The following is a 111,567-nucleotide window of genomic DNA, read 5'->3' as shown; positions in this document are numbered from 1 at the left end:
ATGCACCAGCCGGCGGGGGCGGCCTTCCCGAAGCACAGGAGAGACGAGGATGGAGATCAAGCGCGTAGGCTCCCGGCCTTCCGGCTGGGGGCCGGCGGAGTATTTCACCGGTGCCGTGCGGATCGATCCGCTGTTCGAGGCGCCCGATCCGGCGCGGGTGGCGGGCGCCATGGTTACCTTCGAGCCCGGCGCCCGGACGGCCTGGCACACGCATCCGCTGGGCCAGACGCTGGTCGTCACCGCCGGCTGCGGCTGGGCGCAGCGGCAGGGCGGGCCGGTGGAGGAGATCCGGCCGGGCGACGTGGTCTGGTTCCCGCCGGGGGAACGGCACTGGCATGGCGCCACCGCCAGCACGGGCATGACGCATATCGCCATCCAGGAGAAGCTGGAGGGCAAGGCCGTCGACTGGCTGGAACAGGTGACGGAGGCCGAATACCGGAGAGGGTGAATCCAGGCCCCGGAAGTCGTCGTCCCAGGGGTGGCCGCCGGGGCAGTAGCAGCAGAGATGCTCCCGGATTATTGCCTTCAACCAGGGCGGGATCGGTGGTTCCTGAAAGGCCCCCTGAACCGTAAGCTGCGCCGCTTGGGATGTGGCGGCCCTGACGCAAGGCATCACGGACAGCCCCCGCGCGGGGCAAGCAGATAAGGATTATTCCCGATATGACGGTTCCCGGCAGGGAGGAGAGCAGGCGCCCGTTTTCGATGCTGCGTGCGTTTCTCGACAATTCAGCGTCCGGTGGGCTGGTGCTCATGGCCGCCGCCGCGCTGGCGCTGATCATCGCCAATTCGCCGCTGGCGCCCAGCTACTTCGCCGCGCTGCATGCCTATCTCGGGCCGCTCAGCGTGCAGCACTGGATCAATGACGCGCTGATGGCGGTCTTCTTCCTGCTGGTGGGGCTGGAGATCAAGCGCGAGGTGCTGGACGGGCAGCTGGCGAGCTGGAGCCGCCGCATCCTGCCGGGGGTGGCGGCGGCGGGCGGCATGCTGGTGCCGGCGCTGATCTTCTCGGCCTTCAACTGGAACGATCCGCAGACCCTGCGGGGCTGGGCGATCCCGGCGGCGACGGATATCGCCTTCGCGCTCGGCGTGCTGGCGCTGCTCGGCTCCCGCGTGCCGACCTCGCTCAAGATCTTCCTGACGGCGCTGGCCATCATCGACGATCTCGGCGCCGTCGTGATCATCGCCCTGTTCTACTCGGGCGACCTCTCGCTGCTGCATCTGGGCCTCGCTGCCGCGGTGGTGGTGGCGCTGGTGGCGATGAACCGGATGGGCGTGGTGCGGCTGCTGCCCTATCTGCTGCTGGGGGTGGCGCTGTGGTACTGCGTGCTGCGCTCGGGCGTGCATGCCACCATCGCCGGCGTCCTGCTGGCCTTCACCATTCCGCTGCATCCCCGGCCGGCGCGGCCGGACGACATGCTGGGCTCGCCGCTGCACCGCCTCGAACACGGGCTGCATGGCTGGGTGTCCTTCCTGATCATCCCCATCTTCGGCTTCGCCAATGCGGGGGTTTCCTTCGCCGGGCTGACGCCGGCGGCGCTGGTGGACCACCTGACTCTGGGCGTGGCGCTGGGCCTGCTGGCGGGCAAGGTGATCGGCGTCTTCGGCAGCGCGGCGCTGATGATCCGCCTCGGCCTCGCGGATGTGCCGATGGGGGCGACGCGGACGCAGATCTTCGGCGTCTCCCTGCTCTGCGGCATCGGCTTCACCATGAGCCTCTTCATCGGCATGCTGGCCTTCTCCAACGATCCCTTGCTGCAGGATGAGGTGAAGATCGGCATCCTCTGCGGCTCGATCCTCTCCGGACTGGCGGGCTGGGCCGTGCTGCGGGTGGCGCCGCGCGAGATCCCGGCGCCGGAGCCGCGCGTGGCGGAATAAGGGCCGGCGCCGCAAACCGGTCCTTCCCCGAAACGTGTTCTGCCGATTCCGCAGGCAGAGCTTAGCCTTTCGCCAGCCCGGAAAAGATCCCGGTGCTGGCGGGAGTGCGGCGGATGGAGCGGATCACCCGGTTGGAGACGGAGCGGCGCGGCCCGGGTGCGGGACTGCGCTGGCTGCTGCTGCCCTGGCATGCCGCCCGGGTCCTGAGCGGGGAGAAATCCTTCCGCGCCAATCCCCTGCTGGGCAGCGAGCTGCTGAACCGGCGGGGGCTGCATATCTGGCGGGTGCGGCTGGCGCAGCGCATGGCCGGGTGGCGGCGGCGGCGGATGGAGCATCTGGTCAGTCCGCGGGACCGGGAGGATTTCGCGCGGGACGGCTTCGTGCAGGTGCCGGATTTCCTGGAGGAGCGGGACTTCCAGGCGCTGGTGGCACGCCTCTCCGCGCTGAGCACCGAGGCGCATGAGATGCGGGAGGGCAAGGCCGTCACCCGCCGTATCCCCATCACCACGGAGCTGCTGCGGCAGGCGCCGGAACTGCGCGCCTTCCTGGCGCATCCGCGCTGGCGGGGGCTGACGCGCTACGTCTCCTCCTTCGATGCCGCGCCGCTGACCTTCATCCAGGTCATCCTCTCCGGCGCCAGCGGGGAGGAGGACCCGCAGACCCGGCTGCACATGGATACCTTCCATCCCACCATGAAGGCCTGGTTCTTCCTGCACGCGGTGGAGATGGAGGAGGGGCCGCTGACCTATGTGGCGCGCTCCCACATCCAGGGGCGGCGGCGGCAGGCCTGGCAGCGGCGGCGCAGCACCGAGGCCGCACGCCGCCGGGAGGCGGGCGGGGCCTTTCGGGTCACGGCGGCCGATCTCACGCGCTTCGGGCTGGAGCGGCCACGGCATTTCGCCGTGCCGGGCAATACGCTGGTGGTGGCGGATACCTGCGGCTTCCATGCCCGTGGCGCCTCGGCACGGGAGAGCATCCGCGTGGAGATCTATGCCTCCAGCCGGCCCAACCCCTTCTCCCCGCTGCTGCGGCCGCTGCTGGACCGGGTGCCGGCGCTGGAGCCCTGGCGGGTGCCCGCGCAGTACTGGGTGCAGGACCGGCTGGCGGCGCTGGGGCTGCTGCGGCCGGTCTGGCGGCCGGTGGGGAAGGTGCCGGTCTTTCCGCCGCATGGGGCCGGGGCGGGCGCGGAGGCCGGGCGGGCCCCCGTTTCCATGCCGGCCTCGTCCTGACCGGCGGAGGATGCTCCTGCAGCCGCCATGGCACGGATGACGAAGAGGCCCGGAGGGCGGCCTCATCCTCTCCCGCCGTAGCGGCCGGTTTCAGGGCATGATCGAGGACTGCATCCGCAATTCGCGCATCGCGCGGGCACGGGCCATGCCGGCCATGATGGCATCGGCATGGGCTGAGGCCGCCGAGCTGAAACCATTCTCCCCGCGGCCAAGTTGTGGCTGAGAACTGGCGCAGGCGGTCAATTGGCAAAGTAACAGCGCAGTCAGAGCCCAGACGCTAGTCTTGACCATTATTGCCCCCTTCCCCGTAGAGCATCCCCATCACGCGCCTGCTATCCTGCCGGAACTGAGCAGGCAGGGCGAGTCTTCCCGCAGCCCCGAAAGACGGAAAATCGTGATCTCCGCGATATCTGCCCGGAGCCCGCGCGGTTTGATGACATTCCTGCTGAGGAGACGGCTTTTCTCAAGCGGAGGCTCTGCCTTTGGGGCTGGCGGAAGGTGCTGTTCAGCCGTCCGCCGGCTCACCCAGCAGATGCAGGACAACCTGCCGGCGATGCGGGGCGGTGCGGTGCTCGCAGAGGAAGACGCCCTGCCAGGTGCCGAGCACGGGCCGGCCATCCTGCACGGGGATGGAGAGCTGCGTCTGCGTCAGCGCCGCGCGCAGATGCGCGGGCATGTCGTCCGGCCCTTCCTCGTCATGCCGGTAGGAGGCGCCATCGGGGGCGAGGCGCTGGAAGAAATCCTCGAAATCCCGCCGCACCTCGGGCGAGGCGTTCTCCTGCACCAGCAGGGAGGCCGAGGTATGCCGGCACCAGAGCGTCAGCAGCCCGTCGCCGATACCGGTGCCGGAGACCCAGCGGCACATGGGCGCGGTGATCTCCAGCAGGCCCCGGCCGGGGGTATCGATCTCCAGGCGGTGCAGGTGCTGCCGCATGCCGCTTCTCCTCTCCGGGCCCTCAGGCGAAGGCGATGCCGTATTGCGCCGGATCGGCCGAGGCAATGGCGGGGTTCGTCAGCGCCACATGCTCGCCGCTCTCGGAGAAATTCAGCACGACGTCGCTGCGGCTCATGCCCTGGTTCAGGTGGTCCATCCAGTTCTGTAGCCCGGCGGCGTCGGGGCCGCGGTTGAGCGTATTGGCGTAGAGGGCGGTGACGAAGCCCTGGTTATCCAGTGGCCCGTAGGTGGCCTGGAATTCCGGGCTGCTGACGAAGTTGTCGGCCAGCTGGGCCAGCGGGGTGCCACCCTCCAGCGCCGCCCGCTGGGCCGTCAGTCCCGGCAGGTCGGGCTGGCGGCCCAGCACGCCGTGATAGAGGCGGGCGACCTGCGCGGCCTGCGGGTCCAGCACCCAGATGCCGGCATGGATGGCGCCGGCGGTGGCCTCGCGGTTCTCCTGGCTTTCGGAGAAGCCCATCAGCACATCGGTGCGGTCCCTGGCGCCGCTGGAGAGCTCGCCGACCCATGTGGCATGGCCCGTGGGATCGGAGCCGCGATGCAGCACGTTGAGATACATCTGCTCGACGAAGCTGCCGTCATCCTGGCCGGCGCCGAAGCGGGCGGTGAATTCGGCCGAGCCGAGGAAGCCCTGCGCCAGGACCTTCAACCCCGTGCCATGCTCCAGCGCATCGGTCCAGAAGGGCAGGCCGGTCTGATCCGGGGTCCGCCCCAGGCCGGCCTGGTAGAGGCGGAAGACGGCGGCGGCGGCGGAGCCGGTATCCGTCACCAGCCGGCCATCGGCGAAGGAGAGGATCTCGACATCCGTGACCGTGTCCTGACCCGGGCTGGTGGTGATCCGCAGCGTGTTCTCCGACAGCATGCTCCAGCGGCTGCCGCGGAAGCCGATCTCGAAGGAGAGGGTGTCGGTGCCGGCGCCGCCGTCGATGCTGTCATTGCCGCCGCTGGCCATGATGAGGTCGTCGCCCCCCAGCGCGCGGATCACGTCATCGCCCGGCGTGCCGCGCAGCAGGTCGTTCCCCTCGCTGCCGGTGATGGCCGTGGGGCTCGGGGCCAGCAGCGAATCATTCGCCGCCATCCACCCCATCAGGTCGTCCCATTCGGTGTCGATGCGATTGGCCCAGATGGTGCTGGAGACGATGCCGACGACATGCTGCCGGTCATCCAGCAGCGGGCCGCCGCTGCTGCCGCCGGAATGGTAGAGGCCGGAGACGTCGAAGGTGGCGGGATTGCCGCTGAGTGCCACCGGCCCGGTATCGGCGGTCAGCCGCGTGCCCTGCTCGGAGGGGTAGCCGACAAGCTCATAGGTGCTGGACGGGGCGTAGGAGGTCATGCCCAGCCAGCCCGCGCGGTCCCCCAGCGCATCGTCGATGCCGATCAGCGCGAGGTCGGAGGCGGAGGCGGTGCGGGAGATGGTGCCGTCGGCATTGCCGACCGGGTAGTAGTCGGTCGTCCAGGCGCCGGAGGTGAAGCTGCCCCAGGGGCCATCGGCGCCGTCGAAGGCGGGATAGATGTTGATATCCGTCGCCGTCTTGTGGGGCGCGTAGACCAGATGGGCGGCGGTCAGGATGTCATTCCGGCCGACAAGGGCGCCCGAGCCGCGCGTGGCGCTGCCATCGCTCCAATGAACAGTAATGTAGACGACTGCGTTGTATGGGTAGGTGTCCTGATTCCTGAACTCTACTGCCATGCCTGAGCTTTCCTGTGTCGTTATTGTGAGGGCAGTCAGATCGTCTGTCCGTTATTCCTGATATTTTCTGGAGGCTGGCGCAATTGCTGAAACAAAATATCGATGCGTCACGTCATGACTGAAGCGGGGCTGTGGCGGATGCGCCGGCGTGGCAGAATGCCGCCATGCTGCAGCCGCTGACCGAGGCCGATGGCCTCATCCTCGATATCCGTTACGCCACGCCGGACAACCTGGCCGGCCGGCCCATCTACAGCCGCCCCGTGGCGCTGCTGTTGCCGGAGGGCCGGGCGCGGCTGCTGGCGGCGCGCGACCAGGCCGCCGCGCTGGGGCTGCGGATCAAGATCTTCGACGCCTTCCGGCCGATCGAGGCGCAATGGGCGCTCTGGCACGCGGTGGAGGACAAGCGCTTCGTCTCCGACCCCCGGCGGGGCGGCGTGCATCCGCGCGGCGCCGCCGTGGACCTGACGCTCTGCGATGCGGCCACGGGGGCGGAACTGCCGATGGGCACGGGCTTCGACGCGGTGGACCCGGCCTCGGCGCATGGCAGCCTGGCGGTGCCGGTGGCCGACCAGCGCAACCGGGCGCTGCTGCTGGGGCTGATGGTGGCGGCGGGCTTCGAGCCCTATCTGCTGGAATGGTGGCACTACCAGCTGCCGCAACCCCGGCGCTTTCCCGTGCTGTCGGCCAGCGCGGTCCCGGACGGGCCGATGTGATCGCGCCCCCCTTTCCGCGCCGCCGCCGGCACGCCAAATGAGGGCCATGTTCCGACGCTCGCTGCTGGCTTCCGCCCTGCTTCCGCTGCTGCCCTCCCTGGCCATGGCCCAGGCGGGGGGAGACCGTGCCGCCACCCTGGCGCGGATCGAGGCCTATCTGAACGGCCTGACGACGCTGCGCGCCCGCTTCCTGCAGATCGCCTCCAACGGCGGCAGCGCGGAGGGGACGGCGATGATCTGGCGCCCCGGGCGCATGCGCTTCGAATACGACCCGCCGGAGCCGCTGCTGCTGGTGGCCTCGGACGGGCAGTTCCTGCACTACGACAAGGAACTGCACCAGCCCAGCATCGTGCCGGTCAGCTCCACGCCGCTCGGCTTCCTGTTGCGGCCGCAGATCCGCTTCACCGGCGACCTGGAGGTGACGGCGCTGGAACGCGGCGGCGGGCTGCTGCGCGTGACCATGCGGCGGCGGGAAGCCCCAGGCGAAGGCAGCCTGACCCTGGTCTTCGCCGAGGACCCGATGGAGCTGCGGCAATGGGTGGTGGTGGATGCCCAGGGCCAGCAGACGCGGGTGACGCTGACGCAGATCCAGACCGGCGTGCGGTTTGACCCGCTGGTCTTCGCCTTCAACGACCCCCGCTTCTTCGAACAGCAGGTGCGCTGACATCCGGGAAGGCTGGGCAGGCCCATGGGATGGATTCGGCTTGAGGCGTCGCACGAGGGCGTGATTTTGCCTTGATTGCGCCACGCGCGGGCGCGACCATCCAGCCATGCGCCCCCTGATTGGTATCTCCTGCTGCGTCAAGGCGTTCGGTGCGAATGCCATGCCGAACCACGCCGCCTCCGACCACTACATCCGCGTGGTGCTCGGGCCCGTCGGCGGCATGCCGGTGCTGATCCCCGCCGCCGGGGAGGATCTGGCGCGGGAGCTGCTGCCGAGGCTAGATGGCATCCTGCTGACCGGCAGCCGCTCCAACGTGCAGCCTTCGCTCTACCAGGGGCCGCCGCATCTGGAGGGCACGCCCGAGGATGCCCAGCGGGATTCCACGACGCTGCCGTTGATCCGCGCGGCGCTGGAGGAAGGCGTGCCGCTGCTGGCGATCTGCCGGGGCTTCCAGGAGTTGAACGTGGCGCTGGGCGGCACGCTGGACCAGCGCATCCAGGACCTGCCGGGGCGGATGGACCATTCCACCCCCATTGACCAGGTGCTGCCGCGTGTGCGTACCGGCAAGGCCCATGCGGTGCGCGTGACGGAGGATGGCGCGCTGGCCCGCCTCTGGTCCGGGCTCGACTGGGATGCGGCCGCGGTGCCGGTGAATTCCCTGCACAACCAGGGCGTGGCCAAGCCCGCGCCCCGGCTGCTGCCCGAGGGCTGGGCGCCGGATGGCACGGTGGAGGCGGCGCGGGTGCGGGGCGCCAGGGACTTCGCCCTCGGCGTGCAATGGCACCCGGAATATGACTGGCAGAGCGATGCGCTGTCCCGCCGACTCTTCGAGGTCTTCGGCGCGGCTGCCGGGAATCGGGCGGCGCGGCGGGCTGCCAGCGCGCAAAACGGTCATTCCTTAACCGCGGTTGCGGCGGAATAGCCACATTCACGGTAATACCGTTCGATCAAACGTTTTTGAGTTGCACGGAAGATGGCTTCCTGATTCGCGGGAATGTCGTATTCTTTGACACAAGGCGGCAGGTTTTTCCCCAGACCGGCTCGCCCGACCATTCCGAACAGGAATGTCTCCCCCGACGGCGCCCGGTCACCCCCCCAAGGGCCGGGCGCCACTCGGGCGTGATCCGAAACCCCAAAGATATGGTCGAGCATGGCAATCCATGCGCGACACGCGGGTGCGCCAGCGCCCGTACGGGCAGTGGGGCGACGCGACTCGATCAGCTGAAGATGGATCGTGTAAAGGTGTAAAGCCTGGCAACAGGCGGCTGCCGGCGCCGCCCAAAGGCGGCACCAGCCGGGCCATGGCTTACAGGCTGCCGTTGAAGCGCGGAAGGCTGGCGGGCCAACGGCGCTCCATCAGGGAGCGGGTATAGACGCCGCTCAGGACGAGAGCGGCAAGGCCAGTGACAAAGAGAAAGCCGGACATGGGTTAACCCCCTTTTCTTGCGGAAGCGGAAGCAGATGCTGCATCCGCGAGAAGGTATATGGTATGTCGTTGTCCTGACTTGATCTGCGCATTTCGCACATGCGAGATGTCTTACCGCATGGCTCTTCATGACAGGGCCGTGGCTGGTCCCCGCCACCGCGGCGTGCCAAGTTTCCGCGCCTGAAGGAGAGGGCGGAAATGCAGCACGAGATCCAGAACGAAACGCCCTGGCAGCCCAGCCCCTGCTACCCCGACGCGCGGTTCAGGGCCTTCGAGCCAGGCTTCAGGCGCTTCCAGGTGATGAACAGCGCGGTCGAGAAGCTGGCGGGCGGCTGCATGTGGTCGGAAGGCCCGGTCTGGTTCGGGGACCAGCGGGCATTGCTCTGGTCGGATATCCCGAACAACCGCATCCTGCGCTGGGATGAGGAGACGCGGGCCGTCACCGCCTTCCGCAAGCCCTCCAACAACGCCAATGGCAATACGCGCGACCGCCAGGGCCGGCTGGTGACCTGCGAGCACCTGACGCGCCGCGTCACCCGCACGGAATATGACGGCAGCATCACCGTGCTGGCCGACCGCTTCGAGGGCAAGCGGCTGAATTCCCCCAATGACTTGGTGGTGGCCAGCGACGGCGCCATCTGGTTCACCGACCCGCCCTTCGGCATCGGTGGCTATGTGGAGGGGGAGAAGGCCGAGCCGGAACTACCCTCGGCGGTCTACCGGATCGACGGCCAGACCGGCACGGTCGCGAAGATGGCCGATGATATCCTCGGGCCGAACGGCCTGGCCTTCTCGCCGGACGAGAGCATCCTCTATGTGGTCGCCAGCCGGGCGGAGCCGCGGCAGATCCTGGCCTATGACGTCACGGACGGGCGGCTGGCGAATGGCCGCGTCTTGATCCAGTGCGAGCCCGGCAATTCCCCGGACGGCTTCCGGGTGGATACCGAGGGCAACCTGTGGTGCGGCTGGGGCATGGGCGGAGAGGGGCGGGACGGCGTGCGCGTCTTCGACGCCGGGGGCACGCCGCTCGGGCATATCGACCTGCCGGAGCGCTGCGCGAACCTCGCCTTCGGTGGGCGGCACCGGAACCGCCTGTTCATGGCGGCCTCGCGCTCGCTCTACGCCGTCTATGTCAATGCCCAGGGGGTGGCGGGGGGCTGAGGCCCCCGTGCCGCGTCAGCCCGGCGAGGCCTGGGCGCGCCGGGAGACCTCCTGCGTATAGGCCTGCATGTCCGCCAGGACCTTGCGCGCGGCCTCCCGCCCGTTCTCCGGCCGCATGGACTGGGTGATGACGCCGAGGTCCTGGCGGATCTGCCTCTCCGCATTCTCATACAGCGGGTCGTTGCGGAAGTCGGCGGGCACGCGGCGCACGGCCTCATAGGCCGCCTGGGCCGCCGCCTTCAGGTCCATCCAGGCCGGTGTCACGGCGCCCTGGTCATTGGCGGCGGGCTCATGGCCGCTGCGCTCCACGGCGGTCTGCAACTGCTGCTGCGCCGAGGTCAGCAGCGCCGCGTATTCCCGCAGGTTGGCGGTCGCCGGTTGCGGCGTCATCCCCGTGCGGGAGTCGGATTGCGGCCGGTTCTGCTGCGGGGGCGGGGCCTGGTTCTGGCCGATGCCGGGCTGGCTGCCCGAGCCGGCCTGGGCCAGGGCTTCGCCGGCCGGAGGGGCGGCGAGCCCGAGGCCAAGACCCAGGACCAGTGCGGCTTTCGCGATCTGCATGCTGTTCTCCTCTAAGCTGCCGGGATGTCCGGGCCTGGGGTCCGCCAGCGCCAGGACCTCCTCCCGGCTCAGTCCTGGCCTTCCGGCTTGGCCATGCCGCGATGCATGGCCGCGGTCACGCCGGCCGGCAGCACATTGGCCACGGCGGATTGCAGCTTGTTCTTCAAGCCGCTGACCACATCGCCCTGGCCCTTCATCATGGTGTCGTAGCCGACGCGGGCGACCATGGCGGGGTCGTCCTTCTTCTGCTGGCCGACGGGGGTATCGAGCATCCCCGCGCGCTCGAAGAACTCGGTATCCGTGGGGCCGGGCATCAGGCAGGTGACGGTGACCTCGGTTTCCTTCAGCTCGTCCCGCAGGGCGAAGGAGAAGGAATCGATGAAGGCCTTGCTGCCATTGTAGACGGCTTGGAAGCTGCCGGGCATGAAGCCGGCGATGGAGCCGGTGAAGAGGATGCGGCCGCTGTTGCGGGCCCGCATCTGCCGGCCGACCTGCAGCACCAGATAGAGGGTGCCGGTGATATTGGTCTCCACCACCCGGCGGATGTCGCCGAAATCCTGGTCCAGGAAGGCATGGCCCAGGCCGCGCCCGGCATTGGCCAGCAGCGCGTCGATGGGGCGGCCATGGGCGGCGGCCAGCAGCCTGTCCACGCCCTCGGTGGTGGAGAGATCGGCCTGTACCGCCTCCACCGAGGCGCCCATCTGGCGCAACTCGGTCGCGGCGGCCTCGATCCGCGGCTCATCGGCCGCGATCAGCAGGTCGAAGCCGTCCTGGGCGCAACATCTGGCGAGTTCGAGGCCGATGCCCGTGGAGGCGCCGGTGACGATGGCGAGGCGACGCGTCTGGTTATCCATGATGGCTCCTGCGTCACAGGGGGGGGAATGGGGGCGCGCGGGACGGCCTCAGGGCTTCAGGACGACCTTGATGCAGCCGTCCTTCTTGTCCCGGAAGGTCTTGTAGAGTTCGGGCCCTTCCGCCAGCGAGGCGGTATGGGTGATGACGAAGGAAGGGTCGATCTTCCCCGTCTCGATCAGTTCCAGCAGCTTCGGCATGTAGTGCTGCACCGGGGTCTGGGCCATGCGGAAGGTCAGGCCGCGGTTGATGGCGGAGCCCATCGGGATCTTGTCGAGGAACCCGCCATAGACGCCGACGATGGAGACGGTGCCGAAGTTGCGGCAGCAATGGATGGCCTGGCGCAGCACATGTGGCCGGTCCGTGCCCATGAAGGTCGCGACCTTCACGCGGTCCAGCATGGAATCCAGGCTGGCCTTGGATTCGGCCTCCGTGCCCACGGCATCGATGCAGGCATCGGCGCCGCGCCCATGGGTCAGCTCCATGATGCGCTCGTAGATATCCTCGGCCATGAAATCGAGCGTCATGGCGCCGGCCTGGCGCGCCATCTCCAGCCGCTCCGGCACCGTGTCGATGGCGATGACGCGCTCGGCGCCGAGCAGGAAGGCGCTGCGGATGGCGAACTGGCCCACAGGGCCGCAGCCCCAGATGGCCACCGTCTCGCCGCCCTTCAGGTTGCAGAATTCGGCGGCCATGTAGCCGGTGGGGAAGATGTCGGAGAGGAAGAGCGCCTGCTCATCCGGCATGCCGTCCGGCACCTTGATGGGCCCCACATCGGCATAGGGCACGCGCAGATACTCGGCCTGCCCGCCGGCGAAGCCGCCCAGCAGATGCGAATAGCCGAAGAGCCCGGCGGGGGAATTGCCCCAGAGCTTGGTGGCCATCTCGCGGTTCGGGTTGCTGCGCTCGCAGCCGGAGAAATAGCCGTTCCTGCAGAAGAAGCATTCGCCGCAGGAGATGGTGAAGGGCACCACCACGCGGTCGCCGACCTTCAGCTTCCTGTTGTCGCGCCCGACCTCGACGACTTCGCCCATGGTCTCGTGGCCCAGCACGTCGCCATGCTTCATGCTGGGGATGACGCCGTCGAAGAGATGCAGGTCCGAGCCGCAGATGGCGCAGGACGTCACCTTGATGATGGCGTCGCGGCCGTCCTCGATCCTGGGATCGGAGACGTTGTCGCAGCGGATATCGCCTTTGCCATGCCAGGCCAGCGCCTTCATGCCCGTGATCCTTCCCGTGTGGCTGGTCACTAAACGCAGCGGGAGCGCAGAGGTTCGCGGGTGGTTTCGGCGGCGGGGAGGCGCGGGATTGCGGGGCGCGGTTCATTCCAGTGCCCAGCTCAGGCTTTCAGGAGATGTGGCGGGCCGCCAGGGGTGGCCGGAGGAGGCGGTGCCCCCTCCGGCGCCGGTTTCAGTTGCCGCGCACGGCGCTGGCCAGGTCGCGCACCTGGTCCAGCACGCGCCGCACCGTATCCGGCGCCGCGCGGCCCTGCTCGTCCAGGCTCTTGGCCAGGGTCTCGATCAGCGCGGAGGCCACCACGGCGCCATCGGCGATCCTCGCCGCCTCCGCCGCCTGCTGCGGCGTGCGGACGCCGAAGCCGATGGCGATGGGCAGGTCGGTGAATTTCCGCAGGCGCGGGATGGCCTGTTCCAGCGTGCCGGCCTCGGCGCTGCGGGTGCCGGTGATGCCGGCGATGGCGACATAGTAGATGAAGCCGCTGGTGCCGTTCAGCACCTTGGGCAGCCGCGCATCATCGGTGGTGGGGGCCACCAGCCGGATGAGGTCCAGCCCCTGCGCCGTGGTGCAGGGGGCCAGGATATCGGCTTCCTCGGGCGGCAGGTCCACCACGATCAGCCCATCCACGCCGGAGGAGGCGGCATCGGTGCAGAAGCGGTCGGTGCCGTAGGAGAGGATGGGGTTGAGGTAGCCCATCAGGATGATGGGCGTCTCGTCATCGTCGCGGCGGAAGTCCCGCACCATGGCCAGCGCCCCGGCGAGCGTCCCGCCCGCCTTCAGCGCGCGCTGCCCGGCGAGCTGGATGGTCGGGCCATCCGCCATCGGGTCGCTGAACGGCACGCCGAGCTCGATCAGGTCCGCCCCCGCGCCGGGCATGCCGCGCAGGATGGCCATGCTGGTGGCGGGGTCGGGATCATAGGCTTCCAGGAAGGGCATCAGCGCGCCGCGCCCTTCCTGCTTCAGCCGCGCGAAGCGCGCGGCGATCCGGCCGCGCGCCTGTTGCGCCACTTCGCTCACAGCTGCTCTCCCAGATGCTTGGCGACGGTGAAGATGTCCTTGTCCCCGCGCCCGGAGAGGTTCAGCACGATGATCTTGTCCTTACCCATGGTGGGGGCGAGCTTCATCACCTGCGCCAGGCCGTGCGAGGATTCCAGCGCGGGGATGATGCCCTCCAGCTTCGAGCAGAGCTGGAAGGCCTCCAGCGCCTCGTCATCGGTGATGCCGACATAGGTGGCGCGGCCGGTCTCGTGCAGCCAGGAATGCTCCGGGCCGATGCCGGGATAGTCCAGCCCGGCCGAGATGGAATGCGCCTCCTGGATCTGCCCGTGCCGGTCCTGCAGCAGGTAGGTCATGTTGCCATGCAGCACGCCAGGGCGACCCCGGTTGAGGGAGGCCGCGTGCTCCTTGGTGTCCATGCCGCGCCCGGCGGCCTCGACGCCCCAGAGCGCCACCTCCTTGTCGTCCAGGAAGGGGTGGAAGAGCCCCATGGCCGAGGAGCCGCCGCCGACGGCGCAGACCAGTGCATCCGGCAGGCGGCCTTCCAGTTCCAGGATCTGCTCGCGCGTCTCCTCGCCCACCACGCATTGGAAGTCCCGCACCATCTGCGGATAGGGATGCGGGCCGGCGACGGTGCCGATGCAGTAATAGGTGTCGTGGATATTCGCGACCCAGTCCCGCAGCGCCTCGTTCATCGCGTCCTTCAGCGTGCCGGCGCCGGCGGTGACGGGCACCACCTCCGCGCCCAGCAGCTTCATGCGGAAGACGTTCGGCGCCTGCCGCTCGACATCGGTTGCGCCCATATAGACGACGCATTTCATGCCGAAGAGGGCGCAGGCCGTGGCGGTGGCGACGCCATGCTGCCCCGCCCCGGTCTCGGCCAGGATGCGGTGGCGGCCCATGCGCCGCGCCAGCAGGATCTGGCCGAGGACGGCGTTGATCTTATGCGCGCCGGTGTGGTTCAGCTCCTCGCGCTTCAGATAGACCTTGGCGCCGCCGAGGTGTTCCGTCAGCCGGCGGGCGAACCAGAGCGGGCTGGGGCGGCCGACATAATCCTTCAGCAGCCATCGCCACTCCGCCATGAACGCCGCGTCCTTCTTGGCGGCGTCATAGGCCTGCTCCAGTTCGAGCAGCAGGGGCATCAGGGTCTCGGCGACATAGCGGCCACCGAACTGGCCGAAGCGCCCACGCGCATCGGGACCCTGACGGAGCGAATTGGTCAACGGCTGGTTCAAGATCCATCCCTCCGTACGGGGGGATGTGTGTAGCGCGCGGGGGAGGCGGCGGGTAGGCATCTCTTCGCGCGGGGCGGCAGAAGCGCGCCGCCGCGTCTGATGCCTGATGCCCGGCCTCAGCCGGCCGAATGCGCGGCCGAGACGAAGGCCCGGATCAGCACGGGGTCCTTCACCCCCCGCATGCGCTCGACGCCCGAGGAGACATCGACCGCCCGCGCCCCGCTGGCGCGGAGGGCGCCGGCCACGTTCACCGGTGTCAGCCCGCCCGCCAGCATCCAGGGGCGGGGGATGGAGCGCCCGGCCAGCAGGGTCCAGTCGAAGCTGGTGGCATTGCCCCCGGGCAGGCTCGCGCCCGGCGGCGGCTTGGCATCCAGCAGGAAGCGGTCCACCGCCGGGGCATAGGCGTCGAGCCGGGCGAGATCCGCCTCGGTGGCGATGCCCAGCGCCTTCATCACCGGCAGGCCGAAGCGGGCGCGGATCTCGGCGCAGCGTTCCGGGCTTTCCTGCCCGTGCAACTGCAACAGCCGCAGCGGCACCTCCTCCAACACCTCCTGGATGGCCTCGTCCGTCGCGTCCACGAAAAGGCCGACGGGGGTGATGCCGGGGGAGAGGCGCTGGGCCAGCCGTGCCGCCTGCTCCGGCACCACCGCGCGGGGGGAGGGGGGGTAGAAGACGAAGCCCACAAGATGCGCGCCGCTGCGCGCGGCGCTGTCCAGTCCCTCGGCATCGCAGATGCCGCAGATCTTGACCTCGATGCTCATAAGGTGGCGGCGATGCGCGCGGCGGCCTCGCCCGGGCTGCCGCTGGCGGTGATGGGGCGGCCGATGACCAGCCAGTCGGCCCCGGCGGCGGCCGTTTCCTCAGGCGTCGCGACGCGGGCCTGGTCGCCTGCGTCGCTGCCGGCGGGGCGCACGCCCGGCACCACCAGCAGCGGCGCATCACCGAAGGCATCGCGCAGGCGCGAGACCTCATGCGGGCTGCAGACCAGCCCGTCGGCCCCGGCGGAGAGCGCGAGCCGCGCCAGCCGCAGCACCTGCTGCGCCGGGCCGCCGGAGACGCCGGTCTCGGCCAGCTGGGCGGCGGTGAAGCTGGTCAGCACCGTCACGGCCAGGATGGCGGGGCGGCGGGCGCCCGCCGTCTCCTCGGCGGCGCGGCGGGCGGCCTCGATCATCGGCGCGCCGCCGCCGCCATGCAGCGTCAGCATCGCTGGCGGCTCGGCGCAGACGGAGCGGACGGCGCCGGCTACGGTATTCGGGATGTCGTGGAACTTCAGGTCCAGGAAGACCGGGCGGTGGCGGGCGATGTCCCGCACCACCGCGGGGCCGGCGGCGCAGAACAGCTCCAGCCCCACCTTCACCAGCCCGACATGGGGCGCCACCGCCGCCGCCCAGCCCAGCGCCTTCGCGGGGTCCGGCGTATCCAGGGCGGCGATGATGCCGCAGCGGTTCGGCTTGGCCCAGGAGGTGCGGGAGAGATCGGGAGCGGCGTTCATGCCGCCCCTTTTACGCGGTGCGGCCGGCCGGGGCCAGAGCGGTGCCGGCCGACACCGGGGTGGCCTGGGTATTGGGCACCTGCGTCGCCTGCTGGGCGCGCAGCTCGGACACCTCGGCCTCCAGGAGGCGGGCGGCGTTCTGCAGCTGGTGGGCGCGGGCGCGGTAATGCAGGCCGCTGCCCCAGGCCAGCACGGCGCCCAGCAGGAAGGCCAGGAAGGCGGCGCCCAGCACCGCGCCGGCCAGCGGCAGTTGCCAGACGAAGTCGAAGGGCCAGAGCTGCAGCTCCACCGGGGCGGTATTGGAAATGGCGAAGAGGACCAGCAGAAGCAGCAGCGGCGCGGCCAGCAGCAGGGCGAGCATCCTGTCTTACTCCGCCGGCGCGGCGCTGCGGCCGCCGGCGCCGCGGCGGGGCGCCTGCAGCGGGCCGCCATTCACGCGCTCCCGCAGTTCCTTGCCCGGCTTGAAATAGGGCACGGCCTTGCTGGCCACTTCCACCGCCTCACCCGTGCGGGGGTTGCGGCCGGTGCGGGGGTCGCGCTGCTTGGCGGAGAAGGCGCCGAAGCCGCGCAGCTCCACCCGGTCCCCGCGCGCCAGGGCGGCGCTGATCTCGTCGAAGATGGTGCCCACGATCAGCTCGACATCCGGCTGCCGCAGATGCGGATTGGCCGCCGCCAGCTGCGCGATCAATTCGGATTTCGTCATGTCGCGCCGGTCTCCTCGGTGGGCAGGGGTCGCTGGGTCGGGGCTCAAGGCTGCCAAACGGCCCGCACGCCGTCAATCGCAAGCCATTCTGAAATCACGCTTTTCGCGATGCCACGCAAGGCGAAGCCAAAGGTCCGCTCGGAAAAATCGCGAGGATCGAGGTCGCGCACAGGGATATTGGCCGGAATCTGCCTGGCCTCGGCCAGCCAGGCGCGGGCCTGAGGCTCTCCGCCGATGGCATCCACCAGCTTCAGCGAGAGCGCCTGGCGCCCGGTATAGACTCGGCCGTCCGCCAGCGGACGCACTTCCTCGACCGTCATGTGCCGGCCCTCGGCCACCATGCCCACGAACTGGCTTTGCAGGTCGTTGATGACGGACTGCATGGCCGCGCGGCCCTCCGGCGTCAGGGGCTGGAAGGGGCTGGGCTGCGCCTTCAGCGGGCCGGAGGTCAGCGTTTCCGGCTGCACGCCGATGGCCTCCAGCAGCTCCGACACGTCGAAGGATTGCATCAGCACGCCGATGGAGCCGGTGATCGTGCTCTCCCGCGCGAAGATCCGCTCGGCCGGCAGGGCGGCCATATAGGCGGCGGAGGCGGCGGTGCCGCGCATCACCGCCACGACCGGCTTGCGCTGCTGGAAGCGGGCGACGGCCGCATGCAGCGCCTCCCCGCCCGAGACGGTGCCGCCGGGGCTGTCGATGGAGAGGATCAGGCCCTTCACGGCGCTGTTGCGCGCGGCGGCCTCCAGCGTGTCGGAGACGCGGTAGTCGTCGGTGATGGCGCCCTCGACCTTCAGCCGCACCAGGTGCCCGCGGCCGGCGAGGCTGGTGGCGCCCCGGAAGGCGACGAAGGCCGCCAGAGCCGCCAGCAGCACGGCCAGGACGCGCCAGACGAGAAGCTGCCGCTTCAGGCGCCGGCGGTCGACCAGAAGGTCAGGTTGCAGGGAAGCGCTCATGCAGGGGCATCCATGGCCGGTTGGGGTAGCCAGGGTCAAGTGCAGGCTGCGGGCCCGGGCCGGGCACCCCGCAAACGAAAACGCCCGGGGTGGATAACCACCCCGGGCGCATCGTCAGTTCCAGTCCCTTGCGGGGCTGGATCAGTCTTCGGAGACCATCTGGTTGCGGCGGCGGATAGCCGCGCCCAGGATGTCGCCCAGCGAGGCGCCGGAGTCGGTGGTGCCGTACTCCTTCATCGCCTCACGCTCCTCCTCGACTTCCTTGCCCTTGATGGTCAGGGCCAGGCGGCGGGCGGCGCGGTCCACGGCGGTCACCTTCGCATCGACCTTCTCGCCAATGGCGAACTTGTCGGGGCGCTGGTCGCCACGGTCGCGGGCCAGTTCGGCGCGGCGGATGAAGCCCGTCAGGACCTCGTCGACCTTCACCTCGATGCCGTTCTGCTCGACCTTCGTCACGATGCAGGTGACGATGTCGTTCTTGCGGACGCGGTCCAGCACCTCGGCGGCCGGATCGGCCTCAAGCTGCTTGATGCCGAGGGAGATACGCTCCTTCTCGACGTCCACGTCCAGCACCTTGGCCTTGACGATCTGGCCCTTCTGGTACTCGGCCATCGCCTGCTCGCCCGGGAGATCCCAGGAGAGGTCGGACATGTGCACCATGCCGTCGATCTCGGGAGCCAGACCCACGAACAGACCGAACTCGGTGATGTTGCGGATCTCGCCCTCGACGATCGAGCCGGGGCCATGGGCCTCCAGGAACAGCTCCCAGGGGTTGCCCTGGGCCTGCTTCAGGCCGAGGCTGATGCGGCGCTTCGGCTCGTCCACGTCCAGGATCAGCACGTCGACTTCCTGCGAAGTGGCGACGATCTTGCCCGGATGGACGTTCTTCTTGGTCCAGCTCATCTCGGAGACGTGGACCAGACCCTCGACGCCCGGCTCCAGCTCCACGAAGGCGCCGTAGTCGGTGATGTTGGTCACGCGGCCGGAGAACTTCGCACCCACCGGGTATTTGATCGCCACGCCTTCCCACGGATCGGACATCAGCTGCTTCATGCCCAGGGAGATGCGCTGCGTCTCCGGGTTGAAGCGGATCACCTGCACGCGGACCTGCTGACCGATGGTCAGGGCCTCGGACGGGTGGTTGATGCGGCGCCAGGCGATGTCGGTGACATGCAGCAGGCCGTCCACGCCGCCGAGGTCGACGAACGCACCGTAGTCGGTGATGTTCTTGACCACGCCGTCCAGGATCATGCCTTCCTTGAGGCCCTGGATCAGCTCGGAGCGCTGCTCGGCGCGCGTCTCTTCCAGCACAGCGCGGCGCGAGACCACGATGTTGCCGCGGGCGCGGTCCATCTTCAGGATCTGGAACGGCTGCGGGGAGCCCATCAGCGGACCGACATCGCGCACCGGGCGAATATCGACCTGGGAGCCGGGCAGGAAGGCCACGGCGCCGCCGAGGTCGACGGTGAAGCCACCCTTCACGCGGCCGAAGATGACGCCGTTGACGCGCTGCTGCGCGTTGAACGCCTTCTCCAGGTTGGTCCAGGCTTCCTCGCGGCGAGCCTTCTCACGGGACAGGACGATGGAGCCGTCCCGGTCCTCGTAACGCTCGACGAACAGCTCGATCACGTCGCCGGGCTGAACTTCGGCCTTCTGACCCTGAGGAGCGAATTCCTTCAGGGGAACGCGGCCCTCGCTCTTGAGGCCGACATCGACGACGGCATAGTCGTCATCGACGCGGATGACGCGGCCGGTGACGACAGAGCCGGCGAAGCCGGTGTCGGCACCCAGCGTCTCGTCGAGCAGGGCAGCAAAGTCTTCGGTCATATAGCGGGAATATCCTGCTTCTGGCCCAGGCAACGCACCCGGGCCGGTTCCTGCGCCCCCGCTGGCTGGCGGGCACGGCTTGGTCGGGTGCCGACGTCGCGGCTGTCCCTGACCCTGTGATGACAGGAGGAATATCGGCCCCCCCTTGCCGGACCGGCTTGGCTCGCCGCCGAAACGACTGGCCTATAAAACCGGACAACCTTGCAGCCAGGCCGGCGGCAAGGTTTGGAAAACCGCCTAAGACAGCTACGGGCGCCCCGTCAAGCAGAATCGCCGGGCCTTTGGCGGCGCGCGGCCGCTCCCTGGCTGTCCCTACGGCTGGTGCTGGATGAGAGTTGCGTATTTAGTCGGTCGGTTTCAAGGGCTTGCTGAATGATTTCGCAGTCGCGCCGGATTGCCGCCACGGGAACACAAGTGGCGGCGCCATCAGCCTTCCAGCGGCCAGCCGCAGGCGGCGAAGGCCGGGCGCATGGCGGCGGGCACCGGAGCCTCGGCCATGACAGGGGGCGTGAGCGGCAGGCGGATGGCGCGGGCCAGCAGGTGCAGCCCGCCCGGCGCGGCAGTGCCGTAGAAGGGGTCGCCGAGGATGGGGAAGCCCAGCGCCGCGCAATGGACGCGCAGCTGATGCGTGCGGCCGGTGCGGGGGCGCAGCTCCAGCCAGCAGAGGCCGGGGCCACGGCCCAGCACGCGCCAGAGGGTGGTGGCGGGCTGGCCTTCCGGATGCGGCTCGATTCGCCAGCCGCGGGCGGCACTGCTGGTCTTGCGGAGCGGCAGGTCGATCCGGCCTTGGGCATCAGTGGGGCCGGCGCCCTTCACCACGGCCCAGTAGGTCTTCTCCGCCCGGCCGGCGGCGAAGAGGGCGCCGAGTTCCGCCAGGGCAGGCTGGGTACGGCCCAGCACGAGGCAGCCGGCGGTATCGGTATCCAGGCGGTGTGCGGGCTGCGGGACGCGCTTCTTGCCGAAGGCCAGCTGCGGCAGCCAGTCCTCCAGGCTCGCGCCGCCGCGCGGGCCGGCATGGACGGGCAGGCCGGCGGGCTTGTCCAGCACCAACACGGCTTCCGTGCGCAGCAGGATGCGGGCGGCGATTTCGGGCGGCGGCTCGGCCGGCAGGCGGGGCGGGGGAGGCGGGCGCCGCGCGGCGGGCTGCGCCCGGCCGCGCGACGGTTTCATGGGCGGGCTCAGGCCGCCTTGGGCAGCAGGCGGGAGGTGGATTCCGCCCAGGCGAAATACAGCTCCCGTGCCTTGGTGCCGATCGGGCCGATCGGCAGCGCGCGGCCCTCGAAGTTGGTGCAGAACTGCACCTTGCCGAAATTGCCGGTGGCGAAGATCTCATCCGCCTCGCGCAGCATGTCCGGCGTCACCTTGCATTCGCGCGCCTCGATGCCGGCCTCGCGCAGCAGGGTCAGCACGCGGGTGCGGGTGATGCCGGCCAGGAAGGTGTTGTTGGCCGCCGGCGTCATCACCACGCCGTCCTTCACCAGCATCAGGTTGGAGGTGGCGAATTCCGCCACATTGCCCTCGAAGTCGCAGAGCACGGCGTTCTGGAAGCCCTTGTCGCGGGCCGAGGCGGCGGCGCGGGAGGAATTCGGGTACAGCGCCGAGGCCTTGGCATTGGTGGGCGCCATGTCCGGCGCCGGGCGGCGCTCCGGCACCAGGCAGGCGGAGAAGCCCACGGAGGCATCCGGCATCGGCGCGTCATAGATGGAGAGCACGAACTCCGTGCTGTCCGGGTCCGGGAAGGCGGCGCCGATGCCGCGGCGGATGAAGAACTGCGGGCGGATGTAGAGCTCGGCATCGGCCGGCATCTTCGCCACGCCCTCGCGGCACAGGGCCTCGATGGTGTGGGCGTCCAGGCCGGGCTTCATGCCCATGTTCAGCGCGCTCTGGACGGCGCGGAAGCAATGCAGGTCCAGATCCGGCACCAGGCCACGAATGGCGCGCGCGCCGTCGAACACGATGGAACCCAGCCAGAAGGCATGGTCCATCGGGCCCAGCAGCTTCGGCTCCTCAGTGGACCACTTGCCCTCGTGCCAGAAGACGCCAGCCATGACTCGCTCCTTGAGATATACGGATCGGCACGCCAAGACGCGCGCCTGCGCCCGCTAAGGTGACACGGGCGGCAGGGGAAATGAAGGGTAGCGGGTGCGGAATGGATGGACGTGGCCAGGAGGCGCCGCCCCCTGGACCCCCCACCGGGGTGGAAACTCCACCCAGGCCCCGCCTCGGGTCTTCCTCAGGATGAAGCTTCAACCGGGCAGGCTGAGATGTCGGTCGCCGGAGGCCCGTGACCTCCGGCGTGCCCCACCGCGCCGCGAGGGGCGGATTAATGGCGGGGTCCGGGGTGACACTGTCACCCCGGCGGGGCGGCCTGGAGGGGCGGCGCCCCTCCAGTCACGGCCTCAGTGCGCTTCCGCCCAGTTCGCCCCGTGCCCGATCTCGGCCCGCAGCGGCACGCGCAGTTCCGCCACGCTTTCCATCACCTGCTTCACCACGGCGGAGGTGGCGGTGAGCTGCCCCTGCGGCACTTCGAACAGCAGTTCGTCATGCACCTGCAGCAGCATCTTGGCGTCCAGCCCGGCATCCTTCAGGGCCTTGGGCATCCGCACCATGGCGCGCTTGATGATCTCGGCCGCCCCGCCCTGGAAGGGGGCGTTGATGGCCGCGCGCTCGGCATTGCCCCGGCGGGACATGTCCTTGGAGGTGATGCCGTCGATCCAGAGCTTGCGGCCGAAGGGGGTGAGCGCGAAGCCGTTGATGCGGGCTTCCTCCTTCAGCCGCTCCATCTCGGCGCGGATGCCGGGATACTGGGCGAAATAGGCGTCGATGATGCCCTTGGCCTCGCCGGGGCCGATGCCCAGGCGCGCGGCCAGGCCGAAGGCCGACATGCCGTAGATGATGCCGAAATTGATGGTCTTGGCGCGGCGCCGGGCCTCGCGGTCCACCTTGTCCGGCGGCAGGCCGAAGATGTCGGAGGCCGTGCGGCTGTGGATGTCCTCGTCCTGGGCGAAAGCCTCGCGCAGGCTGGGCACATCAGCGAGGTGGGCCAGCAGCCGCAGCTCGATCTGCGAATAGTCGGCCGCCAGCAGCACATGCCCCGGGGAGGCCACGAAGGCGCGGCGGATTCGCACGCCTTCCTCGGTGCGGATGGGAATGTTCTGCAGGTTCGGCTCGGTGGAGGAGAGCCGGCCCGTGGAGGTGATGGCCATGGAGAAATCGGTGTGGACGCGGCCGTCGCGCGGGTCGAGCTGCGCCGCCAGCCCTTCCACATAGGTCGATTTCAGCTTGGAGAGCTGGCGCCAGTGCAGCACCGTCCGGGGCAGTTCATGCCCGCGGGCGGCGAGATCCTCCAGCACGCTGGCATCGGTGCCCCAGGCGCCGGCCTTGCCACGCTTGCCGCCGGGCAGCTTCATCTCGTCGAACAGGATTTCTCCCAGTTGCTTGGGGGAGCCGACGTTGAAGGGGCGGCCGGCGAGTTCGTGGATCTGCTGCTCCAGCGTCACCATGCGCTGGGAGAAATCCTCGCCGATGCGGGCCAGTTCCACGCCGTCGACGCGGATGCCCGCCATCTCCATCTGCTTCAGCACGGCGATCATGCGGCGCTCCACCTGCTCGTAGAGCGCGAGCGCCTTGTCGGTGCGCAGCCGGGGCTTGAGCATCTGCCACAGCCGCAGCGTGACATCGGCATCCTCGGCGGCATAGGCCGTCGCCTTCTCCAGATCGACCTGGGAGAAGGGGACGCGGTTGCGGCCGGTGCCGGTGACCTGGTCATAGGGGATGGGGCTGTGGCCGAGGTGGCGCAGCGACAGCTCGTCCATCCCATGGCCATGGCGGCCGGCATCCATGCTGTAGGAGATCAGCATGGTGTCATCGACGGGAGAAACCTCGATGCCGCTATTGGCGCCCTCGGCCTGCGGGCGGCCGAGCACTTCCAGGTCGTATTTGGCGTTGTGCAGCACCTTCAGGGTGGCGGGGTCCTCCAGCATCGGCTGCAAAGCGGAGAGCGCCTCGCGCAGCGGGATCTGCACGGGGGCCTCGGGCGCCGCTTCCAGCATGTCGCCATTGCCGGGCTTGGGGCCATGGGCCAGCGGGATGTAGCAGGCGCGGCCCGGCGCCACGGCGAGCGAGATGCCGACCAGCTTCGCGTTCAGCGCGTCCAGGCTGTCCGTCTCGGTATCCAGCGCCACGGTGCCGGCGGCGCGCGCCTCCTCCACCCAGCGGTTCAGGGTCTCGAGGTCGGTGACGGTCTCGTAGGGGCCGAAGCCGGGCGCGTCCTCGGGCGGGGCGCCCACCGGCTCGGCCTGGGCCAGGATGGCGGGGGCATGGCGCGGCTGGCTGGTGGCGGGGGTGCCGGCATCGCCCTCCAGCCCCATGCGGTGCAGCAGGGAGCGAAAACCCTGGTCGCGCAGGAAGACGGCCAGCTTGCCTGGCTCCGGCGGTTGGGCCAGCAATTCGTCGATGGGCCGGGGCAGGGGGGCGTCGGCATCCAGCAGCACCAGCTGGCGGCTGATGCGGGCCTGCTCGGCGAAATTCTGCAGCGATTCGCGGCGCTTGGGCTGCTTGATCTGCCCGGCGCAGGCCAGCAGGTTCTCCAGGTCACCATATTCCTGGATGAGCTGGGCGGCGGTCTTGAGGCCGATGCCAGGCACGCCGGGCACGTTGTCCGTGCTGTCGCCGGCCAGGGCCTGGACTTCCACCACCTTGTCCGGGGTGACGCCGAATTTCTCGAAGACCTCGGGCTCGCGGATCGGCTTCTGCTTGATCGGGTCCAGCAACTGGACGTTGGGCCCGACCAGCTGCATCAGGTCCTTGTCGGAGGAGACCACCGTCACCTGCCCGCCCTCGGCCGAGAAGGCCTTGGCATAGGCGGCGATCAGATCGTCGGCCTCGTAATTCTCCAGCTCCAGGCAGGCGACGCCGAAGGCGGCCGTGGCCTCCCGGATCAGCGCGAATTGCGGCACCAGCTCCGGCGGCGGCTCTGGGCGGTGGGCCTTGTAGTCGGCATAGATCTGGTTGCGGAAGGTGACGCGGGAGCGGTCGAAGACCACCGCGATATGGCTGCCCGCATGCTTGGTCAGGAAATTGCCCAGCATGCTGGTGAAGCCGAAGACGGCATTGACCGGCACGCCATCCGGCCGCGTCATCGGCGGCAGGGCATGGAAGGCGCGGAAGATATAGCCCGAGCCATCGACCAGGATGAGGTGAGGCTTGTCCTGCCGCACCACCTCGGCCGGGAGGTCCGCCGCGCCGGCGGCCGGCTTAGTGGTGGCCATCGTCCCCGGCGCCATCGGCCAGCACATAGGTGCGGGAGCAGTAGGGGCAGGTGACCTGCTTGTCCTCGATCCGCAGATAAACCAGGGGATGGCCCTTCCAGCCGCCGCCATTGTCGCAAGGGACCAGGCGGCTCTGGACGGTGGTGATCTCCTCCGGCGTCACGCCGGGGGTGGCTTTGGGGGTATAGCCCGTCAGTTTCGCATCGCGCATCGGCTGAATCCCAGGGATCTGCGGCAGGGTCGGGCCGGACCATAGGGCGAGCGGGGCGCCGGGGCAAAGGGGCGAGGGCGGGCCCGCATGGCCCGCCCTCTGCCATCTGGGCCTCAGCGGCCCTGCTCGATCACCTTCGGGTGTTCGTCCACCACCGGCTCGCCCCGCGTCTTCCAGAGGGAGAGGATGATGGAGCCGGCGATGATGCCGCCCGTGACCATCAGCGCGTATTCCACGGGGACCGCCTTGCCGCCGGCGAACCAGTTGGCCAGCATCTTCACGCCCACGACCATCAGCACGATGGACAGGCCATGCTTCAGGTAGCGGAAGCGGTGGATGACGCCCGCCAGCGCGAAATACATGGCGCGCAGGCCCAGGATCGCGAAGACATTGGCCGTGTAGACGATGAAGGGGTCGGTCGAGACCGCGAAGATGGCGGGGATGCTGTCCAGCGCGAAGAACAGGTCCGTCAGCTCGATCAGCACCAGCACCAGCAGCAGCGGCGTGACCATCAGCTTGCCGGCTTCCCGCACCGTGAAGGCATTGCCCCGGTAGCCATCCGTGACCGGCAGGCGGCGGCGCATCCAGGCCAGGATGGAGCTGTCGGTGGGGTCCTCCTCCTCATCGGCGGAGCGCAGCATCTTCCAGCCGGACCAGACCAGGAAAAGGCCGAAGAGCACCATCAGCCAGTCGAATTCCCGCAGCAGGGCGGTGCCGACCAGGATCATGATGCCGCGCATCACCAGCGCGCCCAGGATGCCCCAGAACAGCACGCGGTGCTGATAGGCCGCCGGCACGCCGAACTTGGCGAAGAGCAGGACGAAGACGAAGATGTTGTCGACTGAGAGCGACCATTCGATGACATAGCCGGTCACGAATTCAAGGCTCTTGGTCGCGCGCTCCTCCTCCGTCGCGCCATAGCTCATGCGCAGCCAGACGAAGAACAGGCCGGCCAGCGCGATATAGGCGGCGGATTTGATAAGCGCGGTCTTGACCGGCACGGGGGCCGGGTCGCCATTCGCCTCCTTCTTGGCGAAGACGCCAAGGTCGAGCAGCAACAAAGCAAGCACGGCCGCGTTGAACGCGACCCAGAATACGGGTGAGGCTTCCATGCCGAAAGGCTCCTCCTCTCAGGGGGCCAGCCGCACGGAATCCGCCTGTCATGAGGAGGAGAGCGCGCCGGGCCCGGTTGCGCGAAGAAGTCGATCCGACATCACGAAGGCGGGCTCGGCAGAGACCCGCCGGGTCGCCAGAGGGGCCCGGATCGAGGCTTAAATGAAGGTTTGTTCATGAATTGGCAAGGTTAAATCGTGGAACCGCCGCTATTTCCGCCGCGCGCGGAGGTGGCGGGCTTTGCCGTGGACCGCCCGGATGGCGCGCGCTAAGCCAGCCTGTCATGGCGCATCGCATCATGAGCCGCATGCTTCCGCCGCTGCTGGCGGCCGCCCTGGCCGGGCCGCTGGTCGGCTGCGCGCCGCAGGTGGTGGCGCAGGGTCCGGCCGCGCTGGGCTACCGCCTGGACAGGACGGCGGTGGAGGCGGTGCCGCAAGGGGATGCGCCGGATGCGCCGCCTCCACTGGCCGAGCCTGTCATCGCCGAGGACGGCGCCAGCCTGCCCCGCCGCGTCTGGCCGGCCGAAGGCGGGCCGCCCCGGGCCGTGCTGCTGGCGCTGCATGGCTTCAATGAGCATTCCGGCAATTTCCTGCTCGACAGCGTCGGCCGGCTGACGGCGGCGGGGGTGGAGGTGCATGCCTATGACCAGCGCGGCTTCGGCCAGGCACCGGCACGTGGCTACTGGCCTGGCGCCGCGGCCCTGGTGCGCGATGCCGCCACGGCCGCGCGGCAACTGAAGGCGCGGCACCCGGACCTGCCCCTCTTCCTGATGGGGGAGAGCATGGGCGCCGCCGTGGCGCTGCTGTCCGTGACGCAGGCCGAGCCGGTGCCGGTCGATGGGCTGGTGCTGCTGGCCCCGGCCTTCTGGTCGCGTCAGGTGGTGGGGCCGGTGGGGGTGGGGCTGTTCTGGGCGCTGGCGCATAGCGTGCCGGCGCTGGGCTTTCCGGCGGCGGCGGGCGGCATCATGGCCAGCGACAACCTGGACGCGCTCCGCCGCAACAGCCGGGACCCGCTGGTGATCAAGATGACGCGGGTGGATGCCGCCTGGGGGCTGCTGGACGCGATGGACCATGCCTCCGCCGCGCTGCCGCGCTGCTGCGCCATGCCCGTGCTGATCCTGCAGGGAGCGAAGGATGGGGTGGTGCCGCCCGATGTGACCCGCGCGGCGCTGCGGCGGATGCCTGCGGCCCCCCGTCTGGCGCGTTACCAGGACGGCTACCACCTGCTGCTGCGCGACAAGGTGCGTGAGGTGGTGACCGCCGACCTGCTGGCCTGGATGGCGGACCCCGCCGCGCCGCTGCCCTCAGGGGCGGACGGGGCCGGCGCCGCCTGGCTGGCACGGCCAGGATCGTGACGGGCGAAGGGAACATACCGATGCGGCTGCGGCGGAGGATGCTAGGGGCCGGTCTGGCCGGCGGGCTGCTGGCGGGGCGGGGGGCGGTGGCGGGGCCGGCCGCCCAGGCGCACTACCAGCCCGAGCGGACGGAGGTCTGGGACTTCACGGCCCGCAGCGGCCGGCGCTACCGCATCCTGCTCTCCTGGCCGCCGGGGGAGGCGCCGGCGCAGGGTTGGCCGGTGCTCTACGCGCTGGATGGCAATGCCATGTTCCCGCTGCTGACCGGCGCCTGCCGGCTGCTGCCGGACACGGCGCAGGGGGTGATCGTCGCCATCGACTTCCCGCTGGATGATGCCGAGCCGGAGCGGCGCGATTTCGAGTATACGCCCCCCGCGCCCGATGCGCCGGGCCGCAATGGTGGCGCCGATGCGCTGCTGGCCATCATGGAGCGGGAGGTGAAGCCTGCCGTGGAGGCTGCCTTCCGCATCGACCGGGCGCGGCAGGCGCTGTTCGGCCATTCCTATGGCGGGCTCTTCACGCTGCACGCGCTGTTCACCCGGCCCGCGGGCTTCTCCACCTGGCTGGCCGCCAGCCCCTCCATCTGGTGGGGCGAGGGGCTGCTGCTGCGGGAGAGCGAGGGTTTCGCCGCCCATCCCCCGCCGCCCGGACCGGTGCCGCGCCTGTTGATGACCTTCGGTTCCCTGGAAGGGCGCATGCGCGCCAGGCCGGGGCGGGTGATGGGGGAGAATGTGCGGCGGATGGCGGCGCGGCTGGAGGCGCTGCGGGGGCGTTTCGCGGCGCTGTCGGTGCAGGAATTCCAGGACGAGAACCATGGCAGCGTGCGCGCCGCCGCCGCTGGCCGGGCCGTGCCCTTCGCCTTCACGGGGTGAGCGGCGGGGGCTGTCGGGGCAGCCTTGCGGCCCCTCCGGTTGAGCGGAAGGCCGTGAGGGTCTATCCCGGCGCCGAATCCGCCTCCACTCGCCCCTCCGCCCCGGAAGGTATGCCGCCATGACCGATCTCGTGACCATCCGCCGTGCACTGATCTCCGTGCACGACAAGACCGGGCTGGTCGATTTCGCCCGCTTCCTGGCGGCGAAGGGCGTGGAGATCCTCTCCACCGGCGGCACGGCGCGGCTGCTGCGCGAATCGGGCATTCCCGTGGTCGAGGTCTCCGACCACACCGGCTTCCCCGAGATCCTGGACGGCCGCGTCAAGACGCTGGTGCCGCAGATCCATGGCGGGCTGCTCGGCCGGCGCGACGACCCGAAGCATGTCGCGCAGATGGCGGAGCACCGGATCGCGCCGATCGACCTGCTGATCTCCAACCTCTACCCCTTCGAGGCGACGGTGGCGAAGGGCGCCTCCTATGAGGAGACGGTCGAGGAGATCGATATCGGCGGCCCGGCGCTGACGCGCGCGGCGGCCAAGAACCACGCCGACGTGGCGGTGGTGACCGAACCCGCGCAGCTGGCCGAGCTGCAGGCCGAGATCGAGGCCACCGGCGGCACCAGCCTCGCCACCCGCAAGCGGCTGGCGGCGGCGGCTTTCGCCCGCACGGCGGCCTATGACGCCGCCATCGCCGCCTGGTTCGCCGAGCGGCTGGGCCAGGAATTCCCGCCGCGCCTCTCCGTGCCCGGCGTGCTGAAGCAGACCCTGCGCTATGGCGAGAACCCGCACCAGCAGGCGGCCTTCTACACCGATGGCAGCAACCGCCCGGGCATCGCCACCGCGACGCAGGTGCAGGGCAAGGAACTGTCTTACAACAACCTGAACGACACCGACGCCGCCTTCGAATGTGTCGCCGAGTTCGACGCGCCCTCCATCGTCATCGTCAAGCACGCCAATCCCTGCGGCGTGGCGACGGCCGGGAGCCTGGCGGAGGCCTGGGATCTTGCGCTGCGCTGCGACCCCGTCTCGGCCTTCGGCGGCATCATCGCCGCCAACCGGGTGCTGGACGCCGCCGCCGCCGAGAGGATCTCCGCCATCTTCACCGAGGTCGTCGTCGCCCCGGATGCGGATGAGGCGGCGCGCGCCATCTTCGCCCGCAAGAAGAACCTGCGCCTGCTGCTGACCGGCGGGCTGCCGGACGCGGCGGCACCGGGGCGGATCTTCCGCAGCGTCTCCGGCGGCTTCCTGGCGCAGTCCCGCGATGCCGGGCGCGTCAGCCAGGACAGCCTGAAGGTGGTGACGAAGCGCGCGCCGACGGAGCAGGAGATGGCGGACCTGCTCTTCGCCTTCCGCGTCTGCAAGCACGTGAAGTCCAATGCCATCGTCTATGCCAAGGGTGGCGCCACGGTGGGCATCGGCGCCGGGCAGATGAGCCGGGTGGATTCCGCCCGCATCGCCGCCTGGAAGAGCGCCGAGGCCGCCAAGGCCGCCGGCCTCGCGGCGCCGCTGGCGCATGGCTCGGTGGTGGCCTCCGACGCCTTCTTCCCCTTCGCCGACGGGTTGCAGGCGGCGGCGGCGGCGGGTGCCACGGCGGTGATCCAGCCGGGTGGCTCGATCCGCGACAACGAGGTGATCGCGGCGGCGGATGAGGCCGGCCTCGCCATGGTACTGACGGGGATGCGCCACTTCCGGCACTGAGGCCGGGGAAAGTCTGGGGGAATGAATTCCCCCAGGCCCCTTCCTCCTTCTTCGGGTTCACGGGTGCGCCTGCGGCGGCACCCGTTTTTTTATGCGCGGATGTCGCGCGCCGGAGGTCATGGACCTCTTGCGTCGGCCATCCCCCGCAGGAATGCTGCCCCATGGAACGCAGGGTGAACGATGTCTGAGACCATGCTGTTGGTCGCAGTGGCGGCCTTGGGGGTTCTGGTGCTGCTGCTGGCCCTGGCGGCGCTGCGCCGCCCGTCGGGGGCCGATGCCACCGGCGCCTTCGCCATGCTCGCCGGCAAGCTGGAGGCCGTGGCGGCGACGCAGGAGCGGCTGGCCGGCGCCACTATCGACCGGATGGCGCAGCAGGACCGCGCCCTGGCCGAGCGGCTGGAGGGCGGCGCGCGGCGGCTGGACGAGGCCCTGGCCGCGCAGGAGCGCCGCATGGCCGAGGACCGGCTGGAGGCCGCCGGGCGCATGGCGCAGATGGCCGAGTCGCTGAACCGCGCCATCGCCGCGCAGAACGAGCGGCTGGATGCCGCCCTGGCGGCGCAGAACGAGAAGCTGGCGCGCAGCCTTTCCGAGCAGGCGCAGCGGACGCAGGAGACGGCGGGGCAGATCCATGAGCGGCTGGCGGTGATCGACGCCGCCCGGCAGAACATGGAGGCGCTGGGCAGCCAGGTGGGCAGCCTGGCGGCCATCCTCGGCAACAAGCAGGCGCGCGGTGCCTTCGGCGAGATGCAGCTGCGCCAGCTGATCGAGGACCGGCTGCCGGCCGAGGGCTTCGCCTGGCAGCATGTGCTCTCCAACGGCATGCGCTGCGACTGCCTGATCCGCCTGCCGCATCCGCCGGGGCCGGTGGTGGTGGACAGCAAATTTCCGTTGGAGGCCTGGCAGGCGCTGCGCGAGGCGGGTGATGACGTGGCGGCCCGTACCGCCGCCTCCCGCCTCTTCGCCGCCGATATGCGCCGGCATGTGGAGGATATCGCGAAGAAATACCTGATCGCCGGCGAGACGGCGGAGGCCGCCATCCTCTTCGTGCCCTCCGAGGCGATTTTCGCCGATCTGCACACCAGCTTTTCCGGCGTGGTGGACGAGGCGCAGCGGCGGCGCGTCTATGTCGCCTCGCCCACAACGCTCTGGGCCATGCTGAGCGCGATGCGCGCGCTGATGCAGGATGTGCGGATGCGCGCCCAGGCCGGGCGCATCCAGGAGGAGGTGGGCCGGCTGATCGAGGATGTGACGCGGCTGAACGCCCGTGTTGGCGGGCTGAAGCGGCATTTCGAGCAGGCGCAGGACGATGTCCGGCAGATCGAGATCAGCACGGACAAGATCATCCGCCGCGGCGGGCGCATCGAATCGGTGGAACTGGAGGAGCCCGCCCTGCCGGCGCCGCAGGAGGCCGGCAGCCTGCCCGGATGAGCGCGGCAGCCCCTCCTCCCCGGCGCGTCTGACGCCGAGGTGATGGAAGAAGCTTCGCCTCGGCGGTGGCGCGGGGCTTGTGTGGCGGGGGCGGGGACCAAGATCCTCCTGTACGCGGTAGATCGCCGCAGTCCAGGAGGAGATGATTATGCCCGTCGACGTGAAATACACGACTTCCGCCACCGCCACCGGGGGCCGCGACGGCCGCGCCACCACCAAGGACGGCAGCCTGGACGTGAAGCTGGCCGTGCCGAAGGAAATGGGCGGCAACGGGGATGGCAACAATCCCGAGCAGCTTTTCGCCGCCGGCTATTCCGCCTGCTTCCTGGGCGCCATGAAGGCCGTGGCCGGGCAGGACAAGAGCCTGCCGCGCGTTCCGAATGACGCCAAGGTGACGGCGACGGTGGGCATCGGTCCGCGTTCGGAGGGTGGTTTCGGCATCACCGCCGCGCTGGAGATCTCGCTGCCCGGCGTGGACAAGGCGCAGGCCGAGGCGCTGGTGCAGAAGGCCCACACCGTCTGCCCCTATTCCAATGCCACCCGCAACAATGTGGATGTGCAGCTGACGGTCGTCTGACGCCGACCGCAGCGTGCTGACGGTCGTCTGACCGGCTGGCGGGCGGCCGCGCGCCTCAGGGGCGCGTGGCCAGCCAGTCGGCGAAGAGGCTCTCGGCCAGGGCGCGCGGGGCATGCGCCTGGAAATCGGCCACCGCCTCCGCCATGCCGAATTCCATCAGGCCGATGCAGTGCTCGGCATCGCGCATATAGACCGTGCGGCTCTCCACCCCCTCCGGCCCGCAGAGCGCCAGCAGGTCACAGAGGCCGGAGCGGACCCCGGCGAAATAGCCACATTCCCGCACGAAGCCCGGCAATTCCCGCAGGTCCAGCTCCAGCTCCGGCACACCGAGATCGGCGAAGAGCGCCTCGGCCTTGTTGTTGTTGGTGCCGTTGATGGCGACGGTGAAGCCGGCTGCCCGGAAGAGGCCGATGGCCTCCCGCCAGAAGGCGCGGAAATGATTGAAGCGGCTGGCCGTCAGCGAGAAGAGCGTATTGGCCAGCGGCGAGAGGAAAACCGTCCGCCCGCGCCGCAGCCTCAGCGCGGCGAAGCGCGCGCGGGCCTCCTGGTTCCACTGCTCGGGCGGGGCGACCGGTGGACGTTCCACCACGATCTGCTCCGGCAGCATCGTGGCGCCGGAGAGCATGACCGAGACCAGCTTGTCCCAGAGGAAGCCATCGGCCCGGCCTGGGCGGTCCAGGCGGCGCAGCTCCTGCTGCCGGTACCAGGGCGTCTCGTAGAAAAGCGAGACACTGCCGGGGGAGAGCCGGTTCAGCTTCAGCGGCGTCGGCAGTTCCAGGTCGTTCGGGATGGCCTCGAAGCTGAGGCCGGGGATGGCGCCGAAGAATTCGGTCAGCGCGGTGCGGCTGGCGCGGTGCAGCACATGCACGGGCTGGCCGGAGGCGCGGGTGAAGGCCGCGAAGCCGGCCATGTAGAGCAGCGTATCGCCGACATTGCCGCTGCCGAGCACGGTGGTGACGCCGGGCCGGTCGGGCCGCATCAGCGCCGCGCCGTAGCGCCGGGTGATATAGGCGCCGATGGCGGCGATGCCCTCATGGTCCCCCGCGCGCAGCAGATCCGCCAGATGCTGGCCCGAGGCCACGAGATCGGTGAAGCCGGAGCCGAAGGCGGAGATCTGCCGCACCGCCGGGGCCAGCGACGCGCGGCCCGGATGCGTGGCGGCGCCGTGCCGCAGCATGTGCCCGAAGAGGGTCGGCGAGCCCAGCGCCACCGGCGGGATGAGGATGGCGCCGGTGCCGGCCTCCGCCAGCGCCGTGGTCAGGGCCTGGGTGGCGCGCTGCTGCAGCGGGTCGCCGCTGCCGCCGGTCTGGCCGAGCAGGCGGGTCAGCGCAGCGGTAAGGGCGGCCTCGCCCCGCGCCACCAGCAGGTGCCGCAGCGCCACCACTTCCGCCCCGTCTGCCTGCTGCCGCGGCGGGATGACGGACATGGCGCCGCGCAGACCGGCCAGCAGCATCCGGTCGTTATCGGCCCCGGCGATGGCGCGGTGGTAGCAGGCCAGCGCCCCCGGGTGGTCATTGACCTGCTCATGCAGCGCGCCGCCCTTAAGGGCGAATTCCAGGCTTTTGAAGGTCTGGCCGCGGCGCTGGAAATAGGCCTCGCCCATCCGGGCCAGGGCGATGCCAGGTTGGGCCAGGCTCTGCCGCAGGCAGGTATCGGTCAGGCGGTAGAACAGCGCGCCGTCTTCCAGCACCAGCGGCAGGGTGAGCAGGGTGGCGATGTCGTCGGCGCCGGCCAGGGCGCGGATCAGGTCCGGCTCCAGCCGCAGCAGGGGCAGGGGCAGGCTGGCCGGGGCGGGCAATGCCTGGCCGGTGCCGAGGGCGCGGCGCAGCCGGTAGCGCAGCCAGGCGGCCTCGGGGCTGAAATAGCCGCGCGCGGTGGCGCGGGCGGCGGCGGCGGGCAGGTCGGGCGCGGGATCGGTGAGGTCCGGCAGCAGGGCCCGCGCGGCATCCTCCCGCGCCTCCTCCCCGCGGGCGAGGCCGCGCAGCGCGGCCTCCCGCTGCAGCCGGCCCTCGGCCTCGGCGCGCCAGGGCAGGCCGGGCGGCAGGGCGACGATGGCGGCGCGGCAGTCCGGCTGCAGGTAGCCCGTCAGCAGCGGCGGCAGGCTGGCCAGCGGGCCGGGCTGGCGCAGGCCGGCGGGCTGCCGGGGTATCCCTTCGGCATCCGGCGTGGCGGTCCAGGCGGCGGCCTCGGCCAGCAGCAGCGTGGCCAGCTCGTCCTGGTCCTGGGGCGGCTCCGGGGGCGGCGCTTCCGGCACCGGTTCGGGCGGCGGGGCCTTGGCCGTGGCGGCTGCGGCGGAAACCAGGAGTTCGGCCCGGCGCTCGGTCCGCTCGGCCTCGGCGGCGCGGCCGGTCCGGCGCAGGGCCTGGGCCAGCGCGAGCAGGCCGTCGATATCCTCTGGCTCGGTTTCCGTCAGCTCCTGGTAATGCCGGGTGGCAGCGGTCCAGTCCCCGCGCTCCGCCGCCAGCTCGGCGGCCTGCCGCAGCAGTTCGGTTTCCAGACTTCCCAGGCTCATGCCCCCAGGGCTTCTTCCAGGGTCAGCAGGCCCATGAAGAAGGAGGCGAGGATACTGTCGTAGTCGTCCGAGACATAGCCGCTGAGGGAGAGCCAGATGAGCCCGTGGATGCCACGGATCTTGCGGATGTCGTTGGGGCGGAACTCCTTGAAGGCGCCCTTCAGATGCGCCCAGCCGCCGGGGCGGATCTGGATGGTGATGTTGCGCTCCTGCATCTCCAGCACGAACTGGCGGCGGTTGAAATTGTCGTATTCGCCAGCGACGGAATAATACAGCTTCGCCCAGTCATAGTTGGCATCGCCCAGGAACCAGCTGGAGCCGAACTTGCCGCGCGGGTCGATGAACCAGGGCTCGCCCGCCTCGTCCAGCAGCATGTTGCTGAAGGTCGGGTCGCCATGGATGAAGTTGAAGCGGTTGGGCATCACCGCGCGCACGGTGTCGCGGAACCAGTCGTCATGCGCGGGGTGCAGGATGTTCCGCACCGTCGTGCCGTTGACGCGGAAGCTCTCGATTGTCTCCAGCTCCGGCAGCAGGCGGCGGATATTCTCCAGCCGTTGCAGCGTCTTGGCGGCATAGACCTCCTGGCAGACGGCATCGCTGGTGGGGCCGGATTCCAGCGCGTGCAGGCCCGCCAGCCGCTCCATGATCCGGTGCAGCGCGGCCTCGCGCCCGCGCATGCTCTCGGCAAATTCGAAGGGATGGCGGCCGTGGATGCGGCTGATGGTCAGGGGATTCTCGGCCAGCAGGCGCGGCATGTTGGCGAAGCCGAGTTCCCGGGCATGGCGGTACCAGGCGGCCTCGCCATCCAGCAGGGACTGGAATTCCGGCAGCTTGGCGCGCTTGATGACGCGGTCTTCCAGGATCTCGACGCTGTTGAAGAAGCGGGCATGGCCGGCGGCGGACCACTGGTCGCGCAGCGCGTCCACCGTGCCGATCTCCTTCACCGCGTTGAATTCGGCCGTGGCGGTGGGCAGGCCGGAGCGGGAGAGCCAGTCCACGAATTCACCGGCGCGCGGCATGTCCAGCAGCATCCCCGCGCGCGGAAAGGCGAAGAGGCCGATGATGCCGGTGGTGTCCGAGCGTTTCTCGGCCAGCCGGCCATCGGGCTGCACGGACCAGCGGCAGGTGAAGGACTGGGTGGTGCCCACCACCACGCTTTCGGTGGCGGCGATGGCGGGCGGCTCGTCGAATTTCAGGTCGCACCAGACGACCGTCACGGGCTCCTCCGGCGGGATGCGGGAGACCGCCTCGGGGATGCCGGCGACATTGCCGGTGGTGCCCTCGACCTGGACGATCTCGAAATCCACCTCCGGGCGGAAGACCTCCAGGAAGCGGGTGACGATGTCCTTCTTGTAATCGGAGATGATCAGGAAGCGGGCGCCGGGGAAGGCATCGAAGGTATGGTAGATGAGCGGCTTGCCATCCACCGGAACCAGGCATTTCGGCTTGTTCCAGCTATACTGTTCGAGGCGCGTGCCCTTACCGCCGGCCTGGACGATCACATTGGAAACCTGGGACGGCATCGTGCCTCTCTGATCGTTCAGCCCGCCCCCCGCTTAACATGGGCCGGCGCGGGCTGTGAAGGCGGCGGCCCCGGCCGGACGGGCGCATCCGCGGTCCCGCCGATGATGATCTGGTGATAGTTGCGGGATGCGTAAACTTCCGGCCTGTCATGTCGTGACCGTCTTGAAACATCGCGCGTACCGGACCCACCTGATACCCGGCTGGCGGAAGAACGCAGCGACGTGACTGCCACCGAGGAGCAGCAGGACAGATGGCGAAGGATCCCTATCAGGCATTGGGCGTGGCCCGTGGCGCGACCGAGGCCGAGATTCGCAGCGCCTATCGCAAGCTGGCCAAGAAGCACCACCCGGACGTGAATCCCGGGAATAAGCAGGCTGAGGAGCGCTTCAAGGAAGCCTCGGCCGCCTATGCGCTGCTCTCCGACCCTGAGAAACGCGCCCGCTTCGACCGTGGCGAAATCGATGCGGAAGGGCAGGAGCAGGCGCCCTTCGGCTTCGGCGGCGGCACGCACCGATCTTCCGGCGCGGGCCCCGGCTTCGCGGGGGCGGAGGATTTTTCCGATATCTTCTCCGAGCTTTTCGGCCGCGGCATGGGAGGCGAGGCGCGGCGGATGCGCGGGCAGGACCAGCATTACCGCCTCGGTATCGCTTTCCTCGATTCCATCCTGGGCGCCACCCGGCGCCTGACCCTGCCCGATGGCCGCAGCTTGGAGGTGAAGGTGCCTGCGGGCATCGAGGACGGCCAGACCATGCGCCTGAAGGGCCAGGGCGGCCAGGGCATCGGCGGCGGCCCGGACGGGGATGCGCTGATCGAGATTGTCGTGGCGCCGCATCCGCAGTTCCGGCGGGAGGGCAACGACATCCATGTCGAGGCGCCCGTGACCCTGGCGGAGGCTGTGCTGGGCGGCAAGATCGAGGTGCCGACGCCGACCGGCCCGGTGACTGTGACCGTGCCGAAGCATTCGGACAGCGGCACCCGGCTGCGGCTGCGCGGCAAGGGCGTCGCGGCGCATGGCAGCCACGCCGCGGGCAATGAATATGTCACGCTGCGGCTGGTAGCCGGGCCGGTGGACCCGGAGCTGGAGCAGGCGCTGCGCGAATGGGCGGAGCGCCATGCCAGCTTCGATGCCCGGGCGGCGACGGTCGAGAGCTGAGGTCGGGCGGCCGGGGAGCGGCGGCGCCCGGGGGCGCCGCCTTTCGTGTCAGATCTTCAGCGTGCCCGCCTTGGCGGCGGCGTAGCGGTCGGAGATCCGGGGCCAGTCCAGGACATTCCACCAAGCCGCCAGGTATTCGGGGCGGCGGTTCTGGTATTTCAGGTAATAGGCGTGTTCCCAGACATCGTTGCCCAGGAGCACCTTCTGCCCCTGCATCAGCGGCGTGTCCTGGTTGGGGCGGCTGGTGAGCGCCAGCTTGCCGTCCCGGTCCACCGTCACGAAGACCCAGCCGGAGCCGAAGACGCGCGCGCCGGCGGTATTGAAATCAGCCTTCATCTTGTCGAGGCCGCCGAGGTCGCGGTTGATGGCCTCGGCCAGATCGCCCTGCGGCGCGCCGCCCTTGCCGCCCATGATCAGCCAGAACATGGCGTGGTTAGCATGGCCGCCGGCATTGTTGCGGAGCGTGGTGCGGATGCTCTCCGGCGCCTCCGAGAGATTGACCAGCAGCTCCTCCAGCGGCAGGGCGGCCAGCCGGCCATGCTCCTTCAGCGCCGCGTTGAGGTTGCTGACATAGGCCGCGTGATGCTTGCCATGGTGCAGTTCCATGGTGGTGGCATCGATCGAGGGTTCGTTGGCATTGACCGCGTAGGGGAGGGGCGGCAGCAGGTGTGGGCCATCCGCCGCCGGGGCGGCTGGCTGGGCCTGGGCGGCGGCGCGGCGCGGCGCGCCGAACAGCCCGCCCGCCAGCAGCAGTGCGCTGCCCGCGAGCGCCGTGCGCCGGCCGGGGGAGAAGGTCGGAGGAGGAGCCATGGCCGTGTTGTTCCTTATGCCGTCGTGGAAGGGCTTCGGAGGGTCAACGCCGGAACTGCCCTGGGGTTCTCAGCGCCTTGGGCCTCGCCGTAGCAGCGTGACCGCGAGCAGCAGCAGGCAGGAGAGCAGCACCATGACCATGGCCGCCGCCATCACGGTCAGGCTGATGGAGTCATTGAGGCCGGAGAACATCTGGCGCGGCAGTGTGCGCTGCGCGGGGCCGGCGAGGAACAGCACCACCACCACCTCGTCCAGGCTGATGGCGAAGGCGAAGACCGCGCCCGCCGCGACGCCCGGCGTGATCTGCGGCAGGCAGACGCGCCAGAAGCCCCGCGCCGGGGAGGCGCCGCAGGCCGCCGCCGCGCGCAGCTGCACCGGGTCGAACTGCGCCAGCGCCGCCAGCACGGTGGTGACGACGAAGGGCGCGCCCAGCACCGTATGCGCCAGCACCAGCCCCAGGAAGCTGTTGGTCAGCCCCAGCGGCCCGAAGGCCAGCAGCAGCGGCACGGCGACGACGATGGCCGGCACCACCATCGGCGCCATCAGCACCGCCATCACCGCCTGCCGCCCGGGGAAGCGCGCGCGCCAGAGGCCGAAGGCGGCCAGCGTGCCGAGGATGCTGGCCAGGACGGCGGTGGCCGCTCCCAGCTTCAGGCTGTTCCAGAGCGCCGGCAGCCAGAAATCCGAGGTGAGGAAATCCTGGTACCAGCGCAGCGACAGCCCCGGCAGGGGATAGGAGAGGAAGGAGCCGGAGGAGAAGGAGAGCGGCAGGATGACCGCCACCGGCGCCAGCAGGAAAGCCAGCACCAGGAGGCCGATGGCCCAGAGGGCGATGCGGGAGGTGCTCATGCCGCCCTCGTTTTCTCGAAGCCCACCAGCCGCGCATAGAGGCCGACGACGATGGCGACGGCGGCCAGCAGCAGGCAGGAAAGCGCGGCGGCCATGGACCAGTTGACCGTGCGGGTGGCGTAGAAGCCGACGAAATAGGAGAGCATCTGGTCATTGGCGCCGCCCAGCAGCGCCGGCGTGACGTAGAAGCCCAGCGCCTGGATGAAGACCAGCAGGCAGCCGGCCCCGACCCCCGGCAGCGAGAGGGGCAGGGAGATGCGGAAGAAGGTCCGCGCGGGAGAGGCGCCGAGGGAGAGCGCCGCGCGCGGCAGCCGCCAGTCCAGCGCCTTCAGCGAGGCATAGATCGGCAGCACCATGAAGGGCAGCAGGATATGCACCATGGCCAGCAGCACGGCGCCACGGTTGAAGAGCAGCGGCAGCGGGCCTTCCGTCAGGTGCAGGGACTGCAGCGCGGCATTCACCACGCCCTCCCGTTGCAGCAGCACCATCCAGGCGGCGGTGCGGACGATCAGGCTGGTCCAGAAGGGCAGCAGGACGCCGCCCAGCAGCCAGGGTGCCCAGCGCGGCGGCGCGGTGGCGATCAGCCAGGCCAGCGGATAGCCGATCAGCAGCGCGATGACGGTGGCGCTGAGGGAGATCCAGAGCGTGCGCCAGAGCACGGCGCGGAAGATCGCCTGGTCGGGCGGCGCGGCGGCGATGTCGCCGGCGGCGTCGCGCTTCAGGTCCAGCACGGCCAGCAGGTGGAAATCGGAGACCGGCCCGCCCGCGCGGCGGATGGCGGCCCAGGGCGCGGGCGTGCCCCATTCGGGCGAGGCAGCCAGCAGGGCCTGCCGCGCATCGCCCTGCGCGGTCGCGACGCGGCGGGCGGTGGCGGGCAGCAGGCTGCGGAAGCCGGGCCAGTCATTGTTCAGCCGCGCGCTGGCGCGGCCGATGGCGCCGCCGCCGCTCTCCTGGTCGCGCGCCCGCGCCTCGCGCAGGTCCTGCACCAGGGCGGCGAAGGCGGCATCATCGGGCATGCCGCCGCCATCCCAGCCCGAAAGGGCGGCGATGGTGCGCGGCAGCACCGGCGGCACATCCGCTTCCTGCACTGCGCGCAGCAGGAAGGTGCCGATCGGCAGCACGAAGACCGCCAGCAGGAAGATCAGCAGCGGCGCCACCAGCGCCGCCGCGCCCAGTCGTGCTTTCAGCGGGACACCCAGTTGTTGAAGCGTTGGTTCAGCGTGTCGAGGTTATCGAGCCAGAACTGGTCGTTGATCTCCAGCGCGCCCTCGGCATTCTGCGGCGCGCTGGGCAGGTCGGTCAGGACACTGGCCGGCAGCAGCGCGTCGGCGCCCTTGATGGTGGTGCCATAGGGGATATGCGGCGGCAGGGTGGCGGCGACCTGCGGCTGCGACCAGAACTTCAGATAGGCCTGGGCCTGCTCCTTGTTCGGGCTGCCCTTCATGATCACCCAGGAATCCAGGGTGAAGAGGTTGTTCTTCCAGGCGATGCCGAAGTTGCGGCCGTCGCCGGAATTGGCGGCGCTGATGCGGCCGTTATAGGCATTGGTCATCGCCACCTCGCCGCTGGCCAGCCATTGCGGCGGCTGGCTGCCGCGCTCCCACCAGACGATGTCATTCTTGATGGTGTCGAGCTTGCGGAAGGCGCGGTCCACGCCCTCCGGCGTGCCGAGCACCTGATAGACATCGGCGGGGGCCACGCCATCGGCCAGCAGGGCGGTTTCCAGCGTCGTCTTGGGGCCGCGCCGCAGGCCGCGCTTGCCTGGGAATTTCGTGGTGTCGAAGAAGTCCGCCCAGCTGGCGGGGGCATTCGCCGTGCGGCCTTTGTCATAGGCCAGCACGAAGGAATAGAGGATGTTGCCGACGCCGCATTCGCTGACGGCGGGCTCGATGAACTTGTCCTGCCCGCCGATGGCCTCATAGTCCATCTTCTCGAACAGCCCTTCCTCGCAGCCGAGCAGGAGTTCCTCGCTCTCCACCTGCACGAGGTCCCAGTTATTCGCGCCGGACTGGATCTTGGCGCGCAGCACGCCCACGCCGCCGTCCCAGGTCTCCTCCAGCAGACGCGTGCCGCTCTGCTGCTGGAAGGGGCGGAAGAAGACCCCGCGCTGCGCGTCCTGGTAGGCACCGCCCCAGGATACGATGGTCAGGTCCCGGTTCTGCGCCAGGGCGGGGCCGGCCAGCAGGGCCGTGCCGAGCAACAGGATAGCCCCCAGATTTCTCCGCGACATCACGAACTCTCCCTCTTGTGGAGAGAAGCCTAGGCAGTTCCGCGGCGGCGGAGAAGAGGGGAGAGGGGGCGGGCGGTGCCATCCGCCACCAGGCGCGGCGGCATTGCCCATATCGGCGGCAACGGCGCCCGCCGCGCTTGCACTTCATCGCCCGCCCTCGCGATTCCGTCAGGCCGCCGGGCATTTCTGACCTTGTCCATGACCGCCGCCTCTTGGGACAGTCGCCGCACGGATGTTCCCGGAGGGCCCTCGCCATCGCGGCGGCGGCGCTCCGGTCCGTCATGCCGGATGGCGACCCCATCGCTGACTTTCGAAGCCCGATCCCAAGGAGCCCCACCGAATGATCACGCGCCGCAGCCTGCTTCCCGCCGCCACGGCCCTGCTGGCCGCGCCGGGGCTGATCCGCCCCGCGCGGGCGGCCGGCCTGAGCCTCGACCTCGCCACCGTCTGGCCGGACGGAAATTTCCACACCGCCAATGCCAGGCGCTTCGCCGCCGAGGTGGCGAAGGCCACGGAGGATGCCGTCACCATCAATGTGCAGTCCGGCGGCGCGCTGGGCTTCAAGGGGCCGGAGCAGCTCTCCGCCGTGCGGGACGGGCTGGTGCCGATGGCGGATATCCTGAACAACCAGCAGATCGGCGAGGAGCCGATGATGGCGGTGGAGAGCATCTCCTTCCTCGTCGGCTCCTTCGACGAGCTGAGGACGCTGCACAAGCACCTCATGCCCGAATACGAGAAGGTCGCCGCCAGGAACAACCAGAAGTTCCTCTACATCGTCCCCTGGCCGACGCAGTACATCCACCTGAAGACGCCGATCTCCTCGGTGGACCAGCTGCGCGGCGTGCGGATCCGCAGCTCCGACAAGACGACCGCGGATATGTGCAACCTGCTCGGCGGCGCGGGCACCATGATGCCCTGGGGCGAGGTGGTGCCGGCCCTGGCCTCCGGCCGCATCGAAGGCGTGGCGACCTCCGCCACCTCCGGCGTCGATGGGCGGTTCTGGGAATTCCTGAAGGCGACCTACCGCACCAACCACACCTTCTCCAGCCAGCTCGTCAGCATCAACCTCGACAGCTGGGGCCAGATTTCCCCGGCGAACCGTGCGAGGATCGAGGAAGTCGCGAAGCGCCTGCAGCCGGAATTCTGGCAGGTGGCGGCCGATGACGACACCAGCAGTGTGAAGAAGCTGACTGCGGGCGGGATGCAGGTGATCGACCCCTCGCCGGAGATGATGGCGGAGATGCGCCGGCGCACCGTGCCCATCAAGGAGGATTTCCTGAAGCGCGCGCCGGCCGCGAAGCCGGTGATCGCGGCCTATCTCGCCGAACTCGGACGCTCCTGACGGCCTGAAGCAGGAGCGCCGCCGCATGGCAACCCGCCGTAGCCTTCTCCCCGCCGCCGCCGGCCTTCTGGCCACGCCATGGCTGCCCCGCCGGCTGGCCGCCGCCGGCACCGCCCTCGACTTCGCGACGGTCTGGCCGGAAGGAAACTTCCACACCCAGAATGCCCGGCGCTTCGCGGCCGGGGTCGCGCAGGCCACCGGCAACGCAGTGACGATCAATGTGCATTCCGGCGGCGCGCTCGGCTTCAAGGGACCGGAGCTCCTCGCCGCGCTGCGCGACGGGCTGGTGCCGATGGCCGACGTGCCGGGCAACCAGCAGATCGGCGAGGAGCCGATGCTCGGGGTGGAGACCATCCCCTTCCTCGTCAGTTCCTTCGACGAGCTGAAGCTGCTGCACAAGCATCTTCGGCCGGAATACGAGAAGGTCGCGGCCAGGAACAACGTGAAGTTCCTCTACCGGGTGCCATGGCCGACCCAGTACATCCACCTGCGGACGCCGCTCGCCTCCCTGGATGGCCTGCGCGGTGTCCGCATCCGCGCCACCGACAAGACGGCCGCCGACATGTGCAACCTGCTCGGCGGCGCGGGCACGATGATGCCCTGGGGCGAGGTGGTGCCGGCACTGGCCTCCGGCCGGATCGAGGGTGTGGCGACCTCCGCCTCCTCCGGCGTTGACGGGCGGTTCTGGGAATTCCTGAAGGCTGCCTACCGCACCAACCACACCTTCATCAGCGAGATCGTCAGCATCAACCTCGATGCCTGGAACGCTCTTCCCGCCGCCAGCCGCGCGGCGCTGGAGGAGGTCGCGGCGCGGATGCAATCCGAGTTCTGGACCGTCTCGGCCCAGGACGACATCGCCAGCGCCCGGAAGCTGGTGGAGAACGGCATGCAATTGGTGGACCCGCCGGCAGAGATGCTGGCCGAGATGCGCCGCCGCACCGCGCCCCTGAAGGAGGACTTCATGAAGCGCGTACCGGCGAGCCGCCCGGTCATCCAGGCCTATCTCGCCGAGGTCGGAAGGCCGTGATCATGACCACGAGAACCGCAGCCGCGCCGCCGCAGGGCATGTCGCCCGCCCTGGCGGTGCTGCGCGCCTTCGACGCACTCGGCGCGCTGGCCGGCATCATCGCGGTGCTCTGCCTCGTGACGTTGCTGGGGCTGATCCTGCTGGAGGTGGCCCTGGGCATCCTCGGCAAGCTGGCGCCCTCCATGGCTGGCGGGCTCAACTTCGCCTGGGAATACAGCGCCTATCTGATGGGCGGGGTGTTCCTGTTCGGTGCCGCGGCGGGGCTGCGGGCGGGGTCGCATGTGCGGGTGACGCTGCTGCTCTCCCAGGCGCGCGGCGGCGGGCTGCTGGCGCTGGAGGTGATCTCGACGCTGATCGGCCTCGGCGTCACGGGCTTCATGGCCTGGGCGCTGGCGCGCTTCACCATCCGCGCCTGGACGCTGGGGCAGATGTCCAGCGGCAGCCTGACGCCGCTCTGGATTCCCGATGCACTGCTGGCCACGGGGGCGGCGCTGCTGGCGCTGCAGTTCCTGGCGCGGCTGCTGCGGCTGGGGCTGGGCCGGCCGACCGAGAATGAAGCCCTCAAGGCCGGGGGCGTGGCGGAATGACGGCGGTCGTCGGCGTCCTCTTCGCCACCCTCTTCGGCGCGCTGGCGCTGGGGGTATGGGTCGGCATCGCGCTGATCGCGACATCGCTCGTGCTGCTCTGGACCTTCCGCAACATCCCGGTGGAGCGGCTGCTCTCCCAATACACCTTCAACATCCTCACCACGCCGGAATTGGTGGCGCTGCCGCTCTTCATCCTGATGGGGGAGTTCCTGTTCCGCACCCGCCTCTCCCGCTCGCTGTTCAACGGGCTGGCGCCCTGGGCCGCGCTGCTGCCGGGGCGGCTGCTGCATGTGAATGTCATCGGCTGCACCATCTTCGCCGCCATCTCCGGCTCCTCCGCCGCCACCACGCAGGTGGTCGGGCGCATCGCCCTGGATGAGCTGCGGCAGCGCGGCTACGACAGGCGCATCGCCATCGGCAGCCTGGCGGGGGCGGGCACGCTGGGATTCCTGATCCCGCCGTCCAGCATCATGATCATCTACGGCGTGCTGGCCGATGAATCCGTGCTGCGGCTCTTCACCGCCGGCTTCCTGCCGGGGCTGCTGCTGGCGGGCTGCTTCATGGGCTGGGTGATGATCCATTCCACCCTGCGGCCGGAGCTGCTTCCGCCCGATGACGGGGCGGGGCAGGGCGTCACCTGGGCGCAGCGCATCGCCGCGCTGCGGGAGCTGGGGCCGACGCTGTTCCTGATTCTCTGTGTGCTGGGCTCGATGTATGCCGGCATCGCCACGCCGTCCGAGGCGGCGGCGGTGGGCGTGCTGGGCGCCATCATCGTCAGCGGCATGCAGGGGGAGCTGAACTGGCCGACGCTGAAGGCCGTGGGCCTGGGGGCGGTGCAGACCTGCGGCATGATCGGGCTGATCGTGCTGGGGGCCTCCATCCTCGGCAATGTCGCGGCCTTCCTGGGCGTGCCGCGCTATGTGGCGGAGGTGGTGACGGGCTGGGGCCTCTCGCCCTTCATGCTGATCCTGGTGCTGACGCTGCTCTACCTGGTGCTGGGCTGCTTCCTCGACGGTTTCTCGATGATCGTCATGACGCTGCCCATCGTGCTGCCGCTGGTGGTCGCGGCCGGCTTCGACAAGCTGTGGTTCGGCATCTACCTCGTCATTGCCGTGGAGATGGCGCAGATCACGCCGCCTGTCGGCTTCAACCTCTTCGTCATCCAGGGGCTGACGAAGGAGCCGCTGAGCCGCATCGCCCGCGTCACGCTGCCCTATCTGCTGATCATGATGGGCTTCGTGGTGCTGCTGGTGCTGGTGCCCGGGATCGTCAGCATCCTGCCGCGGCTGCTACTGGGGTGAGGAGGGGAGGGGCGCATGCGCCCCTCCGCGCCCGCGTCACTCCGCCAGGGATTTCGACACCTTCTCGAAAGTGCCCTTGCTGAGGTTTGGCCGCGCCAGGATGCGCTCCAGCTCCGCCCGCATCATCGCCGCGCGTTCCGGCGACTGCCGCTTCCAGTCCCCCAGCGGGGAGACCATGCGCGCCGCCACCTGGCTGTTCACGGGGTCCAGCGCGATCACCATCTCCGCCAGGAAGCGGTAGCCCTCGCCGGAGGCCGCGTGGAAATGCACGGGATTGCTGGCGGCGAAGGCGCCGACCAGCGCGCGCACGCGGTTGGGGTTGCGGATGTCGAAGTCCGGATGCAGGGCCAGCGCCTGCACCTGCGCCAGCGTATCGGCGCGGGAGGATGTGGCCTGCAGCATGAACCACTTGTCCAGCACCAGCGGGTCATGCCGCCAGCTGGCATGGAAGGCGGCGAGCGCATCCTCCCGCGCCGGATCGTCGGAATCGGCCAGCACGCGCAGGGCGGCCAGCACATCCGTCATGTTCGCGCCGGCTGCGAACTGCGCGCGGGCGCGCGGCAGGCCGTCGCTGCCGGGGGCCTGGGCCAGATAGCTCAGCGCCGCGTTCCGCAGGGCACGGCGGCCGATGGAGGCGCCGTCGATGCGGTAGGGACCGGTGTCCTGCAGGGCGTCATGCAGCCCGGCGAAACGGGGGGCGAAGCGGGCGCCGATCTCCCGCCGCAGTGCCTGGCGGACGAGGTGGATGGCCTCGGGGTCCGCGACCGGCATCTGGTTGGCGACGAAATCCTCGGATGGCAGGGCCAGGGCCTCGGCGGCGAAGGCGGGGTCGGCCTCCGCCCGGTCCAGCACGGCGGCGAAGATGGTGGCCAGGCCTTCCGGCAGGGCCGGGGCCGCGCCGCCGGCGCGATGCGCGCCGATCAGGCGCAGCATTTCCGCCACGGCATATTGCTGGCCGGAATCCCAGCGCACGAAGGGGTCGCTGTCCTGCGCGGCCAGGAAGCCGAGGGCGGGCAGCTCCAGCCCGGTGAGCTTCACCGGGGCGGAGAAGCCGCGCAGCAGGGAGGGGGTGGGCCTCCGGTTGCCCAGGCCCTCGAAGACGAAATCCTGCCGCGCCTCCTCCAGCAGCAGCATCCGCTCCTCCGGCGCCTCGGCCGCGTCCTCGCCTTGCAGGCGCAGCGGCAGGGCCACGCCGTCCGGACCCAGCAGGCCCATGGCGACGGGGATGGGCACCGGCTGCTTCTCCGGCTGCCCCGGCGTGGGCGGGGTGGTCTGGGAGAGGGTCAGGGTGTAGCGGCCGGTGGAGGCGTCGAAATCATCCTCGACGCGCAGTTCCGGCGTGCCGGCCTGGGCATACCAGCGGGAGAAGCGCGAGAGGTCCACGCCCGAGGCGTCCTGCATCGCGCTGACGAAATCCTCGATGGTGACGGCCTGGTTGTCGTGCCGGGCGATGTAGAGGTCCATGCCCTTGCGGAAATTCTCGTGGCCGATCAGCTCCCGCATCATCCGCACGACCTCGGAGCCCTTCTGATAGACCGTCGCGGTGTAGAAGTTGTTGATCTCGACATAGGAATCCGGACGCACGGGATGCGCCATCGGCCCCGCATCCTCGGGGAACTGCGCGGCACGCAGGCGGCGCACATTGGCGAGGCGCTTCACCGCGGCGCTGCCCATATGCTCGGAGAAGTGCTGGTCCCGGAAGACGGTCAGGCCCTCCTTCAGGGAGAGCTGGAACCAGTCGCGGCAGGTGACGCGGTTGCCGGTCCAGTTGTGGAAATACTCATGCGCGACGACGGTCTCGATGCCCTCGTAGTCGCCGTCGGTGGCGGTGTCGGGCCGGGCCAGGATGTATTTGGTGTTGAAGATATTGAGGCCCTTGTTCTCCATCGCGCCCATGTTGAAGTCGGAGACGGCGGCGATGTTGAAGACGTCGAGGTCGTATTCCAGGCCGTATTCCGTCTCGTCCCAGGCCATGGCGGCCTTCAGCGAATCCATCGCATGGCCGCAGCCATCCTCATCGCCCTGGCGGACATAGATGGCCAGCGCGACCTGGCGGCCGGAGCGGGTGGTGAAGTGGTCCCGCACCGCGACGAGGTCGCCGGCCACCAGGGCGAAGAGGTAGGAGGGCTTGGGGTGCGGGTCCTCCCAGCGCGCCCAGTGGCGGTCGCCCGGCAGGTCGCCGGCGCCCGCGGGATTGCCGTTGGAGAGCAGCACGGGGCAGGTCGCCTTGTCCGCCTCGATGGTCACGGTGTAGCGCGCCATCACATCCGGCCGGTCCGGGAAGAAGGTGATGCGGCGGAAACCCTCGGCCTCGCATTGCGTGAAGTAGTTGCCGCCGGAGAGGTAGAGGCCGGAGAGCTCGGTATTCGCCTCCGGCGAGATCTCGACCAGCGTCTCCAGCACGAAGGCATCGGGCGCATCGGCGATGCGGAGGCCGCCGCCGGGCAGATGCTCCATCCGCGGGGCGGCGAGGGGGGCGCCGTCCAGGCTGGCCTCGATCAGCGTCAGCGCTTCTCCGTCCAGCTCCAGGTCACGGGCATCGCCGTTGCGGCGCATGGCCAGGCGGGCGCGCACGCGGGTGGCGGTGGGGTGCAGCGCGACATGCAGCTCCACGCTGTCCACCAGGAAGGCGGGCGGGCGGTAGTCCTGGCGGTGGATGGTGGCGGGGGTCGCGTTGGTGCTCATGACGGGTCCTGCCTGAATCAGGGGGCGCGGAAGGCGCCACTATGAGCCGATGCGGCCCCCAGGCCCAGCACGGGATGCGGGGGGGGGCTTCGCCCGGCGCGGCGGGGCTGCTTAGAATGGCCGCGACCGGGCTTGATAAGGAAACGTCCCGATGAGCAGCGACCGGTGGATACTCGCCCTGGAGGCGGAGCCGGATGCCGAGATGCGCGCCAGGATCGTGGCGCCGCTCTCGGCCCATAACGAGCAGGCGGCCGGGCCCGGCGACTGGCGCCCTCTGGCCGTGACGGTGAGGGACGCGGCGGGGGAGGTGGTCGGCGGCCTCTGGGGGCGCGTGATCTACGGCTTCCTCTTCGTGGAACTGCTGGCGCTCGGCCCCGCCCGGGGCCAGGGGCTGGGGCGCGAGGCGATGCGCCTGGCCGAGGAGGAGGCGCGGCGCCGGGGCCTGCAGGGCATGTGGCTGGATACCTGGACCTTCCAGGCGCCGGATTTCTACCGCAAGCTGGGCTTCGTGGAATGCGGGCGGATCACCGACTATCCGCCCGGCCATGACCGCATCTTCTACGTGAAGCGCTTCGCCTGACCGCGGGCGAAACATCCCGCCGCACCGGCACGGATCTTGCGTGGTGAGACAGGATCGCGGCCAGAGGTTCACCTGCTGGCCGTAAACTATCCCGCCGCCCGCCCGAGACCGGGCATTCTGCTCTCCCATCAGTCAGGACGCCGCTTGCATGCGTAATTCCGATGCCCCACCGATTGTCCAGGCGCGTGCCCTGTGGAAGCGCTTCGGCCCGCTGACGGTGCTGAAGGGCGTCGACCTCTCCGTGGCGGAGCGGGAGCTGGTCTTCATCATCGGCCCTTCCGGCTCCGGCAAATCCACACTGCTGCGCTGCCTGAACCGGCTGGAGACGCCGGATGACGGCGCCATCACCGTCGATGGCATCGACCTGCTGAGCCCGAGGACCGACATCAACAAGGCGCGGCAGCGCATCGGCATGGTCTTCCAGTCCTTCAACCTCTACCCGCATATGACGGCGCGGCAGAACGTGACGCTCGCGCTGCGCAAGGTGCTGGGCCGCCCGCGCGAGGCGGCGGAGGAAGCGGCGCGCCACGCGCTGGACCGCGTGGGGCTGGGCGAGCGGATGGACCATTTCCCCGCGCAGCTCTCGGGCGGGCAGCAGCAGCGCGTGGCCATCGCCCGCGCCATCGCGCTGGAGCCGCGCGTCATGCTCTTCGACGAGCCGACCAGCGCGCTGGACCCGGAGCTGGTGGGCGGCGTGCTGAGCGTGATGCGGGAATTGCGGGAGAGCGGGATGACCATGGTGGTGGTCAGCCACGAGATGGCCTTCGCCCGCGCCGCCGCCGATACCGTGGTCTTCATGGCGGATGGCGAGAAGCTGGAGGAAGGGCCGCCGGAGCGGATCTTCGGCGCGCCTGAGCATGAGCGCACCCGAGCCTTCATTCGCCAGATCGAGCGGCACTGACGGGGATGGGCGGCTTCGAGAGTTTCGCCTTCTCCTTCCTCAATGCGAAGGTGATGGCGCAGTACCTGCCGATGATCGTGCAGGGCTTCCTGCTGACCGTCGTGCTGGCGCTGCTGATCGTCGTCTCCGGCCTGGCGCTGGGGCTGCTGCTGGCGCTGGTGCGCAGCTTCGGCATCCGCCCGCTGAACTGGCTGATCATCTTCCTGGTGGACCTGTTCCGCGCGCTGCCGCCGCTGGTCATCATCGTGCTGCTATTCTTCGGCCTGCCGGCGGCGGGGCTCGGCATCTCCGGCTTCGTGGCCACCTGGCTGTCGCTGACCCTGGTGCTGATGGCCTTCGCCGAGGAGATCTTCTGGGCGGGGCTGACCTCCGTGCAGAAGGGGCAGTGGGAGGCCGCCCGCTCCACCGGCCTGACCTTCACGCAGACGCTGCGCCATGTGGTGCTGCCGCAGGCGCTGCGGCTGACGGTGCCGCCGCTGACCAACCGCACCATCGCCATCACCAAAGGTACGGCGCTGGGCTCGGTCGTCGGCGTCTCTGAAATCCTGGGCGCGGCGCAGAGCGCCATGTCCTTCTCGGCCAATCCCTCCCCGCTGATGCTGGGGGCGCTGGCCTATCTGGTGCTGTTCATCCCCGTGGTCGGCTTCGGCCGATGGGTCGAATCCCGTTTCGCCTGGAAGCGCTGAGGCCGACATGGACGATTTTCTCAACGCCTTCCTGAATATCGACATCCTTCGCGAGGCCTCGCCCATCCTCTGGCAGGGGCTGTGGCAGACGCTGCTGCTCGCGGTCATGGTGGTGCCGCTGGGGCTGGTCGGCGGCGTCATCCTGGCGCTGCTCTCCACCGCGCCCCTCCGCTGGGTGCGGCTGCTGGCGGCGGGCTGGGTGGACCTGTTCCGCGCCATTCCGCCGCTGGTGCTGCTGGTCTTCCTCTATGCCGGGCTGCCCTTCGCGGGGCTGGATATCGGCGCCTGGGGCGCGGTGGCCGTGGGCTTCTTCCTCAATACCGGCGCCTATTACGGCGAGGTGCTGCGCGCCGGCATCGACAGCGTGCCGCGCGGGCAGGCGGAGGCCGCGCGCTCCACCGGGCTGAGCCAGGGGCAGACGCTCGCCTATGTCATCCTGCCGCAGGCCGTGCGCAACGTCATGCCGGACCTGATCAGCAACACCGTGGAGGTGGTGAAGCTGACCTCCATCGCCAGCGTGGTGGCGCTGCCGGAATTGCTGTTCCAGGCCCGGCAGGCGCAGAACGTCACCTACAACGCCACGCCCATCGTGGCGGCAGCGGTGGCCTATTTCCTGCTGCTCTGGCCGCTGGTGCGGCTGATGTCGCGGCTGGAGAACAAGGCCATGGCGGGGCGGGGCTAGCTCAGCCCGGCAGCATCCCCAGCGCCACCCAGGCGGACCGCCGCTCCCGCTCCCACCGCGCCGCTTCCTCGCGCAGCGCGGGAGGGATGGCGGCGGCCAGCACGGCGCCGGTGGCGGAGGGATGTTCCAGCACCACCCGCGCCGCCGCCATCTCGGCCGCGGTGGCGGGAAGGGCGGTGCCCAGGGCCGGCGCCACCAGCCAGCCCGCCGCCCCGGCGGCCGCCAGCCGGCGGTTCAGCGCCCAGGCGGGGGCGGGGTCCGGCAGGGCACGCATCAGCGGATGGGCGCAGCCGCTCCAGAGCAGCATCTGCACGGCCTGGTTCAGCTGCGCCGGATGCGCGGGCGCGCCGGGCAGGCGGGACAGGTTCCCGATGCTCTGCGGGCCCCGCGCCAGCGCCTGCAACAACGGGCCGAAGAGCGCGGCCTCCCCCTGCACGGGGCCGATGGGCGTATCGAAGCGCAGGCCGCCGCCGCGCGGCGCGCCGGGCAGCGCCGCCAGCCCGAGGGCTCCCAGCGCCTGGAGGTGCCGTGCAGGCGGCAGGGGCTGGTCGCCACGCCCGTAGAGGTCGCGGCGGAAGGACTGGTTGCGGGCGATGTCGCGCGCCGTCTCGGCCAGGGCGGGATCGGCGATGCCGGCCAGCAGCGGCCGCGTGGCGGCGGGCAGGCAGACGGCGTCGATATTCTCGGTCGGCGTGGCGCTGCCGAGATAGCGGCAACCCGCACCAGCGAATTGCTCCATCACATGGGTGACGTGGAAGGGTTGCCAGTGGAGCGGCAGCAGCTCATGCGCCAGGGCGCGCGCATCCTGCCGCAGCGCCGCCTGCAACCGCTGCCGCTCCTGCGGATAGGCGATGAAGTAGCCTGCGCCTGCCTCGGACAAACGGGAGAGGAACTGGAGCGCGCCCTGCGCCTTCCGTGCGGAATCGCCGGGCAGGGTGGCGGCGTGGCGGCGCAGCAGCGGCTGCGCGGCGGCGGCGGCGGAGAGGCCGGGATGCGTCATGTAATGGGCATAGGCGATGCCGCCCGGCCGCAGCGCGCGGGCGATGAAGGCCAGCATCGCCTGCCGCTGCGCCGCCGAGACCCAGGAGAGCACGCCATGCGTGGCGATGACGTCGAAGCTGCCGAAGCGGCCATCCGGCGCGGCGGCGAGATCCCGGAAGCCGGCCTGGTGAAAGGCGATGTTGCGAAGCCCCGCGGCCTCGGCCATGGCGCGGGCTTGGCGGATCTGCGTGGCGTCGATATCGAAGGCCAGGATCTCCGCCCGCGGGTGGCAGGCAGCGACGACCAGGGCATTCAGCCCGGCGCCGCATCCCAGCTCGCACCAGCGGAAGGCGCCGCTGAAATCAGGCGAGGGCTGGCCCAGTCCGCGCAGCACCGCGTCCATCCAGGCGGGCACCATCTCCCGGTGAAAGAACGGGGGGTAGGGGATGTCGCCGACATAGCCGTCGGTCATGCTGCGTGGTCCGGAGCAAGGGGGGCGCGGCATGGCGGGGGGCCACGCCGCGCGGATCAGGAAAGGCCCGGCTTCGGCGGGCGGGCGTGGATGCGCGGGATGGCATGGCTCGCGCATCGGTGCCGCCGCCCGGCCGCTGCCCGGCGCGTCAGAAGAAGGCGGTCAGGCTGACGAAATAGGCGCGCCCTGGCTCGTTATAGGTATTGGCGCCCGCGCCGGAGGAATTGGCCTGGCGGAACAGCTGCTCGTTGAAGATGTTGCTGACGCCTGCGGTGATGCGGGTGTTCTTCGTGAAGGTCCAGCTGGCGCTGACATCCACCACCGAATAGGGATCGCGGTCCCACAGCTCCGCGCCCGAGGCAGCCGCGCCGGTGCCGGTGATGGTACGCGCCTCCTGCTTGCCGTAATGCGTCAGGCCCGCGGTGAAGGACAGGTCCTCGTTCGCCTGCCAGGTGACCGAGCTGTTGATGGTGTATTCGGGGATGAGCGAGAGCGGCTGGCCGGTGGCCTTGTCCTTGCTCTCGATCATGTAGGTGAAGTTGGTGTTCCAGGAGATATCCTCGGTCACCGGCACCAGCAGGTTGCCCTCCAGGCCTTGCACCACTGCCTCCGGCGTATTCTCCCAGCGGAAGACGCGGCCACTGCGGCTGGCGAGGCCAACCGGCACGACGCCGGCGACGATCTTGTCGCGGTAGTCGTTGTGGAAATAGGTCAGACTGCTGCTGAAGCCGCCATTGTTGTAGGAGACGCCGATCTCCTTGTTCAGGCTGGTCTCGGCCTTCAGGTCCTCGTTGCCCACCACGTAGCAGCCGGCGCCGAGGCTGGGGAAGTTGGCGGGGCAGCCATTGCCCATGGTGAAGTAGATGTAGTTGGGATTGGACTGGTAGAGGTTGGGCGCCTTGAAGGCGCGCGCGATGCCGCCCTTGACCGAGAAGCCGTCGAACAGCTCGTAGGAGGCGTTCAGGCTGGGGCTCCAGTTGGAGCCGAACTCGTTGTGGTGATCGAAGCGCAGGCCCGGCGTCAGCACCAGCCGGGGGGTGGCGTAGATATTGTCCTCGGCGAAGAAGGAGAAGGTCTCGGCGCGCGAGCTGGGGTCGCGCGGGCCGTCGGAGATGCCGGGGATGGTGCCGCCGAGGGAGGTGCTCTGCGTGACCGAGAAGGGGTCCTTCAGGTTCTCGATGAAGGCTTCGGCACCCAGCGTCAGGCGCTGCGAGGCCAGCAGCTCCAGCGGGATGTTGATCTCGGTGCTGGCGGTATAGTTGTTGAGGGTGGCTGTGGAGAAGCCGTCCTCGGTACTGATGCTGCCTTCGGTGCTGCCGGCCAGGCCCTCGTTCAGCCGCTTGTTGATGGTGCCTTCATAGAGGAAGAGCGTGCGCGTATCGGCCCAGCCGAAATCGCCGCGATGCGCCAGCGAGGTGGAGTAGCGCTCCAGCACATTCGTCTCGGCGCCCTCATTGGCCAGCCTGGCCAGCAGGTCGGTGCCGGCGTTGCTGACGGCGCGGTCGCCGGCATAGATGTTGCCCTGGCGGCTGTAGCCGAGTTCCAGTTCCAGCACCTGCTGCGGCGTCAGGTCCCAGCGCAGCAGGCCGTTGATGTCGCGATTCTTCACGCCTTCCCGGCCGGCCGGCGGTACGGCGCCGGGGGAGGCGGCGAAATCCCGGTTCAGGTCCAGGCTGTCGGCATCGGTGCGGGCGATATTGCCGTAGAGGCGGAAGGAGAGATCTTCTGCCAGCGGGCCGGCGAGGTTGAAGCCCAGGCGGCGGCTGTCACCCTCGCGGCCATCCTCGGGGATGTTGGTATAGGCGGTGACGGAGCCAGAGAACTCGTCGGTCGGCGCCTTGGTGATGATGTTCACCACGCCGCCCGCGGCGCCCGAGCCATAGCGCGCGGCGGCCGGGCCGCGGATGACCTCGATGCGCTCGATCGCCTCGGCGGGCACCCAGTTGGAATCGCCGCGCGTGTTGCGTTCCCCGCTGCGGCCCATGCGGACGGCGTTGCGGCTGCGGACCGGCTTGCCGTCGATCAGGATCAGCGTGTTCTCCGGCCCCATGCCGCGCAGGTCGATCTGGCGGTTGTTGCCGTACTGGCCGGAGGAGGAATTGCCGGTGAGGTTCACGCCCGGCATCTGCCGCACGATTTCCGAGATGTCGTTGGCGGGCGGCAGGCGCCGGATATCCTCCTGCGTGATGACGGAGACGCCAGGCGCCTGCTTCAACTCCTGCTCCGCGGTGATGACGACTTCCCGCAGCAGGATGGGTTCCTGCGCCAGGACGGGATGGGCGAAGGTCATGGCGAGGCCCGCCAGCAGGGCGGAGCGGGAGGCGGAGGCGGTCAGGAGGCGGCGTCGTGTCATCGGTCAACCTGATAATGATAATCGTTCGCAAATTGCCATCCAGATTACGGGAAGGCAATCCGGACCGGGAGAAGGGGGAGGATGAGCGGGAAGGGACGAGGGCCTGTCTTCAACCTCGTCAATTCGTTTGGGTATTTCAGGATATTATGGAGCGAATGGTTCGGAGGCGTTGAAATCTGGCGAAGCCTCCGCCGCAGGTCCGCATGGATGATGGCGGATACATGAACAAAAATTTATGAAATATCTGGCGGGCCGCAGATGCCATGATATGCCGGCCCGGCCGTTGCCAAGCTGGCGCCGATAGGGAAGAGTACCCGGGCCTGGTGGCAGAGAACCGCCGGCCAGCGGGGAAGAGAGCGCCGTGGCGGCTTTGCCGGCATGCTCACTACCGCATGCCAGACCGGAGACGATTCATGGCTGCGCGACCTTTTCATCTTGGCTGGTTTCTTCAGGGTTCCAGCGTCCAGGCCTGGGGCGAGCCCTGGACCGGCAATATCGGCCAGGACTGGATGTATCCCAGCCTGTTCATCGACATGGCCCGCGCGCTGGAGCGCGCCTGCTTCGACTACATCCTGCTCGAGGACAGCTCCTATGTGGGCGAGGCCTATGGCGGATCGCGGGAGATCTATCTGAGGAACGGGCTCTCCGTGCCGCGGCAGGACCCTTCCATCGTGGCGACCCTGCTCTTCGCCGCCACGCAGCGCATCGGCGTCGCCACCACCCTCGCCACCTTCACGCATCCGCCCTACCTGCTGGCGCGCATCATCGCGACGTTGGACCAGGTCTCGGGCGGGCGCGCAGGCTGGAACATGGTGACCGGCAGCAGCGACATGGCCGCGCGCAACTACGGGCTGGACGGGCTGCCGGAACACGACCTGCGCTACGACATGGCCGATGAATACATGGCCTGCGTCAACGCGCTCTGGGATTCCTGGGAGCCTGGCGCCATCGTCGCCGACCGTGAGAGCGGCATGCTGGTGGACCACACCAAGGTCCATACGGTGGATTTCAAGGGGAAGTGGTACAGCTCGCGCGGGCCGCTGAATTCAGGGCCCTGCATCCAGGGGCGGCCGGTCATCGCGCAGGCCGGGGGCTCCCCGCGCGGGCGGCAGTTCGCCGCGACGCATGGCGAGACCATCGTGGCCAACCCCAAGGGCATCGAGGCCATGAAGGCCTACCGGAACGATGTGCGCGCCCGCGCCGCCGCCATGGGCCGCGACCCCGATGCCATCAAGGTGCTGTTCCTGATCAATCCCATCATCGGTGAGAGCGCGGAGCATGCGGAGCTGCGGCGGCGGCAGCGTATCGCCGATGCGGATCGCAAGATCGCGCAGCGGCTGGCGCATTTCAGCAAGGTCACGAATATCGATTTCGGCAACATGGACCTCGACAAGCCGATCGATGAGACCCTCCGCACCAATGGCCACCAGCAGAACCTGGACACGCTGAAGAAGATGAGCGCCGGCGGCAAGACGCTGCGCCAGGCCTTCACGGATTACAGCGGCACCGGGCTTTCGATCGACCTCTGCGGCACGGTGGATTCCATCGCCGGGCAGATGGCGGAGGCGATGCAGGAGGTCGGTGGCGACGGCTTCCTCTTCTCCATGGGCGATGTCTCCCGCCGCACGGTGGCGGAGGTGGCGGATGGGCTGGTGCCGGCCTTGCAGGCGCGCGGGCTGACCCGCAAGGCCTATGGCCACGCCACCTTCCGCGAGAACCTGCTGGAGTTCTGAGGGCGCCCGGAGCCTCGGGCCCCGTCAGGCCTGGGGCTCCTCCTGCGGCAGATACTGGGCGAGGGCGGCGGTGCGCTCCTCCGCCTCCCGCAGCCGGTCCCTTGCCACTTCCCCGCAGAGCAGGAAGGTGGCGGCGGCCAGCGCCTGGGCGGTCGCCACCGCCCCGGCCAGGCTGGGAAAGAAGCCGGGGGAGGCGATGTCGAAGACCAGGCGGTGATCGGCGTCCCTGGCTACCGGCGCCCCGGCGTCGTCGGTTAGCGTTATCAGCACGCAGCCGGCGTCCCGCGCCGCCCGCGCCGCGAGCAGCGCGTTGCGGGTATAGGGGGCGATGCTGACCAGCAGCAGGACATCCCCCCGCTGCAATGCGCCGAGATCCAGGTCCTCCGGCCGCTCGGCGCCGATCTGCTGCACGATCCGGGGCAGGAAGATGCTGAACTCATAGGTCAGCAGCTGCGCCACCAGGCGGCAGGAGCGGAAGCCCGCCGTCCAGATGCGCTCCGCGCGGTGCAGCGCCTCGGCGGCCGGGCCGATGGGGTCGGCCTGCAACTGGGCCACGGCGGCGGCATCCGAGGCCAGGGAGGCACCAGCCAGCTCGGCCGCGCTGGTGATCCGGTCGTCGCCGGCCGTCCGTACCACGTCGCGCAGCCGGGCGGAGAAGGGGCGGCCGGTCTTCTCCCGCCGCTCGATCAGCGCGTCCCGCATCGCATCCCAGCCGATATAGCCGATGGCCTGGGCCAGGCGCGTGAAGCTGGCGGGGTTGGCGCCGGAGGCCGCCGCCAGTTCCCGCATCGGACGGGTCGCGGCGTCGAATTCATGCTGGATGATGAAGCGCGCCAGCTCCTGCAGCCGGGGCGGCAGGTGGGGCAGGGCTTGGCGAAGCTGCGCCAGGGGCGGCGGGGCGATCATGATATTGATTTGGCATGAATTCCCGGTTTGGCAACTGACGCGCGCATAAGCCGGGCGATGCTTGCCGCAGGCGCTGTGCCACGCCATGTCTGCCGGTACCATGTCCGATGATCTCACCGCGCTGCGCGTGCGCCCCGACCCTTCCGACCCGCGGCTGACGCGACGCGTCACGGGCATCGACCAGACCGGCGCGCCCATCGAGGTCAGCGTGACGGTGGAGCGGCCGCTGACCCTCTATCTCAACGGGCAGGAGATCGTGACGATGATGACGATCGCCGACCGGCCCGAGGATCTGGCGCTGGGCTATCTGCTGAACCAGAACATGCTGCGGCCCGATGACAGCGTCACCGCCATCGACCATGACGAGGATCTGGGTGTGGTGGTGGTGCGGACGGAGCGCCGCACCGATTTCGAGCAGAAGCTCAGGAAAAAGACGCTGACCTCCGGCTGCGCCCAGGGCACCGCCTTCGGCGACCTGATGGAGAATTTCTCCCAGGTGCGGCTGCCGGCCACCGCCGAGATCCGCACCTCCTGGCTCTACCGCCTGCTGCACCGGATCAATACGCTGCCGACGCTGTATCTGGAGGCCGGCGCCATCCATGGCTGCGCGCTCTGCTTCCAGGACCAGCCGGTGGTCTATATGGAGGATGTCGGCCGCCATAACGCGGTGGACAAGATCGCGGGCTGGATGTTCCGCGAAGCTGTCGATGGCGGCGACAAGATTTTCTACACCACGGGGCGCCTGACCTCGGAGATGGTGATCAAGGCGGTGCGGATGGGCATTCCCATCCTGGTCTCGCGTTCCGGCTTCACCGCCTGGGGCGTGGAACTGGCGCGGGAGGTCGGGCTGACGCTGATCGGCCGCTGCAAGGGCCGCCGCTTCACCGCCCTGGCGGGGGAGGAGCGGATCGTCTTCGATGCCGACCTGCACTATGTCGAGGAGGAAAGCGCCCGCCACTGGCGCAAGAACAGCCGCGATGCCGAACAGTCCTGAGACATTGGGTGTGGTGCTGGCCGGTGGGCTGGCAAGGCGGATGGGCGGCGGCGACAAGCCGCTGCGCGAACTCGGCGGGCGGCCGTTGCTGGCGCATGTGCTGGCGCGGCTGCGCCCGCAGGTTACGGCGCTGCTGCTGAACGCCAATGGCGACCCGGCGCGCTTCGGCCCCTTCGGCCTGCCGGTGGTGGCGGATGGGGTGCCGGATTACCCGGGGCCGCTGGCCGGGGTGCTGGCGGCGCTGGACTGGGCGGCCGCGCACCGCCCGGGGCTGGAATGGGTGGTCTCCGTCCCCGGGGATTCCCCCTTCATCCCCGCCGATCTGGTGGCGCGGCTGCACCGCGCGCGGGAGGTGGCGGGGGTGCCGATGGCCTGCGCGAAATCCGGGGGTTGGACGCATCCGCCGGTGGGCCTCTGGCCTGTCGCGCTGCGGGAGGAGCTGCGCGCGGCCCTGCTGGCCGATGAGCGCAAGATCGACCGCTGGACCGCCCGCTTCGGCTGTGCCAGCGCGGAATGGCCGGACCGGCCGCGCGACCCTTTCTTCAACGCCAACACGCCGGAGGAGCTGGCCGAGGCCGAAGCCCTCTTGCGCCAGGGCATGGTGGCCCCATAGCTTCGGCCCGGGCCATCCGCTGGCCGAAGAGGAGTGCCGGATCATGAAAGCTTTTCTCAGTGGTGTCGTGGCCGCCGTGGTGCTGGCCCTCCTGGCCGCCTGGGTGCTGGACGACAACCTGCAGCGCACGGCCGAGCAGGCCTACGTCACCTCCGGCGCCCGTCTGTAGGGGCACCGGGGCCGGCGGCAGGATGCGTCGCCGGCTTCCGGGAAATGGCCAATGTCCTCGCGGAAGGGCAGGGCATATCATTGCGCATAAGAAACAATTGCGCTAATCCGGCGGGAGAACCGGAAACGCAATGACCTCATGCATTCGCCTGCCTTGCTGGACCGTCCCCTGGTCTCGTCTCTCTCGCCCGCGCAGATCACGGCTATCCGGGCAATTCCCCATTTCCGGGACAGCCACTACGCCGCGATGGATCTCAACAGGATCTTCCGGTTCTATGTCGATGAATTCGTCAGGCCCCTGACACTCAGCGCCGAGAAGGTCAGAAGCGTCGCCGATATCGGGACTGGCTACGGCTGGTTGGCCATTGCCTTCGCGCTCAATACCGACTTCAGGATTCTGGCGGTCGACTTCAACGGCCCCAGGGTCGTGGCGGCCCGCGCCATCGCGGCGGTGCTGGGAGTGGCGGACCGGATCGAATGGGCGGTGGCATCGGTCGATGCGCTGCCCTTTCCCGACCGGAGCTTCGACGCCGTCTATTGCATCGAGGTCATTGAGCATGTGAGCGACCGCCCCGAGGTGGTGCGCGACCTGGGGCGGGTGAGCCGGCGCCATCTGACGGTCTCCACGCCCAACAAGGCCGCGCCGGTCGTGTTCCACGACACATGCCTGCCATTCTGCCACTGGCTGCATCCGCGTTTCCGGAACGGCTATGCTAGGCTTTTCGGCCGGCTGCGCCAGCAGGATAACAACCTGTTCTGGTCGCCCTGGAAGCTGGTCTCATCCCTGCCGGAATTCGAATGCCTGTCCTCGGTCAGGCGCTTTCTGTCGCCGAATCTCAGGCTGACATTCCGCCGCGCCATGGAATAGGCGCATGCATGTCGCCCAGGGGGAGGGGGCCATGCGCGGCCGGGCGGGCAGGCCGCTCCCCTTCCCTAGGCGCTCTGCCGCACCACCCGCTTCGGTGGCCAGAAACCCGCCGTCGCGCCTTCCGTCTCCGGGTCCAGCGCCTCTGGTACCGGACGGTTCAGGATGCCTTCATGCAGGCGGCGCACGGCGCCATGCACCGCGACCTGACGCCCCTCCCGCGCGTGGTAGACGCCGCGGATATGCAGGGAATGCGCGATGCTGCGCAGGAAGCCCTCGCGCAGTGCCGGGTCGGGCGGGGCGCCCTGGGTCCAGAACTCGTCCAGCGTGCCGCTGAAGACGAGGCCGGGGATGCGGTAAAGCGCCTCCCCCAGCGCGAAGGTGGGCGTCTGGCCGAGGATGGCGCGCAGACCCACCGTGCTGTTCACCGTCACCACGCCCTGCACCTGCTCGACGATGGCGCCGAGATTGCCGCCGCCGAGGTAGTGCATCCGCCCTTCCAGCCCCGCTTCCCGCGCCATGTGCTGGACGCGCCGGCTCCAGTTCTTCAGCCCGGGGTCCAGCGGATGCGCCTTCACCAGCAGATGCGTGCCAGGCGGCGCGTGGTGGGCGAAGCTCAGCGCCACCTCCCGCAGCGGCGTATCCATGTCGGTGTAGCGGGAATAGGCGCGGATGGAGAAGTCGTTCTCCATCTGCATGGCGAAGAGGTAGAGCGGCCCGGTGCCGGAGAGGCGTTGCAGGATGCAGTCGGCCTGCCGGTTCTCCGAACCGCGCTTCATCAGCCGCAGGACGATCCCGGCATAGAAGGGCAGGGGATTGTAGATCTGGTGGCCGCGATAATGCGGGAAGGGCCAGGGCATGATGCCGGCGATGTTGTAGACCACGTCCAGGACCGCCTGGGTGCGGAAATCATCGTGGTGGCGTACCACAAGGTCCGGCGGCGGCAGCGCGGCGCCCAGCCGCACGATGGTCTGCGGGTCGCGCGTGAAGCGGCTGGAGGCGTTCAGCCCGTCGCGCTCCATCACGATCCAGTCCGGGCGGATATAGCCGAGATCGGTGACCACCACCTCCACCCCGCGCTCGGCGGCGGCGGCGATGGCGAGCTTGTGGTAGGGCCGCTGCTCGCCCAGCAGCACCAGATGGGTGATGCGCTTCTCGTCCAGGAAACGGCCGATGAAATCCGGCCATTCCGTGGGGCGGCCGCGGAAGTTCGTGGCGCCGGGAATGCGCCAGAAGAGCCTGTCCCCCAGGTGCAGGTTGATGCGGTGCACCACATGCCCGAGCGCGCGCAGCCCCGCGCCCACTTCCTGGAAGAATGGGCTGATCGGTCCCTGCAGGAAGAGGAAGCGCTTCCGCGCGGGTGATTCACCGGGGGGCATGGATCGTCATGGCAAACCTTCTCTCGTCAGCACTGTCAATCCGCTTGGGTCGTAACGCCTGAGATTTAACCGGTCGGCGCGGTGAGTGCCGCGGACAGATCCGCCCAGCCGACCAGATGCCGCCCGCGCCGTGCCGCCGACCGCAGGAGCGCGGTGGGGGGAAAGGGGCAATAGGGCAGGGGTTCCGGGTTCTGTTCGGGCAGGGGGCTGCCGCGGGCCAGGGCGGCGATGGCGGAGCGGACCAGGGCGACGCCTTCCTCGTGCAGCAGCCGGGCGGCGGTGGCGGCGCTGGTGCCGGGCGGCAGCGGTACGGCGCGGCGGGCCAGGATGGTGCCGGCATCGATACGCGCGGCGATCCGGTGCAGCGTGACACCGAAGGCCGGCGGTTCCTCCAGCATGGCCCAGAAGGTGGGCAGCGGGCCACGATGGCGTGGCAGCAGTGCCGGGTGCAGGTTGATGCCGCCCATCGGCGCCACGGCCAGCACGGCGTCATCGAAGATCTGGTCGAAATGGAAGGAGAGGATGAGGTCCGGCCGCGCCGCCCGCAGCGCCTGGCGCGTGGCCTCTCCGTTGACCTCCGCCACTTCCAGCAGCGGGATGCGCTGCGCCTGCGCCCATTGGCTCAGGGCACCGCCGCCGCAGGCGCGCCGCAGCCGGCCCAGCGCCTGGGGCAGGACGTAGCTCAGCAGCAGGAAGGGCAGGATGCGCCAGCCCGATCGGCGCCAGTGGCGGCGGAGCTGCCCCAGCCCGCCGCCCGCCGCCGGGCGATAGGGATCGGAACGTCCGATCAGCACGATCTGCCCGTCCAGGCTCCGGGCCAGGGCCAGCACCGCCTCGGCGCTGATGGCGCTGTCCATCGTGAAGAGGGCGATCCGCATCTCCGCCCTCAGCGGAAGCCGGGCAGAGACTCCACGGCGCCGAGGCTGGCGGAGGCCTCGGCCAGCATCTCGGCGGCGTGCAGCAGGTCGGCCTCGGTATGGTCGGCGCAGACGAAGAAGCGCAGCCGCGCCGACTGTTCCGGCACCGCCGGGAAAGTGACGATCTGCGGCGCGACGCCCCGGTCCAGCATGGCGTGGGAGAGCCGTGCCGCGCGGATGGAGGAGCCGATGATGACCGGCACGATGGCGGCGCCGATGCTGCCGCCGGTGTCGAAGCCACGCTCGCGGAACAGGTCGCGCAGGCGGCGGCCATTGGCCTGGAGGCGCGCCACGCGCTCCGGCTCGGCCTTCAGGATGCGGAGCGATTCCAGCGCGGCGGCGGCCAGCGGCGGCGCCAGGCCCACGGAATAGACGCTGCCGGGCGCGGTATGACGCAGCCAGTCGATCACGTCCCGCCGCGCCGCGATATAGCCGCCGGAGGCCGAGAGCGTCTTGGAGAGCGTTCCCATCCAGAGATCGACGCCGGCGGGATCGACGCCCTGGGCCTCGGCCACGCCATGTCCGGTCGCGCCCAGCACGCCCAGGCTATGCGCCTCGTCCACCATCAGCCAGGCATCGTGGCGCCGCGCCATCTCGACGGCGGTGGCGAGGTCGGGGCAGTCGCCATCCATCGAGTAATGGCCTTCCAGCAGCAGCATCGCGCGGCTCGCGCCACGGCGGGCGCGGGCCATTTCCTTCTCGGCGGCGGCCATGTCGTTATGGGCGAAGGGCACGCGCCGGGCACCGGAGAGCCGCACGCCCTCGGTGCAGGAATTATGGATGGCGGCGTCATGCACCACCACGTCGCGCGGGCCCATCAGGTGGCCGATGGTCGTGACATTGGTGGCGTGGCCGGAGACGAAGGTCAGTGCGGCCTCCGCCCCATGCCATTCGGCCAGCGCCGCTTCCAGTTCATGGTGCAGGTCGCGTTCGCCGGCCGTGATGCGGGCGCCGGAGACGCTGACGCCATAGCGGTCGATCGCCGCCTTGGCCGCCGCCTGCACGCGCGGGTCGCCATTCAGGCCGAGGTAGTTGTAGCTGGCGAAATTGACGACATCCCGCCCATCCACCCGGCTATGGGCACCGGCCAGCCCCTCATGGCGCTGGAACAGCGGGCTTGGCAGGTTCAGCGAGGCGAGGGCGGTGCGCAGCAGCCCATAGTCGCGCATCCCCGGCAGCGTGGAGAAATCCCGTGCCGAACCGGCATCGGGGCGCGGCGCCGATTCCTCGGCGCTGCGACGCTTCGACAGCCGGGCGAGCAGGGCGAGACGGGCCGTGGCGGACAGGCCGCCGCTCATTCGGCGGCCTCGGCCGGGGGTTGCGGGGCAGCGGGTTGGCTGGGTTCGAACTGCTCGACCATATCGGCCACGGTTTCCTCCACCCTGCCACCGGAAAGTCCGTCCGACAGGCGGCGGGCCAGCAGGTCGATGGTCAGGTCCTCAGTCACGGAAGCCAGCGGCACGGACATGCCGAGGCGTTGTTCCAGCGCGCCGCGTAGTTCCAGCCCGCCCAGGCTGTCCAGCCCCATCCCGGCCACAGGGGCATCGGTGGGGATGGCCTCGGGCGGCAGGCGCAGGATGCGGCCGGCCTCCTCCCGCACCAGTTGCCGCAGCAGGGCGCGGGCCTCCTCGGGCGGCATCTCCAGCAGGCGGGCGCGCAGGTCACCGCCCTCGGCGCTCACCTCCCGCTGGCCGCGCACGGCGTCGAACAGCGGCTCTTCCAGGATCGGCAGGGCCATGCCGGCCTGCCGCCAGCCGATGCGCGCCAGGGAGAGCACCGGGGCGCCGCTCGCCAGCAGGGCCGGCAGGGCGTTCAGGGATTCGGTGGCCGTCATGGATTCCACGCCCAGGCGGCGGGCCAGGGTCTCGGCGGTGGAGGCATTCTCGGCCAGTACGCCGGCATCGGCGATCGGCCCCCAGCCGACGGCCAGCGCCGGCAGCCCTTCCGCCCGGCGGCGGCGCGCCAGAGCCTCCAGCGCCGCATTGGCGGCGACGTAGTTGGCCTGCCCCGGATTCCCCATGGCCGTGGTGGCGGAGGAGAAGAGCAGGAACAGCGCCAGCGGGTCCCGCCGCGTCAGCCGGTCCAGGTTCAGCGCCGCGTCCAGCTTGGGTGCCAGCACGCGGGCGAAGCGCCTGGCATCCATGGTACTGGCCGCGCCATCGTCGAAGACGGCGGCGGCATGCACCACGCCGACCAGCTTCGGCCCCTCGGCGCGGATCTCGCGCAGCGCGGCCTCCAGCGCCCGGGCATCGGCGGCATCGGCCGCATGCACGGTGGCAGCGGCGCCCAGCGCGGCCAGGGCGCGCACCGCGGCCTCGGCCCCCGGCGCGGTGCCGCCGCGGCGGGAGAGCAGGGCCAGCCGCGTGGCGCCATTCGCCGCCAGCCACTTGGCGCATTCGAAGCCGAAGCCCTGGGTGCCGCCGACCACGAGGATCGTGCCCTCCGGCGGGGTCCAGGCTGCCGGGGCGGTGGTGGCCGTGGCCCTGGCGGCGGGCGGTGTCAGCACCAGCTTGCCGATCTGCGCGCTGGCCTGGAGGGTGCGGAAGGCGGCCTCGGCCTCCGCCGGGCCGCGCACGGCATGCGGCAGCGGGTGCAGCGCGCCCTCGGCCAGCCGCTGCGCGATCCGCCGCAGCAGGCCCTGGGCCAGGTCGGGCCGCGCCTTGGGCAGCTGGTCCACATCCACGCCGAAATAGGTGAGGTTGCGGCGCCAGGGGCGCAGGCCGACGCGGGTATTCTCGAAGAAGTCGCGCTTGCCCAGCTCGATGAAGCGGCCGAAGGGCTTTGTCAGCTCCAGGCTGCGTTCCATGGCGGTGCCGGCCAGGCTGTTCAGCACGACGTCCACACCTTCCGGCCATGCGGCGCGCAGCTGGTCGGCGAAGCCGGGGTCGCGGGAATCGAGCACCAGCTCGGCCCCCGCGGCGCGCAGGAAGGCGCGCTTGGCCGGGCTGCCGGCGGTGGCGGCCACGCGCGCCCCGGCCGCCCGCGCCACCTGCAGCGCGGCGAGGCCCACGGCCCCCGCGCCGCCATGCACCAGCACCGTCTCTCCGGGCTGGAGGTTGGCGCAGGTTTCCAGCGCATAGACCGCCGTCAGGAAGGCCACGGGCACGGTGGCGGCGGCGGCGAAATCCAGCCCCTCCGGCAGATGCGCGATGGCCTGGGGCCGGGTGCGGGCGCGGCTGGCCAGGGCGGCCGGGGCGACGCCGAAGACGCGGTCCCCCGCCGCGAAGCCGCTGCCGGCGGGGGCGGATTCGACCACGCCCGCCATCTCCATGCCCAGGCTGGGGCCGGCGAAGCCGTCCATCAGCGCTTCCTCGGGCAGCAGGCCCTGGGCCCACATCAGGTCGCGGAAGTTCAGGCCGCAGGCTTCCACCCGCACCACCACATCCTCCGGGCCGTTCTCCAGCGCCGGCATCGGCTCCCATTCCAGGCTGCCGAGCTGGCCGGGCTGGCGGATTGCCAGACGGCGCGCGCCGCCATCCCCGGCGAGATGCGGCGAGGCCGGGGAGAGGCCGGGCACCACGCGCGGCACCAGCCGGGCAGTCCTGGTCAGGCGCAGCTCGGGCTCCGGCTCCGGCGCCGTGCCCAGCAGCTCCGGCAGCAGGCGGGCGGCGGCCTCGGCCACGGCAGCGTCGAGGGTGATGCGGCGCAGTTTCAGCTCCGGCATCTCATTGGCCAGCACGCGGCCCAGGCCGATGCAGGCCGCGGCTTCCGGCGCGGCATCGCCGCCCGGCGCCACCAGGGTGAAGCCGGCGGCGGCGCCACGGGCGGCCTCGGCCAGAGCGGTGATTTGCGCCAGGGTGGCGGCGAGGCCGGGGGCCTGGGGCGCTGCCAGCACCACCACCTGCGCGCCGGAGAGGGCGCGCGGGGGCTGCGCCCCGGCCTCGGCCAGCGCGGCGTGGGTGATGTTCATGCCCGCGGCTTCCAGCGCTTCCGCCAGGGCCTCGGCCAGCGGCGCGGCATCCTCGTCGGCGAAGAGGCGGAATGTGGCGGTCGCGGTGGGGGCGGCGGCCTCCGCCTCGGCGCGGGCCGTGCGGCGGGCGGCGAGCAGCAGGGCGGGCCAGGGCGCGGCGCCCAGCGGGTGCAGCCGCGCGTCCTCCCAGGGGGTGCCCTCGGCCTGGAAGGCGGATTCCCAGGCTTCCTGGTCCGGCAGCAGGGCGCCGCCGGGGCCGCGGCCATCCCAGAAGCCTTCTTCCTGCCCATGGGCGAAGATCCAGGCGCGGCCGGGCAGGGGCTCGGCCAGCAGCAGGCTGCCACCAGGGGCCAGGGCGGCCGCGACGGCCGGCAGCAGCCCCTCGCCCAGCCGGGCGCGGGCGGCGGCGGCCAGGCCGACCACCAGATCCGCCGGGCCGGGCAGGGCGGTGCCGCCGTCCCAGGCGGCGAAGGAGAATGTGACCCTCTCCCCATGCGGCGGGATGGCGGCGGCGCGGGTATCGCCGGCCGGGGCTGTGGCGGTGTAGCGGATCTGGCGGCCGCTGCGCTCCAGCGCCGCCAGCAGGGCACGGGTCAGCGGGCCACCCTGGGCGCCCACTTCCAGCACGCGCAGCGGGCGCTCCATCGGCCAGGCGGCGGCGATGCGGGCGGCGGCCTCGGCCATCACCCCGGCCAGGCGGGCGAAGCCGGCTGCCTCGGGCGCGGGCGGCGCCTCGGGCTGCGGCTGGCCGTCCAAGGCGGCGGGCAGGCGCTCGGCGGCCAGGGCCAGCCAGGCCAGCTCATGCGCCAGGGTGGGGGATTCGGCCAGCACGGCCTGCCAGATGCCCTCGGCGGCCGGCAGTTCCTCGCCGGGCAGCAGGCGCCAGCCCTCGGGCGTGGCCTCGGCCAGCCCATCCTCGCTCAGGGCATGCAGCAGGGCGCGGGCATAGGGGGAGAGGCCGGCGGCCGGCAGCAACGCATCGGCGCCCGCCCTGGCCAGCAGCGCGGCATGGGCGCTGGCGATCACATGGCCTTCCAGCAGCATGCCAGGCTCGGCCAGTTCCAGGTCGGCATCGCGCGCCAGGGCGGCCTTGACCCCATCGTCCAGGGGCGGGGCCGCACCGGCCTCCGGCGCGCCCAGCGCCGGCTGCTCCGCCACGCGGAAGGTGGAATCCGCGGCCGGGCGGCGCTGGCCCAGGCGGATACCCTGCATCCAGGCATCGTCCAGCCAGGCCACCATCTGCCCGGCACCGTCGCGCAGCGCCAGGGAGCAGCGGCCGGAGCGCTGGCCGCGATGCGTCACCGCCAGCTCCGCCCGTACCGGCGCGGCACCGCCCCGCCGCAGCACCAGCCGGCCGAAGCGCACGGGCACCATGGCGCGGCCATCCTGCGCGCCATCATGCGCCATCAGTTCCAGCAGCCCCTGCAGGGCGCCGTCCAGCCGAACGGGATGCAGCAGGAAGGCATCGTCGCCCGGGGCTTCCTCGGGCAGGGCCAGCCGCGCCAGGGCGGCATCGCCGCTGGCGGCGATGCGGATCTCCCGTACCGGGCGGAAGGCGGGGCCGTAATCCAGGCCGAAGCGGCGGGCGGTGGCCTGCAGCTGCTCGCCCGTGACCACCATGGCGGCGGGGTCCTCGCTCTCCGGCAGGCCGGCCAGCGGCGAATCTGGCAGGGCCGCCAGGGTGGCGGCGCCCACCTGTCCGCGGGCATGCAGCGTCCAGGCCTCGGCGGAAAGGCGCGGACGGCTCTCGATGCGGAAGAGGCCGTTCTCCGTCTCCAGCGTGAAGCGGACCTCACGCGCGCTGTCCTGCGGCACCGGCAGGGTACGCAGCAACTGCAACTCGCGCAGCTCCAGCACCGGGGCGTCGGGCCATTGGGCGGCGGCGGCGGCCAGGGCCATCTCGGCCATGCCGGCGGCGGGCAGCACGGCCTCGCCCGCCAGGGCATGGTCGGCCAGCCAGGGCTCGAGCGCGCTGTCGAGCAGGCGCGACCAGCGGCCGAGATCGTTGCCCTGGCGGAAGCCCAGCAGCGGGTGGTCCAGCAGCGGGTCGGTCAGCCGGATGGACTCGGGGGTGGAGGCGAACCAGTGGCTCCGCCGGTCGAAGGGCGTGGCGGGCAGGCCGTCGCGCCGCGACGGCCCGGCCCAGATGGCGGCGCCGCGCGGGTCGGCGCCCTGCGCGAAGGCGCGGTCCATCATGGCGGGGAAGGGGTCGCCCGCGCCGTCCCTGCGGGAGAGGCTGGGCATCACCGGCGCCTCGGCCTCCGCCGCACGCAGGCTGTCGCGCAGGTAGGATTGTAGCACCGGGTTCGGGCCGATCTCGATGAAGAGCCGCGCGCCCGCATCCACCGCCGCCTGCGCCGCCGCCTGGAAGCGCACGGGCGCGCGCAGGTTGCGCCACCAGTAGCCGGCATCGAGGTCCAGCCCCGGCACCAGCGTGCCGGTGACGGAGGAGAGGAAGAGCAACCGGCCCTGGCTGGGGGAGAGCCCCTTCAGCTCGGCCGCCAGCGATTGCCGCACCGGCTCCATGGCAGCGGAATGGAAGGCATAGTCGAGGCCCAGCAGCACCGCCGGGATGCGCCGCGCCTTGGCCAGTTCCACCAGCTTCGTCACCGGGCCCAGGGGGCCGGCGACGGTGATGGAATCCGGCGCGTTGAAGGCGGCGATCTCGGGCGCCCAGCCGGACTCGTCCATGCCGGCCTCGGCCAGCAGGGGGGCGGCGGCATCCGGGCCGGCGCCGATGGCGGCCATGCGGCCCTGGCCGCGCGTCATGTGTTGGGCGCGGGAGCGGGCGACCACCAGCCGCGCCGCCTGCGGCAGCGTCAGGATGCCGGCGGTGCAGGCCGCAGCGACCTCGCCGACCGAGTGGCCGAGGCAGAGGCCGGGGCGCAGCCCCTGCCGTTCCAGCGCCGCGACGACGCCGAGCTGCACGAGGAAGAGCAGCGGCTGGGCGTAATCGGTGCCTTCCAGCACCTCCTCCGTCACGCCCTCGGCCAGCAGCTTCGCGCCGGACCAGCCGGTGAGCGGCGCCAGCACCGCGTCGGCTTCCTCGACGGTGGCGCGGAAGAAGGGGTTATGCGCCATCGCCTCCTTCGCCATGCCGGCGAACTGCGCGCCATTGCCGGAGAAGACGAAGGCGACCGGCCCTTCCGCCAGGGGGCGCGCGGTGCCGCGCGTGGCGCCCCGCGGCTGCCCGCCGGCGAGCCAGGATTCGATCAGCGCCTGGAGAGCGGAGGCGCTCTCCGCCCGCAGCGCCAGGCGGTGGGGGCGGAGATCGCGGTGGCGCAGGGCGCCGCGCAGCAGGGCGGGGGCATCGGCGGCGGCCTCGGGCGTGGCCAGCACATCCCGCCAGCGGCGGGCGAGGGTCTTCAGCGCGCCCTCGGAATGCGCGCTGAGCAGCAGCGGCGGCAGGGCGCCATCGGCCTGCTTCGAGGCCACGGCGGGGCGGGCGGGTGCCGCGCCCAGCAGCACGGTGGCATTGGTGCCGCCGAAACCGAAGCTGTTGATGCCGGCCATGGCGCCGGGGCGCAGCGCCAGCGGCTCCGGCACGGTCGGCACGCGGATATTCAGCCCGGCGAAGTCGATATTCGGGTTGGGGCTGTTGAAATGCAGGTTGGGCGGCACGGTGCCGCGCTCCAGCACCAGCATGGCCTTCAGCAGCCCGGCGATGCCGGAGGCCGGCTCCAGATGGCCGATATTCGTCTTGACCGAGCCGACCGGCAGCGGCTCGGCGCGGTCGCGCGCCAGGGCGGTACCGATGGCCCAGGTCTCGGCCGGGTCGCCGGCCTGGGTGCCCGTGCCATGCGCCTCGAAATAGGCGATATCCCTGGGCTGGGCGCCGGCTTCCGCCAGCACCCGCGCCAGCAGCGTGGCCTGGGCCTCGCGGTTCGGCAGGGAGAGGCCGATGGTGCGGCCGGCGGCATTGGTGCCGCTGCCGAGGATGACGCCGCGCACGCGGTCCCCATCCGCCAGGGCGGCGGAGAGGGGCTTGAGCACCAGCACGCCCGCGCCCTCCCCGCGCACATAGCCATCCGCCGCCGCGTCGAAGGCCTGGCAGCGGCCGCGGGCGGAGAGCATGCCGGCGCGGGAGAAGCCGGCGAAGGCGAAGGGGGAGAGCAGCAGCTGCACGCCGCCCACCAGCGCCGCCTCGATCTGCCCGGCGCGCATGGCCTGCACCGCCAGGTGCAGCGCGACCAGGGAGGAGGAGCAGGCGGTATCCACCGTCTGCCCGGCGCCGCGCAGGTCGAAGACGTTGGTCAGGCGGTTGGAGAGGATCGACAGCGTGTTGCCGGTCATGAAATACCGGTCGGCCCCCGCCGAATCGCCCAGCCGCAGCTCCGCGTAATCGGTCGAGGAGCCGCCGACGAAGGCGCCCACCGGCCGCCCGGCCAGGCGCGAGGCCGGCCAGCCGGCATCCTCCACCGCCTCGGATGCCACTTCCAGCAGCAGGCGCTGCTGCGGGTCCATCTCCGCCGCCTCACGCGGGGAGAGGCCGAAGGCGGGGGCGTCGAAGCCGCTGATATCGCCCAGATGGCCGGCGGCGAAGGAATAGCTCCGCCCCGGCTCACCCTTGCGGGGGTGCAGGTAGGCCTGTTGCGTGAAGCGGTCGGCCGGCAGGGTGCCGACAGCATCAGTGCCGGAGACCAGGAGCCGCCAGAAGGCCTCGAGGTCCGGGGCACCGGGCAGCCGGCAGGCCGCGCCGACGATGGCGACCGGCTCGGCCCGGGGCGCGCCAGTCATGGTCCTCGGGCGGCGACGACCGCGGGGAGACTTTCCGTCCTGCATTCCAACCATTCAACGGTCCTGGAGAAACCAGCCAGTAAGGCCGGGATGCCAAGTGCCGCTCATGACACGGTATCCCGGAAGGCGGCCAGACCCGGGCCGAGGGCGGCGGGTCGTGCCGTGGGACGCTGCTGGGGGGCGGGCAGGGGGACCTGCCCGGAGCGGCCGGACCGTGGCGCGGCATGACGCTCCGGCTCGGCCACATGGGCCAGAAGATCGTCCACCTGGGCGAAGTGCTCGTCCCATCCGGGTGCCCGCCAGGTGGCCATCCTTGCCATCTGCGCTGCCCGGCGCGGGCTGCCGGACTGGGCATAGTCCTGCACGGCCGCGCGCCAGGCGGAGCCGTCCAGCGGGTCCAGGTAGTCCGGCACCTCCTCGCCCACCTCGCGCAGGGCCGGCAGGTCGGAGCAGACGACGGGCACGCGCAGGGCCAGGGCCTCGGCCAGCGGCAGGCCATATCCCTCGGCGAAGGAGGGGAAGAGCAGGGCGCGGGCGCCGCGCATCAGCGCCGTGACCTCGCGGTCCGGCAACTGCCCGGCTTCCTCGACCACGCCTTCCAGCGCCGTGCAGCGCTCGAGGATGTCGATGACATTCTCGTTCTCCCAGCCACGCTTCCCGACGATGACCAGCCGGGGCATGGCCTGGGCCGGCAGGCCGAGCTTGGCCAGGTCGCGCCAGAGATGCAGCAGCAGCAGGTGGTTCTTGCGCGGCTCGATGGTGCCGAGGGTGACGAAATAGGGGCGCCCGTTGACCATGGGCGTGGTGGGCGGGGCAGGCACGGCCTCGATGCCCAGCGGCGCCGCCAGGATCGGCGGCGCGGGGCTGCGCTTGGTCAGGAAGGGGAGCAGCGCCTGCGCCGTCGCCGCCGAATTGACGATGATGCCGTCGGCCAGCGCACCCGTATTGGCCATGCGGCACCGGTGCGTCTCGGCATGGCCGGGGCGGGCATATTCCGGGTGCGTGACGGGAATGATGTCGTGGATCAGCGGCACGAAGGCCGCGCCGGCCTGGCGCATGGCCTCGATCGGCTCGCGCCGCTCGAGCGAGCGGTGGGAGACCAGCAGGAAGACGAGGCGCCGACCGCCGCCGAGCAGCCGCCCCAGTTCCCGCCGCCCGAGGCCGAGCAGCAGGCGTCCACGGGCCTGGATGCCCAGGCGCCGGGCCTGGCGCGCGGCATCCTGGTGCCCCGCGCTGCCCGACCATGCGGCGGAGAGGGCGGCGGTCAGCTCCGCCACCAGCCCGGGCGGCAGCAGGGCGAAGCCGCCCCGCAGGTCCTGCGCGACGAAGCTGCGATCCCTGACGGGGACCTGGAGCCAGCGCCGCGCATAAGCCAGCTCCACCCGGTCGATACCCGAGGGAGTCTGACGCCATCCACATATCAGAAGCCGGGATACGTCGAGGATCACATGCACCGCTATCCTCCATTCACTCCCAGCCGCCACCAGACGGGCTACACGTAAAAAATCCGTAAGCCGAAGCCTAGTCGCACATAACATGCTGCACATGCGAACACATCTACCGGAGCGTGTAGGCGGGCAGGGGGCCAGAGATGAGGTGTGGAAGGGCGGTTTTTTTCCTTACGCGTAAAAATATCCTGTAGTGCCAGTAGCTTTTCGTAACGTTGGAAAACTCCGGATGCGAAATAATTGCATTTCGTCAATCCATCTCTGGCGTGATCACATTGCTGCCAACTCCTTCCAGCAACACGTCCCGCATGGTCTCGGCGCTCTTGGTGCGGATGTCGCCATAGGCCTGCGGCGTGTAGAAGGCGCTGTGGGGGGTGATGATCAGGCGCCCTTCCAGCCAGGCCTCGCGCGCCCGGTAGGCCGCCAGCAGGCGGGGAATGGGCTCGACCGGCGGCTCGTCCGGGATGACATCCAGCCCCGCCGCCGCCAGGTGGCCGTCACGCAGCACATTATAAAGGGCTTCGATATCCAGCATCGGACCGCGGGCGGTGTTCACCACCACGGCGCCGGCCGGCAGGGTCCGCAGCTCCTTCTCCCCCACGAGGCCGCGGGTGTTGCGCGTCAGCGGCGCATGCAGGGAGAGGATGTTGGAGCGGGCCAGCAGCTCCTCCTTCGTCCGCGCCCGCTCGATCCCGAGGGCGCGTTCCACGCCATTGGGCAGATAGGGGTCATGGAAGACCACGCGGCAGCCGAAGGCCTTGGCGCGCAGCGCGACGGCGGTGCCGATGCGGCCGAGGCCGAGGATGCCGTAGGTCTGGTCGCCCATCCGCTGGTGGATGGGGGTGGCGACATAGGCCCAGGGGGCCGGCGGATCGGCCCGCTGCAGGTCGTGATGCATCGTGATGCCGCGCCGCAGCGCCAGCGCCAGGGTGATGGCGTGGTCCGCGACCTCGGTGGTGCCGTAATCCGGCACGTTGCAGACCTTCACGCCGCGCGCGGCCAGGGCGGCGCGGTCCAGCCGGTCGTAGCCGACGCCCATGCGGACCACGACCCTGAGCTTCGGGAAGCGGGCGATATCGGCGGCGCTCAGCCAGTTGCGGAAGACGAACAGCCCGTCCACCTCGGCGCAGACCTCATCGGGCAGCTGGGCGATGGAGCCTTCGCCGCCGCCATGCAGCACCCGCACATCCGGGCCCAGGATGCGCTGTTCCTCGGCGGTATCGGGGTAGAGCCGTTCCGGCTCCAGCACTGTCAGCATCCGCTTGTCTCCTCCTGCGATTCTTGCGCTGGGCCGGCTTTGGGCCCGGCGCGGCAGCATGGGCGGGGCCACTTGGGGGCGCAAGGCAGCCAGCCTATCCTGCCGGGGAACAGGCGCGGGAGCGGGGCATGGCGGGACGGGCGATCTTGGTGACGGGCGGTTCGAGCGGCATCGGCGCCGCCACATGCCGGGCGCTGGCGGCGCCGGGAGTGCGGCTGGCCGTCCATGCCCGCGGCAACCGGGAAGGTGCCGAGCGCGTCGCCGCCGCGGCGCGGGAGGCGGGGGCGGAGGCGCATGTGCTGCTGTCCGACCTGGCGCGGCCCGGCGCGGCCGAGGCGCTGGTGGAGCAGGCCGCCGGGGCGCTGGGCGGGCTGGATGTCGTCGTCTCCAATGCCGGCTTCGCTGACCGCACGCCGGTGATGAGCCTGACGGATGAGGGCTTCGCCCGCACGCAGGACACGGTGCTCTGGGCGCTGCTGCGGCTGGCGCGGGCGGCGGGGCCGCTGCTGGCGCGGGGGGAGGCGCCGCGCTTCGTCGCCGTCTCCTCCTTCGTCGCGCACAGCTTCCGGCCGGATTCGACGCTGTTCCCCGCCACGGCGGCCGCCAAGGCGGGGGTGGAAGCGCTGGTGAAATCGCTGGCGGTGGAATGGGCGCCGGCGGTGACGGTGAATGCCGTCTCCCCCGGCTATATCCGCAAGGATGCCCAGGCCCATGCGGCGGTGGACGAGGCGGCGCGGCAGGCCATGCTTTCCCGCATCCCGCTCGGGCGGATCGGACTGCCGGAGGAGGTGGCGGCGGCCATCGCCTTCCTGGCTTCGCCCGCCGCCGGCTATGTCACGGGGCAGGTGCTGCATGTGAACGGGGGGCTGGTGATCTAGCCAGCCCGCGTCAGCCGGCAGTCCCGCCGATGGTGATGCGCGGCGGGACATCGGGCGGGGTGAGGCCGAGGCGCAGGGCCAGGGTCGCGCTGTCCTGCGCCAGCAGGTCGGCCAGGGTCCTGCTGTCCAGCACCGCCATGAAGGCGGCCAGTGCGGCCGGGCGCGGTGCTGAAGGTGGCGGCGCCGGCCGGCGAGTTCTTCCTGGCCAGCCGGCCCGAGCGGCCGCTGGTGCTGCTGAGCGGCGGCGTCGGCCAGACCCCGCTGATGAGCATGATGCAGGCCGCGGCGGCCATGCCGGAGGCGGCGCCCATCCATTTCGTCCATGGCACGCAGTCCGGCGCGACCCATGCGTTGGGCGCCGAAGCCCGTGCGCTGGCGGCGGCTTCCGGCGGCCGGATCGCCGTGACCCGGAGACCGGAAGGGCCACGACTATGACGTGGAGGGGCGGATCACTCTGGACTGGCTGAAGGCGAATACGCCGGTGGCGGAGGCGGATTACTACCTCTGCGGGCCGCGCCCCTTCCTGCGGCTTTTCGTCGAGGGCCTGACACGGCTGGGCGTGCCGGCGGCGCGCATCCGCTACGAGTTCTTCGGCCCGGCGGACGAAGCCCTGGCCGCCTGACCCGGCAGGCGAACGGGATTCCGCCGGAGCTGGCGGAACCCCGTTCTCTCACAGCGCGTCCGGCAGCCTGAAGGCGGCCTTCCGCTCGCTATAGCGGTCCACCAGGTAGTCGGCGCGGTCGCGCAGCAGCCAAGTGAAGCGCAGCAGCTCCTCCATCACATCCACCACGCGGTCATAGAGCGGGCCGGGCAGCATCCGTCCGGCCTCGTCGAACTGCTCATAGGCCTTGGGCACGCTGGACTGGTTGGGGATGGTGACCATCCGCATCCAGCGTCCCAGCAGGCGCAGCGTATTGACGGCATTGAAGCTCTGCGAGCCGCCGGAGACCTGCATCACCGCCAGGGTGCGGCCCTGGGTCGGGCGGACCGCGCCATCCGAGAGCGGCAGCCAGTCGATCTGGTTCTTGAAGACCCCGGTGATGGCGCCATGCACTTCCGGGCTGCACCAGACCTGGCCCTCGGACCAGAGGGAGAGCTCGCGCAGCTCCCGCACCTTCGGGTGGTCCTTCGGCACGCTATTGGCCACCGGCAGGTCGCGCGGGTCGAAGATGCGGGTCTCCGCCCCCATCAGGCGCAGCAGGCGCTCCGCCTCCTCCACCAGCAGGCGGCTGTAGGAGCGTTCGCGCAGCGAGCCATAGAGCAGCAGGATGCGTGGCGGGTGCTGCGCGCGGCGGGCGGGTTCCAGCCGCGCGGGGTCGGGCGGCGCCAGCAGGTCGGCGCGCAGTGCGGGCATGGATGGAATGGGGTGCTCGGTCATGGTCCTTCTCAGCTTCCTTCGACCAGCGGCAGCCAGAAGGCCAGCGCCGCCAGCGTCACCAGCAGCACCGGCGGCGTGATGGCCAGGCCCACGCGCATATACTGGCCCCAGCTGATGCGGATGCCCTTGCGCGCCAGGATATGCAGCCAGAGCAGCGTGGCGAGGCTGCCGATCGGCGTGAATTTCGGGCCGAGGTCGCAGCCGATGACATTGGCATAGATCATCAGCGCCCGCGTCTGCTCGGGGATGCCATGCGCCTGCTCGATGGAGAGCGCGCCCAGCAGCACGCCCGGCAGGTTGTTCATGACGGAGGAGAGCAGGGCGGCGCCGAAGCCGGTGCCGATGGTGGCGGCCCAGGGGCCATGCCCGGCCAGCCAGACCAGCACTGCCGCCAGATGATCGGTCAGCCCGGCATTCCGCAGGCCATAGACCACCAGATACATGCCCAGGGAGAAGATGACGATCTGCCAGGGGGCCTCGCGCATCACGCGGGCGATGGGCAGCACGGCGCCGCCGCCATTGTGCCAGCGCGCCGCCAGCACCAGCAGGATGGCCGCCGCCGCGCCCGTGACCACCGCCACCGGCACGCCCATCGGGCCCAGCACGAAATAGGCGATGAAGAGCACCGCGAGCAGCGGGAAGGCGGCGCGGAAGACCAGCCGGTCGCGAATGACGCTGGACGGCGCTTCCAGTTTGTCGAGCGGGTAATGCAGCGCCACCTGCCGGCGATAGGCCAGCCAGAGCACGCCCAGCGTGGCCGCCAGCGAGACGAGGTTCACCGGCACCATCACCGCCGCATAGTCGTTGAAGCTGATGCCGAAGTAGTTGGCGGAGACGATGTTGACGAGGTTGGAGGTCACCAGCGGCAGGCTGGTGGTATCCGCCACGAAGCCGGTGGCGACGACGAAGGCCAGCGTCGCGGCGGGCGGGAAGTCCAGCCGCAGCAGGATGGCGACGACGATGGGCGTCAGCAGCAGCGCCGCGCCGTCATTGGCGAAGAAGGCCGAGGTGATGGCGCCCAGCACGACCAGCAGCGGAAACAGCACCCGCCCGCGCCCGCCGCCCCAGCGCGCCACATGCAGCGCGGCCCACTGGAAGAAGCCGGCCTCGTCCAGCAGCAGGGAGATGACGATCAGCGCGACGAAGGTGAAGGTGGCGTCCCAGACGATGTCCCAGACCACGGGCACATCGGCCCAGCCGATGGCGCCGGTCAGCAGGGCCAGGGCGGCGCCGCCCATCGCGCTCCAGCCGATGCCGAGGCCGCGCGGCTGCCAGATGACGAAGGTGAGGGTGACGAGGAAGATGGCCAGGGCCAGCATGGGCGGGGGTGTTCTCGGGTGAAGGCGCGCGCGGGCAGGCCGCCGCCCTGCGCGCGGGGCGGCGGTGCGGAAGGATGGCGGGGGCGGGCGGTCAGCTCAGGCGGCGGCCCTGGTCATCGGTCACGGCCTGGCCGTCCTCCTTGGTGAAGGCGCCACGCTGCGGCTGAGGCAGGATGTCCAGCACCTTTTCGGAAGGGCGGCAGAGGCGCACGCCCAGCGGCGTCGCCACCAGCGGGCGCTCGATCAGGATGGGATGGGCCAGCATGGCGTCCAGCAGCTGGTCGTCCGTCAGCGCGGGGTCATCGAGGCCCAGCTCGGCATAGGGCGTGCCCTTCTGGCGCAGCAGCCCGCGGGCCGTCAGCCCGGCGCGGGCGATCAGATCCACCAGCTCCGCCCGGCCCGGCGGGGTCTTGAGGTATTCGACCACGCGCGGCTCGATGCCGGCATTGCGGATCATGGCCAGGGTATTGCGGGAGGTGCCGCAGGCCGGGTTGTGGAAGATGGTGACGTCCAAGGGATGGATCTCCGTGGTCAGCGGCGGGGCCAGCGCGGCTGGCTCAGGCCTTCTTTTCCCAGCCGCGCGCGCCCTGCTGCCAGTAGGTCAGGACATGACCGGCGGCGCGGGCGGCGGACCAGCGGCGGCGGGCGGCGGCGGTGGCGGCCTCGTCCTGGCCATCGAAGAGGTCGAAGACGCGGTCGTATTCCCCGAGCCGCGCGCTGTCCGCGCCATCCACCAGGAAGAGGAAGCGGGCGCCGTTGGGCGCCTCGTCCTCCGTGGTCAGCCAGATCGGCTGCAGGTCGGCATTCCCGGTCTGCGGCGTGCCATGCGGCAGCCAGTCCGGGTCGGCGCAGAGCCAGAGGCTGGTATCCAGCGCGGCCAGCCGCTCCGGCTCCCCCACCCGCACCACGGCGCGGCCGTCCTGGGAGAGCACGCGGCCCAGCAGCCTGGGCAGCGCCGCCTCCATGGGGGTGCGGGTCAGGTGGTAGAAGCCGATCTCAGTCATGGCCGGTCCGGTGCTCAGCCCTCGTAATGCTCGGCCACCAGCCGGTCCAGCAGGCGCACGCCGAAGGCCGTGGCGCCCTTCGGCACGGTGGCGCCGTCCTTGCTGGCCCAGGCGGTGCCGGCGATGTCCAGATGCGCCCAGGGCATGGCGCCGTCCTTGGTGTCGATGAAGCGCTGCAGGAACTGCGCGGCGGTGATGGAGCCGCCGGGGCGGCCGCCCACGTTCTTCATGTCCGCGATGTCGGATTTCAGCGCCTTGTCGTAGGCCTCGCCCAGCGGCATGCGCCAGACCTTCTCGCCCACCGCCTGCCCGGCCCCGGACAGCTGCGTGGCGAGGGTGTCGTCATTGCTGAACATGCCCGCATGCTCATGCCCCAGCGCGACGACGATGGCGCCGGTCAGCGTCGCCAGATCCACCATGAAGCGCGGCTTGAAGCGGTGCTGCGCGTACCAGAGGACATCGGCCAGCACCAGCCGGCCCTCGGCATCGGTATTGATGACCTCGACCGTCTGGCCGGAACAGGTGGTCACCACGTCGCCGGGGCGCTGGGCGTTGTGGGAGGGCATGTTCTCCACCAGCCCGACCAGGCCGACCGCGTTGACCTTCGCCTTGCGTCCGGCCAGCGCCGCCATCAGTCCGATGACGGTGCCGGCGCCGGCCATGTCATATTTCATGTCCTCCATGCCGCCGGCCGGCTTGATGGAGATGCCGCCGGTGTCGAAGGTCACGCCCTTGCCGATGAAGGCCACGGGCTGCGCGTCATCCGCCGCGCCCTTCCACTGCATCACCACCATCCGCGCCTCGCGCGCCGAACCCTGGGCCACGCCCAGAAGCGCGCCGAAGCCGAGCTTCTCCATCTCGGCCGGGCCCAGGACCTCGACGGTGACGCCGAGCTTCTCCAGCCCGCGGCAGCGCTCCGCCATCTCGGCGGGGTAGAGGACATTCGGCGGCTCGCTGACCAGGTCGCGCGTCAGGAAGACGCCGTCGGCGATGGCGGAAAGCGGCGCATGCGCGGCCTTGGCGGCGGCGACATCCGGCACCGCGATGGTCACGCGGACCAGCTTGGGCTTGTCCTCCGCGCTTTCCTTGGTGCGGTAGCGGTCGAAGCGGTAGCCGCGCAGGCGCAGCGCCAGGGCGAGGCCCGCGGCCTCCTCCGCCGGCAGCGACTCGGCGGCCACGGTGGCCTCGACCTCGGAGGCGATCAGGGGCAGCGCGGCGCCGCCCGCGGCCTCCGCCGCCCCCATGCCGCCGCCGGGGGCGCCGAGGCCCACGGCCACGACGCGGGAGAGATGCCCGCCCGGCGCCCAGAGCGTGGTGGCCTGGCCCTTCTTGCCCTTGAAGCCCGCGGCCTCCAGCCCGCGCGAGATGGCGCCGCCCGTCGCCTCATCCGCCTGCTTCGCCAGGCCATCGAGCGTGAACCCCTCCGCCAGCGGCAGCACCAGGGCACCGGCCCGGGGGAGGACGGGCTTGACGAAGAGGATGTCGGTCATCGGGGATTCCGTCGGTGGTGGGGTCAGGAAGGGAAGGATAGTCACGCCAGGGCCAATGCGCCATGGCGGCCATGGGGGTGCCATGCTCTTGGGGCGGGCCTGGGCCGGTGGTAGAGCGGATGCGGGTGCTGAACCCCTGCCGCGCGGCAGCGTTTGGTGCCTGAGAAGATCCACGAATCAGAGGGAGGATCGCGGGTGCGCGACCATCAGGTGCCCGCGGCACGGGACGAGGATCTCGCCCCCGTGGCAGGGGATGACGACTCCACGGCACAGGCTGGAGTGCATACGGCCGGACACCGGCCGGAGGCCAGCGCCGCCGCGGCCTCCGCCCCCCCCGGCGTGGCGCCGCCTCCCGGGCCGGTGCGTGGCCCGTTGCGGATCGTGATGGCCGGCGCGCTGCTGACCATGTGCCTGGCGGCGCTGGATCAGAACATCGTCAACACCGCGCTGCCGCGCATGGTGGGGGACCTGGGCGGCATGGCCCATATCTCCTGGGTGGTGACGGCCTTCATGCTCTGCTCCACCGTCACCACGCCGCTCTATGGCAAGCTGTCGGACCTCTATGGCCGGCGGCGGCTGTTCTTCGTGGCCATCCTTCTGTTCCTGGCGGGGTCCTTCGCCAGCGGCGCCGCGCAGAGCATGGGGCAGCTGATCACCTTCCGCGCCTTGCAGGGCCTGGGCGCGGGCGGGCTGCTGGTGCTGGCGCAGGCGGCGGTGGGGGATATGGTGCCGCCACGGCAGCGCCCGCGCTACCAGGGGCTCTTCACCGGCACCTTCGCCCTCGCCAGCGTGGCCGGGCCGCTGCTCGGCGGCTTCATCACCCAGGCGCTGTCCTGGCGCTGGGTCTTCTACGTCAACCTGCCCATCGGCATCGTGGCGCTGGCGCTGATCGCCGCCGGGCTGAAGCCTCAGGGCAGCGGCGGCAGGACGCGCAGGATCGACTACCTCGGCGCCGCGCTGCTGGCTGGCTCCACCGCCTCGCTGCTGCTGCTGCTGGCCTGGGGCGGGACGGAATTCCCCTGGGCCTCGGCCGCCTCGGCGGCGATGGTCGCGCTGACGGTCGTGCTCTTCGGCATCTTCCTGTGGTGGGAACTGCGGGTGGAGGAGCCGCTGATCCGGCTGGCGCTGTTCCGCAATGCCATCTTCGCGCGCGGGGTGGCGGTGGGCGGCATGATGGTCTTCGCCATGCTGGGCTCCACCGTCTTCCTGCCGCTCTACTTCCAGCTGGTGCTGGAGATGGAGCCGGCGCAGGCCGGGGCGATGCTGCTGCCGCAGGTGACGGGCATGGTGCTGACCTCCGTCATCGGCGGGCGGATCGTCTCCCGCCTCGGGCGGAACAAGCCCTTCCTGCTGGCGGGGCTGGGGCTGGAGGCCGTGGCGCTGGCCAGCCTCGCGCTCTTCGCCTGGATGGCGGCGGCGCCGGCGCTCTTCCTGGTGTCGATGGGCCTGCTGGGGCTGGGCATGGGCATGGGCATGCCCAACCTGACCACCGCCGTGCAGAATGCCGTGGCGCATAAGGAACTGGGCGCGGCCACGGGGGCCATGACCTTCGCGCGCTCCCTGGGCGGCGCGGTGGGGGTTGCGGCCTCCGGCACCATCATGTCGCAACGGCTGCATTCTGCCTCGGGCGGGGCCGGCGTCGATGTCGGCGTCATCACCGAGCATGGGGTCCAGGCGCTGTCGCATCTGACGGCGGCGCAGCAGGCCGCGGTTTCCGACGCCTATCGCACGGCGCTGACCGGCTGCTTCCTGCTCAGCGGCGTGGTGATGACCGTGGCCTTCCTGCTGGTGCTCGGCCTGCCGGAGCAGAAGCTGCGCGACCAGCTCGACGACAAGCCGGCATGAGCGGGGCGGCGCCGGTCAGTTCTGCCGCTCGATCCTGAGCGCCTTCTCGTCATACTCCTCGGCCATGGAGAGCAGGGCGCTGCGGTGGGCGGGCATGAGGTTCACGAACTGGCGGTATTTCGCGGCCTTCGCGCGGAGGCTGTGCGCCTGCTTCGGGCCTGTGGCATCGAGCTGGAGGAGGTTGACGGCGCCGAGGAGATTTCCCCCCTCGTCGAACAGCGGCGTGGGGTGGGGCTGAAAGCGCACATAGGAGCCATCCGGGCGCGCGGCCACGGCCCTGACTCCCCTGACGGCGCGCCTCTCGCGGATCGCCACGGCCATCGGGCACTGGTCAAGGGGGAGGGGCTCGCCATTCTCCGTGAAGAGCCTCCAGGTGATGCTCCAGATGTCCTGGCCGATGCGCGGGGTGCGGCCGGCAAAAGCAACACAGGCGCTATTATAATAAATAACAACGCCTTCCGCGTTGGTTACGTAGATCGCCGCCGGGAGCTTGTCCAAGGCCTGGGAGGCCTTCCCGTAGCCCGGGCGGAGCCCATCCAGGGCAGCATGAAGAATCTCACGCGATGACGAAGTAATCAAACCCGTATGTTTCCGCAAAATGGAATTGTAACGGGTAAGACATGAGGCGGGTGTGGGCAACAAGCTTCTTCATCTGCCGCCCGCCTTCCAATAGATGTGTTCGTTGACCGAATTATTTACTTATAAATAAAAATGGTTTTGAAATCATCCTGAAATGAGGTGCTACCCGGCCGTTCAGTCGGAGGCGCCGGGCCAGCGCGGCGCGGGCATGGCCAGATAGGCGACGCGCTTCGCCTCCCGCCGCCCCTGGGTCACGGTGTCCAGGATCAGCCCGCAGCTCAGGGAGAGAGCCGAGAGGAAGAGGTTGGCGACGGAGGCCACGAAGGTCGGCAGGCGCGGCACCAGGCCGGTCGCGAGGTAGCCTTCGAGCACCGGGATGAAGAAGCTCAGGAAGAGCAGCAGGAAGAGCAGGGAGAAGCTACCGAAGAAGGCCAGCGGCCGCTCCCGCTTCAGCAGGGTGACGATGGTGTAGAGGATGCGGAAGCCGTCGCGGTAGGTGCGCAGCTTGGATTCAGAGCCCTCGGGCCGCTCGCAATAGGCGGTGCGGATCTCGCCCACGGGCAGGCGCAGCTCCAGCGCATGCACGGTGAATTCCGTCTCCGTCTCGAAGCCCCGCGCCAGGGCGGGGAAGGACTTGACGAAGCGGCGGGAGAAGCAGCGGTAGCCCGAGAGCATGTCGGTGATGTGGTCGCCGAAGGCGAAGCGCACCATGCCCGTCAGCACCCGGTTGCCGAGGCGGTGGCCCGGGCGATAGGCGGCCTCGGCCTCCGTCACGCGCACGCCGTTCACCATGTCCAGGCGGTCGTCGAAAAGCATGCGGACCATGGCCGGCGCATCGGCGGGGTCGTAGGTGCCGTCGCCATCGACCAGCAGATAGGCGTCGGCCTCAATATCCGCGAACATCCGCCGCACGACATTGCCCTTGCCCTGCAGCCGCTCGGTCCGCACCACGGCACCGGCGGCGGCGGCCACTTCCTTCGTCCGGTCCGTGGAATTGTTGTCGTAGACATAGATGACCGCATCCGGCAGCGCGGCGCGGAAACCCGCGACCACCTGTTGGATGGCGACCTCCTCGTTGTGGCAGGGGATCAGGACGGCAATGCGGGGCGGCTGGGGCATCAACTCGGCTTTCCGGCCGCCGGGGCGGCGGTCCATGCAGGCAAGGGTGGAAGGGGCAGTCTAGTATCTCGGTGCCGGCGGCAGGAGCGGGTTGTCCAGCCGCGGGCAGCCCCGCAGCCTCAGCCAGCAGGGCCGGCCCAGCCCTGGCAGGGCGCCGTAATATTCGGGTGCCGCACCGGCCTGCAGGCCGGCGGGCGGCGCGACCCACTGGACCGGCCCCTGGAAGGGACGGCGCAGGGCGAAGACGCGGAAGCCGCCGGGAACGGGCATGACGCGCATTTCCCGGAAATTGTGCATCTCGCCCTCGGCATCCCGCAGCGCGAAGCGGCCGAAATAGACCTCGGACCAGTCCTGCGGCGTGCCGGGGAAGAAGATCATGCGGGCCGGCGCATCCTCCGCCTGCCGCTCGGGCAGCAGATGCAGGCTGAGCAGCGGCAGCGAGAGCAGCAGCGCGAGCGGCGCCAGGGGGAAGGCCGGCGCGCGGCGCCAGCGCAGCAGGTCCCGCAGCAGCACGAAGCCGAGCAGCGTCGCGCCGGGGATGGCCCATTTGAAATAGTGGTAGTTCAGGAAGCGCCAGAAGCCGGTGGGCAGCAGGTCGGTATAGGCCAGGTAGAGGCCGGTATGGACGGCGATCAGCAGGGCCAGCAGCCCGAGCAGCCGGCTATGTGCCCAGGCCACCACGCCGCCGGCCAGCGCCAGTGCCAGATATGGTGCCCGTTGCAGCAGGCCCCGGCCATCCTGGAACCAGGGGGCGGGGTCCAGCAGCAGGGTATAGGCCTTCAGGCCGAGAGCGTGGAAGGAGAAGCCCATCTCCCGCGAGGCCAGCATGTAGGGGCTGGGCTGGAAGCCGTAGATGCGCAGGTGCAGCGCGGCATAGGCCACGACGGGCAGCAGCCCGCCCAGCAGCAGCAGCCCGAGGTCGCGCAACGGGTGGCGGGGCCGGTGGCGCAGGTCGGAGAGGATGGCGGCCAGCACGCAGAGCGCGGCCACCAGCGCCTCGGTCGGGCGGATCAGCGGGATGGCGGCCGCCAGCAACCCGATGGGCAACGGCCGGCGCGCGCCTTGCAGATGCGCCGCCACCTGCGCCAGCAGCAGCCAGATCAGCGCGCTGGTGGGCGAGGTATTCCAAGGGATCGTCCATTGGCCGAGGAAAGGTCCCGGCACCAGCAGGCTGAAGAGGAAGACCAGTGCCGCCCAGCCCGGTGCCACCCCCGCCCGGGCGCTGAAGGCCAGGAAGCCGGCATAGCAGAGCAGCAGGGAGGCGAGGTTCACCACCACGAAGGAGTGGCCGGGGCTCCAGAGGGCGAAAGGAGCCGTCAGCAGCGCATAGCCCAGCGGATACCAGTGCCGGGCCGGGCTCAGGTCGCCCTGGGCCAGGGCCCGGGCGCTCTCCAGGTGTCGGCTCTGGTCGAACCAGCCCAGCCAGCCCAGCGCATGCGCCGCGTCATTGCCCGGCAGTGGCGGCAGGGAGAAGTAGCTCCAGGCATAGAGGACCACCAGCAGCGCCGCGCCAGTCCATTCCGGCCGCGCGATGGCGGCATTGACCAGGCCCCAGGCGTCAAAGCGCGGCGACTGAGAGAAGAGGGGCCGGTCGCTCGGCATACTCACGCATCCTTGAGTCAATCGACATGGGTTGGAGGCCATCCCCCGGCGTGTGTCAACCGAGGCGACGCCACCGTTCCTGTGGCGCCCGGATTGCCGTAAAGCGGGAAGATGACCGACGCAGATCTCCTGGCCCTCGCCACCCGCCTGGCGCGCAGCGCCGCCGCCGCCATCCTCTCGGTCCGGCAGGCCGGCTTCGCGGTGGAGCAGAAGAACGACATGAGCCCCGTCACCGCCGCCGACCGGCTGGCGGAGGGCATCATCCTGGAGGGGCTGCGCGCCGCCGCCCCCGGCATTCCCGTGGTGGCGGAGGAGGAATGCTCGGCCGGCGCCATGCCGGAGGTGGGGGAGCGCTTCTGGTCGGTGGACCCGCTGGACGGCACGCGGGAATTCGCCGCGGGGCGGGAGGATTTCACGGTCAATATCGGCCTGGTGGTGAAGGGGCGGCCGCATCTGGGTGTGGTGGCCCTGCCGGCGCATGGAGAGCTGTTCAGCGGCATCATCGGCCAGGGCACCTGGAAGGAGGATGCGGCGGGACACCGCGCCATCGCCGCGCGGCAGGCGCCGGCCGATGGCATCACCGTCTTCGCCAGCCGCCATTATGCCGGCGACCCGCGCCTGACCGCCTTCCTGGAGGGCCACCGGGTGGCGAAGCTGCGGGAAATCGGCTCGGCCGTGAAGTTCTGCCGGCTGGCGGAGGGGGTGGGTGATCTCTATCCCCGCTTCGGCCGCACCATGGAATGGGACACGGCGGCGCCCGAGGCGGTGCTGCTGGCCGCCGGCGGCCGCTGCACGCAGATGGATGGCGTGACGCCGCTGGCCTATGGCAAGCCGGGCTGGGAGAACCCGCCCTTCCTCTGCCGGGGCCGGGCATGACGGAGGTCCTGACCCCCGCCGACCTGTCCCGCGCCGCCGCGCTGCTGCGGGCGGGGGAGCTGGTCGCCTTCCCGACCGAGACGGTCTATGGCCTGGGCGCCAATGCGCGGGACGGTCGCGCGGTGGCGGCGGTCTTCGCCGCCAAGGGGCGCCCGAGCTTCAACCCGCTGATCAGCCATTTCCCCGAGCCCGAGGCCGCTTTCGCGGAAGTGGCGGCCGATGACCGCGCCCGGCACCTGGCCGCGCGCTTCTGGCCGGGGCCGCTGACCCTGGTGCTGCCGCGCCGGCCGGAGAGCCGCATCGACCCGCTGACCGGCGCCGGGCTGCCGACCCTGGCGGTACGGGTGCCGGCGCATCCCCTGGCGCGGGCGCTGCTGCGGCAGGCGGGGGTGCCGGTGGCGGCGCCCTCGGCCAACCGCTCCGGCCAGGTCTCGCCCACGACGGCCGCGCATGTGCTGGCGGGGCTGGAGGGGCGGATCGCGGCGGTGCTGGATGGCGGGCCCTGCGAAGTGGGCCTGGAGAGCACGGTGCTGGACCTCAGCACCCCCCGTGCCACGCTGATGCGCCCCGGTGGCCTCTCGCGCGAGGTGCTGGAGGCCGAGATCGGCCCGCTGGCCGTGGCGGGCGAGATGGCGGAGGAAGCGGCGCGGCCCTCCCCGGGCATGCTGCTCTCCCACTACGCGCCCGGCCTGCCGGTGCGGCTGGGGGCGCGGGACGTGGCGGCGGACGAGGCGCTGCTGGCCTTCGGCCCGCCGCTGCCAGGCGCCGGGCTGGTCTGGCAGCTGAGCGAGGGCGGCGACCTGGTGGAGGCGGCTTCCCGCCTCTTCGCCGGGCTGCGCTGGCTGGATGAGGAAGGCGGGAAGCGCGGGCTGAATGGCATCGCCGCCATGCCGGTGCCGGAACACGGCCTGGGTGCCGCCATCAACGACCGGCTGCGGCGCGCCGCGGCGCCGCGCTAAGGCGCATCAGCAGGATTATTGATAGGCGGCATCAAAACAATTCGGAATGACCCTGGCGTGCGGCGGCGCTAGGGATACGGGGCGCAGGCCGGAGGACGCCGCCGTGAAAGATACCACCGCCCCGCCGGCCCCGCTGCCTGTAAGCCTGCGGGAAAAGCCCCGCCCCGGGGTCGATCTCGGGCTGTTCCTGGCGATGTCGCTGATCTGGGGCACAACCTGGGTGGTGGCGAAGACCGGCATCACCGTCATGCCGCCCATCCTCTTCGCGGCGCTGCGCTACGTGCTGGTATCGGCGCTGTTCCTGGCCATCGCGCCCGGTGTGCTGGGGCTGCTGCGCGGGCCTCTGGGCAGGCGCGTGCTGCTGACCGGGCTGCTGGTGAATACCGGAACCTATGCGCCGCTGCTCTGGGGCATGCAGCATGTCGCCTCCGGCATCGCCGGTCTGGTCAACCTGACCATGATCGCCATCGGCCTCTATGGGCTGGCCCTGCTGCGGGGGGAAGAGAAGCCTTCCTGGCGACATGCCCTGGCGTTGCTGCTGGGCGTGGCCGGGCTCGCCGCGCTGTTCTTCGACCGGATGGGCCTGCGGGGCGGCGCCATGGAACTCTGGGGCGTGCTGGCGATCATCCTGGGCAGCCTCTGCTACTGCCTGGGCTCTGTGCTGTCGCGGCCGCTGCTCGACCATGCCGGCGCCTTCCAGTTGACCGGCGCCCAGGCGCTGACGGGCGGGGCGGGGCTGGTGGCGCTGACCCTGCTGCTGGAGCCGGTCTCGCCCGGCACCCTGGCGGCACTGGGGCAGCCGGAGGTGCTGGCCAGCCTCGCTTTCATGGTCATCTTCGGCACCTTCGTCGCCTATACGATCTACCTGCGGCTGATGCGGAACTGGGGCTCGGCCCGTGCCGGGCTCTATGCCTTCGTCTCGCCGGTGGTGGCGCTTGTGCTGGGCGCCCTGGTCTTCGGGGAGCCGCTGGGCATCCGGCAGGTGCTGGGGGCCGCGCTGATGCTGGCGGCGGCGGCCATCGCGATGCGGCGGTAAGGCCCCTGGCCTGCCGCCCTGGCCATCGCACCCCGGCCGGGATACGGCCCAGGCCAGGTTTCTCACGCGGAAGGTAAAGATGGCGCAACCCAGGCGGGCGAGGTCCGTTGGCCCGTGATGTTCAGCGCGGTGCGGCCGGTCCGAAGTCTTCTCATTTCCATATTCATCCTGATGGCCGGCGGCGGCTTCATGCCGACGCTGGTCAGCGTGCGGCTGGAGGGCGCCGGGGCGGGCGCGCCGCTGATCGGCCTGGTTGGCTCCGCCTATTTCCTCGGGCTGACGCTGGGCTCGCTGCTGGCCGCCGGGGTGATCCGCCGCGTCGGCCATATCCGCGCCTTCGCCTGCTTCGTCTCGCTGCTCTCGGCCAGCACCCTGGCTTACGCGCTCTATCAGTCGGTGGGGCTCTGGGCGGCGCTGCGGTTGATCGACGGCTTCTGCCTCGCCGGCGTCTATGTCTGTCTGGAAAGCTGGCTGAACGACCGCGCCGAGCCTTCCTCGCGCGGTTCGGTGCTCGCCGCCTATATGATCGCGCTCTATGCCGGGCAGGGGCTGGGGCAGTTCCTGCTGAACCTCGGCGAGGGCGCCCCATCGCGTCCCTTCCTGCTGGCCTCGATCCTGCTCTCCATCGCCGTGCTGCCGATCTCGCTGACCCGGTCCGCCAGCCCGGTGCTGGGGGATTTCCAGGCCATGCCCATGCGCAGCCTCTACGCGGCCTCGCCGCTGGGGATGGTGGGGGCGGCGGTCACGGGGTTGATGCTGGGCGCCTTCTACGGCCTGGGCGCTGTGCATGCGCGGCGCATCGGCTTCGACCTCGCCGGCACGGCGGCCTTCATGAGCGCGGTGATCCTGGGCGGCGTCACGCTGCAATGGCCGCTCGGCTGGCTGTCGGACCGCTTCGACCGGCGCAGCGTCATCCTCGGCGTCTTCACCGGCACGGCCGCGGTGGCGCTGGCCATCATGCTGCTGGGCCAGCCGGACACGCTGCTGCTGCTGCTGGGCTGCCTCTTCGGCGGGCTGAGCTTCGCGCTCTACCCGCTCTGCGTCGCGCATACCAATGACCGCCTGACGAATGCGCAGCGGGTGGGCGCCAGCGCCGGGCTGGTGCTGGTCTATTCGGTCGGCGCGGCGGCGGGGCCGATGGCGGGGGCGGCCAGCATCGCGCTGTTCGGCATCTCAGGCCTCTATCTGTTCATCGCCATCTGCGCGGCCGGCACGGTCGGCTTCGGGCTGTGGCGCCTGGCGGCACGCCCGGCCCCGCCCGGCGAACTGCAGCAATCCTACCAGGCCCTGCCGCATACGACGCCGATGTCGGTCGGGCTCGACCCGCTTTCCGAGGAGAAATCCTGAACCTGCGAGGCCCGCTGCCGCGCGCCTGCATAATAGGAGAGACAGCCTGTGCCAGAGGAAACGAGATCCGGCCGCGTGGCGGCGGAACCCAGCCGGAGCGTGTTGCGGCGCGCGGTCACCGCCTCGGCGGTGGGCAATGCCACGGAATGGTTCGACTACGGCATCTATGCCTATGGCGTGGTCTATATCTCCGCGGCGCTCTTTCCGGGGGAGGCGGCGGAGGCAACGCTTTTCGCGCTGGCCACCTTCGCCATTTCCTTCCTGGTCCGCCCGCTGGGCGGCTTCTTCTGGGGGCCGCTGGGCGACCGCCTCGGGGCGCAAGTCGGTGCTGGCCATGACCATCCTGATGATGGCGGGCGCGACCTTCTGCGTCGGCCTGATCCCGTCCTATGACAGCATCGGGCTCTGGGCCACCGGCATCCTGATCGTGCTGCGGATGATCCAGGGCTTTTCCACGGGCGGCGAATACGGCGGCGCCGCCACCTTCATGGCGGAATACGCGCCAGACAAACATCGTGGATTCTACGGCCGCTTTCTGGAAGTGGGCACGCTGGCTGGCTTCTCCTTCGGCGCGCTGCTGATGCTGGGATTCTCCCTGGCGCTGGGCGAGGAGGCGATGCGCGACTGGGGCTGGCGGCTGCCCTTCCTGATCGCGGGGCCGATGGGGCTGATCGGCATGTATCTGCGCTCCAGGATGGAGGACACGCCGGTCTTCCAGGAGATGGAGGCGGCGGGTGCCGAAGGCGGCGCTTCCACCGGGCTTGGCACGCTGCTGCGCGATTACTGGAAGCCGCTGCTGGTGATGAGCGGGATGGTCGTCGCGCTGAATGTCGTGAACTACACGCTGCTCAGCTACATGCCGACCTATCTGGAACGCCGGCTGGGGCTGACGACGCAGCAGGCATTGTTCGTGCCGATCGTCGGCATGCTCTTCATGATGGTGCTGCTGCCCTTCGCGGGCGCGCTGTCGGACCGCTGGGGGCGCAAGCCGATGTGGTGGTTCTCGCTGGTGGGGCTCTTCGTGCTGGTGATCCCGCTCTACCACCTGATGGAAGCGAGCTTCGCCGGCGCCATCCTCGGCTTCGCGGCGCTGGGCCTGCTCTATGCGCCGCAGCTGGCGACGATCTCCGCCACCTTCCCGGCGATGTTCCCGACGGCGGTGCGCTTCGCCGGTTTCGCCGTCGCCTATAACGTCTCCACCTCTCTGTTCGGCGGCACGGCGCCGATGGTGAATTCCTGGCTGATCGAGCGCACGGGCGACCCCATCATGCCGGCCTACTACATGATGGGGGCATGCCTGATCGGCATGGTGGCGCTGCTCTTCCTGGCAGAGAGCGCGGGGCAGTCGCTGCGCGGCACCCGGGCTCCAGTGGGGGCGCGGCGGGAGATGGCGCGGGCCTAGCCCGGCGAGGGTTGAGGCGGGGCGGCGCCGCGCTGGCCGCTACCGCTCGCTGTCCAGATGCGCCATCTGCGCCGCCGCGTAGCGGTCGCCGGCGGCGGCGCCCCTGGGCACGGCGGCCTCGATGGCGGCGAGGTCGGCAGGCGCCAGCGCCACATCCAGCGCGCCCAGGGCCTCGGCCAGGCGGTCGCGGCGGCGGGCACCGACCAGGGGAACGATATCCCGCCCCTGCGCCGCCACCCAGGCGATGGCGATCTGCGCCACGCTGGCGCCCTTGCTCTCCGCCACGCCGCGCAAGGCTTCCACCAGTTGCAGGTTTCGTTCCACATTGCCCTGCTGGAACCGGGGGCTCTGGCCGCGGAAGTCATCGGGCGCGGTGCCGCCGGGCTGCCAGTGGCCGCTGATCAGCCCGCGTGACAGCACGCCATAGGCGGTGACGCCGATGCCGAGCTCGCGGCAGGCGGGCAGGATGCTCTCCTCGATGCCGCGTGAGATCAGGGAATATTCGATCTGCAGGTCGCAGATCGGGTGTGTGGCGGCGGCGCGGCGGATGGTCTCGGCTCCGACCTCGGAAAGGCCGATGTGGCGCACATAGCCAGCCCGCACCATATCGGCGATGGCGCCCACCGTCTCCTCGATCGGCACGGCGGGGTCGAGGCGGGCAGGACGGTAGATGTCGATGTAATCCACGCCCAGCCGTTGCAGCGTATAGGCCAGGAAGTTCTTCACCGCCGCCGGGCGGGCGTCATAGCCGATCCAGTTGCCGGCGGGGTCGCGCAGGGCACCGAACTTCACGCTGAGCTGGATGCTGTCGCGCGGGATAGCGCGCAGCGCCTCGCCGATCAGCATCTCGTTATGGCCCATGGTGTAGAAGTCGCCGGTATCCAGCAGCGTGATGCCGGCGTCGCATGCCGCATGGATGGTGGCGATGCTCTCGGCCCGGTCGGCGGGGCCATACATGGTGCCGGACATGCCCATGCAGCCGAGCCCGAGGGCGGAAACGCTGGGGCCGTGCTGGCCGAGGGTGCGGTGTTGCATCGGGTCGCTCCTGCTGCCGATGAAGGGGAATGCCCTTATGCGCCGGCAGGATTTGCCCGATAATCCGGCCATTGCCGCACGGGCTGTACAGGATTCCGCACAATGGCCGAGCCTCCCCTTGCCGACCTGGAAGCCTTCGCGGCGGTGGCGCGGGCGCGCTCCTTCCGCGGCGCGGCGGCGGGCCGGGGCGCCTCTCCCTCGGCGCTCAGCGAGGCGGTGCGGCGGCTGGAGGCACGGCTCGGGCTGCGGCTGCTGAACCGTACCACCCGCAGCGTGACGCCCACCGAGGCCGGGCAGCGGTTGCTGGAGCGCCTCGGCCCCGCGCTGGGGGAGGTCGCGGCGGCGCTGGAGGCGCTGAACGGATTGCGCGGCAGCCCCAGCGGCACCCTGCGGCTGAATGTGCCGGGCATTGTGGCGCGGGTGGTGCTGCCGCCCATCACCGGCCGCTTCCTGGCCCGCTATCCCGGCGTCGCGCTCGAGCTGACGGTGGAGGACAGTTTCGTCGACGTGCTCGCCGCCGGCTGCGATGCCGGCATCCGTTACGACGAGAGCATCGAGCGGGACATGATCGCGGTGCCGCTGGGGCCGCGCCGGCAGCGTTATGTGCTGGCGGCGGCACCATCCTATCTGGCCGCGCATGGCACGCCGGGGCACCCGCGCGAGGTGCTGGCGCATCGCTGCATCCGCCACCGCTTCCTCAGCGGCACCACGCTGCCCTGGGAATTCGAGCGCGGGGGGCAGGTGGTGCGCGTCAGTCCGGAAGGGCCGCTGCGGGCCAATAGCATCGAGCTGGAAATCTCCGCTGCCACCGACGGGCTGGGACTGATCTATGGCTTCGAGGAAGTGCTGGCGCCGCTGCTGGCCGATGGGCGGCTGGTGCCGCTGCTGCCGGAATGGTGGCTGAGCTTCCCCGGCCCCTGCCTGTACTATGCCGGGCGGCGCCACATGCCGGCGCCGCTGCGCGCCTTCGTGGACCTGCTGCACGAGCCGGAAAGCCGCTGGCCCGGCGCGCCGGGCTGAGAGGCATCCCGCTGCCCTGCCGGGCCGTTATACCGCCAATGGAACAGGCCGCGCATCCTGCCACGCTCTCGACGCTGGAACTGCTGCTGCGCCTCGGCGGTGCCACGCTGCTGGGCATGGTGCTGGGCCTGGACCGGGAACTGCGCGGTTTCTCGGCCGGCATCCGCACCCATGGCATCCTGGCGCTGGCCGCCGCCATGGTGGTGATCTCCGGCATGATGCTGCACCAGATGGTGCGCGCCGCCGGGGGTGACGCCGACCCGCTGCGGACGGTGCAGGGGATGTATCAGGCGCTGGGCTTCATCGGCGCCGGGCTGGTCTTCACGCGGCGGGGCGGCGTGCACAACCTGACCAGCGCCGGCAGCATCATCCTGGCGGTGGCGATCGGCATTGCCGGCGGGCTGGGGCAATGGGCCCTGGCCTGCATCGCCACGGCGCTGGGGCTGTGCGTGCTGTCGCTGGTGCGGGTGGCGGAACGCTGGCTGCCCGGCAACACCAAGGCGCGGCATGATTGACAGCCCCACCCGTGCTGCTGCCACATGCCGCCCATGTCCCGCGCCACCGCCCATCCGCTGCCGCAGCAAGCCCGCCGCATCCCGGCGGCGATGGCGCGCGCGACCGGGGCGGAGCAGGGCTAGGCCCGCTTACGCCCTTCAGCACGAGTGCCAGGACCCGCCGCTTTCCCGGCGGGGCTCCTGGCAGGTATCGGCCTCCCGCCGTGTTGTTCCACCGCAGGAGGATATCGTGAGCTTCACCCGTGATGAGGAATTGCGCCGGATCGCGGAGGGTGTGATGGCGTGCAGCCTGCCCAAGTCAGCCTGGACCCATGCCGCGCATGTGGGTGCCGCCGTCTGGATCATCGCCCGCCGCCCGGATCTGGTGCCGGAGCGGGACATGCCTGGCCTGATCCGCGCCTATAACGAGGCCAGCGGCACGCCGAACACCGATACCGGCGGCTACCATGAGACCATCACCCTGGCCTCCCTGCGCGCCGCAGCCTTCTTCCTGGCCGGGCTTCCCGCCGGGATGCCGCTGCATGCCGCCTGCAACGCGCTGCTGGAAAGCCCCCTGGGCCGGCGGGACTGGATGCTGGTCCATTGGTCGCGGGAGCGGCTGTTTTCCGTGGCGGCGCGGCGCAACTGGGTGGAACCCGACCTTGCGCCGCTGCCCTTCTGAAAACCCGAAGAAAAAAGATGGGGTCCGGGGAATTCCTTCCCCGGCCTTTTTCTTTCCTACGCCGCGTCCCGCTGCCGGATGCCCATCCCGTCCAGCGTCTCAGCAATGGCGCGTAGGGCGAAGCGGATATCCTCCGCGTGGATGTCGCCGATGCAGCCGATGCGCATGGTCGGCGCCGTGGTGTTGTAGAAGTTGCTGATCAGCACGCCGCGCGTCTTCAGCGCCTCGACGAAATCCATCAGCTTGAACCGCCGGTCGGCGGGCTGGTGGACGGTGACGATGATCGGCCCCTGGTGTTCCCAGTCCAGGTAGGGCTTCAGGCCCAGGGCGCGGACGCCCTCGTGCAGCAGGCGGGCATTCTCGCGGTAGCGGGCGTGGCGGGCGGGCTGGCCGCCCTCGGCCTCGAAGAATTCCAGCGCCTTGCCGAAGGCATGCAGCGCCTGCACCGGCGGCGTGAAGCGGAAGGAGCCCCAGCCGGCGCGCTGCGCCGTGGCATAGACATCCGCGAGGTCGAAGGACCAGGAGCCCGCATTGCCGGCGCAGGCGGTGACGCGCTCGATGGGGCAGATGGCGAAGCCGATGCCGGGCAGGCCCTCGATGCATTTGTTGGAGGTGAAGACCACCGCATCCACTTCCGGCTGCGCCTTCAGGTCGAAGGGCAGGGCGCCGAAGGCGGAGACGGCATCGACGATCATCCGCCGCCCCGCCGCGCGCACGGCGGCGCCGATGCCGGGCACGTCGTTGACGATGCCGCTGCCGGTCTCGGAATAGACGATGCCGACATGGCCGATTTCGGGATCGGCGGCCAGGGCGCGGGCCACTTCGTCCGGGGTGACGCTGCGGGTATCGGGCACGGGCAGGGGCACCACCACGCGGCCGGCTTCCCGCGCCAGGCGGGCCATGCGCTCGGCATAGGTGCCGTTCATCACCAGCAGCAGCTTGGCGGCCGCGGGGATGAAGGTGCGGATGGCGGCTTCCGTGATGAAATGGCCGGCGCCTTGCAGCGGCAGGCAGGCGTGCCGGCCGGCGACGCCGCCGGCGAGGTCCCGCACCTTTTCCCGGATGCCGGCATATTCCGGCATGAAGTCACGGTCCCAGGGGGCGATGTCCACGGCCATGGCCGCCCGGACTTCGGGGCGGGTCTGCACGGGGCCGGGGATGAGCAGCAGCATGGAGCGAGTCCTGTCGGCGGGCTGTGTGGAAGCCCCAGGCTGCCCGTGGCGGCGCGGGAAGAAAACCCCTCTCCGGGCTGGGCAGGGGCGCGGATGGGTCGCGTCTCTCGACAGCGGGCGCCATCCCGGCCAGCTTGTCCGGCCCGCAACGAACGCCTTCAGCTGGACTTTGAAGATGCCGCTCTGGATCGCCGCCACCCTGTCCGCCGCCCTGTTCCAGACCTGGCGGACGGCGTTGCAGCAGCGGCTGCGGGGGCAGCTTTCGGTGAACGGGGCGGGGGTGGTGCGCTACCTCTATGGCGTGCCCTTCGGGCTGCTGCTGCTGGGCGGCTATTGCCTGCTGATCGGGGATGCGCCGCCTGCGATCCTCGGCGGGGCCTTCCTGCTCTATGCCGCCATCGGCGGGCTGACGCAGATCATCGGCACCAATCTGCTGATCATGTCCTTCGGCCCGCGCGGCTTCGCGGTGGGCACGGCCTATTCCAAGACTGAGGCGGTGCAGGGCGCCATCCTGGCCCTGGTGCTGCTGGGGGAGCGGCTTTCCCTCCTGTCCTCCCTCGGCATCATGCTGGGGGTCCTGGGGGTGCTGTATCTCTCGCTGGCGGGGCGCAACCTGACGGGGCGGGAGCTGCTGCGGGCCACGGTGCAGCCGGCAGCCCTCTGCGGCTTCGGCGCGGGCACGGGCTTCGCGCTGACGGCCGTCTTCATCAAATCCGCCAATCTGGAGCTGGACCACTCCGACGCGGTGCTGCGCGCCATCACCACGCTCTGCGTCGCCAATGCCATGCAGACGGTGATGCAGGGCGCCTGGCTCGCCTGGAAGGAGCCGGAGCAGTTCCGCGCCGTCTTCCGCACCTGGCGCAGCAGCTTTCCGGTGGGGGCGCTCTCGGCCTGCGGCTCGGCCTGCTGGTTCACGGGCTTCGCCCTGGCGCCCGTGGCCATGGTGCGCGCCCTGGGACAGACCGAGATCCTGTTCACCCTGCTCTTCAGCCGCTTCTACCTGAAGGAGAGCCTGAAGCCGCAGGAGGTGCTGGGCGCCCTCGGCATCGTGGCGGGCGTGGTGCTGGTGCTGCTGGGGCGCTGAGGACACGCTTCCGCAGGGATGTCGTGGGGGGAGTCACGGGTGCGTCACGAATACCCTATATTCACGCCGGCAGTGCAAAGGGCGGGCGATGCTGCAGCTTGAGGGCCTCACGCGCCGGTTCGGCGCCACAACCGCGGTGGACCGGGTCAGCCTCTCCGTGCCCGCGGGGCAGATGGTCGGGATCATCGGCCGCTCCGGCGCCGGGAAGTCCACCCTGCTTCGCATGGTCAACCGCCTGACCGAGCCCAGTGAGGGCCGCGTGCTGCATGACGGGATGGACGTGACGGCGCTGCGCGGCCAGGCGCTGCGGGACTGGCGCACCGCCTCCGCCATGATCTTCCAGCAGTTCAACCTCGTGCAGCGGCTGGATGTGCTGACCAATGTGCTGGTCGGCCGGCTGAACCACCGGCGCGGCTTCACGGGCACCCTGGCCACGCTGTTCAAGCGCTTCACGGCGGAGGAGCGGGCCATGGCGCTCTCGGCCCTGGCGCGCTTCGACCTGGCGGACCAGGCCCTGCAACGGGCCGATACCCTCTCGGGCGGGCAGCAGCAGCGCGTGGCCATCGCCCGCGCCCTGTTGCAGCAGCCCAAGCTGATCCTGGCCGACGAGCCCATCGCCAGCCTGGACCCCCGCAATGCCCGGGTGGTGATGGAGGCGCTGCGCGACGTGAACCGGCGCGACGGCATCACCGTGCTCTGCAACCTGCATCATCTGGAAACCGCCCGGCACTACTGCGACCGCATCGTGGCGATGCAGCAGGGCCGCGTGATGTTCGACGGCGCGCCCGCCGCGCTGACCGCCGCCCGGATCCGCGAGATCTATGGCGTGTCGGAGGATGAATTCGACACGGCGCCCGAAATGGCTGCCCGCGCCGCCCAGCCCAGCGCCGCGCCCATGCCGGCCTGAGCCGGGTGCCGGTGTCCCGGCCCTGGCCGTGTGCCGGCACCGCCAGCCGGGAGCGGATGCGTCGTCCCGGGGCGGCGCCGACCCCACCTCCGGCTGCCCGATTCCGCGCGGCGACCGCTTCGTGCCAATACTTCCCCCGCCCGCCACGCTTGAAAGACCGCCCATGCCCGCGACCCGCCGACAGATCCTCCGCCTCGCGCCAGCACTGGCCGGCCTCTCCTGGCCGGGCCGGGCCTCCGCCGAGGACAAGCCCGCACCGCGCCTGCGCCGCAGCGCCGATGCGGATGTGGTGTTTCCGGCGGCGGGCCGCCGCGCCTGGGCCGAACAGGTGCCGCATCTCAACATCGTGCTGATGGGCGGGGAGAACGAGACCGACCGCCTGGCGCGTTTTGAGGGCTATCGCGCCCTGATGCAGCAGACCTTCGGCGTGCCCGTGCGTACCCTGCCGGCCAGCGACTATGCCGGCGCCATCCAGGCCTTCGATGCCAAGCAGGTGGAGATCGCCTCGCTCGGCTCCACGGCCTATGCCGCCGCATGGATGGAGACCAATGGCGGCGTGGAGCCGCTGGTGGTGCCGGAGGAGGAGGATGGCTCCATCTACTACCGCGCCGTGATGGTGGCGCGGGCGAAGAGCGGGATCACCGACCTTGCCGGCATGAAAGGCCATTCCCTGGCCTGGGCGGATGTGAATTCCTCCTCCGGCTATCTGGTGCCGCGCGCGGCGCTGCGGCGGCAGGGGGTCGATATCGACCGCTATTTCAGCCGCACGGGATTCGCGGGCGGGCATGAGCAGGCGGTGGTGGCGGTGTTGCAGAAGCAGTACGATGCCTGCTGCACCTGGGCCTCCGGCCTCGGCGACGAATCCCAGGGCTTCACCCGCGGCAACCTGCGGGCGATGGTGCAGAAGGGGATGCTGGACATGAAGGATGTCCGCATTGTCTGGACATCCGAGCCCATCGCCACCGGGCCGATCACGGTGCGCGCCGATCTGCCCGAGGCCTGCAAGGAAGACCTGAAGCTGTTCTTCCTGGCGCTGCCCAAGGCGCATCCGGACATCTACCAGCAGATCACCCGCGGCCCCGGCACCGGCTACCGCGAAGGGCGGCAGGAGGATTATGACATTTTCATCGCGATGCGGCGCGAGGAAGCGGCCGCGCGCCGCCGCCGGGACTGACGGGACGGGCCGGCGCGCATGGGCATGACCGCCACCGGAGATCTGCTGGCGCGGGGCGAGGCGGCCTTCCAGGCGCAGCGCCGGCAGCGCCGGCTGGCCACGCTCTTCGGCCTGACGGTGCTGGGCGCCTGCCTGCTGGCCTCCGCCTGGATGAGCGAGTTCCGCCCCGCCACCCTGGCTGCCGGACTGCCGCGCGTGGGCGAGTATTTCTACAAGCTGCTGCCCTCGCTGCGGTGGGATGCGCTGTTCGCGGGCGTGGAGACGGAAGGCAGCGTCGCCTTCTGGTTCTACCGGCTCGACGACTGGGCCTGGCTGCTGCTGCAAACCTCGCAGATGGCGGCGCTGGCGACGCTGGCGGGCGCCGCCGTGGCGCTGCTGCTGGCCTTCCCCGCCGCGCGCAATATCGCGCCGGCGCGCTGGATCAATATCGTGACCCGGCGCGGGCTGGAAGCGGCGCGCACGGTGCCGGAGATCGTCTATGCGCTGATCTTCGTCTGGGCCTTCGGCATCGGGCCGCTGGCGGGCATCCTCGCCATCTTTCTCCATACGACCGGCGCGCTGGGGAAGCTCTTTTCCGAGGTGATGGAGAATACCGACCTGCGCGCCTGGGAAGGGCTGCGCGCCTCCGGCGCCAACTGGGCGCAGGCCTGCCGCTACGGTATCCTGCCGCAGGTCACGCCCAATCTCATCAGCTATGGGCTGCTTCGTTTCGAAATCAATGTGCGCGGCGCCAGCGTCATCGGCTTTGTCGGCGCGGGCGGGATCGGGCAGGAGCTGAATCTCGTCATCTCCTCCAACTACTATGAGGAGATCAGCGCCATCGTCGTGCTGATCATCCTCAGCGTCTTTGTCATCGACATGATCTCCGAGCGGCTGCGCCATCGCGTCATGGGTGCGGCGGAGGGCCACTGATGCGCGAGGCCATGATCAATGCCGGGGAGATCGCCGCCTGGCAGCAGCGCCTGCCGCGCGCCTTCGGACCCAGCCCCGCCACGCGGGCGCTGCGCTGGGTCTGCGGGCTGGTCTTCCTCGCATGGCTCGGCACCCTGCTCTGGTGGTTCGACATCACGCCCCAGCGGCTCTGGAACGGCTTCTCGGGCCTGGCCACGATCATCCGGCTGATGATTCCGCCCAGCCCGGGTGCCCTGTGGATGGATATCGTCCGGGGCATGGCCGAGAGTGTGGCCATGGCCTTCCTGGGAACGGTGATGGCGGCGCTGGTGGCGGTGCCGCTGGGCTTCCTGGGTGCGCGCAACGTGCTGACCGTGACGCTGCTGCGCTTCTCCCTGCGCCGCTTCTTCGACGGGCTGCGCGGCATCGACCAGCTGATCTGGGCGCTGGCCTTCGTGCGCGCGGTGGGGCTGGGGCCACTGGCCGGCGTGCTGGCGATCTTCGTCTCCGATACCGCCGTGCTGGCCAAGCTTTATGCCGAAGCCATCGAGAATGCCGAGAAGCGGCAGAGCGAGGGCGTGGTGGCCGCGGGCGGCAACCGGCTGCAGGCCATCCGCTTCGGCGTGCTGCCGCAGGTCTTGCCGGTGATGCTGGCGCAGGCGCTGTATTTCTTCGAGAGCAATACCCGCTCCGCCGCCATCCTGGGCGTAGTGGGCGCGGGCGGCATCGGGCTGCAGATCGCTGAGCGCATCAAGGTGCGCTACTGGGACGAAGTGGCCTTCATCATCATCGTCATGGTCATCACGGTGGCGGTGATCGACTGGCTCTCCGCCCGCCTGCGGCGGCGGTTGATCGGCACGCGCGAGACGCCGCTGGGCTGACATGAAAAAGGGGGCCGTCGGGCCCCCTGTTTCGTTTTCCCCCGTTCTGGATGCGGCCTGGGTTCAGGCTGCATCCTCGCGCCGGTCGCGGACCTTCACATAAGCCACCGCCGCATGCTCCGGGCAGTAGGGCTTGCCGGTCATGGCATCGCCCGTGCAGAAGCGGAAATCCGGCGTGCCGGGCTCGCCGATCGGCCAGCAGCAGGTGCGCGCGCTGCTGCGCGGAAAGGGGCGAACCACCGCCTGCGGCACCGGCGCGGGCTTGCGCACAGGCGCCGCCGGGGCCGGCCGCGCCATGGCGGGCGCCGGGGCCGGACGGGCCACGGGCGCCGGGCTGGCGGCCGGGGCAGCAGGCGCCCGTGGCGCGGCCACGGGGGCTGGCGCCGGCGCAGCAACGGCCGGCGCCTGGCTGATCACCGTCGCGGCCCGGGAGGCCGGCTGTGGCGTGGCGCTCTGTGCCGCCGCCGCCTCACGGCGGATCGGACTCGGGCGCGGCGGCAGATTCAGCCGATGCGCCTTGCCAACGACTGCGTTCTTTGAAATCCCCATTCGACGGCCGATCTCCGCCGTCGAATGCCCCTCTGCCCAATAGCCCCGCAGGGCCTCAATGGCCTCCGGTGTCCAATCCATAACCCCGTCTCCTGCGTCCCCCGCTACTAAATACGGTAGTTTCCCGCAGGGGTTGCGCACAAGATGCGCTGCGGTGCAGCGATGCTGAATTCTGTGGAAAACCCCTTGCGCCAAGCCACGAATTCGGGAGCGGACCGAATCGCGGCACCAGTATTACTTCTTAGAATAGCAGGCCCTTACGCAGCATGCCGTGCACGCCCTTCTCCCCGTTCACGGTCTGCGTCACGCGGAAATCCACCGCGAGCGAACAGAACTGGTATGCATCGGCCGCCGAGACATTCGCGCGCGAGACGATGAAGGCGATCATCTCCCGCAGCGCCTGCTTCATGGCGAGGTCCAGATCCTCATGGATGCCCATGGAGATGTAATGGGTGGGCGTCTCGGCGCGCGGGAAGCGCAGCAGCGGATTGCGGGCGCCGCCGCCCTTGTGCAGGTTGAAGCGGAAATGGCCGTTCAGGCACATCTCCAGCGCGGTGACGCAGACCTCGCCATCGCCCTGCACCCCATGGCCGTCGCCCGCGCTGAACAGCCCGCCCGGCGCATGCACGGGCAGCCAGAGCGTGGTGCCTTCCACCAACTCCTTGTTGTCGAGGTTGCCGCCATGCGCGCGCGGTTCCTTGGTGGAGATCTGGCCCCATTCCACCGGCGGCGCCACACCCATCACGCCGAAGAAAGGCGAGAGCGGCAGTTCGATGCCGCCATTCCCGCCGAAAGGCAGGTGGCAGGTGTTCTTCTCCCGGTCCACCGGGATATGCAGCAGGCGGCGGTAGGGGAAATCCTCGGGCAGCGTGCCGACCAGCGGGCGGAAGTGGTTGTAGCCCCAGTCGGCGCCCAGCTCGATCTTCTCGATCAGGATCTCCAGCGCGTCGCCGGGCTCGGCGCCTTCCACAGCCACCGGGCCGGTGACGAGATGCGGGCCGAGGCGCGGAACGCCAGCCGTATGGATGGCGGCCAGAGCCTCCGGCACGTGCAGGCCGCTCTCCGGCGGCGGCATGATCTCGGCGGGGCCGGAGACGCATTCCATCACCACCCTGTCGCCGGACCGCACCGTCAGCACCGGCGCGAAGCTGGCATCGAAGGCACCGAAGCGGACGGTCTCGGGCGTGGCGGCGAGTGTGTGGGTGGTGCTCATGCGGCAGGCTCCTTCGCACCGCAAGTTCAGCCCGGCGGCCCCGGGGGTCAAGGTCAGGCGCCGATGAAGCCGCCGGATTGCCGCTGCCACAGCCGCGCATAGGGGCCGCCGCGTGCCAGCAATTCCGCATGCGTGCCCTGCTCGACGACCCGCCCATGCTCCAGCACCACCAGCCGGTCCATGGAGGAGAGGGTGGAGAGGCGATGCGCGATGGCGATGACGGTCTTGCCCGCCATCAGCCGGTCCAGGGATTGCTGGATGGCGGCCTCCACCTCGGAATCCAGCGCGCTGGTGGCTTCGTCCAGCACCAGGATGGGGGCGTTCTTCAGCAGCACGCGGGCGATGGCCACGCGCTGCCGCTGGCCGCCCGAGAGCTTCACGCCCCGTTCGCCCACATGCGCGTCATAGCCCGTGCGGCCGCGCCAGTCGGAAAGGTCGTGGATGAATTCCTCGGCCTCGGCATCGCGGGCGGCCTGGGCGATCTCCTCGGCCGTCGCCTCCTGCCGGCCATAGCGGATATTGTCGCGGATGGAGCGGTGCAGCAGCGCGGTATCCTGCGTCACCATGCCGATGGCGGCGCGCAGGCTCTCCTGCGTCACGGTGGCGATATCCTGGCCGTCGATGAGGATGCGGCCTTGTTCCGGCTGGAAGAATCGCAGAAGCAGGTTGACGGCGGTGGTCTTGCCAGCGCCGGAATGGCCGACCAGCCCGACGCGCTCACCCGGCCTGACGCGCAGGTCGAAGCCCTGCAGCACGCCGCGCTCCCGCCCGTAGCCGAAATGCACCTGCTCGAAGACGATCTCGCCGCGCGTGACGCGCAGCGGCCTGGCATCCGGTGGATCGGGCGCGGTGGGGGGCACGGCGATGCTGCCCGTCGCCTCCTGCACCACGCCGATATTCTCGAAGATGGAGGCAACGTTGAAAGCCACCCAGCCCGAGATATTGGTGATCTGCCAGGCCATGGGCAGCGCCGCCGCCACGGTGGAGACCGGGATGTCCCCGCGGTTCCACAGCGTCAGGGACAGCGCGGCCATGGCCGTCAGCATGCCGGCATTGAGGGTGGAGAGCAGCAGTCCGTTCAGCGTGATGATCCGCATCTGCCGCTGGAAGGCGGCGGTCAGGCTCAGCACGCCCTCGCGCACGAAGGCATCCTCCTGCTCCGCGCGGGCGAAGAGCTTCAGCGTCAGGATATTCGTGTAGCTGTCGACGATGCGGCCGGTGAGCAGGCTGCGCGCCTCGCTGGCGGCGCGGGCGCGGTCACGCAGGCGCGGCACGATGAAGCGCAGCAGCGCGGCATAGATGACGAACCAGCAGAGGATGGGCGCCGTCAGCCAGGCATCGGCGGTGGCGAGGTAGAGCACCGCGCTGGAGCCGTAGACCACGATGTACCAGACCGCGGTGACGGCCTGCACCACGCTCTCCCGCAGCGCGGGGCCGGCCTGCATGACGCGGTTGGCGATGCGGCCGGCGAAATCCTCCTGGAAGAATGCCCAGCCCTGGCGCACCACATGCCAGTGGCTCTGCCAGCGGATCAGGCTGGTGACGGTGGCGTTGATGGCCTGCTGGCCGACAATGTTCTGGCTGAGGATGGCCAGCGGCCGGCAGACCAGCAGCACGAAGCCCATGCCCAGCAGCGTCGCCCAGGCCTCGGCGAAAAGCTGGCCGGGAGCATGCTGGCTCAGCAGCCCCACCACCTTGCCGATGAAGATGGGGATCATGGCATCCAGCAGCGCGACGGCGAGGCCCGCGAGGAAGAGCAGGACGAAGAGCAGCCGCGCCTGGCGGACGAAATACCAGTAGAAGCCGAGAAGATTGGCCGGCGGCGGCTGGTCCGGCACCGGCACGCCCATGGCGCGGCTGGCGGGCTGCCCCGGCGGGGCCACCGGGTCGATCAGGGTCTCGAGCGGGAAGCGGGCCATGCCGAAGGCAGGACCCGCGCGGGGCGGCTGTCAACCCGGGCGAGATGACAAGCAGCGGAAGGCGGCGCGGGCGGGGCCGCGCGCCGGTCCTTCCCGCGCTAATCCCCGGGATCGGGGCTGGCGCTGCGCTGTTCCTCGATGACCGTGTCGATCAGGGTGGAGGGTTCGTACAGCAGGCGCCCCAGCGCGCCGGCGATCATGGCGCCGGCGATGGGCGCCAGCCAGAAGAGCCAGAGCTGGCCGATATATTCCCCGCCCGCGAAAAGCGCCGGCGCCGTGCTGCGGGCCGGATTGACCGAGGTATTGGTGACGGGGATGGAGATCAGGTGGATCAGCGTCAGGCCCAGGCCGATCGGGATGCCGGCGAAGCCCGTCGCCGCGCCCTTGGAGGTGGCGCCGATGATGATGAGCAGGAAGAAGAAGGTGAGGACCAGCTCCGTGACGAAGGCCGCCCCCAGGCTGTACTGGCCGGGACTGAGGTTGCCGTAGCCGTTGGAGGCGAAGCCGTTCGGCACCCAGCCCGCCTTGCCGGAGGCGATGAACCAGAGGATGGCGGCCGCGCAGACCGCGCCCAGCACCTGCACCACGATATAGGGCAGCACATGCTTGTTGGCGCAGCGCCCGGCGGACCAGAGGCCGAGCGTGACGGCCGGATTGAAATGCCCGCCCGAGATATGGCCCACCGCATAGGCCATGGTCAGTACCGTCAGGCCGAAGGCGAAGGCGACCCCGACGAAGCCGATGCCGAGTTCGGGGAAGGCAGCCGAGAGGACCGCGCTGCCGCAACCGCCCAGAACAAGCCATAACGTGCCGAGGAATTCCGCGACCAGTCGCCGCAGCATGTCATTCTGCATGGTGGCGGACCTGGGTGAGCAGTGACGCGAGGTGCCGCATGGACATAGCCTCCGCAGCCGGAATGATGTGCTCCCCCCGGTATCAGGCCAGGTGGCGCCCGTGGAGGCTATGTCACTCCCGAAACAAATGGCAAAGCGCAGTTCCGCGAGGCGGGCCCGGCCTCAGAGCCAGCCCTTGCGCTTGAAATAGAGGATCGGCAGCACCGCGCTGCCGATCATCAGCAGCAGGGCGAGGGGGTATCCATAGGGCGATTGCAGCTCCGGCATATGCGCGAAGTTCATGCCGTAGATGCTGGCCACCAGGGTCGGCGGCATCAGCGCCACGCTGGCGACGGTGAAGGTCTTGATGATGCCGTTCTGGTCGATGTTGATGATGCCGAGCACCGCATCCAGCAGGAAATTCGCCTTGTTGGAGAGGAAGGAGGCGTGTTCCACCAGGGAGCGGACGTCGCGCTCCAGCACCTTGATGGTGGCTTTGTTCTCCTTGCGAAGGGCCGTCGCCTTCTCGGCATTCACGAAGGTCAGGATGCGCGTCAGGCCCAGCAGCGTCTCCCGCGCGCGGGAGGTGACCTCGCCCACCTCGCCCAGCGCGATCAGCACCTCCTTCAGGTCGGCGTCGCGGGCATTGGCCTTCTTCTTGGTGGTGCCCTTGGCGGTGCGGAAGGCGGACTGGCTGGCGCGGTCCATATCGGCGCCCAGGCGCTCCAGGATATCGGCCAGGCGGTCCACCACCTGCTCGAACAGGTGCAGCATCACCGCATCGGCCGAGGAGAGCAGGCCAGGGTTGCGCTGCGCCCGGTTGGCGAAGGCGGCGAAGGCCTTGGGCGTGGCGTAGCGCACCGTCAGCAGCGTATGGCCGGCCAGCACGAAGGTGATGGGGGTGGAGCCGTATTCCCCCTGTTCGGCGCCATAGAGGAAGGGGGCGGTGAGGAAGAGGATCTCGCCCTCGCGGTAGAGGCGGGAGGAGCTTTCGATCTCCTGCATCTCCTCGCGGGTCGGCAGCTCCAGCCCCAGCGTCTGCTCGATGACCTTCACTTCCTCCCGCAGCGGATTCAGCAGGTCGATCCAGACCGCGGCGCGCAGCGCCTCCGGCGGCTGTTCGGCATTGTTCAGGGTCAGCCGTCCAGCGGCCACGGTATAGGTGGTCAGCATGCGCTGGCGGAATCTCCCGGAGAGGCGTTGCGGGGCGGCTGCGTTCTAGCCCGTGATCGCCCCGGCGGGAACAGCCGGCGGGGCGACCGGTGGCGCGGATACGGGCCTAACGCCCAGCCGCAGCATCCGTCACGCCGCGGTGCCCGGGACCGCGCCCTCGACGGCCGGGCGGGGCAGAGGCAGGCCGAACTGCGCCGCCACAGCCGGGAAATCCGCTGCCTGCCGGTGCCGTGGGCAGGGCGCCGTGCCATCCGCCGCGCGGACCAGCTGGCAGGTCCGCAGGCCAGCGGCGGCCGCGGCATCCAGCTCCTCCGCGATATCGGAGAGGAAGAGGATGGATTCCGGAGGCAGGTGCAGCCCGCGGCCGATGGCGGCATAGCTCGCCGCCTCCCGCTTGCCGCCGATATGCGTGTCGAAGAAGCCGCCAAAGAGGCCGGCGAGGTCGCCAGCCTCCGAATGGCCGAAGAGCAGCTTCTGCGCCGCCACCGAGCCGGAGGAATAGACATGCAGCCCGATGCCGGCGCGCGCCCAGGCGCGCAGGCAGGGGGCCACATCCGGCCAGAGATGGCCGCGCAGCCGGCCGTCCAGGTAGCCCTGGCGCCAGATCAGCCCCTGCAGCGTCTTCAGCGGCGTGACCTTGGCATCCTCGTCCATCCAGCGGCGCAGGGCGGCCGGGGCGTCCTCGCCGGGCTCCGCCAGGCGGCGGGCCTCGGCCAGGCAGGCGGCCACTTCCGGCTCGTCGCCATGGGCGGCCAGGAACTCCTCCAGCGCCGCGCGGGCATAGGGGAACAGCGCCTCCTTCACGAAGGAAATGGCGGTGGTCGTGCCCTCGATATCCGTCAGGACGGCGCTGATGGCCGCCATCAGCGCATCACCGCCGGGAAGCGCCCGGAGATGTCGGTGCCCGTGTAGTGCGGCGTCCAGCCCGTGGTGTCCGTGAAGACGCGCAGCACGGTGAAGGACGGCTCGGCACCCGCATCGAACCAGTGCTGGGCATTGGCCGGCACGCTGATCAGGTCGCCCCGGGTGCAATGGGCATCGAAGACCTTGCCATCGGCATGGATGATGAAGTTGCCGCTGCCTTCATGGAAGAAGCGGACCTCGTCCTCGGTATGCGTGTGCTCGGCCAGGAACTTCTGGCGCATCGCATCCTTCTGCGGATGGCTGGGGTCGAGCTTGATGACATCGGCCGTGCCGGCGCCGGTATCGCCCATGAAGGCGTCCAGCTGGGGGCGATAGGCCTCCAGCACCGCGTCGGCCTCGGCGCCCGGGGGAAGGTCGGCCACCGGCCAGCGCTCGAAGCGCACGTTGATGGGGGCCAGGGCGGCGGCGATCTCGGCCGCGTCGGTGGTACGCAGCAGCTCGGCGCCGGTGGCGGCGTCGCGGATGGTCAGAAGGCTCATGCCGTCCTCCTCAGGGTTGTCGTCTCGTGCAAATGGCAGTCGAGCATGAATTCCAGCGCCTCCAGCCGGGCCAGCGCCATCTCCATGTCCGCCCCCCATACATAGACCCCATGGCCACGCAGCAAATAGCCGGGCGGGATGACATCCATGCCCTGCCAGCGGGCTTCCACGGCCCGCTGCAGCCTGGCGATGTCCTGGTCGTTGTCGAAAACCGGCAGCGTGACCGACGCCTCATGCGTCGGCAGGCCCGGGAAGGCTTTCAGCAGCTCGTAGCCCGAGAGGGTGATGCTCTCGCCCGCCGCGCGGGAGAGGACGGTATTGGCGATGGAATGGCCATGCAGCACCGCGCCTGCCTCGGGAAAGCGGCGATAGGCGCCGCAATGCAGCAGGGTCTCGGCGGAGGGGCGCAGGCCCGGCTGCTCGGGGCGGCCTTCGAGGTCCACCATCATCAGCGAGCCGGGCGTAAGCCGCGCTTTATGGAAGCCGGAGCGGGTGATGGCCACGCGCCCGCTATCCAGACGGATGGAGAGATTGCCCGCAGTGGCGGGCACCCAGTTGCGCTGATCCAGCCTCGCGCCGGCGGCTATGATGGCCTCGGCCACGGGGGCCGGGATGGCGTCCAGGGCGTTCTGCAAGGGTCTGGCCTTCTGTTCCGTACCGCGTGGCGCCGGATGGCGGCTCCACGCGGGCGGCGGCGTAGCAGCACGCCGCCTTCCGGACCAGAGGGCAGAAGCGTTCCGGCGCGGCCGTCAGGCGCGGGGCGGCTGCCCCGCGCGGGCTGGCTTCAGGCGGCCGGACGGTTGGTGGTCTGCTGCGGCGCGGCCTGCGTCGGCTGAACCGTCGGGCCCTGAATGTTGCCGGCCGGCGGCGGATTCGCCTCGGCGGCCATCGAGGCATCGGCCTCGCTGTCATTCATGTTCTTCTTGAAGGACTTGATGCCCTTCGCGACGTCGCCCATGAGGTTGCTGATCTTGCTGCTGCCGCCGAAGAGCAGCAGAACGACGAGCAGCACGACCAGCCAGTGCCAGATGCTGAAGGAACCCATGCCAAGCCTCGATCCAGTTGGGCGATGCGGGTGAGGGGGCTCCTCCCCCAGCGTCCCGCCCCGCGCATTCGTGCTACGAGGACCACACTACTGTCCCGGCGTTCCCCGTGCAAAGAGCAGATGGCGCGAATCGACCCTGGAAACAACAGGGGCGACCGAATCAGTTTGCAACTACCGTGGCTGGCCGCCCCGCCTCATTCGACCTTGATGCCAAGCTTACGGATCAGCGCGCCCCAGCGTTCGGACTCGGCCTGGATGAAGGCGGCGCATTCGGCCGGGGTGCTGCCCACCACCTCGAATCCGGCGGTGCTCAGGGCCTTCTGCGCCTCCGGTGCCCGCAGCGCGGCCCCGGCCTCGCGGGCCAGCAGCGCGACCCGCTCCGCCGGCACGCTGGCGGGGGCGAAGAGCGCGTTCCAGGCGTAGGAGGTGGCGCCGGGGAAGCCGGCCTCCTCCAGGCTCGGCACATCCGGCAGCTGCGGCAGGCGCGCCTCGGTGGTGACCACCAGCGGGCGCACCTGCTCCTCGCGGATCTGCGGCAGGATGCCGGCGATGGTCAGGAAGACCGCGCTGATGCGCCCGGCCACGAGGTCCAGCACCGCCTGGGGGAAGCCGCGATAGGGCACATGCTCCGCCTGGAAGCCACCGCGCGCCTTCAGGTCCTCCATGGCCAGATGGCCGCCGGAGCCGGCGCCGACGGAGCCGAAGGTCAGTGCCGTGGGATTGGCGCGGCCATAGGCGATGAATTCCGCCAGGGTCCTGGCGGGGATGGAGGGATGCACCACCAGCACCTGACCGGCACGGGCCACCAGCGAGATCGGCGCCAGGTCCTTCTGCGGGTCGTAGGGCAGATTGGGATAGAGGGCCGGCGCGGTAGCCAGCGGGCCGTTGATGGAGAGGCCGATGGTATGGCCGTCGGTCGCCTTGGCCACGACATCGGTGCCGAGATTGCCGCCGGCGCCGGGGCGGTTGTCCGCCACGCAGGGCTGGCCCAGCACGGAGGCATAGTGCTGGCCGATGATGCGGGCCACGATGTCCGGCGTGGAGCCGGCGGGGAAGGGCACCACCATGCGGAGCGGCCGGTCCGGCCACTGGCCGGCGGCGCCGGAAGCCTGAGCGAGCGCGGCGCCCGGCAGGGCGGCGGCGCCAAGCGCCAAGAGAGAGCGGCGGTGCAACATGGGTTGATTTTCCTCCGGAGCGGGCTTGCCACGGTTGAGCATGACGCCGGGATGGCGTCCAGCCTCGCGCGCGGATGCCTGCTCAGCCCAGGGGGAAGGGCCGGGCGGCTGTTCTAGCGCGCGGCCATCAGCGGCTGGCGGTGGATGAAGCCGGCGGCGGGATAGCTGGTGACGCCCAGGGCCCGCGACGGCGGATACCAGACCCGCACCATGGACCAGTCATTGGCGGGCGAGACATCGACCACCTGCTGGTCCGTGGCGATGCGGCCGCGATAGGCGCCACTGGCCCAGTTGGCGTGGTCCACCCGAATTTCCCGTGCGGATACGACACGGTTGACGACGGAGAGGTGCCCGTCCCGCAGGCGGGAAGTGCGGCGCAGCACCAGCACGCTGCCGGGCTGGGGCGTGCTGCCCCGCGCATAGCGGCCGGCGGCGGCATCCCACCATTCCCAGGCATCGCCGCTGAGCTGGATGCCGGATTCGGCACGGGCATAGGGCACGCACCACATGAAGCCGCCGGCCGAGGAATACCCGCCACCGCCTCCGCAGGCTGCGAGCAGCAGCAAGAGCGCCAGGCAGGCCAGCCGCCGCATGGCGGGCCCGCATCCTGTCAACGACCCCATCGGCCAGACCCATCCTCGGCGCCGGAGGGGGGGCGGCACCGTGCGTTTCAATGACCCCGGGGGAAGGGCAGCCTCAGCTTATCAGGTTTCCAGCATCCGGCGCAGCAGCTCGACATCCTCCGCGAAGGAGACATCGGCCTGCATCAGCTCAGCGACGCGGGAGACGGCATGCATGACCGTCGTGTGGTCCCGGTTGCCGAAGCGGCGCCCGATCTCGGGCAGGGAGCGGCTGGTGAGCTGCTTGGCCAGATACATGGCCACCTGCCGCGGGCGCGCCACGTTGCGGGCGCGGCGGGCGGAGGACATGTCGGTCAGGCGGATATTGTAGTGCTCGGCGACCTTGCGCTGGATCTCCTCGATCGTCACGCGGCGGTCATGGGCACGCAGGATGTCGTGCAGGACTTCCTGAGCGCTCTCCAGCGTCACCGGGCGGCCGAAGAGGTTGGCATGGGCGATCAGGCGGTTCAGGGCGCCTTCCAGCTCGCGCACGTTGCTGGTGATCTTGTGCGCCAGGAATTCCAGCACGCGGGAGGGCACCTCGACCTCGGCGGTCTGTGCCTTGGCCTGGAGGATGGAGATGCGCAGCTCGTAGGTGGTGGCGTGGATATCGGCCACCATGCCGCAGCCCAGGCGGGTCCGCAGGCGGTCCTCCAGGCCGGACAGGTCGGAAGGCGACTTGTCGGCGGAAACCACGATCTGCTTGCCGGCATCCACCAGCGCATTGAAGGTGTGGAAGAATTCTTCCTGCGTATTGTCCTTGCCGATCAGGAACTGCAGGTCGTCGATCATCAGCACATCGACGGAACGCAGCGATTCCTTGAACTGCATGGTGGACTGGTTCCGCAGCGCGTTGATGAACCGGTACATGAAGGTCTCGGCCGACATGTAGGTCACATGGCGCTCGACGCCGCCTTCGCCATTCTGGATGGCCCAGGCGACGGCATGCATCAGATGCGTCTTGCCCAGTCCGACGCCGCCGTAGAGGAAGAGCGGGTTGAAGCCCGGGCTTGCCGGCTTCTCCGCCACGCGGCGGGCGCAGGCATGGGCGAATTCATTGGGCTTGCCGACGACAAAGCTGTCGAAGGTGAAGCGCGGGTCCAGCTTGGCCGACCAGTCATTGGCCGGGCGCGGCTCGGCTGCGCGCGCCGGTTCGGCCGGGGCGGGGCGGACTGGCGCGGGCTGCGGCTCGGCGGCGCGGGGGGCGGAAAGCGACTCCGCCAGGCCGCCGGCACGCGTGGAAGAGGGCTCCTCCGCCGGACGGGACTCGGTGGCCACGCGGATATCGATGCGGCGCACGCCCGGGTGCTCGGCCTGCCAGAGCACGCGCAGGCGGTCGCTGTAATGGGTGCGGACCCAGTCGCGCAGGAAGCGCGTGGGCAGCAGGATCACCACCTCCTCGCCTTCGATGGCGGAAAGGGTCATCTGCCGCAGCCAGCTCCGATACTCGACCTCGCCCACATCCTCGCGCAGGCGGCCACGGATGCGGGTCCAGGCGGCGGCGACGGGATCGGAGGTCTCGCCCTCCTGGTCTTCCGTGATGCGGCCCATCATGTCCCGCGCTGGCTGAGACGGCATGTCGAGTTCATTCTCCATGCGAAGCACCTGCCATCCTCACGACCCATGACCGGCCCGGCGACCCTGCCGGGCTCTCGCACCTTAGCCTGACCCGGCATCGATCCTGGGACCAAAACAGCAAAGAATGCGACGAATTTCTTGAGACCGTTTACACAGCCCAGAGACAAGACGCAGTTCCACTATCCGTGTTTCACGAGTG

The 111,567-nt window shown here is 70.3% G+C and carries 102 protein-coding genes; 44 read left to right on the top strand and 58 right to left on the bottom strand.

What is annotated here, in order from left to right; all coding sequences use genetic code 11:
- Window positions 1–49: 49 nt before the first annotated feature.
- The 3 genes from IAI58_RS00490 to IAI58_RS00480 all read left to right on the top strand — a co-directional run bounded on the left by IAI58_RS00490 (window position 50) and on the right by IAI58_RS00480 (window position 3,104).
- Window positions 50–448 carry a (R)-mandelonitrile lyase gene (locus tag IAI58_RS00490; RefSeq protein WP_207444630.1) on the top strand — a complete coding sequence of 133 codons (399 nt, stop codon included), beginning with the start codon at window positions 50–52 and terminating at the stop codon, window positions 446–448.
- A 212-nt stretch (window positions 449–660) separates the two neighbouring features.
- Window positions 661–1,875: a Na+/H+ antiporter NhaA gene (gene nhaA / locus IAI58_RS00485; protein WP_207444631.1), complete on the top strand. Its 1,215-nt coding sequence runs from the start codon at window positions 661–663 to the stop codon at window positions 1,873–1,875.
- Between the two features lie 113 nt (window positions 1,876–1,988).
- On the top strand, window positions 1,989–3,104 hold the full coding sequence (locus IAI58_RS00480) for a phytanoyl-CoA dioxygenase family protein (RefSeq protein ID WP_207444632.1): 1,116 nt from the start codon (window positions 1,989–1,991) through the stop codon (window positions 3,102–3,104).
- Between the two features lie 505 nt (window positions 3,105–3,609).
- Here IAI58_RS00480 and IAI58_RS00475 read toward each other — a convergent pair.
- Both IAI58_RS00475 and IAI58_RS00470 read right to left on the bottom strand, forming a co-directional pair.
- Window positions 3,610–4,038 carry a secondary thiamine-phosphate synthase enzyme YjbQ gene (locus tag IAI58_RS00475; protein ID WP_207444633.1) on the bottom strand — a complete coding sequence of 143 codons (429 nt, stop codon included), beginning with the start codon at window positions 4,036–4,038 and terminating at the stop codon, window positions 3,610–3,612.
- A 22-nt stretch (window positions 4,039–4,060) separates the two neighbouring features.
- Entirely contained in the window at window positions 4,061–5,746 is a 1,686-nt protein-coding gene (locus tag IAI58_RS00470; RefSeq protein WP_207444634.1) for a DUF4214 domain-containing protein, read from the bottom strand.
- Window positions 5,747–5,910: 164 nt separating this feature from the next.
- On the opposite strand from IAI58_RS00470, the gene ddpX reads away from it, so the two are divergent.
- From ddpX to IAI58_RS00455, 3 genes are all read left to right on the top strand, one after another.
- Window positions 5,911–6,459, top strand: coding sequence for a D-alanyl-D-alanine dipeptidase (gene ddpX, locus IAI58_RS00465; RefSeq protein WP_207444635.1), 549 nt, complete (start codon window positions 5,911–5,913; stop codon window positions 6,457–6,459).
- A 46-nt stretch (window positions 6,460–6,505) separates the two neighbouring features.
- A complete protein-coding gene (locus IAI58_RS00460) occupies window positions 6,506–7,123 on the top strand; it encodes a LolA family protein (RefSeq protein ID WP_207444636.1) in 618 nt (205 codons plus the stop codon).
- Window positions 7,124–7,229: 106 nt separating this feature from the next.
- On the top strand, window positions 7,230–8,045 hold the full coding sequence (locus tag IAI58_RS00455; RefSeq protein WP_207444637.1) for a gamma-glutamyl-gamma-aminobutyrate hydrolase family protein: 816 nt from the start codon (window positions 7,230–7,232) through the stop codon (window positions 8,043–8,045).
- Here IAI58_RS00455 and IAI58_RS00450 read toward each other — a convergent pair.
- Window positions 8,015–8,275 (bottom strand): hypothetical protein, encoded by a 261-nt coding sequence (locus IAI58_RS00450; RefSeq protein WP_207444638.1) that lies wholly within the window; start codon window positions 8,273–8,275, stop codon window positions 8,015–8,017. The genes IAI58_RS00455 and IAI58_RS00450 overlap by 31 nt on opposite strands.
- Before the next feature lie 472 nt (window positions 8,276–8,747).
- Here IAI58_RS00450 and IAI58_RS00445 point away from each other — a divergent pair, with 472 nt between their 5' ends.
- Entirely contained in the window at window positions 8,748–9,710 is a 963-nt protein-coding gene (locus IAI58_RS00445) for an SMP-30/gluconolactonase/LRE family protein (protein WP_207444639.1), read from the top strand.
- A 15-nt stretch (window positions 9,711–9,725) separates the two neighbouring features.
- On the opposite strand, the gene IAI58_RS00440 is transcribed toward IAI58_RS00445, so the two are convergent.
- The 16 genes from IAI58_RS00440 to IAI58_RS00365 form a co-directional block, all read right to left on the bottom strand.
- Window positions 9,726–10,268, bottom strand: a complete 543-nt coding sequence (locus tag IAI58_RS00440) for a hypothetical protein (protein WP_207444640.1) — start codon at window positions 10,266–10,268, stop codon at window positions 9,726–9,728.
- A gap of 68 nt (window positions 10,269–10,336) precedes the next feature.
- Window positions 10,337–11,122 (bottom strand): SDR family NAD(P)-dependent oxidoreductase, encoded by a 786-nt coding sequence (locus tag IAI58_RS00435; protein ID WP_207444641.1) that lies wholly within the window; start codon window positions 11,120–11,122, stop codon window positions 10,337–10,339.
- A gap of 48 nt (window positions 11,123–11,170) precedes the next feature.
- A complete protein-coding gene (locus IAI58_RS00430; RefSeq protein ID WP_207444642.1) occupies window positions 11,171–12,340 on the bottom strand; it encodes a zinc-dependent alcohol dehydrogenase in 1,170 nt (389 codons plus the stop codon).
- A gap of 190 nt (window positions 12,341–12,530) precedes the next feature.
- Complete coding sequence (gene trpA, locus IAI58_RS00425) at window positions 12,531–13,364, bottom strand: tryptophan synthase subunit alpha (RefSeq protein ID WP_207444976.1); 834 nt, start codon at window positions 13,362–13,364, stop codon at window positions 12,531–12,533.
- A gap of 5 nt (window positions 13,365–13,369) precedes the next feature.
- On the bottom strand, window positions 13,370–14,587 hold the full coding sequence (gene trpB, locus IAI58_RS00420) for a tryptophan synthase subunit beta (RefSeq protein WP_207444643.1): 1,218 nt from the start codon (window positions 14,585–14,587) through the stop codon (window positions 13,370–13,372).
- Window positions 14,588–14,703: 116 nt separating this feature from the next.
- Window positions 14,704–15,348 carry a phosphoribosylanthranilate isomerase gene (locus IAI58_RS00415; RefSeq protein ID WP_207444644.1) on the bottom strand — a complete coding sequence of 215 codons (645 nt, stop codon included), beginning with the start codon at window positions 15,346–15,348 and terminating at the stop codon, window positions 14,704–14,706.
- Window positions 15,345–16,079: an orotidine-5'-phosphate decarboxylase gene (gene pyrF, locus IAI58_RS00410; protein ID WP_207444645.1), complete on the bottom strand. Its 735-nt coding sequence runs from the start codon at window positions 16,077–16,079 to the stop codon at window positions 15,345–15,347. Before pyrF ends, IAI58_RS00415 begins: the two co-directional genes overlap by 4 nt.
- Window positions 16,080–16,089: 10 nt before the next feature.
- A complete protein-coding gene (locus tag IAI58_RS00405; protein ID WP_207444646.1) occupies window positions 16,090–16,440 on the bottom strand; it encodes a LapA family protein in 351 nt (116 codons plus the stop codon).
- A gap of 6 nt (window positions 16,441–16,446) precedes the next feature.
- Window positions 16,447–16,782 (bottom strand): integration host factor subunit beta, encoded by a 336-nt coding sequence (gene ihfB, locus IAI58_RS00400; RefSeq protein ID WP_207444647.1) that lies wholly within the window; start codon window positions 16,780–16,782, stop codon window positions 16,447–16,449.
- A gap of 44 nt (window positions 16,783–16,826) precedes the next feature.
- On the bottom strand, window positions 16,827–17,735 hold the full coding sequence (sppA, locus tag IAI58_RS00395) for a signal peptide peptidase SppA (protein WP_207444648.1): 909 nt from the start codon (window positions 17,733–17,735) through the stop codon (window positions 16,827–16,829).
- 141 nt (window positions 17,736–17,876) lie between these two features.
- Window positions 17,877–19,562, bottom strand: a complete 1,686-nt coding sequence (rpsA, locus tag IAI58_RS00390; protein ID WP_207444649.1) for a 30S ribosomal protein S1 — start codon at window positions 19,560–19,562, stop codon at window positions 17,877–17,879.
- A gap of 426 nt (window positions 19,563–19,988) precedes the next feature.
- The gene (locus IAI58_RS00385; protein WP_207444650.1) at window positions 19,989–20,732 is read right to left on the bottom strand and encodes an RluA family pseudouridine synthase; all 744 of its coding nucleotides are present in this window, start codon (window positions 20,730–20,732) and stop codon (window positions 19,989–19,991) included.
- An 8-nt stretch (window positions 20,733–20,740) separates the two neighbouring features.
- Window positions 20,741–21,610, bottom strand: coding sequence for a branched-chain amino acid aminotransferase (locus IAI58_RS00380; RefSeq protein ID WP_207444651.1), 870 nt, complete (start codon window positions 21,608–21,610; stop codon window positions 20,741–20,743).
- A 351-nt stretch (window positions 21,611–21,961) separates the two neighbouring features.
- The gene (polA, locus tag IAI58_RS00375; RefSeq protein ID WP_207444652.1) at window positions 21,962–24,832 is read right to left on the bottom strand and encodes a DNA polymerase I; all 2,871 of its coding nucleotides are present in this window, start codon (window positions 24,830–24,832) and stop codon (window positions 21,962–21,964) included.
- Window positions 24,819–25,043, bottom strand: coding sequence for a zinc-finger domain-containing protein (locus tag IAI58_RS00370; protein ID WP_207444653.1), 225 nt, complete (start codon window positions 25,041–25,043; stop codon window positions 24,819–24,821). Before IAI58_RS00370 ends, polA begins: the two co-directional genes overlap by 14 nt.
- A 113-nt stretch (window positions 25,044–25,156) precedes the next feature.
- Window positions 25,157–26,155, bottom strand: coding sequence for a TerC family protein (locus IAI58_RS00365; RefSeq protein WP_207444654.1), 999 nt, complete (start codon window positions 26,153–26,155; stop codon window positions 25,157–25,159).
- A 299-nt stretch (window positions 26,156–26,454) separates the two neighbouring features.
- On the opposite strand from IAI58_RS00365, the gene IAI58_RS00360 reads away from it, so the two are divergent.
- The 5 genes from IAI58_RS00360 (at window position 26,455) to IAI58_RS00340 (ending at window position 32,083) form a co-directional block, all read left to right on the top strand.
- Window positions 26,455–27,510, top strand: a complete 1,056-nt coding sequence (locus IAI58_RS00360; protein ID WP_207444655.1) for an alpha/beta hydrolase — start codon at window positions 26,455–26,457, stop codon at window positions 27,508–27,510.
- 38 nt (window positions 27,511–27,548) lie between these two features.
- Window positions 27,549–28,382: an alpha/beta hydrolase gene (locus IAI58_RS00355; RefSeq protein WP_208775998.1), complete on the top strand. Its 834-nt coding sequence runs from the start codon at window positions 27,549–27,551 to the stop codon at window positions 28,380–28,382.
- Window positions 28,383–28,500: 118 nt separating this feature from the next.
- Window positions 28,501–30,078 (top strand): bifunctional phosphoribosylaminoimidazolecarboxamide formyltransferase/IMP cyclohydrolase, encoded by a 1,578-nt coding sequence (gene purH / locus IAI58_RS00350; protein ID WP_207444657.1) that lies wholly within the window; start codon window positions 28,501–28,503, stop codon window positions 30,076–30,078.
- Window positions 30,079–30,258: 180 nt separating this feature from the next.
- The gene (locus IAI58_RS00345; RefSeq protein ID WP_207444658.1) at window positions 30,259–31,506 is read left to right on the top strand and encodes a DNA recombination protein RmuC; all 1,248 of its coding nucleotides are present in this window, start codon (window positions 30,259–30,261) and stop codon (window positions 31,504–31,506) included.
- 148 nt (window positions 31,507–31,654) lie between these two features.
- The gene (locus IAI58_RS00340; RefSeq protein ID WP_207444659.1) at window positions 31,655–32,083 is read left to right on the top strand and encodes an organic hydroperoxide resistance protein; all 429 of its coding nucleotides are present in this window, start codon (window positions 31,655–31,657) and stop codon (window positions 32,081–32,083) included.
- Between the two features lie 55 nt (window positions 32,084–32,138).
- Here the strand turns inward: IAI58_RS00340 and IAI58_RS00335 are convergent, their stop codons facing one another.
- Window positions 32,139–34,595 carry a hypothetical protein gene (locus IAI58_RS00335; protein ID WP_207444660.1) on the bottom strand — a complete coding sequence of 819 codons (2,457 nt, stop codon included), beginning with the start codon at window positions 34,593–34,595 and terminating at the stop codon, window positions 32,139–32,141.
- Window positions 34,592–36,118, bottom strand: coding sequence for an NTP transferase domain-containing protein (locus tag IAI58_RS00330; protein ID WP_207444661.1), 1,527 nt, complete (start codon window positions 36,116–36,118; stop codon window positions 34,592–34,594). The genes IAI58_RS00335 and IAI58_RS00330 overlap by 4 nt, the downstream gene beginning before the upstream one ends.
- Before the next feature lie 251 nt (window positions 36,119–36,369).
- Here IAI58_RS00330 and IAI58_RS00325 point away from each other — a divergent pair, with 251 nt between their 5' ends.
- On the top strand, window positions 36,370–37,272 hold the full coding sequence (locus tag IAI58_RS00325) for a DnaJ C-terminal domain-containing protein (RefSeq protein WP_207444662.1): 903 nt from the start codon (window positions 36,370–36,372) through the stop codon (window positions 37,270–37,272).
- A gap of 48 nt (window positions 37,273–37,320) precedes the next feature.
- Here IAI58_RS00325 and IAI58_RS00320 read toward each other — a convergent pair whose 3' ends face one another.
- The 4 genes from IAI58_RS00320 to IAI58_RS00305 all read right to left on the bottom strand — a co-directional run bounded on the left by IAI58_RS00320 (window position 37,321) and on the right by IAI58_RS00305 (window position 41,161).
- Window positions 37,321–38,082 carry a superoxide dismutase gene (locus IAI58_RS00320; RefSeq protein WP_207444663.1) on the bottom strand — a complete coding sequence of 254 codons (762 nt, stop codon included), beginning with the start codon at window positions 38,080–38,082 and terminating at the stop codon, window positions 37,321–37,323.
- Window positions 38,083–38,151: 69 nt separating this feature from the next.
- Window positions 38,152–38,931: an ABC transporter permease gene (locus tag IAI58_RS00315; protein WP_207444664.1), complete on the bottom strand. Its 780-nt coding sequence runs from the start codon at window positions 38,929–38,931 to the stop codon at window positions 38,152–38,154.
- Window positions 38,928–40,088: an ABC transporter permease gene (locus IAI58_RS00310; protein WP_207444665.1), complete on the bottom strand. Its 1,161-nt coding sequence runs from the start codon at window positions 40,086–40,088 to the stop codon at window positions 38,928–38,930. The genes IAI58_RS00315 and IAI58_RS00310 overlap by 4 nt, the downstream gene beginning before the upstream one ends.
- Before the next feature lie 26 nt (window positions 40,089–40,114).
- On the bottom strand, window positions 40,115–41,161 hold the full coding sequence (locus IAI58_RS00305) for an ABC transporter substrate-binding protein (protein ID WP_207444666.1): 1,047 nt from the start codon (window positions 41,159–41,161) through the stop codon (window positions 40,115–40,117).
- Between the two features lie 340 nt (window positions 41,162–41,501).
- On the opposite strand from IAI58_RS00305, the gene IAI58_RS00300 reads away from it, so the two are divergent.
- From IAI58_RS00300 to IAI58_RS00285, 4 genes are read left to right on the top strand one after another with little or no spacing between them, the layout of a single operon-like run.
- Window positions 41,502–42,503, top strand: coding sequence for a TRAP transporter substrate-binding protein (locus IAI58_RS00300; RefSeq protein ID WP_207444667.1), 1,002 nt, complete (start codon window positions 41,502–41,504; stop codon window positions 42,501–42,503).
- A gap of 25 nt (window positions 42,504–42,528) precedes the next feature.
- Window positions 42,529–43,530, top strand: coding sequence for a TRAP transporter substrate-binding protein (locus IAI58_RS00295; protein WP_207444668.1), 1,002 nt, complete (start codon window positions 42,529–42,531; stop codon window positions 43,528–43,530).
- 2 nt (window positions 43,531–43,532) lie between these two features.
- Complete coding sequence (locus tag IAI58_RS00290) at window positions 43,533–44,117, top strand: TRAP transporter small permease subunit (protein WP_207444669.1); 585 nt, start codon at window positions 43,533–43,535, stop codon at window positions 44,115–44,117.
- A complete protein-coding gene (locus IAI58_RS00285) occupies window positions 44,114–45,418 on the top strand; it encodes a TRAP transporter large permease (RefSeq protein WP_207444670.1) in 1,305 nt (434 codons plus the stop codon). Before IAI58_RS00290 ends, IAI58_RS00285 begins: the two co-directional genes overlap by 4 nt.
- 36 nt (window positions 45,419–45,454) lie before the next feature.
- Here IAI58_RS00285 and pepN read toward each other — a convergent pair whose 3' ends face one another.
- On the bottom strand, window positions 45,455–48,103 hold the full coding sequence (gene pepN, locus IAI58_RS00280) for an aminopeptidase N (protein ID WP_207444671.1): 2,649 nt from the start codon (window positions 48,101–48,103) through the stop codon (window positions 45,455–45,457).
- A 151-nt stretch (window positions 48,104–48,254) separates the two neighbouring features.
- Here pepN and IAI58_RS00275 point away from each other — a divergent pair, with 151 nt between their 5' ends.
- From IAI58_RS00275 to IAI58_RS00260, 4 genes are all read left to right on the top strand, one after another.
- On the top strand, window positions 48,255–48,683 hold the full coding sequence (locus tag IAI58_RS00275; RefSeq protein WP_207444672.1) for a GNAT family N-acetyltransferase: 429 nt from the start codon (window positions 48,255–48,257) through the stop codon (window positions 48,681–48,683).
- A 148-nt stretch (window positions 48,684–48,831) separates the two neighbouring features.
- Window positions 48,832–49,584, top strand: a complete 753-nt coding sequence (locus tag IAI58_RS00270; RefSeq protein ID WP_237182092.1) for an amino acid ABC transporter ATP-binding protein — start codon at window positions 48,832–48,834, stop codon at window positions 49,582–49,584.
- A gap of 5 nt (window positions 49,585–49,589) precedes the next feature.
- Window positions 49,590–50,270 carry an amino acid ABC transporter permease gene (locus IAI58_RS00265; RefSeq protein ID WP_207444673.1) on the top strand — a complete coding sequence of 227 codons (681 nt, stop codon included), beginning with the start codon at window positions 49,590–49,592 and terminating at the stop codon, window positions 50,268–50,270.
- Window positions 50,271–50,277: 7 nt separating this feature from the next.
- Window positions 50,278–50,952 (top strand): amino acid ABC transporter permease, encoded by a 675-nt coding sequence (locus tag IAI58_RS00260; RefSeq protein WP_207444674.1) that lies wholly within the window; start codon window positions 50,278–50,280, stop codon window positions 50,950–50,952.
- A 1-nt stretch (window position 50,953) separates the two neighbouring features.
- On the opposite strand, the gene IAI58_RS00255 is transcribed toward IAI58_RS00260, so the two are convergent.
- Entirely contained in the window at window positions 50,954–52,405 is a 1,452-nt protein-coding gene (locus tag IAI58_RS00255; protein WP_207444675.1) for a class I SAM-dependent methyltransferase, read from the bottom strand.
- Window positions 52,406–52,553: 148 nt separating this feature from the next.
- On the bottom strand, window positions 52,554–54,758 hold the full coding sequence (locus tag IAI58_RS00250; RefSeq protein WP_207444676.1) for a TonB-dependent siderophore receptor: 2,205 nt from the start codon (window positions 54,756–54,758) through the stop codon (window positions 52,554–52,556).
- A 413-nt stretch (window positions 54,759–55,171) separates the two neighbouring features.
- On the opposite strand from IAI58_RS00250, the gene IAI58_RS00245 reads away from it, so the two are divergent.
- Complete coding sequence (locus IAI58_RS00245) at window positions 55,172–56,491, top strand: NtaA/DmoA family FMN-dependent monooxygenase (RefSeq protein WP_207444677.1); 1,320 nt, start codon at window positions 55,172–55,174, stop codon at window positions 56,489–56,491.
- A 24-nt stretch (window positions 56,492–56,515) separates the two neighbouring features.
- Here IAI58_RS00245 and IAI58_RS00240 read toward each other — a convergent pair whose 3' ends face one another.
- Window positions 56,516–57,397: a MurR/RpiR family transcriptional regulator gene (locus IAI58_RS00240; protein WP_208775997.1), complete on the bottom strand. Its 882-nt coding sequence runs from the start codon at window positions 57,395–57,397 to the stop codon at window positions 56,516–56,518.
- Window positions 57,398–57,482: 85 nt separating this feature from the next.
- Here IAI58_RS00240 and fdhD point away from each other — a divergent pair, with 85 nt between their 5' ends.
- The 4 genes from fdhD (at window position 57,483) to IAI58_RS00225 (ending at window position 60,040) form a co-directional block, all read left to right on the top strand.
- On the top strand, window positions 57,483–58,391 hold the full coding sequence (fdhD, locus tag IAI58_RS00235; protein WP_408906178.1) for a formate dehydrogenase accessory sulfurtransferase FdhD: 909 nt from the start codon (window positions 57,483–57,485) through the stop codon (window positions 58,389–58,391).
- Window positions 58,375–59,004, top strand: a complete 630-nt coding sequence (gene mobA, locus IAI58_RS00230; protein ID WP_207444679.1) for a molybdenum cofactor guanylyltransferase MobA — start codon at window positions 58,375–58,377, stop codon at window positions 59,002–59,004. The genes fdhD and mobA overlap by 17 nt, the downstream gene beginning before the upstream one ends.
- A 43-nt stretch (window positions 59,005–59,047) precedes the next feature.
- Complete coding sequence (locus tag IAI58_RS23235) at window positions 59,048–59,173, top strand: hypothetical protein (RefSeq protein WP_272874730.1); 126 nt, start codon at window positions 59,048–59,050, stop codon at window positions 59,171–59,173.
- A 138-nt stretch (window positions 59,174–59,311) separates the two neighbouring features.
- Entirely contained in the window at window positions 59,312–60,040 is a 729-nt protein-coding gene (locus IAI58_RS00225) for a class I SAM-dependent methyltransferase (protein WP_207444680.1), read from the top strand.
- Between the two features lie 65 nt (window positions 60,041–60,105).
- Here the strand turns inward: IAI58_RS00225 and IAI58_RS00220 are convergent, their stop codons facing one another.
- The 6 genes from IAI58_RS00220 to IAI58_RS00195 all read right to left on the bottom strand — a co-directional run bounded on the left by IAI58_RS00220 (window position 60,106) and on the right by IAI58_RS00195 (window position 73,686).
- Window positions 60,106–61,416, bottom strand: coding sequence for a capsule biosynthesis protein (locus IAI58_RS00220; protein ID WP_207444681.1), 1,311 nt, complete (start codon window positions 61,414–61,416; stop codon window positions 60,106–60,108).
- 65 nt (window positions 61,417–61,481) lie between these two features.
- Entirely contained in the window at window positions 61,482–62,294 is an 813-nt protein-coding gene (locus IAI58_RS00215) for a formyl transferase (protein WP_207444682.1), read from the bottom strand.
- An 8-nt stretch (window positions 62,295–62,302) separates the two neighbouring features.
- Window positions 62,303–63,631, bottom strand: a complete 1,329-nt coding sequence (locus IAI58_RS00210) for an aminotransferase class I/II-fold pyridoxal phosphate-dependent enzyme (RefSeq protein WP_207444683.1) — start codon at window positions 63,629–63,631, stop codon at window positions 62,303–62,305.
- Window positions 63,628–70,980: a type I polyketide synthase gene (locus tag IAI58_RS00205; protein ID WP_207444684.1), complete on the bottom strand. Its 7,353-nt coding sequence runs from the start codon at window positions 70,978–70,980 to the stop codon at window positions 63,628–63,630. The genes IAI58_RS00210 and IAI58_RS00205 overlap by 4 nt, the downstream gene beginning before the upstream one ends.
- Before the next feature lie 104 nt (window positions 70,981–71,084).
- Window positions 71,085–72,428 (bottom strand): glycosyltransferase family 4 protein, encoded by a 1,344-nt coding sequence (locus tag IAI58_RS00200; protein WP_237182886.1) that lies wholly within the window; start codon window positions 72,426–72,428, stop codon window positions 71,085–71,087.
- Between the two features lie 250 nt (window positions 72,429–72,678).
- Window positions 72,679–73,686 carry a C-terminal binding protein gene (locus IAI58_RS00195; RefSeq protein WP_207444686.1) on the bottom strand — a complete coding sequence of 336 codons (1,008 nt, stop codon included), beginning with the start codon at window positions 73,684–73,686 and terminating at the stop codon, window positions 72,679–72,681.
- 149 nt (window positions 73,687–73,835) lie between these two features.
- Between IAI58_RS00195 and IAI58_RS00190 the strand changes: the two genes are divergently transcribed.
- The gene (locus IAI58_RS00190; RefSeq protein ID WP_237182885.1) at window positions 73,836–74,564 is read left to right on the top strand and encodes an SDR family NAD(P)-dependent oxidoreductase; all 729 of its coding nucleotides are present in this window, start codon (window positions 73,836–73,838) and stop codon (window positions 74,562–74,564) included.
- Window positions 74,565–74,574: 10 nt separating this feature from the next.
- On the opposite strand, the gene IAI58_RS23230 is transcribed toward IAI58_RS00190, so the two are convergent.
- A complete protein-coding gene (locus tag IAI58_RS23230; RefSeq protein WP_272874731.1) occupies window positions 74,575–74,703 on the bottom strand; it encodes a hypothetical protein in 129 nt (42 codons plus the stop codon).
- Between the two features lie 11 nt (window positions 74,704–74,714).
- Between IAI58_RS23230 and IAI58_RS22950 the strand changes: the two genes are divergently transcribed.
- Window positions 74,715–74,999 carry a hypothetical protein gene (locus tag IAI58_RS22950; protein WP_237182884.1) on the top strand — a complete coding sequence of 95 codons (285 nt, stop codon included), beginning with the start codon at window positions 74,715–74,717 and terminating at the stop codon, window positions 74,997–74,999.
- Window position 75,000: 1 nt separating this feature from the next.
- Window positions 75,001–75,186: a hypothetical protein gene (locus IAI58_RS22945; protein WP_237182093.1), complete on the top strand. Its 186-nt coding sequence runs from the start codon at window positions 75,001–75,003 to the stop codon at window positions 75,184–75,186.
- 48 nt (window positions 75,187–75,234) lie between these two features.
- Here the strand turns inward: IAI58_RS22945 and arsH are convergent, their stop codons facing one another.
- From arsH to IAI58_RS00160, 5 genes are all read right to left on the bottom strand, one after another.
- Window positions 75,235–75,942, bottom strand: a complete 708-nt coding sequence (arsH, locus tag IAI58_RS00180; RefSeq protein ID WP_207444688.1) for an arsenical resistance protein ArsH — start codon at window positions 75,940–75,942, stop codon at window positions 75,235–75,237.
- Window positions 75,943–75,950: 8 nt separating this feature from the next.
- Window positions 75,951–77,261, bottom strand: a complete 1,311-nt coding sequence (locus IAI58_RS00175) for an arsenic transporter (protein WP_207444689.1) — start codon at window positions 77,259–77,261, stop codon at window positions 75,951–75,953.
- 91 nt (window positions 77,262–77,352) lie between these two features.
- Entirely contained in the window at window positions 77,353–77,775 is a 423-nt protein-coding gene (gene arsC / locus IAI58_RS00170) for an arsenate reductase (glutaredoxin) (protein WP_207444690.1), read from the bottom strand.
- Between the two features lie 43 nt (window positions 77,776–77,818).
- Window positions 77,819–78,265, bottom strand: a complete 447-nt coding sequence (locus IAI58_RS00165; RefSeq protein WP_207444691.1) for a DNA polymerase III subunit chi — start codon at window positions 78,263–78,265, stop codon at window positions 77,819–77,821.
- A gap of 14 nt (window positions 78,266–78,279) precedes the next feature.
- Complete coding sequence (locus tag IAI58_RS00160) at window positions 78,280–79,755, bottom strand: leucyl aminopeptidase (protein ID WP_207444692.1); 1,476 nt, start codon at window positions 79,753–79,755, stop codon at window positions 78,280–78,282.
- A gap of 195 nt (window positions 79,756–79,950) precedes the next feature.
- Here IAI58_RS00160 and IAI58_RS00155 point away from each other — a divergent pair, with 195 nt between their 5' ends.
- Window positions 79,951–81,600: an MDR family MFS transporter gene (locus IAI58_RS00155; RefSeq protein WP_237182883.1), complete on the top strand. Its 1,650-nt coding sequence runs from the start codon at window positions 79,951–79,953 to the stop codon at window positions 81,598–81,600.
- Between the two features lie 15 nt (window positions 81,601–81,615).
- On the opposite strand, the gene IAI58_RS00150 is transcribed toward IAI58_RS00155, so the two are convergent.
- The 3 genes from IAI58_RS00150 to IAI58_RS00140 all read right to left on the bottom strand — a co-directional run bounded on the left by IAI58_RS00150 (window position 81,616) and on the right by IAI58_RS00140 (window position 84,900).
- A complete protein-coding gene (locus IAI58_RS00150) occupies window positions 81,616–82,098 on the bottom strand; it encodes a hypothetical protein (protein WP_207444693.1) in 483 nt (160 codons plus the stop codon).
- 255 nt (window positions 82,099–82,353) lie between these two features.
- On the bottom strand, window positions 82,354–83,298 hold the full coding sequence (locus tag IAI58_RS00145; protein WP_237182094.1) for a glycosyltransferase: 945 nt from the start codon (window positions 83,296–83,298) through the stop codon (window positions 82,354–82,356).
- A 60-nt stretch (window positions 83,299–83,358) separates the two neighbouring features.
- Window positions 83,359–84,900 carry a hypothetical protein gene (locus tag IAI58_RS00140; protein WP_207444695.1) on the bottom strand — a complete coding sequence of 514 codons (1,542 nt, stop codon included), beginning with the start codon at window positions 84,898–84,900 and terminating at the stop codon, window positions 83,359–83,361.
- Window positions 84,901–85,011: 111 nt separating this feature from the next.
- Between IAI58_RS00140 and cysQ the strand changes: the two genes are divergently transcribed.
- The 6 genes from cysQ to IAI58_RS00115 all read left to right on the top strand — a co-directional run bounded on the left by cysQ (window position 85,012) and on the right by IAI58_RS00115 (window position 90,520).
- Window positions 85,012–85,776 carry a 3'(2'),5'-bisphosphate nucleotidase CysQ gene (gene cysQ, locus IAI58_RS00135; RefSeq protein WP_207444696.1) on the top strand — a complete coding sequence of 255 codons (765 nt, stop codon included), beginning with the start codon at window positions 85,012–85,014 and terminating at the stop codon, window positions 85,774–85,776.
- Entirely contained in the window at window positions 85,773–86,735 is a 963-nt protein-coding gene (locus IAI58_RS00130) for an L-threonylcarbamoyladenylate synthase (protein WP_207444697.1), read from the top strand. The genes cysQ and IAI58_RS00130 overlap by 4 nt, the downstream gene beginning before the upstream one ends.
- 103 nt (window positions 86,736–86,838) lie before the next feature.
- On the top strand, window positions 86,839–87,771 hold the full coding sequence (locus IAI58_RS00125) for a DMT family transporter (RefSeq protein ID WP_207444698.1): 933 nt from the start codon (window positions 86,839–86,841) through the stop codon (window positions 87,769–87,771).
- Window positions 87,772–87,888: 117 nt separating this feature from the next.
- A complete protein-coding gene (locus IAI58_RS00120; protein ID WP_207444980.1) occupies window positions 87,889–89,118 on the top strand; it encodes an MFS transporter in 1,230 nt (409 codons plus the stop codon).
- Window positions 89,119–89,166: 48 nt separating this feature from the next.
- Entirely contained in the window at window positions 89,167–89,511 is a 345-nt protein-coding gene (locus IAI58_RS22940) for a hypothetical protein (RefSeq protein ID WP_237182096.1), read from the top strand.
- Entirely contained in the window at window positions 89,453–90,520 is a 1,068-nt protein-coding gene (locus IAI58_RS00115) for an MFS transporter (RefSeq protein WP_237182097.1), read from the top strand. The genes IAI58_RS22940 and IAI58_RS00115 overlap by 59 nt, the downstream gene beginning before the upstream one ends.
- Window positions 90,521–90,559: 39 nt before the next feature.
- Here IAI58_RS00115 and IAI58_RS00110 read toward each other — a convergent pair whose 3' ends face one another.
- Complete coding sequence (locus IAI58_RS00110) at window positions 90,560–91,555, bottom strand: aldo/keto reductase (protein ID WP_207444700.1); 996 nt, start codon at window positions 91,553–91,555, stop codon at window positions 90,560–90,562.
- Between the two features lie 102 nt (window positions 91,556–91,657).
- Here IAI58_RS00110 and IAI58_RS00105 point away from each other — a divergent pair, with 102 nt between their 5' ends.
- The 3 genes from IAI58_RS00105 to IAI58_RS00095 all read left to right on the top strand — a co-directional run bounded on the left by IAI58_RS00105 (window position 91,658) and on the right by IAI58_RS00095 (window position 93,751).
- On the top strand, window positions 91,658–92,575 hold the full coding sequence (locus IAI58_RS00105) for a LysR family transcriptional regulator (protein ID WP_207444701.1): 918 nt from the start codon (window positions 91,658–91,660) through the stop codon (window positions 92,573–92,575).
- Window positions 92,576–92,613: 38 nt separating this feature from the next.
- A complete protein-coding gene (locus tag IAI58_RS00100) occupies window positions 92,614–93,090 on the top strand; it encodes an MgtC/SapB family protein (protein ID WP_207444702.1) in 477 nt (158 codons plus the stop codon).
- Between the two features lie 229 nt (window positions 93,091–93,319).
- Window positions 93,320–93,751 carry a hypothetical protein gene (locus IAI58_RS00095; protein ID WP_207444703.1) on the top strand — a complete coding sequence of 144 codons (432 nt, stop codon included), beginning with the start codon at window positions 93,320–93,322 and terminating at the stop codon, window positions 93,749–93,751.
- 56 nt (window positions 93,752–93,807) lie between these two features.
- Here IAI58_RS00095 and IAI58_RS00090 read toward each other — a convergent pair whose 3' ends face one another.
- The gene (locus IAI58_RS00090; protein WP_207444704.1) at window positions 93,808–94,923 is read right to left on the bottom strand and encodes a 2-aminoethylphosphonate--pyruvate transaminase; all 1,116 of its coding nucleotides are present in this window, start codon (window positions 94,921–94,923) and stop codon (window positions 93,808–93,810) included.
- Window positions 94,924–95,098: 175 nt separating this feature from the next.
- Between IAI58_RS00090 and IAI58_RS00085 the strand changes: the two genes are divergently transcribed.
- From IAI58_RS00085 to phnE (IAI58_RS00065), 5 genes are all read left to right on the top strand, one after another.
- Entirely contained in the window at window positions 95,099–96,007 is a 909-nt protein-coding gene (locus IAI58_RS00085) for a DMT family transporter (RefSeq protein ID WP_207444705.1), read from the top strand.
- Between the two features lie 88 nt (window positions 96,008–96,095).
- Window positions 96,096–96,914 (top strand): phosphonate ABC transporter ATP-binding protein, encoded by an 819-nt coding sequence (phnC, locus tag IAI58_RS00080; protein ID WP_207444706.1) that lies wholly within the window; start codon window positions 96,096–96,098, stop codon window positions 96,912–96,914.
- Between the two features lie 163 nt (window positions 96,915–97,077).
- Window positions 97,078–98,088, top strand: a complete 1,011-nt coding sequence (phnD, locus tag IAI58_RS00075; protein WP_207444707.1) for a phosphate/phosphite/phosphonate ABC transporter substrate-binding protein — start codon at window positions 97,078–97,080, stop codon at window positions 98,086–98,088.
- Between the two features lie 24 nt (window positions 98,089–98,112).
- Window positions 98,113–99,000 carry a phosphonate ABC transporter, permease protein PhnE gene (phnE, locus tag IAI58_RS00070; RefSeq protein WP_237182098.1) on the top strand — a complete coding sequence of 296 codons (888 nt, stop codon included), beginning with the start codon at window positions 98,113–98,115 and terminating at the stop codon, window positions 98,998–99,000.
- Window positions 99,000–99,860, top strand: a complete 861-nt coding sequence (phnE, locus tag IAI58_RS00065; RefSeq protein ID WP_237182099.1) for a phosphonate ABC transporter, permease protein PhnE — start codon at window positions 99,000–99,002, stop codon at window positions 99,858–99,860. The genes phnE (IAI58_RS00070) and phnE (IAI58_RS00065) overlap by 1 nt, the downstream gene beginning before the upstream one ends.
- A 63-nt stretch (window positions 99,861–99,923) precedes the next feature.
- Here the strand turns inward: phnE (IAI58_RS00065) and IAI58_RS00060 are convergent, their stop codons facing one another.
- The 12 genes from IAI58_RS00060 to dnaA all read right to left on the bottom strand — a co-directional run bounded on the left by IAI58_RS00060 (window position 99,924) and on the right by dnaA (window position 111,344).
- Window positions 99,924–100,490, bottom strand: coding sequence for a GcrA family cell cycle regulator (locus IAI58_RS00060; protein WP_207444709.1), 567 nt, complete (start codon window positions 100,488–100,490; stop codon window positions 99,924–99,926).
- Window positions 100,491–100,650: 160 nt separating this feature from the next.
- Window positions 100,651–101,622, bottom strand: coding sequence for an acetamidase/formamidase family protein (locus IAI58_RS00055; protein ID WP_207444710.1), 972 nt, complete (start codon window positions 101,620–101,622; stop codon window positions 100,651–100,653).
- A gap of 53 nt (window positions 101,623–101,675) precedes the next feature.
- The gene (locus IAI58_RS00050; protein WP_207444711.1) at window positions 101,676–103,541 is read right to left on the bottom strand and encodes an ABC transporter ATP-binding protein; all 1,866 of its coding nucleotides are present in this window, start codon (window positions 103,539–103,541) and stop codon (window positions 101,676–101,678) included.
- Between the two features lie 98 nt (window positions 103,542–103,639).
- Window positions 103,640–104,395, bottom strand: a complete 756-nt coding sequence (gene aqpZ / locus IAI58_RS00045) for an aquaporin Z (RefSeq protein ID WP_207444712.1) — start codon at window positions 104,393–104,395, stop codon at window positions 103,640–103,642.
- Window positions 104,396–104,557: 162 nt separating this feature from the next.
- The gene (corA, locus tag IAI58_RS00040; protein WP_207444713.1) at window positions 104,558–105,547 is read right to left on the bottom strand and encodes a magnesium/cobalt transporter CorA; all 990 of its coding nucleotides are present in this window, start codon (window positions 105,545–105,547) and stop codon (window positions 104,558–104,560) included.
- 129 nt (window positions 105,548–105,676) lie between these two features.
- Window positions 105,677–106,411: an acireductone synthase gene (gene mtnC, locus IAI58_RS00035; protein WP_207444714.1), complete on the bottom strand. Its 735-nt coding sequence runs from the start codon at window positions 106,409–106,411 to the stop codon at window positions 105,677–105,679.
- Window positions 106,411–106,950, bottom strand: a complete 540-nt coding sequence (locus tag IAI58_RS00030) for a 1,2-dihydroxy-3-keto-5-methylthiopentene dioxygenase (protein WP_207444715.1) — start codon at window positions 106,948–106,950, stop codon at window positions 106,411–106,413. Before IAI58_RS00030 ends, mtnC begins: the two co-directional genes overlap by 1 nt.
- On the bottom strand, window positions 106,947–107,585 hold the full coding sequence (locus IAI58_RS00025) for a methylthioribulose 1-phosphate dehydratase (RefSeq protein ID WP_237182100.1): 639 nt from the start codon (window positions 107,583–107,585) through the stop codon (window positions 106,947–106,949). The genes IAI58_RS00030 and IAI58_RS00025 overlap by 4 nt, the downstream gene beginning before the upstream one ends.
- 149 nt (window positions 107,586–107,734) lie before the next feature.
- Window positions 107,735–107,995, bottom strand: a complete 261-nt coding sequence (locus tag IAI58_RS00020) for a twin-arginine translocase TatA/TatE family subunit (protein WP_207444716.1) — start codon at window positions 107,993–107,995, stop codon at window positions 107,735–107,737.
- A 194-nt stretch (window positions 107,996–108,189) separates the two neighbouring features.
- Window positions 108,190–109,170, bottom strand: coding sequence for a Bug family tripartite tricarboxylate transporter substrate binding protein (locus tag IAI58_RS00015; protein WP_207444717.1), 981 nt, complete (start codon window positions 109,168–109,170; stop codon window positions 108,190–108,192).
- Window positions 109,171–109,283: 113 nt separating this feature from the next.
- Complete coding sequence (locus IAI58_RS00010; protein WP_207444718.1) at window positions 109,284–109,763, bottom strand: CHAP domain-containing protein; 480 nt, start codon at window positions 109,761–109,763, stop codon at window positions 109,284–109,286.
- Between the two features lie 111 nt (window positions 109,764–109,874).
- A complete protein-coding gene (gene dnaA, locus IAI58_RS00005; protein ID WP_207444983.1) occupies window positions 109,875–111,344 on the bottom strand; it encodes a chromosomal replication initiator protein DnaA in 1,470 nt (489 codons plus the stop codon).
- Between the last annotated feature and the right edge of the window lie 223 nt (window positions 111,345–111,567).

Source organism: Roseomonas marmotae (assembly GCF_017654485.1).
Classification (GTDB): Bacteria; Pseudomonadota; Alphaproteobacteria; order Acetobacterales; family Acetobacteraceae; genus Pseudoroseomonas; species Pseudoroseomonas marmotae.
This window is presented reverse-complemented; position numbering and strand designations above follow the sequence as displayed.

Bases quoted from the DNA above. Each gene is read 5' to 3' on its own strand.
- IAI58_RS23230 (WP_272874731.1), bottom strand. From the start codon at position 74,703: ATGGCGGTGCTGGACAGCAGGACCCTGGCCGACCTGCTGGCGCAGGAC.
- IAI58_RS00090 (WP_207444704.1), bottom strand. From the start codon at position 94,923: ATGCTGCTGCTCATCCCCGGCCCCGTGCAGACCCGCCCCGAAGTCCGG.
- sppA (WP_207444648.1), bottom strand. From the start codon at position 17,735: ATGAGCGCTTCCCTGCAACCTGACCTTCTGGTCGACCGCCGGCGCCTG.
- IAI58_RS00140 (WP_207444695.1), bottom strand. From the start codon at position 84,900: ATGCCGAGCGACCGGCCCCTCTTCTCTCAGTCGCCGCGCTTTGACGCC.
- rpsA (WP_207444649.1), bottom strand. From the start codon at position 19,562: ATGACCGAAGACTTTGCTGCCCTGCTCGACGAGACGCTGGGTGCCGAC.
- cysQ (WP_207444696.1), top strand. From the start codon at position 85,012: ATGACCGACGCAGATCTCCTGGCCCTCGCCACCCGCCTGGCGCGCAGC.
- phnC (WP_207444706.1), top strand. From the start codon at position 96,096: ATGCTGCAGCTTGAGGGCCTCACGCGCCGGTTCGGCGCCACAACCGCG.
- IAI58_RS00210 (WP_207444683.1), bottom strand. From the start codon at position 63,631: ATGAGCGGCGGCCTGTCCGCCACGGCCCGTCTCGCCCTGCTCGCCCGG.
- dnaA (WP_207444983.1), bottom strand. From the start codon at position 111,344: ATGATGGGCCGCATCACGGAAGACCAGGAGGGCGAGACCTCCGATCCC.
- IAI58_RS23235 (WP_272874730.1), top strand. From the start codon at position 59,048: ATGAAAGCTTTTCTCAGTGGTGTCGTGGCCGCCGTGGTGCTGGCCCTC.
- polA (WP_207444652.1), bottom strand. From the start codon at position 24,832: ATGGCCACCACTAAGCCGGCCGCCGGCGCGGCGGACCTCCCGGCCGAG.
- IAI58_RS00435 (WP_207444641.1), bottom strand. From the start codon at position 11,122: ATGGATAACCAGACGCGTCGCCTCGCCATCGTCACCGGCGCCTCCACG.
- IAI58_RS00270 (WP_237182092.1), top strand. From the start codon at position 48,832: ATGCGTAATTCCGATGCCCCACCGATTGTCCAGGCGCGTGCCCTGTGG.
- phnE (WP_237182098.1), top strand. From the start codon at position 98,113: ATGACCGCCACCGGAGATCTGCTGGCGCGGGGCGAGGCGGCCTTCCAG.
- IAI58_RS00415 (WP_207444644.1), bottom strand. From the start codon at position 15,348: ATGAGCATCGAGGTCAAGATCTGCGGCATCTGCGATGCCGAGGGACTG.
- pyrF (WP_207444645.1), bottom strand. From the start codon at position 16,079: ATGAACGCCGCTCCCGATCTCTCCCGCACCTCCTGGGCCAAGCCGAAC.
- mtnC (WP_207444714.1), bottom strand. From the start codon at position 106,411: ATGGCGGCCATCAGCGCCGTCCTGACGGATATCGAGGGCACGACCACC.
- IAI58_RS00110 (WP_207444700.1), bottom strand. From the start codon at position 91,555: ATGCAACACCGCACCCTCGGCCAGCACGGCCCCAGCGTTTCCGCCCTC.
- IAI58_RS00290 (WP_207444669.1), top strand. From the start codon at position 43,533: ATGACCACGAGAACCGCAGCCGCGCCGCCGCAGGGCATGTCGCCCGCC.
- IAI58_RS00450 (WP_207444638.1), bottom strand. From the start codon at position 8,275: ATGCTCGACCATATCTTTGGGGTTTCGGATCACGCCCGAGTGGCGCCC.
- IAI58_RS00225 (WP_207444680.1), top strand. From the start codon at position 59,312: ATGCATTCGCCTGCCTTGCTGGACCGTCCCCTGGTCTCGTCTCTCTCG.
- IAI58_RS00020 (WP_207444716.1), bottom strand. From the start codon at position 107,995: ATGGGTTCCTTCAGCATCTGGCACTGGCTGGTCGTGCTGCTCGTCGTT.
- IAI58_RS00030 (WP_207444715.1), bottom strand. From the start codon at position 106,950: ATGAGCCTTCTGACCATCCGCGACGCCGCCACCGGCGCCGAGCTGCTG.
- IAI58_RS00295 (WP_207444668.1), top strand. From the start codon at position 42,529: ATGGCAACCCGCCGTAGCCTTCTCCCCGCCGCCGCCGGCCTTCTGGCC.
- IAI58_RS00160 (WP_207444692.1), bottom strand. From the start codon at position 79,755: ATGACCGACATCCTCTTCGTCAAGCCCGTCCTCCCCCGGGCCGGTGCC.
- IAI58_RS00330 (WP_207444661.1), bottom strand. From the start codon at position 36,118: ATGCCGTCCCAGGTTTCCAATGTGATCGTCCAGGCCGGCGGTAAGGGC.
- IAI58_RS00260 (WP_207444674.1), top strand. From the start codon at position 50,278: ATGGACGATTTTCTCAACGCCTTCCTGAATATCGACATCCTTCGCGAG.
- IAI58_RS00240 (WP_208775997.1), bottom strand. From the start codon at position 57,397: ATGATCGCCCCGCCGCCCCTGGCGCAGCTTCGCCAAGCCCTGCCCCAC.
- arsH (WP_207444688.1), bottom strand. From the start codon at position 75,942: ATGACCGAGCACCCCATTCCATCCATGCCCGCACTGCGCGCCGACCTG.
- IAI58_RS00115 (WP_237182097.1), top strand. From the start codon at position 89,453: ATGACCATCCTGATGATGGCGGGCGCGACCTTCTGCGTCGGCCTGATC.
- IAI58_RS00145 (WP_237182094.1), bottom strand. From the start codon at position 83,298: ATGCCCCAGCCGCCCCGCATTGCCGTCCTGATCCCCTGCCACAACGAG.
- IAI58_RS00315 (WP_207444664.1), bottom strand. From the start codon at position 38,931: ATGAGCACCTCCCGCATCGCCCTCTGGGCCATCGGCCTCCTGGTGCTG.
- IAI58_RS00475 (WP_207444633.1), bottom strand. From the start codon at position 4,038: ATGCGGCAGCACCTGCACCGCCTGGAGATCGATACCCCCGGCCGGGGC.
- IAI58_RS00430 (WP_207444642.1), bottom strand. From the start codon at position 12,340: ATGAAGGCGCTGGCCTGGCATGGCAAAGGCGATATCCGCTGCGACAAC.
- fdhD (WP_408906178.1), top strand. From the start codon at position 57,483: ATGTCTGCCGGTACCATGTCCGATGATCTCACCGCGCTGCGCGTGCGC.
- IAI58_RS00130 (WP_207444697.1), top strand. From the start codon at position 85,773: ATGACGGAGGTCCTGACCCCCGCCGACCTGTCCCGCGCCGCCGCGCTG.
- IAI58_RS00440 (WP_207444640.1), bottom strand. From the start codon at position 10,268: ATGCAGATCGCGAAAGCCGCACTGGTCCTGGGTCTTGGCCTCGGGCTC.
- IAI58_RS00345 (WP_207444658.1), top strand. From the start codon at position 30,259: ATGTCTGAGACCATGCTGTTGGTCGCAGTGGCGGCCTTGGGGGTTCTG.
- IAI58_RS00100 (WP_207444702.1), top strand. From the start codon at position 92,614: ATGGAACAGGCCGCGCATCCTGCCACGCTCTCGACGCTGGAACTGCTG.
- IAI58_RS00460 (WP_207444636.1), top strand. From the start codon at position 6,506: ATGTTCCGACGCTCGCTGCTGGCTTCCGCCCTGCTTCCGCTGCTGCCC.
- IAI58_RS00370 (WP_207444653.1), bottom strand. From the start codon at position 25,043: ATGCGCGATGCGAAACTGACGGGCTATACCCCCAAAGCCACCCCCGGC.
- IAI58_RS00010 (WP_207444718.1), bottom strand. From the start codon at position 109,763: ATGCGGCGGCTGGCCTGCCTGGCGCTCTTGCTGCTGCTCGCAGCCTGC.
- IAI58_RS00060 (WP_207444709.1), bottom strand. From the start codon at position 100,490: ATGGATTGGACACCGGAGGCCATTGAGGCCCTGCGGGGCTATTGGGCA.
- IAI58_RS00285 (WP_207444670.1), top strand. From the start codon at position 44,114: ATGACGGCGGTCGTCGGCGTCCTCTTCGCCACCCTCTTCGGCGCGCTG.
- corA (WP_207444713.1), bottom strand. From the start codon at position 105,547: ATGCTGACCACCTATACCGTGGCCGCTGGACGGCTGACCCTGAACAAT.
- phnD (WP_207444707.1), top strand. From the start codon at position 97,078: ATGCCCGCGACCCGCCGACAGATCCTCCGCCTCGCGCCAGCACTGGCC.
- IAI58_RS00380 (WP_207444651.1), bottom strand. From the start codon at position 21,610: ATGGCTGGCGTCTTCTGGCACGAGGGCAAGTGGTCCACTGAGGAGCCG.
- IAI58_RS00360 (WP_207444655.1), top strand. From the start codon at position 26,455: ATGAGCCGCATGCTTCCGCCGCTGCTGGCGGCCGCCCTGGCCGGGCCG.
- IAI58_RS00455 (WP_207444637.1), top strand. From the start codon at position 7,230: ATGCGCCCCCTGATTGGTATCTCCTGCTGCGTCAAGGCGTTCGGTGCG.
- IAI58_RS00015 (WP_207444717.1), bottom strand. From the start codon at position 109,170: ATGTTGCACCGCCGCTCTCTCTTGGCGCTTGGCGCCGCCGCCCTGCCG.
- IAI58_RS00175 (WP_207444689.1), bottom strand. From the start codon at position 77,261: ATGCTGGCCCTGGCCATCTTCCTCGTCACCCTCACCTTCGTCATCTGG.
- IAI58_RS00385 (WP_207444650.1), bottom strand. From the start codon at position 20,732: ATGAAACCGTCGCGCGGCCGGGCGCAGCCCGCCGCGCGGCGCCCGCCT.
- IAI58_RS00165 (WP_207444691.1), bottom strand. From the start codon at position 78,265: ATGACTGAGATCGGCTTCTACCACCTGACCCGCACCCCCATGGAGGCG.
- IAI58_RS00220 (WP_207444681.1), bottom strand. From the start codon at position 61,416: ATGCCCCCCGGTGAATCACCCGCGCGGAAGCGCTTCCTCTTCCTGCAG.
- IAI58_RS00320 (WP_207444663.1), bottom strand. From the start codon at position 38,082: ATGGCTCCTCCTCCGACCTTCTCCCCCGGCCGGCGCACGGCGCTCGCG.
- IAI58_RS00055 (WP_207444710.1), bottom strand. From the start codon at position 101,622: ATGAGCACCACCCACACACTCGCCGCCACGCCCGAGACCGTCCGCTTC.
- ihfB (WP_207444647.1), bottom strand. From the start codon at position 16,782: ATGACGAAATCCGAATTGATCGCGCAGCTGGCGGCGGCCAATCCGCAT.
- IAI58_RS00085 (WP_207444705.1), top strand. From the start codon at position 95,099: ATGCCGCTCTGGATCGCCGCCACCCTGTCCGCCGCCCTGTTCCAGACC.
- pepN (WP_207444671.1), bottom strand. From the start codon at position 48,103: ATGAGCACCAACGCGACCCCCGCCACCATCCACCGCCAGGACTACCGC.
- IAI58_RS00275 (WP_207444672.1), top strand. From the start codon at position 48,255: ATGAGCAGCGACCGGTGGATACTCGCCCTGGAGGCGGAGCCGGATGCC.
- mobA (WP_207444679.1), top strand. From the start codon at position 58,375: ATGCCGAACAGTCCTGAGACATTGGGTGTGGTGCTGGCCGGTGGGCTG.
- IAI58_RS00405 (WP_207444646.1), bottom strand. From the start codon at position 16,440: ATGCTCGCCCTGCTGCTGGCCGCGCCGCTGCTGCTTCTGCTGGTCCTC.
- IAI58_RS00335 (WP_207444660.1), bottom strand. From the start codon at position 34,595: ATGAGCCTGGGAAGTCTGGAAACCGAACTGCTGCGGCAGGCCGCCGAG.
- aqpZ (WP_207444712.1), bottom strand. From the start codon at position 104,395: ATGCAGAATGACATGCTGCGGCGACTGGTCGCGGAATTCCTCGGCACG.
- nhaA (WP_207444631.1), top strand. From the start codon at position 661: ATGACGGTTCCCGGCAGGGAGGAGAGCAGGCGCCCGTTTTCGATGCTG.
- IAI58_RS00490 (WP_207444630.1), top strand. From the start codon at position 50: ATGGAGATCAAGCGCGTAGGCTCCCGGCCTTCCGGCTGGGGGCCGGCG.
- IAI58_RS00255 (WP_207444675.1), bottom strand. From the start codon at position 52,405: ATGACCGACGGCTATGTCGGCGACATCCCCTACCCCCCGTTCTTTCAC.
- IAI58_RS00445 (WP_207444639.1), top strand. From the start codon at position 8,748: ATGCAGCACGAGATCCAGAACGAAACGCCCTGGCAGCCCAGCCCCTGC.
- IAI58_RS00195 (WP_207444686.1), bottom strand. From the start codon at position 73,686: ATGCTGACAGTGCTGGAGCCGGAACGGCTCTACCCCGATACCGCCGAG.
- phnE (WP_237182099.1), top strand. From the start codon at position 99,000: ATGCGCGAGGCCATGATCAATGCCGGGGAGATCGCCGCCTGGCAGCAG.
- IAI58_RS00250 (WP_207444676.1), bottom strand. From the start codon at position 54,758: ATGACACGACGCCGCCTCCTGACCGCCTCCGCCTCCCGCTCCGCCCTG.
- IAI58_RS00305 (WP_207444666.1), bottom strand. From the start codon at position 41,161: ATGTCGCGGAGAAATCTGGGGGCTATCCTGTTGCTCGGCACGGCCCTG.
- IAI58_RS00365 (WP_207444654.1), bottom strand. From the start codon at position 26,155: ATGGAAGCCTCACCCGTATTCTGGGTCGCGTTCAACGCGGCCGTGCTT.
- IAI58_RS00480 (WP_207444632.1), top strand. From the start codon at position 1,989: ATGGAGCGGATCACCCGGTTGGAGACGGAGCGGCGCGGCCCGGGTGCG.
- purH (WP_207444657.1), top strand. From the start codon at position 28,501: ATGACCGATCTCGTGACCATCCGCCGTGCACTGATCTCCGTGCACGAC.
- IAI58_RS00120 (WP_207444980.1), top strand. From the start codon at position 87,889: ATGTTCAGCGCGGTGCGGCCGGTCCGAAGTCTTCTCATTTCCATATTC.
- IAI58_RS00215 (WP_207444682.1), bottom strand. From the start codon at position 62,294: ATGCGGATCGCCCTCTTCACGATGGACAGCGCCATCAGCGCCGAGGCG.
- ddpX (WP_207444635.1), top strand. From the start codon at position 5,911: ATGCTGCAGCCGCTGACCGAGGCCGATGGCCTCATCCTCGATATCCGT.
- IAI58_RS00470 (WP_207444634.1), bottom strand. From the start codon at position 5,746: ATGGCAGTAGAGTTCAGGAATCAGGACACCTACCCATACAACGCAGTC.
- IAI58_RS00300 (WP_207444667.1), top strand. From the start codon at position 41,502: ATGATCACGCGCCGCAGCCTGCTTCCCGCCGCCACGGCCCTGCTGGCC.
- IAI58_RS00325 (WP_207444662.1), top strand. From the start codon at position 36,370: ATGGCGAAGGATCCCTATCAGGCATTGGGCGTGGCCCGTGGCGCGACC.
- IAI58_RS00205 (WP_207444684.1), bottom strand. From the start codon at position 70,980: ATGACTGGCGCGCCCCGGGCCGAGCCGGTCGCCATCGTCGGCGCGGCC.
- IAI58_RS00265 (WP_207444673.1), top strand. From the start codon at position 49,590: ATGGGCGGCTTCGAGAGTTTCGCCTTCTCCTTCCTCAATGCGAAGGTG.
- IAI58_RS00355 (WP_208775998.1), top strand. From the start codon at position 27,549: ATGCTAGGGGCCGGTCTGGCCGGCGGGCTGCTGGCGGGGCGGGGGGCG.
- IAI58_RS00340 (WP_207444659.1), top strand. From the start codon at position 31,655: ATGCCCGTCGACGTGAAATACACGACTTCCGCCACCGCCACCGGGGGC.
- IAI58_RS00245 (WP_207444677.1), top strand. From the start codon at position 55,172: ATGGCTGCGCGACCTTTTCATCTTGGCTGGTTTCTTCAGGGTTCCAGC.
- IAI58_RS00105 (WP_207444701.1), top strand. From the start codon at position 91,658: ATGGCCGAGCCTCCCCTTGCCGACCTGGAAGCCTTCGCGGCGGTGGCG.
- IAI58_RS00050 (WP_207444711.1), bottom strand. From the start codon at position 103,541: ATGGCCCGCTTCCCGCTCGAGACCCTGATCGACCCGGTGGCCCCGCCG.